87 protein-coding genes and 3 pseudogenes (2 of these 90 cut by a window edge) are annotated in these 115343 nt (G+C 73.5%); 41 read left to right on the top strand and 49 right to left on the bottom strand.

Translation table 11 applies throughout. From position 1 onward, the window contains the following. From KUM38_RS25540 to KUM38_RS25505, 8 genes are all read right to left on the bottom strand, one after another. Positions 1 to 153 carry the 5' end (the start) of a hypothetical protein gene (locus tag KUM38_RS25540; protein WP_217132133.1) on the bottom strand. Its footprint begins 363 nt before the window's first position, so only the first 153 of its 516 coding nucleotides appear in the window; it begins with the start codon at positions 151 to 153; its stop codon lies off the left edge, out of view. 188 nt (positions 154 to 341) lie between these two features. Then, on the bottom strand, positions 342 to 1841 hold the full coding sequence (locus tag KUM38_RS25535; protein ID WP_217132131.1) for a HEAT repeat domain-containing protein: 1500 nt from the start codon (positions 1839 to 1841) through the stop codon (positions 342 to 344). A 248-nt stretch (positions 1842 to 2089) separates the two neighbouring features. After that, positions 2090 to 5374, bottom strand: coding sequence for a GH92 family glycosyl hydrolase (locus KUM38_RS25530; protein ID WP_217132129.1), 3285 nt, complete (start codon positions 5372 to 5374; stop codon positions 2090 to 2092). Between the two features lie 544 nt (positions 5375 to 5918). Beyond that, the gene (locus KUM38_RS25525; protein WP_217132127.1) at positions 5919 to 7187 is read right to left on the bottom strand and encodes an ABC transporter permease; all 1269 of its coding nucleotides are present in this window, start codon (positions 7185 to 7187) and stop codon (positions 5919 to 5921) included. Then, positions 7184 to 7891 (bottom strand): ABC transporter ATP-binding protein, encoded by a 708-nt coding sequence (locus tag KUM38_RS25520; protein ID WP_217132125.1) that lies wholly within the window; start codon positions 7889 to 7891, stop codon positions 7184 to 7186. Before KUM38_RS25520 ends, KUM38_RS25525 begins: the two co-directional genes overlap by 4 nt. Continuing rightward, positions 7888 to 9219 carry a peptidoglycan-binding protein gene (locus KUM38_RS25515; protein WP_217132123.1) on the bottom strand — a complete coding sequence of 444 codons (1332 nt, stop codon included), beginning with the start codon at positions 9217 to 9219 and terminating at the stop codon, positions 7888 to 7890. Before KUM38_RS25515 ends, KUM38_RS25520 begins: the two co-directional genes overlap by 4 nt. 27 nt (positions 9220 to 9246) lie before the next feature. Then, a complete protein-coding gene (locus KUM38_RS25510; RefSeq protein ID WP_217132121.1) occupies positions 9247 to 10215 on the bottom strand; it encodes a hypothetical protein in 969 nt (322 codons plus the stop codon). A gap of 91 nt (positions 10216 to 10306) precedes the next feature. Then, positions 10307 to 10762 (bottom strand): hypothetical protein, encoded by a 456-nt coding sequence (locus KUM38_RS25505; RefSeq protein WP_217132118.1) that lies wholly within the window; start codon positions 10760 to 10762, stop codon positions 10307 to 10309. 271 nt (positions 10763 to 11033) lie between these two features. Between KUM38_RS25505 and KUM38_RS25500 the strand changes: the two genes are divergently transcribed. Both KUM38_RS25500 and KUM38_RS25495 read left to right on the top strand, forming a co-directional pair. Beyond that, positions 11034 to 11828 (top strand): serine/threonine protein kinase, encoded by a 795-nt coding sequence (locus KUM38_RS25500; RefSeq protein WP_217132117.1) that lies wholly within the window; start codon positions 11034 to 11036, stop codon positions 11826 to 11828. Continuing rightward, positions 11825 to 13372 carry a serine/threonine-protein kinase gene (locus tag KUM38_RS25495; protein ID WP_217132115.1) on the top strand — a complete coding sequence of 516 codons (1548 nt, stop codon included), beginning with the start codon at positions 11825 to 11827 and terminating at the stop codon, positions 13370 to 13372. Before KUM38_RS25500 ends, KUM38_RS25495 begins: the two co-directional genes overlap by 4 nt. A gap of 45 nt (positions 13373 to 13417) precedes the next feature. Here the strand turns inward: KUM38_RS25495 and KUM38_RS25490 are convergent, their stop codons facing one another. Continuing rightward, positions 13418 to 14602 carry a hypothetical protein gene (locus KUM38_RS25490; protein ID WP_217132107.1) on the bottom strand — a complete coding sequence of 395 codons (1185 nt, stop codon included), beginning with the start codon at positions 14600 to 14602 and terminating at the stop codon, positions 13418 to 13420. 328 nt (positions 14603 to 14930) lie between these two features. Here KUM38_RS25490 and KUM38_RS25485 point away from each other — a divergent pair, with 328 nt between their 5' ends. Both KUM38_RS25485 and KUM38_RS25480 read left to right on the top strand, forming a co-directional pair. After that, positions 14931 to 15365, top strand: a complete 435-nt coding sequence (locus KUM38_RS25485) for a hypothetical protein (RefSeq protein ID WP_217132104.1) — start codon at positions 14931 to 14933, stop codon at positions 15363 to 15365. Then, a complete protein-coding gene (locus tag KUM38_RS25480; RefSeq protein ID WP_217132103.1) occupies positions 15362 to 17779 on the top strand; it encodes a tetratricopeptide repeat protein in 2418 nt (805 codons plus the stop codon). The genes KUM38_RS25485 and KUM38_RS25480 overlap by 4 nt, the downstream gene beginning before the upstream one ends. Before the next feature lie 238 nt (positions 17780 to 18017). On the opposite strand, the gene KUM38_RS25475 is transcribed toward KUM38_RS25480, so the two are convergent. Then, on the bottom strand, positions 18018 to 19370 hold the full coding sequence (locus KUM38_RS25475; RefSeq protein WP_217132101.1) for a DUF5933 domain-containing protein: 1353 nt from the start codon (positions 19368 to 19370) through the stop codon (positions 18018 to 18020). A 1030-nt stretch (positions 19371 to 20400) separates the two neighbouring features. On the opposite strand from KUM38_RS25475, the gene KUM38_RS25470 reads away from it, so the two are divergent. The 3 genes from KUM38_RS25470 to KUM38_RS25460 all read left to right on the top strand — a co-directional run bounded on the left by KUM38_RS25470 (position 20401) and on the right by KUM38_RS25460 (position 23022). After that, positions 20401 to 20739, top strand: coding sequence for a hypothetical protein (locus tag KUM38_RS25470; RefSeq protein ID WP_217132098.1), 339 nt, complete (start codon positions 20401 to 20403; stop codon positions 20737 to 20739). After that, positions 20736 to 22331 (top strand): transporter, encoded by a 1596-nt coding sequence (locus tag KUM38_RS25465; protein ID WP_217132096.1) that lies wholly within the window; start codon positions 20736 to 20738, stop codon positions 22329 to 22331. Before KUM38_RS25470 ends, KUM38_RS25465 begins: the two co-directional genes overlap by 4 nt. An 82-nt stretch (positions 22332 to 22413) precedes the next feature. After that, entirely contained in the window at positions 22414 to 23022 is a 609-nt protein-coding gene (locus KUM38_RS25460) for a dihydrofolate reductase family protein (RefSeq protein ID WP_217132094.1), read from the top strand. 17 nt (positions 23023 to 23039) lie between these two features. On the opposite strand, the gene KUM38_RS25455 is transcribed toward KUM38_RS25460, so the two are convergent. Next, complete coding sequence (locus KUM38_RS25455) at positions 23040 to 24290, bottom strand: hypothetical protein (protein ID WP_217132092.1); 1251 nt, start codon at positions 24288 to 24290, stop codon at positions 23040 to 23042. 653 nt (positions 24291 to 24943) lie between these two features. Between KUM38_RS25455 and KUM38_RS25450 the strand changes: the two genes are divergently transcribed. After that, positions 24944 to 25624: a phosphatase PAP2 family protein gene (locus KUM38_RS25450; RefSeq protein WP_217132090.1), complete on the top strand. Its 681-nt coding sequence runs from the start codon at positions 24944 to 24946 to the stop codon at positions 25622 to 25624. A gap of 2 nt (positions 25625 to 25626) precedes the next feature. On the opposite strand, the gene KUM38_RS25445 is transcribed toward KUM38_RS25450, so the two are convergent. The 21 genes from KUM38_RS25445 to KUM38_RS25345 form a co-directional block, all read right to left on the bottom strand. Further along, a complete protein-coding gene (locus tag KUM38_RS25445) occupies positions 25627 to 26952 on the bottom strand; it encodes a glutamate-1-semialdehyde 2,1-aminomutase (protein ID WP_217132087.1) in 1326 nt (441 codons plus the stop codon). 7 nt (positions 26953 to 26959) lie between these two features. After that, complete coding sequence (rfbC, locus tag KUM38_RS25440; protein WP_217132084.1) at positions 26960 to 27511, bottom strand: dTDP-4-dehydrorhamnose 3,5-epimerase; 552 nt, start codon at positions 27509 to 27511, stop codon at positions 26960 to 26962. Further along, positions 27508 to 28725 carry a polysaccharide pyruvyl transferase family protein gene (locus KUM38_RS25435; RefSeq protein ID WP_217132082.1) on the bottom strand — a complete coding sequence of 406 codons (1218 nt, stop codon included), beginning with the start codon at positions 28723 to 28725 and terminating at the stop codon, positions 27508 to 27510. Before KUM38_RS25435 ends, rfbC begins: the two co-directional genes overlap by 4 nt. Continuing rightward, positions 28722 to 29669 (bottom strand): glycosyltransferase family 2 protein, encoded by a 948-nt coding sequence (locus tag KUM38_RS25430; RefSeq protein ID WP_217132080.1) that lies wholly within the window; start codon positions 29667 to 29669, stop codon positions 28722 to 28724. The genes KUM38_RS25435 and KUM38_RS25430 overlap by 4 nt, the downstream gene beginning before the upstream one ends. After that, complete coding sequence (locus KUM38_RS25425; RefSeq protein ID WP_217132072.1) at positions 29666 to 30955, bottom strand: hypothetical protein; 1290 nt, start codon at positions 30953 to 30955, stop codon at positions 29666 to 29668. Before KUM38_RS25425 ends, KUM38_RS25430 begins: the two co-directional genes overlap by 4 nt. A 5-nt stretch (positions 30956 to 30960) precedes the next feature. Continuing rightward, positions 30961 to 32268 carry a DUF4910 domain-containing protein gene (locus KUM38_RS25420; protein WP_374227077.1) on the bottom strand — a complete coding sequence of 436 codons (1308 nt, stop codon included), beginning with the start codon at positions 32266 to 32268 and terminating at the stop codon, positions 30961 to 30963. Continuing rightward, the gene (locus KUM38_RS25415) at positions 32256 to 33281 is read right to left on the bottom strand and encodes an NAD(P)-dependent oxidoreductase (protein WP_217132069.1); all 1026 of its coding nucleotides are present in this window, start codon (positions 33279 to 33281) and stop codon (positions 32256 to 32258) included. The genes KUM38_RS25420 and KUM38_RS25415 overlap by 13 nt, the downstream gene beginning before the upstream one ends. 3 nt (positions 33282 to 33284) lie before the next feature. Next, a complete protein-coding gene (locus KUM38_RS25410) occupies positions 33285 to 33932 on the bottom strand; it encodes a PIG-L deacetylase family protein (RefSeq protein WP_217132067.1) in 648 nt (215 codons plus the stop codon). Beyond that, on the bottom strand, positions 33929 to 34723 hold the full coding sequence (locus KUM38_RS25405) for a glucose-1-phosphate cytidylyltransferase (RefSeq protein WP_217132065.1): 795 nt from the start codon (positions 34721 to 34723) through the stop codon (positions 33929 to 33931). The genes KUM38_RS25410 and KUM38_RS25405 overlap by 4 nt, the downstream gene beginning before the upstream one ends. After that, on the bottom strand, positions 34720 to 35970 hold the full coding sequence (locus KUM38_RS25400; protein WP_217132063.1) for a class I SAM-dependent methyltransferase: 1251 nt from the start codon (positions 35968 to 35970) through the stop codon (positions 34720 to 34722). Before KUM38_RS25400 ends, KUM38_RS25405 begins: the two co-directional genes overlap by 4 nt. Continuing rightward, a complete protein-coding gene (locus tag KUM38_RS25395; protein ID WP_217132061.1) occupies positions 35967 to 37247 on the bottom strand; it encodes a glycosyltransferase in 1281 nt (426 codons plus the stop codon). The genes KUM38_RS25400 and KUM38_RS25395 overlap by 4 nt, the downstream gene beginning before the upstream one ends. 8 nt (positions 37248 to 37255) lie before the next feature. After that, positions 37256 to 38554 (bottom strand): O-antigen ligase domain-containing protein, encoded by a 1299-nt coding sequence (locus KUM38_RS25390; RefSeq protein ID WP_217132059.1) that lies wholly within the window; start codon positions 38552 to 38554, stop codon positions 37256 to 37258. A gap of 1 nt (position 38555) precedes the next feature. Then, positions 38556 to 40094 carry a right-handed parallel beta-helix repeat-containing protein gene (locus KUM38_RS25385; RefSeq protein ID WP_217132057.1) on the bottom strand — a complete coding sequence of 513 codons (1539 nt, stop codon included), beginning with the start codon at positions 40092 to 40094 and terminating at the stop codon, positions 38556 to 38558. Between the two features lie 8 nt (positions 40095 to 40102). Then, on the bottom strand, positions 40103 to 42055 hold the full coding sequence (locus KUM38_RS25380; protein ID WP_217132055.1) for an alginate lyase family protein: 1953 nt from the start codon (positions 42053 to 42055) through the stop codon (positions 40103 to 40105). Then, the gene (locus tag KUM38_RS25375; RefSeq protein ID WP_217132053.1) at positions 42052 to 44223 is read right to left on the bottom strand and encodes a bi-domain-containing oxidoreductase; all 2172 of its coding nucleotides are present in this window, start codon (positions 44221 to 44223) and stop codon (positions 42052 to 42054) included. Before KUM38_RS25375 ends, KUM38_RS25380 begins: the two co-directional genes overlap by 4 nt. A gap of 17 nt (positions 44224 to 44240) precedes the next feature. After that, positions 44241 to 46175 (bottom strand): asparagine synthase (glutamine-hydrolyzing), encoded by a 1935-nt coding sequence (asnB, locus tag KUM38_RS25370; protein ID WP_217132052.1) that lies wholly within the window; start codon positions 46173 to 46175, stop codon positions 44241 to 44243. A 3-nt stretch (positions 46176 to 46178) separates the two neighbouring features. Beyond that, positions 46179 to 47741 (bottom strand): Wzz/FepE/Etk N-terminal domain-containing protein, encoded by a 1563-nt coding sequence (locus KUM38_RS25365; protein ID WP_217132049.1) that lies wholly within the window; start codon positions 47739 to 47741, stop codon positions 46179 to 46181. After that, positions 47738 to 49102, bottom strand: a complete 1365-nt coding sequence (locus KUM38_RS25360; protein WP_217132047.1) for a Wzz/FepE/Etk N-terminal domain-containing protein — start codon at positions 49100 to 49102, stop codon at positions 47738 to 47740. Before KUM38_RS25360 ends, KUM38_RS25365 begins: the two co-directional genes overlap by 4 nt. Next, positions 49099 to 50379, bottom strand: coding sequence for a glycosyltransferase family 4 protein (locus KUM38_RS25355; protein WP_217132045.1), 1281 nt, complete (start codon positions 50377 to 50379; stop codon positions 49099 to 49101). Before KUM38_RS25355 ends, KUM38_RS25360 begins: the two co-directional genes overlap by 4 nt. After that, positions 50369 to 51685 (bottom strand): nucleotide sugar dehydrogenase, encoded by a 1317-nt coding sequence (locus KUM38_RS25350; RefSeq protein ID WP_217132037.1) that lies wholly within the window; start codon positions 51683 to 51685, stop codon positions 50369 to 50371. The genes KUM38_RS25355 and KUM38_RS25350 overlap by 11 nt, the downstream gene beginning before the upstream one ends. A 71-nt stretch (positions 51686 to 51756) precedes the next feature. Then, positions 51757 to 53235: a sugar transferase gene (locus tag KUM38_RS25345; protein WP_217132034.1), complete on the bottom strand. Its 1479-nt coding sequence runs from the start codon at positions 53233 to 53235 to the stop codon at positions 51757 to 51759. A 718-nt stretch (positions 53236 to 53953) separates the two neighbouring features. Here KUM38_RS25345 and KUM38_RS25340 point away from each other — a divergent pair. Further along, positions 53954 to 54061: pseudogene (locus tag KUM38_RS25340) on the top strand (tautomerase family protein); the annotation flags it as partial. Between the two features lie 113 nt (positions 54062 to 54174). Here the strand turns inward: KUM38_RS25340 and KUM38_RS25335 are convergent. The 4 genes from KUM38_RS25335 to KUM38_RS25320 are packed head-to-tail and all read right to left on the bottom strand — an operon-like array spanning position 54175 to position 59201. Further along, positions 54175 to 54891 (bottom strand): dipeptide/oligopeptide/nickel ABC transporter ATP-binding protein, encoded by a 717-nt coding sequence (locus KUM38_RS25335; protein ID WP_217132032.1) that lies wholly within the window; start codon positions 54889 to 54891, stop codon positions 54175 to 54177. After that, complete coding sequence (locus tag KUM38_RS25330; protein WP_217132030.1) at positions 54888 to 55928, bottom strand: ABC transporter ATP-binding protein; 1041 nt, start codon at positions 55926 to 55928, stop codon at positions 54888 to 54890. The genes KUM38_RS25335 and KUM38_RS25330 overlap by 4 nt, the downstream gene beginning before the upstream one ends. Next, complete coding sequence (locus tag KUM38_RS25325; protein ID WP_217132023.1) at positions 55909 to 57708, bottom strand: ABC transporter permease subunit; 1800 nt, start codon at positions 57706 to 57708, stop codon at positions 55909 to 55911. Before KUM38_RS25325 ends, KUM38_RS25330 begins: the two co-directional genes overlap by 20 nt. Next, positions 57705 to 59201: an ABC transporter substrate-binding protein gene (locus tag KUM38_RS25320; RefSeq protein ID WP_217132021.1), complete on the bottom strand. Its 1497-nt coding sequence runs from the start codon at positions 59199 to 59201 to the stop codon at positions 57705 to 57707. Before KUM38_RS25320 ends, KUM38_RS25325 begins: the two co-directional genes overlap by 4 nt. Before the next feature lie 317 nt (positions 59202 to 59518). On the opposite strand from KUM38_RS25320, the gene KUM38_RS25315 reads away from it, so the two are divergent. The 8 genes from KUM38_RS25315 to KUM38_RS25280 all read left to right on the top strand — a co-directional run bounded on the left by KUM38_RS25315 (position 59519) and on the right by KUM38_RS25280 (position 68915). Next, positions 59519 to 61015 (top strand): Y4yA family PLP-dependent enzyme, encoded by a 1497-nt coding sequence (locus KUM38_RS25315; RefSeq protein ID WP_308409043.1) that lies wholly within the window; start codon positions 59519 to 59521, stop codon positions 61013 to 61015. Continuing rightward, complete coding sequence (locus KUM38_RS25310) at positions 61012 to 62349, top strand: pyridoxal-phosphate dependent enzyme (RefSeq protein WP_217132019.1); 1338 nt, start codon at positions 61012 to 61014, stop codon at positions 62347 to 62349. The genes KUM38_RS25315 and KUM38_RS25310 overlap by 4 nt, the downstream gene beginning before the upstream one ends. Next, the gene (locus KUM38_RS25305) at positions 62346 to 63569 is read left to right on the top strand and encodes an aminotransferase class V-fold PLP-dependent enzyme (RefSeq protein WP_374227076.1); all 1224 of its coding nucleotides are present in this window, start codon (positions 62346 to 62348) and stop codon (positions 63567 to 63569) included. Before KUM38_RS25310 ends, KUM38_RS25305 begins: the two co-directional genes overlap by 4 nt. A gap of 80 nt (positions 63570 to 63649) precedes the next feature. Then, a complete protein-coding gene (locus tag KUM38_RS25300) occupies positions 63650 to 64450 on the top strand; it encodes a trans-aconitate 2-methyltransferase (protein ID WP_217132018.1) in 801 nt (266 codons plus the stop codon). 278 nt (positions 64451 to 64728) lie between these two features. Next, a complete protein-coding gene (locus KUM38_RS25295; protein ID WP_217132016.1) occupies positions 64729 to 65031 on the top strand; it encodes a hypothetical protein in 303 nt (100 codons plus the stop codon). Between the two features lie 445 nt (positions 65032 to 65476). Beyond that, a complete protein-coding gene (locus KUM38_RS25290; RefSeq protein WP_217132014.1) occupies positions 65477 to 66577 on the top strand; it encodes a PP2C family protein-serine/threonine phosphatase in 1101 nt (366 codons plus the stop codon). Between the two features lie 256 nt (positions 66578 to 66833). Continuing rightward, positions 66834 to 68357 carry a fused MFS/spermidine synthase gene (locus tag KUM38_RS25285; RefSeq protein ID WP_254397754.1) on the top strand — a complete coding sequence of 508 codons (1524 nt, stop codon included), beginning with the start codon at positions 66834 to 66836 and terminating at the stop codon, positions 68355 to 68357. Between the two features lie 123 nt (positions 68358 to 68480). After that, positions 68481 to 68915 (top strand): VOC family protein, encoded by a 435-nt coding sequence (locus tag KUM38_RS25280; RefSeq protein WP_217131996.1) that lies wholly within the window; start codon positions 68481 to 68483, stop codon positions 68913 to 68915. Between the two features lie 6 nt (positions 68916 to 68921). On the opposite strand, the pseudogene KUM38_RS25275 reads toward KUM38_RS25280, so the two are convergent. Next, positions 68922 to 69689 (bottom strand): annotated as a pseudogene (locus KUM38_RS25275) (LysR substrate-binding domain-containing protein); the annotation flags it as partial. 358 nt (positions 69690 to 70047) lie between these two features. Here KUM38_RS25275 and KUM38_RS25270 point away from each other — a divergent pair. The 3 genes from KUM38_RS25270 to KUM38_RS25260 all read left to right on the top strand — a co-directional run bounded on the left by KUM38_RS25270 (position 70048) and on the right by KUM38_RS25260 (position 73041). Then, positions 70048 to 70746: an NAD(P)-dependent oxidoreductase gene (locus KUM38_RS25270; RefSeq protein ID WP_217131994.1), complete on the top strand. Its 699-nt coding sequence runs from the start codon at positions 70048 to 70050 to the stop codon at positions 70744 to 70746. A 320-nt stretch (positions 70747 to 71066) separates the two neighbouring features. Then, positions 71067 to 72149 carry an RNA polymerase sigma factor SigJ gene (gene sigJ, locus KUM38_RS25265; RefSeq protein WP_217131992.1) on the top strand — a complete coding sequence of 361 codons (1083 nt, stop codon included), beginning with the start codon at positions 71067 to 71069 and terminating at the stop codon, positions 72147 to 72149. Positions 72150 to 72507: 358 nt separating this feature from the next. Continuing rightward, a complete protein-coding gene (locus KUM38_RS25260) occupies positions 72508 to 73041 on the top strand; it encodes a 2'-5' RNA ligase family protein (RefSeq protein WP_217131990.1) in 534 nt (177 codons plus the stop codon). Positions 73042 to 73285: 244 nt separating this feature from the next. Here the strand turns inward: KUM38_RS25260 and KUM38_RS25255 are convergent, their stop codons facing one another. Both KUM38_RS25255 and KUM38_RS25250 read right to left on the bottom strand, forming a co-directional pair. Further along, entirely contained in the window at positions 73286 to 73873 is a 588-nt protein-coding gene (locus tag KUM38_RS25255; RefSeq protein WP_217131988.1) for a hypothetical protein, read from the bottom strand. Between the two features lie 358 nt (positions 73874 to 74231). Further along, positions 74232 to 75518: a helix-turn-helix domain-containing protein gene (locus KUM38_RS25250; RefSeq protein ID WP_217131986.1), complete on the bottom strand. Its 1287-nt coding sequence runs from the start codon at positions 75516 to 75518 to the stop codon at positions 74232 to 74234. 682 nt (positions 75519 to 76200) lie between these two features. Between KUM38_RS25250 and KUM38_RS25245 the strand changes: the two genes are divergently transcribed. Continuing rightward, entirely contained in the window at positions 76201 to 76890 is a 690-nt protein-coding gene (locus tag KUM38_RS25245; RefSeq protein WP_217131984.1) for a PAS domain-containing protein, read from the top strand. Positions 76891 to 76991: 101 nt separating this feature from the next. Here KUM38_RS25245 and KUM38_RS25240 read toward each other — a convergent pair whose 3' ends face one another. Beyond that, positions 76992 to 77510 (bottom strand): RNA polymerase sigma factor, encoded by a 519-nt coding sequence (locus KUM38_RS25240; RefSeq protein ID WP_217131982.1) that lies wholly within the window; start codon positions 77508 to 77510, stop codon positions 76992 to 76994. 63 nt (positions 77511 to 77573) lie between these two features. Further along, on the bottom strand, positions 77574 to 78884 hold the full coding sequence (locus KUM38_RS25235) for a condensation domain-containing protein (RefSeq protein WP_217132769.1): 1311 nt from the start codon (positions 78882 to 78884) through the stop codon (positions 77574 to 77576). Positions 78885 to 79349: 465 nt separating this feature from the next. Between KUM38_RS25235 and KUM38_RS25230 the strand changes: the two genes are divergently transcribed. The 4 genes from KUM38_RS25230 to KUM38_RS25215 all read left to right on the top strand — a co-directional run bounded on the left by KUM38_RS25230 (position 79350) and on the right by KUM38_RS25215 (position 93460). Continuing rightward, positions 79350 to 87977: a non-ribosomal peptide synthetase gene (locus KUM38_RS25230; protein WP_217131980.1), complete on the top strand. Its 8628-nt coding sequence runs from the start codon at positions 79350 to 79352 to the stop codon at positions 87975 to 87977. Continuing rightward, a complete protein-coding gene (locus tag KUM38_RS25225) occupies positions 87970 to 91872 on the top strand; it encodes an alpha/beta fold hydrolase (protein WP_308409042.1) in 3903 nt (1300 codons plus the stop codon). Before KUM38_RS25230 ends, KUM38_RS25225 begins: the two co-directional genes overlap by 8 nt. Positions 91873 to 91937: 65 nt before the next feature. Next, on the top strand, positions 91938 to 93167 hold the full coding sequence (ccrA, locus tag KUM38_RS25220; RefSeq protein WP_217131978.1) for a crotonyl-CoA carboxylase/reductase: 1230 nt from the start codon (positions 91938 to 91940) through the stop codon (positions 93165 to 93167). 98 nt (positions 93168 to 93265) lie between these two features. After that, entirely contained in the window at positions 93266 to 93460 is a 195-nt protein-coding gene (locus tag KUM38_RS25215) for an antitoxin (protein WP_217131976.1), read from the top strand. A gap of 60 nt (positions 93461 to 93520) precedes the next feature. On the opposite strand, the gene KUM38_RS25210 is transcribed toward KUM38_RS25215, so the two are convergent. From KUM38_RS25210 to KUM38_RS25200, 3 genes are read right to left on the bottom strand one after another with little or no spacing between them, the layout of a single operon-like run. Continuing rightward, positions 93521 to 94216 carry an enterobactin synthetase gene (locus tag KUM38_RS25210; protein ID WP_308409041.1) on the bottom strand — a complete coding sequence of 232 codons (696 nt, stop codon included), beginning with the start codon at positions 94214 to 94216 and terminating at the stop codon, positions 93521 to 93523. Positions 94217 to 94220: 4 nt separating this feature from the next. Beyond that, positions 94221 to 95705, bottom strand: a complete 1485-nt coding sequence (locus KUM38_RS25205) for a class I adenylate-forming enzyme family protein (protein ID WP_217131972.1) — start codon at positions 95703 to 95705, stop codon at positions 94221 to 94223. Further along, positions 95705 to 95953 (bottom strand): acyl carrier protein, encoded by a 249-nt coding sequence (locus KUM38_RS25200; RefSeq protein ID WP_217131970.1) that lies wholly within the window; start codon positions 95951 to 95953, stop codon positions 95705 to 95707. Before KUM38_RS25200 ends, KUM38_RS25205 begins: the two co-directional genes overlap by 1 nt. 323 nt (positions 95954 to 96276) lie before the next feature. Between KUM38_RS25200 and paaA the strand changes: the two genes are divergently transcribed. The 9 genes from paaA to KUM38_RS25155 are packed head-to-tail and all read left to right on the top strand — an operon-like array spanning position 96277 to position 103862. Further along, complete coding sequence (paaA, locus tag KUM38_RS25195; RefSeq protein WP_217131968.1) at positions 96277 to 97284, top strand: 1,2-phenylacetyl-CoA epoxidase subunit PaaA; 1008 nt, start codon at positions 96277 to 96279, stop codon at positions 97282 to 97284. Then, the gene (gene paaB, locus KUM38_RS25190; RefSeq protein WP_217131966.1) at positions 97281 to 97592 is read left to right on the top strand and encodes a 1,2-phenylacetyl-CoA epoxidase subunit PaaB; all 312 of its coding nucleotides are present in this window, start codon (positions 97281 to 97283) and stop codon (positions 97590 to 97592) included. Before paaA ends, paaB begins: the two co-directional genes overlap by 4 nt. A gap of 25 nt (positions 97593 to 97617) precedes the next feature. Beyond that, positions 97618 to 98391, top strand: coding sequence for a 1,2-phenylacetyl-CoA epoxidase subunit PaaC (gene paaC, locus KUM38_RS25185; RefSeq protein WP_254397748.1), 774 nt, complete (start codon positions 97618 to 97620; stop codon positions 98389 to 98391). 14 nt (positions 98392 to 98405) lie between these two features. Beyond that, positions 98406 to 98912, top strand: coding sequence for a 1,2-phenylacetyl-CoA epoxidase subunit PaaD (gene paaD / locus KUM38_RS25180; RefSeq protein ID WP_217132766.1), 507 nt, complete (start codon positions 98406 to 98408; stop codon positions 98910 to 98912). A gap of 8 nt (positions 98913 to 98920) precedes the next feature. Beyond that, positions 98921 to 100078: a 2Fe-2S iron-sulfur cluster-binding protein gene (locus KUM38_RS25175; RefSeq protein WP_308409040.1), complete on the top strand. Its 1158-nt coding sequence runs from the start codon at positions 98921 to 98923 to the stop codon at positions 100076 to 100078. A 39-nt stretch (positions 100079 to 100117) separates the two neighbouring features. Next, a complete protein-coding gene (locus KUM38_RS25170; protein WP_217131963.1) occupies positions 100118 to 100894 on the top strand; it encodes an SDR family oxidoreductase in 777 nt (258 codons plus the stop codon). Between the two features lie 25 nt (positions 100895 to 100919). Continuing rightward, positions 100920 to 101768 carry a tryptophan 2,3-dioxygenase gene (locus KUM38_RS25165; RefSeq protein ID WP_217131961.1) on the top strand — a complete coding sequence of 283 codons (849 nt, stop codon included), beginning with the start codon at positions 100920 to 100922 and terminating at the stop codon, positions 101766 to 101768. Next, positions 101758 to 102606, top strand: a complete 849-nt coding sequence (locus KUM38_RS25160) for a S9 family peptidase (RefSeq protein WP_217131953.1) — start codon at positions 101758 to 101760, stop codon at positions 102604 to 102606. The genes KUM38_RS25165 and KUM38_RS25160 overlap by 11 nt, the downstream gene beginning before the upstream one ends. After that, positions 102603 to 103862, top strand: a complete 1260-nt coding sequence (locus KUM38_RS25155; RefSeq protein ID WP_217131951.1) for a kynureninase — start codon at positions 102603 to 102605, stop codon at positions 103860 to 103862. Before KUM38_RS25160 ends, KUM38_RS25155 begins: the two co-directional genes overlap by 4 nt. Positions 103863 to 104168: 306 nt before the next feature. Here KUM38_RS25155 and KUM38_RS25150 read toward each other — a convergent pair whose 3' ends face one another. Together KUM38_RS25150 and KUM38_RS25145 are read right to left on the bottom strand one after the other, a co-directional pair. After that, entirely contained in the window at positions 104169 to 105923 is a 1755-nt protein-coding gene (locus tag KUM38_RS25150; protein WP_217131949.1) for a hypothetical protein, read from the bottom strand. Between the two features lie 298 nt (positions 105924 to 106221). Further along, positions 106222 to 106395: a hypothetical protein gene (locus tag KUM38_RS25145; RefSeq protein WP_217131947.1), complete on the bottom strand. Its 174-nt coding sequence runs from the start codon at positions 106393 to 106395 to the stop codon at positions 106222 to 106224. Positions 106396 to 107520: 1125 nt separating this feature from the next. Here KUM38_RS25145 and KUM38_RS25140 point away from each other — a divergent pair. Together KUM38_RS25140 and KUM38_RS25135 are read left to right on the top strand one after the other, a co-directional pair. Then, complete coding sequence (locus tag KUM38_RS25140; protein ID WP_374227075.1) at positions 107521 to 107985, top strand: hypothetical protein; 465 nt, start codon at positions 107521 to 107523, stop codon at positions 107983 to 107985. Between the two features lie 257 nt (positions 107986 to 108242). Next, positions 108243 to 108326, top strand: a pseudogene (locus tag KUM38_RS25135) (IS5/IS1182 family transposase); the annotation flags it as partial. A gap of 163 nt (positions 108327 to 108489) precedes the next feature. Here the strand turns inward: KUM38_RS25135 and KUM38_RS25130 are convergent. Further along, positions 108490 to 108687 (bottom strand): hypothetical protein, encoded by a 198-nt coding sequence (locus KUM38_RS25130; protein WP_217131942.1) that lies wholly within the window; start codon positions 108685 to 108687, stop codon positions 108490 to 108492. A gap of 346 nt (positions 108688 to 109033) precedes the next feature. Between KUM38_RS25130 and KUM38_RS25125 the strand changes: the two genes are divergently transcribed. The 3 genes from KUM38_RS25125 (at position 109034) to KUM38_RS25115 (ending at position 112159) form a co-directional block, all read left to right on the top strand. Further along, positions 109034 to 110494, top strand: coding sequence for a gluconokinase, GntK/IdnK-type (locus KUM38_RS25125; protein WP_217131940.1), 1461 nt, complete (start codon positions 109034 to 109036; stop codon positions 110492 to 110494). 50 nt (positions 110495 to 110544) lie between these two features. Next, positions 110545 to 111786: a D-mannonate dehydratase ManD gene (manD, locus tag KUM38_RS25120; RefSeq protein ID WP_217131938.1), complete on the top strand. Its 1242-nt coding sequence runs from the start codon at positions 110545 to 110547 to the stop codon at positions 111784 to 111786. Between the two features lie 64 nt (positions 111787 to 111850). Further along, positions 111851 to 112159, top strand: a complete 309-nt coding sequence (locus KUM38_RS25115; protein WP_217131936.1) for a hypothetical protein — start codon at positions 111851 to 111853, stop codon at positions 112157 to 112159. A 392-nt stretch (positions 112160 to 112551) separates the two neighbouring features. Here the strand turns inward: KUM38_RS25115 and KUM38_RS25110 are convergent, their stop codons facing one another. Both KUM38_RS25110 and KUM38_RS25105 read right to left on the bottom strand, forming a co-directional pair. Then, on the bottom strand, positions 112552 to 113115 hold the full coding sequence (locus KUM38_RS25110) for a DinB family protein (protein ID WP_217131934.1): 564 nt from the start codon (positions 113113 to 113115) through the stop codon (positions 112552 to 112554). A gap of 327 nt (positions 113116 to 113442) precedes the next feature. Continuing rightward, entirely contained in the window at positions 113443 to 114003 is a 561-nt protein-coding gene (locus KUM38_RS25105) for a tetratricopeptide repeat protein (RefSeq protein ID WP_308409039.1), read from the bottom strand. A gap of 502 nt (positions 114004 to 114505) precedes the next feature. On the opposite strand from KUM38_RS25105, the gene KUM38_RS25100 reads away from it, so the two are divergent. Next, on the top strand, positions 114506 to 114868 hold the full coding sequence (locus KUM38_RS25100; RefSeq protein WP_217132834.1) for a hypothetical protein: 363 nt from the start codon (positions 114506 to 114508) through the stop codon (positions 114866 to 114868). A 169-nt stretch (positions 114869 to 115037) separates the two neighbouring features. Continuing rightward, positions 115038 to 115343: the 5' end (the start) of a Mucin-2 gene (locus KUM38_RS25095; protein ID WP_217131933.1), read on the top strand. The gene runs 1086 nt beyond the window's last position; only the first 306 of its 1392 coding nucleotides appear in the window; the start codon lies at positions 115038 to 115040; its stop codon lies off the right edge, out of view.

Below are 115343 nucleotides of genomic sequence, written 5' to 3'. Positions count from 1 at the left end.
GAGTGTGATCCACTGCGGCCGGACGCCCCTGCGGCGGGTCCATGCCCTGGGGGCGACCCGCACGACGGTCTCGAGGACGCGGATGCAGTCCGCGCGCACGTGAGCCGGAAGGGAACCGAGTTCGGCCGGGATCGCCTCGCCCCGCACTGCCATGAACGCCCCGGACATGGTGTGGTCCCGACCGGCCGTAGGCCGATGCGGCCCGGCTCCGGCGGCGCACCGTGAGGAACACCTCGGGCGTTCCGCGCGCGGTCGCGCGAAGCCGGGGAGCCGTAGGCCCGGTGGACATCATTCCACGCCACTGCCGGGCGCCGGTCCCGCGGACAGTTCGGCCGGGACGGTCAGGGACGCGGGCGGCGACCGGACGCGGCGCCCGCGGCGGGCCCGAGGGCGTCCAGCGCGTCGGTCGCGGCCTGCCGCAGCCGGGGTGACGCGTCCGAGGTCAGGACGGTCAGCCGGGCGCTCACCCGTGCGGTGTCGGGCAGGGGTCCGGTACTGGTCTCCGCCCACCGTGTGAGGCCGAGGGCGGCGTGGTAGCGGACGGCTTCGTACGGGTCGTCCAGGCCTCGTACGAAGCGTCGCAGGTCGCCGGTCGTCCCGTCGGGGTCCAGCAGGGACAGTGCGGCGGCCCGGACTTCCCCGTGGGACGCCCGGTCGGCGAGGCGGCGCACGGCGGGCAGGGCCTGTGCGAGCCCGGCGAGCGCGTTGCGCGTGCGCCATACGTCGTGTCCGTCCGCCAGGTGCGCGGCCAGGGCCCAGGCCACCGCGTGCCGCTCCCACGGCCGCAGCCCGTCGTCGATGAGCGTGCCCAGGCCGTCGAGCGCACCGCCGCGCAGGTCGGCGTCCGCGTCGTCGAGGAGCGGAAGCAGCCACCACACGGCGTCCCACGCTCCCGACTCACCGATGGCCACGGCGGCGGCCGCCCGGGTGAGGCCGGGCAGCGCCCGGTCGTCCAGCGCCGTCCGCAGTTCCTCGGCGGCGGCCTCGGTGCGGATGCCGCCGAGGGCGCGCGCGGCGCGCGGCCCGGCCACGGGATCGCCCAGCCACCGCACCGCAGGACCAAGTGCCCGGGGGTCGTTCCACCTGCCGAGTGCGACGAGCAGCCATGCCGCCGTCTCCGGGTCGCGCTCGCCGTCGAGGGCCACGGCCAGCGCGTCGGCCGCGGGGCCGGGGCCGGTGGCGAGCAGCCGTCGCACCACCGCGGTCCGCACCTGCGCGGAGGGATCGCGCAGCCCTGCGAGCAGCGAGTCGAGCAGCCGCTCGGTGCAGCGGGCCGGCAGCATCTCCAGGGCCCGGGCCCGGGCGGCTCCCGTTCCCTCACGGGCGGTGCGCACCACCTCCGCCCGGACGGCGGGGACGTCCCGCAACCGGTACACCAGGCTGTGGGCACGCCCCCACACGGCGGAGTCCGCGTCACCGAGCGACTCCACCAGCGCCACGGGGTCGCCGGGTGTGCCCAGGGCGGTCAGGGCGGTCAGGGCATTGATCCGGAGGTGCCGGTCCGGGTCGCGCAGCAGCCGCGCGTACGCCTCCGTCGCCGGCCGGTCGTCCAACCCGAGCCGCAGCGCGGCGAGCGAGGCCCCGCGCCGTACCTCCGGCTGCGGATCGCCCATCAGCCGCACCAGCACCCCGGGGCCGGCCTGCCGCTCTCCGAGCCGGCCCAGGCCGTGCGCGGCGGCCGCCCGCACCCGGGGGTCCGGATCGCCGGCGGCCCCGACGAGGGCGGCGGCGTGTTCGGGGCGGCCGGTTCTTCCCAGTCCTTTGGCCGCGGCGGTGCGGCGGTCCGGGTCCTGGCTCCCCAACTCCCGCAGGAAATGGGCGATCTGATGTTCGGCAGACATGACACCCCGGTAAGTCGGACTCCCGAACCGTCCGGAGGTTGTACGGCGGAACTCCCTTCCCGGCCCGCACACCCTGCCGGCCAGGCCCGCCTGTGCGTCCGTCGGCTGAACCGTGGAACGAGGGAGCGCCCCGGGGCGGCGCCGGTGCGTGGCGGCCCGTACGCGGGTGGCGGCGTGACCGTCACGGTCACGCCGCCACCGAGCGGCCTCCCGGTCGAGAGGCGGGGGGCCGGCGAACGGACGGAGTCCTACCCGAGGGTGATCGCGTAGACCTGCACCCGCGGATCGTTCCGCAGGCCGACGGAGCGCACCGTCTTCGACGCGTCGAGGTCCGCGGAGGAACCGAACAGACGTACCGGCGGGCCGTCCACGCCCTGCCCGCGCTTGATCCGGTGCGGCATCTCCAGTGCGACGGAGCCGCCCTGCGGTGCCGCCCCCGCCCAGTCGCCCACGGTGACCGGCACCTCGGCGGTGGTTCCGTCGGTGTAGCGGACGGTGAGCACGGTCGTCACCGGGCCGTGGTGGGCCGCCGCGACCAGGCGCAGCTTGCTGTACGACCCGGCCGGGAGCAGCATCGCCTGACCGCGGGCCTCGACGAAGTTCGGGGCCGTCCCGGACGGATCGGGGGCGTCGTAGGTCACGCCGTCCCAGACGACCGGACCGGCCGCGGGCAGCAGGTCACCGTCGTAGCTCCATCCCCCTCCGTCGAAGTCGCCCTCGCCGGAGGCGGCGACGGTCGCGGTACCGTCGTGGTTCACCTCCTTGCCGAGGTCCACGGCACACTGCCCCTCGGCGTCCGCCGCGCAGCGGGCGGCGGCGCGCACCTCGATGGTCGCGGTCCGTTCCACGCTCTTCACGCCGTTCGCGGCCGCCGTGATCCGCACGGTGTACGAACCCGGCGCGGTTCCGGCCGGCACGCTCACGTCCACCGCCGCGGTCCGCTGGACCGGAAGCCGGTGGGAGGCGAGCGAGAAGGGCTCGGGGGTCTTCACGGTCCAGCCACTGGGAGCCTTCGCGCCGACGCCCACCCGGAGCGTGCCGGGGGACTGGCCCAGCACGTCCAGCTCCAGACGGACGTTCTGTGCGCTGTCGGCCGTCGGCAGGACGTCGGAGCCGGTGCGCAGTGACGCGTCGAGGTGCCGGCGGGAATCGGCCGACGCGCGGTTCACGGACGGCGGCTCCGCGCCCTTGCCCGTGCCCCATGCCGACGGCTTGTCGGCCATCTCGAAGGCGAGTTTCCCGCCCTTGGCGACCGCGTCCCAGTCCAGCCAGGTGGCACGCAGCTTCTTCCCGCCGAACTCGGCCCGCTTCACATAGCGTCGGGCGTCGCTCGTACCCGGTGCCCTGACCGTCAGAGTGCCGCCCTGCTCGTTCCCGTAGGCGCCGATGCGAATGACCGCCGACGGGAACTGCGGGCTGGAGACGGCGAGGAAGTCGCCACCGTTCGTCGTCGGGTACAGGCCCAGGGAGGAGAAGACGTACCAGGCCGACATGGTGCCCAGGTCGTCGTTGCCGGTCATGCCGTCGGGCCCGTCCGTGAAGAGCGTCATCGCGGCGCGGACCACGGTGGCGGTCTTGGCGGGCGCGCCGGCCCACAAGTACATGTAGGGGGAGTGCAGATCGGGCTCGTTGTTCGGGTTGTAGGTCGGCTTCCCGTAGTAGTCGTACGGTGCCGAGATCCAGTCCTCGCGAGCGGTTCTGGCGGGGTCCGCGAGGAGCTTGTCGTAGGCGAAGAAGGCGTCGAGCCGCTTCTCGGTCTCCCGCTTGCCGCCCATCAGCGACACGAGCCCGGCCGGGTCCTGGGGCACCAGCCACTGGTACTGGTAGGCGCCGCCCTCATGGAACTGGTGGCCCGCTTCGACGGGGTCGTAGGGCGTCAGCCAGGTGCCGTCGGTCGTGCGCGGCCGGAACTGCTTGATGGAGGAGTCCCACAGGTTCCGGTACCACTGGCCGCGCGCCGCGAACATCCGGGCGTCCGCGGTGTGCCCCAGTCCCTTGGCCATGAGGGCCAGCGAGGCGTCCGCCGCCGCGTACTCCAGGGTCGCCGAAGCGGGATGACGGCAGTCGTTGTCGCCGCCCTTGTCCGGACAGTCCTTCCCCGGCTCCAGCCCGCTGGGTATGTAGCCGCGCTCCTGGTAGGCGGCGACCCCCGCACGGCCGTTGTAGGGGGAGTCGTCCGGCGGCGTACTCAGGGCGTTCTTCCTGAGGAGCGCGTACGCCTCCTCCTCGTGGCCCGCGAGCAGGCCCTTGGACCACGCCTCGACGAGGAACGGAGTCACCGGGTCGCCGGTCATGATGTTGGTCTCGCTGTTGGCGAGGGACCAGCGCGGCAGCCAGCCGCCGTCCCGTCCGATCGCGACGACGGACAGCGCGACATCGCGGGCGACCTTCGGCTCCAGCATCTGGAGCAGTTGGTTCTGCGGCCGGTGGGTGTCCCACAGCGACAGGTTCTGGTAGGGCGTGAACCCGGACACGGTACGGGTCTTCCCGTCGAAGCCCGCGTACCGCCCGTCGACGTCGCCGGCGAGGTTCGGGTGCAGTTGCGCGTGGTAGAGGGCCGTGTAGAACGCGCGCTGCCGCTCGGCCGACCCACCGTCGATCTTCACGGCGGCGAGCTGCCGCTCCCAGGTCGCCTGCAGCGCCGCGCGGGTGGCGTCGAAGTCGTACGAGTCGTCCGTCTCCGCCTTCAGGTTCTTCCGGGCACCCTCGACGCCCGTGTAGGAGAGCCCCACCTTGACGACGACGTCACGGTCGGTGCCGGCGTCGAAGGTCACCCAGGCACCGTTCCCGCCCTCGCCGGCCGCGTCCCGCTCACCGGGGGTGGGGGTGCTACCGCGCCAGGTGCCGTGCGAGGCGAACGGCCTGTCGAAGGTCGCCGTGAAGTAGACGGTGTGCCGGTCCTTGCCCGCGCAGAAGTTGCCCGCCTCGACACGGCCCTCGACCGTCCGGTCGCCGACGACGTGGACCTCCGAGTTGTACACCCTCTGGTTGGCCTTGCCCGTGTTGAACAGGACGTTGGCACGGTCGGTGGCGGGGAAGGTGTAGCGCTGCCATCCCGTGCGGGGTGTGGCGGTCAGCTCGGCGTCGATGTCGTACGTCTTCAACCCGACGCGGTAGTAGCCGGGTTCGGCGTCCTCGTCGTCGTGCGAGTAGGCCGAGCGGTAGGCGTCGGGGTCGACGTTGTCGACGGCTCCGGTCGTCGGCATGAGCGGCAGCTCGCCCATGACGGAGCAGCCGACGCCGGAGAGGTGGGTCTGGCTGAACCCGTGGATCTTGTCCTGCTGGTAGTCGTAGCCCCCCTGGCCGCCGGTGTCCGGACTGACCTGGACCATGCCGAAGGGGGCACTCGCGCCGGGGAAGGTGTTGCCGAAGTTCTGTGTGCCGATGAACGGGTTGACCAGGGAGGTGAGACGGTCAGCGGCCGCGGGGGCCTGGGCGACGGCCGGTGCCGGGCCCAGGGCGCCGCCGGCGACGAGCAGGGCGGCGAGGACTGCCGATGCGCGGTGACGCAACCGGCGGAGGGGTCTGTGCATGGAAGTGGTCTCCTGTTCCTCACCCGTCATGTGCTGCGCGACATGAGAGGTGATCTCCGAGCGGCGGACGGAGTGGGCACGATGGAGCGCCGGTCCGGGAGGGCCCGGCGCTCGTGCGTCTGCTTGGGTTCACGCACGAGAAGGCGGCAGTGTGCGGGTCATCGCGGTGAGTCTCCCTTTGCGGCGCGATCAGCGGCACTCGGCTGGACGGAAGCGGACTAGATCACGCATTTGACATCGTTGTCAAGACTTTTGGCGCCGGCCATCACCTTGATGCGAAGCACCACGTGGGCGTTGTCGGCCTGGCCGGCGTGCCCAGGGGCTGAGACGACCCCGCGGGTGGCGGGCCGTCGGGAGGGGACGTCGTGGCGCCGTCGTACAAGGGGGTACCGGTCCCCGGGCGAGCCGCCCACGAGCCCCGGAAGCCGAAGCCCTCGCCAACAGGGCCGAGAACTCCCCGGAGTGCCGCTCCACAGGCGGAGCCCGGTGCTTCCTGCCGGTGCTCCACCCGGTTCTCCTCCCCACGCGACCGTCGCGTGGCGGCTCAGTGGCGGAACGCGTCGACCGGCTCGATGCGCGCCGCGCGGAGCGCCGGATAGGCGCCCGCGACGAGACCGGTCGCCAGCCCGATCACGGGAGCCAGGACGGCGACGGTCAACGGCAGCACCGGCGTCCACCGCTGGACGACGGCGACCGCCACCACCGCGACGACGCCGGCCGCGGCGCCGACCAGGCCGCCGACACCGCCGATCAGCGCGCTCTCGGTGAGGAACTGCGCCACCACGTGCCGCCGGCGCGCGCCCAGTGCCCGGCGCAGCCCGATCTCCCCGGTGCGCTCCAGGACGGCGATGAGCGTGGTGTTGGCGATACCGACCGTCCCGATGGCCAGGCTGACCCCCGACAGGAGGAGGAACAGACCGTCCAGGTCGGTGCTCACGTCGTTCCTCAGGGTGCGCGGATCGGGCGGCGCCACGGCCTGCAGTACGTCCGGCCGGTCCGGCCGCAGGGCGAGCGGGAGCTGTGCGGCGACGTCGGCGGCGGCCCCCAGCTCCGTGTCGACGATCATCCGGGCGGGCTGGTCCCGTTTGCCGGGCGGCCCCCACATCCGGTGCGCGGTGCCGCGCGGCACGACCACGGAGGACAGCACCTCCGCCTTGCGCTCGACGTCGCCGACGATGCCGATGACGGTGAACGGCGTCCCGCCGATGAAGATCACCGGCCGCCGGTCGAGCCGGCTGACGCCCAGGCGCCGCGCGGCGCCGGAGCCGAGGACGGCCACCGGTTCGGCCCGGTCGTCCAGGACGGAGTCGAAGAGTCGCCCGCCGTGCAGGGTGGCGCGCAGCGCGGGAAGCGTTCCGGCGGAGGCGGCGATGACGGGCAGCCGCTGCGCGGACGCGCCGGGCAGCGGCACGCCGGTGATGTCCCCGACCCGCGCGGAGGCGAGGGCGTAGTACGTCCCGGCGCTGCGCACCCCCTCGATCCGGGCGGCCCTGGCGTCGGCGTCCGCCGGGAACGGCGAGCCGTCCGGGCTCCCGGCCGCGTCCTGGGCACCGGCTGACGGACGCACCGTCACCTCGGTCGCGGTGAGCGCGGTGAACCGCCCCGAGATCTGCCCGGAGGCACTCGCGGTCATGCCCAGGACGGCCACCACGGTGCCGACGCCGAGCACGACGCCGACCATCGTGAGCATCGTGCGGACGGGCCGCTGCAACACCCCCGCCAGTGCCTCGCCGAGCAGGTCCCGGACGGACAGGTGCGCCGTGGGGCCGGCCGCGGCGGCACGGCCGGGGGAGGGGGAGGGGGATCGTGTCATGTGGCCGGCATCCTCGTGGTGCGGTCCTCGGTGAGGACTCCGTCTCTCATCCGGACGACCCGGCCCGCGCCGGCGGCCACCGAGGCGTCGTGCGTGATCACCACGACGGTGACCCCCTCCCCGTGCAGTTCGGCGATGAGGTCGAGCACGGTGCGGGCGGTGGCGGAGTCCAGGTTGCCCGTGGGCTCGTCGCACAGCAGGAGCGACGGCCGCACGGCCAGGGCGCGGGCGATGGCCACGCGCTGGCGTTCTCCGCCGGAGAGGGTGGTGGGCTCGGCGTGCAGCCGGTGACCCATGCCGACCCGCTCCAGGGCCCGCGCCGCCAGCGCGGCGCGACGGCGGCGCGGAACGCCTCCGTACATCAGGCCCAGCATGACGTTCTCGGCCGCGGTGCGGTACGGCAGGAGGTGGAAGGCCTGGAAGACGAACCCGACGCGGCGGGCGCGCAGTTCGGTGCGCTCGGCGTCGGACAGCCCGGTCGTGTCGATCCCGTCGAGCCGGTACCGGCCCGAGGTGGGCCGGTCCAGCAGGCCGATGACGTTGAGCAGCGAGGACTTGCCGGAACCGGACGCGCCGACGACGGCGACGTACTCCCCGCCGCGCACCGTGAGGTCGCAGGAGCGGACCGCGGTGACCGGCGGCTCCACCGGATAGACGAGTTCCAGTTCCGCGAGGTCGACGACGGGCGGCGCGGGGGAGGTCATGAGCCCTCACCCCGCGACGCGCCCCGGCCGCCGGCGGACGTCAGCGACTCGTCCTCCGGCCGGGAGATCACCACCCGCTCGCCGTCCCGCAGCGATCCGCCGCGCTCCGGAGTCACGGCGACCATCCCGTCGGCCGACATCCCCGCCCGCACCGCGACGGTCCGCTCCTCGCCGGAGGGCAGCGACCGTACGACGTTGGTGGTGCCGTCCGGCGCGGCGAACAGGGCCGAGACCGGCACCACGAGCACCTCGCCGGAGCTGGCCGCGGTCTCGATCGTCAGCCGCACGTTCGTCCCCGCCAGCCGGGCGTCCAGCGCACCCTTCGGCCGCACGGTCAGTGGATGGCTCGACGCCCCCGTCTCCGGGTCCTGGACGAGCGCGCCCACGGAAGCGACCGTCCCCTCGGCGGACACCCCCGTGGTCTCCGAGAGGATGCGCACCGGCTGGCCCTCGTGCACCAGGTCGCGCTGCCCGGGGTTGAGGCCCCCGGTGATCTCCAGACGGCCCGACGACAGGGTCACCAGCGGCGCCTTGACCGGAGCCCCGACCGTCGCGCGGGTGGCGGCCACCCGCGCGGGGAACGCCGGCAGGAACACGAACTCGGCGGCGGGGAGCATCGGGCCGCTCCTGGCGCGCAGCGCGGCGAGGTCCCTCCGGGCCCGTTCCAGTCGCTCGACGGCGCGCTCGACGCCCTGCCCCTGCCGGTCACCGCTCTCCCGGGCGGCGGCCAGCGCGTCCTCGGCCTCGGCGACCCGGTCCTGGGCACCGGTCAGGGCCTGCTGGTCACCGGCGGTGGGCACGTCGTACCCGAGGGCCTCGTACAGGGAGCGCAGGGCGTTCTTGGTGCCCGTGCCGAACCGGCCGTCGAACGCGCCCGGGTCGTGCCCGAGTCGCTTCAACGCGGTCTGCAACTGGGCCACGTCGTCGCCCTCGGCGCCCGGCCTGAGGTCGCGGTAGGCCGGCTTGGCGCCCGGCAGGGCGAACAGCGGGCGGCCCGAGACCTCCAGGATCACCTTGCCCGGGCGGATCTCCTGCCCCGCCCCGGCCCGGACGGCGGTGACCACGGCCTGCGCCTCCTCGGTCGAGGGCGTGACGTCGACCGTGCGCGAGGCGGTGACGTCGCCGCGCAGCAGGACGGTGGACCGCAGCACACGCCGCTCGACGGCCGTGGTCAGGGTGCTGGGCCCGGGGCCCGCCGCGTCCGCGGCCACCTGCTGGGGCGAGCGGATCGCGGAACCCGCGACGAAGCCGCCGGCCAGCAGGGCCGCCGCGGCGACCGTGCCGCCCGTCAGGGTGCGGCGCCTGCCGCGCAGCGTGTTCTTCGGCACGCTCATCACTCCTTTCGACAACCGGCGTCACTCGCCGAGGAGTTCGGCGACCCGCCGCATGACGGCCTCCTTGCTCCGGGCGTACTCCGCCAGTTCCTGGCTCTTGTCGTCCACGACGCCTTCCTGGTAGGCGCGTTCGACCGCGGCCAGGGTCTCGGCGAGGCGGGTCTGCCGTCCGCACCGCACCTCCGCGACCGCCACCGCCTTCTCCTCCGCCGAGGCGGTCGCGGTCTCCCAGCGGGGGTCCGCCCAGGCGTCCCGGGGACTGCCGTAGTCGAATCCCGCCCGCCCCATGCAGGCGCTCCACTCGGCCCGCACCCGGACCACCCGCGGGTCCTCGTCGATCTCCCCCTGGAGGTTGACGGCGAGGCCGTTGGGATAGTTCTCGTCCCAGCGCGGATCGCTGTGCTCGCGCAGGGCGCGGCGCGCCTCCTCCACGCACCCGCCGGCGGGCACCTTCCGCCCGGCGACGGTGCCGGAGCCCCGGCCGGTGAGCACGGTGCGCAGCTGCGGCGACATACGGGATCCGGTCCCGTCCTCGTCCGCCGTCGCGGCGCCGTCCGCGGACCCGCCGGCGGCCGCGGCCGTGGACCCGTCGGCGTCCGCCGGCGCCGGATGGTAGCCGTGCCGGCGCGCGGCGGCCTCGTCGTAGTGGACGTAGGCGTCGGCGCCGTAGCGGAAGGTGTCCGGCACGTCCAGGTTCACCGGCGGCGGTTCCCAGTCCAGGCCGAAGCGCCGCGCGCAGTCGGCGCGCAGCCGCTGTTCGGCCGCGAGCATCAGCTGCGACTGGCGCTCCGTCAGGATGTACTCGTTGAGCGGCTGCCGGATGTCGGCGGGGTCGTGCAGTTCGGTCACGGTGACGGGCGGGAGCCCGTCGCGCGACGGCTCGTCCGCGCCTTGCGCGGAGCAGCCGAGCACGGTCAGCAGAGGGAGCAGACCGCACAGCGTCGCCCACGACGCGGCGGTCCTTCGTGTCGATCGCCCTGTGTCGCCCATCGGCCTGGTCCTCCTTCGGTGGGGGCGCCGGACGTGCGGCGGGCGCCCGGGCCGCGGCGCGCGCGGTGCCCGGGGGCCCACCGCACCCCGCTCAGTTGCTGAAGTGGGCCCGGGCGTTGTTGCAGATGTACCAGGGCAGAACACCCCAGTCGGTGCTGCCCGTGTGGTTGTTGCAGGTACGCACGCCGAAGCCGTACGTGACGCTGTAACCCGAGGGGCGGGCACCGCCGACGGACGGGTTGTAGTAGATCGTGCGGGTCCGGTCCAGCGCGTTCACGAACAGGGACCCGTTGTTGTTGCCGATGACCTCGCCCGAGCCGGTGCCGCTGCCGGCGTACCGGTGGCCGTTGAGGTCCCAGACGTTGCCACGGAAGTAGCTGATGGCCCCTCCGTCCTTGTTCCAGTTCCCGCTCCAGCCGTAGCACATCACCTCGTCACTGGGACATCCCGCGCCGTCCGTCGCGCCGGCACTGCCGGACGACGCGAACACCGTCGCCACCGCCGCCGACGCGACAGCGAGCATCTGCAAAGACCGCCACTTCGCCACTGTTTCTCCTTCGGTCTGGTCGTGCGGACAGGGCAGAAGGTAGGGGCCGGGGCACCGCCGGCGGTCCTGACGCCTGTCAGGAGGGTGCTTCGCCGGCCTACCGGGAGAGCCCTTTCCGGCCACGGGCCGCATGGCGCGATCCGGTCGCGCGCGGCCACCGCACCGATGACTCACGGCGTCAAGCGGAGTCCCGGGTGCGTCCCCGGCAACCGCGCGGGCGACCGGCGGGGTTCGCACTACAATCCACGCGACCGACTTGGGGGAGGACCGGATGGAAACCGTCATCGTCCAGTTACCGGAGGCCACAGCGGTGGTCCCGGGGGAAACGGGCAGACCCGGACTGCTGCACCTCGGTCCCGGGGACGTCATCGAATTCGGCCGCGGCGTACCCGGAAACGGAACCACGGCGGTCAATCTGCCGGATCCCGGGATCTCGCGCCGCGCCGGGCAGCTGGAGGCCGCGGGGGACTACTGGCGGCTGTCCAACTTCAGCCGCAGCATGTCGTACGTCGTGGAGAACCTGGAGGGCGCGGGCGAGTACATCACCGTGGCACCCGGACGCCTCGGCGCGCCGGTGCCGTTCGAGTTCTCCCGGGTGGTGCTGCCGGCCCTGACCGGGAGCGCCGCCTTCAAGGTGTTCGCGCCGCAGCACGCCTACCTCGGGGAGCGGCCGGGCGACGGCGCCGGCGAGCAGACCGTGCACCCCTTCGCCCTGGACCCCACGTCGAAGTACTTCCTCGTCCTCGTCGCCCTGTGCGAGCCACGGCTGCGGGACCCCTCCGACCCGGCACTGCCCGGCGCCGGGGACATCGTGGAGCGGCTGCGCCCGCTGGACTCCTGCCGGAGCCTGACGCGCTCGGCGGTCAACTACCACATCGACTACCTCGCGTTCGCCAAACTGCGCCTGCCGTACGGCGACGAGGCGGCCGGCGACGGCCCGCGCACCGGCGCCAAGCGCGCCCAACTGGCGTTCATGGCACTGAGGTTCGGTCTGGTGCGCGAGGAGCACCTGGCGCTGCTGCCGCCGCGCAGCCGCCGCACCGCGCCGCAGGAGGCCCGCGCATGACGGCACACGAGGCACCCGACGACCTCGAGCCGGAACCGCCCAGGCTGCCGGAGGGGTTCCGCATCGAGGGGGACTGGGAGGTCGGCGCGGTCATCGGCTCCGGGGGATGGGGCACCGTGTACGAGGCCCGCTCGCTCGCCGACGGCACGCCCGTGGCGGTGAAGGTGCTGCCGACCGGAGCCCTCGCGCCCGGCCCGCGCACCGCCTTCGGCGAACTCGTCGCCCGCGAGGTGCGGTTCAGCGCCGGGGCGGACCACCCTCACCTCGTCCGCACCCGCGCCGTGTGCACCCTCGCGGTACCGGACCTGCCGGCCCTGGACGGGGCGACCGCCCTGGTCATGGACCGTGCCGAAGCCAGCGTGAAGGACGTCCTGGACGCCGCGGAGCAGGGCCGGGCGGTCGCCGACGCCGCCCGGATCCTCGGCGGCGTCGCCGCCGGCCTCGCCCACATGCACGGCGCCGGATGGGTGCACGGCGACCTCAAACCGGCCAACGTCCTGCTGGGCGCGGGCGGGCAGGTGTGGCTGGCGGACTTCGGGCTCGCGGTGGAGCTCGACGGGAGCCACGCCCATCTGCCCCCGCTCGGCACCCTGGACCACCTGCCTCCCGAGTGGTGGTCCCAGCGCACCGGAACGCTCGGCTCGGTGGTCCGGCCGACCGCCGACGTCTGGGCGTTCGGCGTCCTCGCGCACCAGGTGCTCACCGGCGGCCTGCACCCCTTCCCGGGTGCCACCGCCCGGGCCCGCTCCCTCGCGGCCCAGTCCTACGCGCGCGGCACCGCGCCGCTGCGGCTCGACGCCGGACTCGACGAGGGCTGGCGCGGCCTGATCGCCGACTGCCTGGCCCCCGACCACGCCTCCCGGCAGCCGCACACCGCGCAGCGGCTCGCCGCCCGGGTCGAGCGGCTGGTCCGGGACGCGCGCCCGCACCGCCGGCGTACGGGACCGGCCCTGGCCGCCCTCCTGGGCCTGACCGCGGTGGCCGTCGCCGGTATGGCGTTGCTCGCGGGAGACGACCGTGCGGGGGACGACCGTGCCGGCGGCGCCCCGGCCCGGGTCACCGGCGCCCGGACCGGGGCGCCCGGCGCCCTGCGGCCGGACGCCGACGTGCCCGACGCCCTCCGGCCGGTCATCGACCGTGCCGCCCACCGCTGCACCGACGAGGAGGTCACACCGGCCCTGCTCGCCGCCATGCTGAAAGCGGAGAGCGACTTCGACGTGAACGCCGCCCGCCCCGCCACCGACGAGTACGGCATCGCCATGTGGACGCCGTCGGTGTTCCGCGCGTGGGCCGTCGACGGGGACGGTGACGGCGACAAGGACCACATGTCGGCGCCGGACGCGATCGCCACCATGAGCCTGTACGTGTGCTGGCTGGACCAGCGCTTCAAGCAGGCGGGGCTGCCGAAGGAGGACCTGCAGGCCCTGGTCGTCGCGGGCTACCGCACCAGCGACCGGACCGTCATCGAGGAACGCGGCGTCCCCGAACGGGTACGGCCGCACGTGGAGGAGGTACTGCGCCACCTCGCCGCGTACGGGCGGTGAGCGTCCCCCGCCCCGCCCACCGCCCGTACCCGTTCCCCGCCGGGGTTACCGCCCGCCGCACTCCGGGACGCCCGGCAGCTTGTTGTCCGGCGAACTGATGTAGATGTTGGAGATGTAGCCACCGTGCTGCGGCAGGTAGGCCCACCATTCGTTGGTGTACGGCGGCACGGTGACGACCTGGCCCCGGACCTGGCAGCCCACCAGCACCTCCACGCCCGCCGGCAGCTGCCGCAGCGGCGGCCTGCCGGTGGACGGGTCCTCGCGCACGTTGACGAACTCGCTCCACGTCCCGAACCACGTCCCGGACGGCCGCACCGCCCCCGGAACGTTCAGCGAGCGGGTCAGCCGGCCGATGTCGGTGTACGCCTTGCCGTACGAGGTGCCGAGCGGGTGCAGCGTGAGCACGGCCACGATGGCCCGGTCACCGGCACCGACCGTGCCGGTGCTGTGCAGCGCGGGCCGGTCCAGGTCCACCGCGGCCGCGCCGGTCCCGGTGCCCTGGTCCGCGGTCACGCCCGCCGCGAGGGACGGTGTGCCGCAGGTGCCGTCGGGGAAGTCGCCCGACCATCCCTGCTTCACCGCCCACGGCCGCTCGAACGCCCCGGTGATGCCGAAGTGCTGGTCGAAGCGGTCCGAGGCACAGCGCGTGCTCTGACGCAGGTTGCCCATGACGAAGTCACGCACGGGGGCGGGCGCCCGGTCCAGGACGTACCGGTAGATCGTCACGGTGTCCCGCGCCGAGAGCGCGGTGTAGCCCCAGAACTCCTCGTACCCGGCGGGCGGCGGCACGGTGTCGTCGAGCCCCAGCCTGGCCACCATGCGGTCGATGATCGCCGAGCGGCCGTAGTTCCTCCAGTAGTGGGTGGCCGCGGCGTCGTCGCTGCTGCGCAGCATCGGCTCCAGCCGCGCCCGGTCGGCTTCGGGGACGGTGTAGTCGGGTCCCCGGTTCCACAGGAAGTCCAGGGCCAGCAGCAGCTTGACGACCGACGCGGACCTGAACTGCGCGCCGGACGCGATCTGTTCGGTGTACGTCCCGGTCTGCCGGTCGAACACCGCGACACCGGCGGTGACACCCGCCGGCACCTGCGCGGCGGACGACACGGTGTCCCCGGCACCGGCACGCCGTTCCTCCCCGGCGGCCGCCGGGGCGACCGCACACCACGCCAGCAGCAGGACGGCCGCGGCCGCCGGTAACAGTCGCCCGACTCCGGGCAGGGTCGTACCTCTCATCGTCACTCCGTCGTCGCAGGTTCCACCGATGATGACACCGCCACGGTAGGCACCCACGGGATCCCGGTGACCCTGACACCTGTCAGGTCACGACGGCGCGGCCGCATGGGGGGCGCTCCCCTCGCGCCGGGCCGGAGGACGAGAGGCCGCCCGGTCCCACGCGGACCGACAGCGGGGTGCGTCGGCTCCGGATCACCGTCGGCGGACCGGCAGGTCACCGCACGGCGTCACGCGCGGCCGGCCCGCGCTCTCCGGCAGCCGCGCGTCCATCATCAACTTCCCCGCGCTCGGTCATACTTGAACCCCCGTTGCCGACGAGAGGACCCCCATGCTCCTGGAAGCGCTCAGCGCGTTGGCCGCCGCCGGGGGCGGCGCACTGGTCCAGGCGATGGCCACGGACGCGTGGCAGGAGTGCCGCGAGCGCACGGCCCGGCTGCTGGGCCGCGGCGATCCGCAGGAGGAGGCCCGGCAGGAAGCCCGCCTGGAACGCGCCCGTGAGGAACTGGCGGCGGCCGGCGACGACACGGAGCAGGTCGCGGCCCGCCAGGCCGGGGCCTGGCGGACGCGGTTCGAGGATCTGCTGGAGGACACCCCGGAGCAGGCGCAGCAGCTGCGGGACCTGGTGGCGTTCGTCCGGGAGCGGTCGCAGGCGGGCGGCGTGGCCGCCGGGCAGGTCACCGTGCACGCGACCGCGTCCGGTCAGGCGCGGCAGGCGGTGCAGGGCCAGGGCGAGCAGCACAACACTTTCCAGGCGCCCCGGTGACGGCAGGGACGGACCGGCCGCCGGCGGACCCACCGGGCGCGACACCGGCCGCCGGGGCCCCCGGCGCCTCCGTGACGGTCGGCATGGACGCGAGCGCGACCGGCCGGGCGCAGCAGGCCGTCATCGGGCAGGGCGTCCAGCACAACCACTTCTACGGCGCCCCCGCCGCCGAACGGCCGGGGATCGAGCTGAACACGCTGGTGCCGCCCCCGTCGGTCCTGGTCGGCCACGCCGGGCTGCTCACGGATCTGGCCGCCGTCTGCGAGGCGGCCCTGACCGAGCGGCGCTCTCCCGCCGTCGCGCTGCTGCACGGCACGGGGGGCGTCGGCAAGTCCGCGCTGGCCCGCGCCCTCGCGGACCGGCTGGCCGGTGCCTTCCCGGACGCCCGGTTCGAGGTGGACCTGTTCGGGTTCACCCCCGGCAGCATGCCGCGCGAGCCGGGCGAGGTCCTGGCGGAACTGCTGCGGCTGGCCGGCTTCGACGGCTCCGACATCCCCACCGGCACGACGGGCAAGGCCCAGCTGTGGCGGGCCTGGCTGGCGGACAGAAAGGTGCTGCTGCTCCTCGACAACGCCCGCGAGGCCGCGCAGGTCGAGCCCCTGTTGCCGGGCCCGGCGAGCGCCGGCCGCTGTCTGGTGCTGGTCACGAGCCGGCACCGGCTCGCGGGGCTGGACGCGGTGGTCCGCGAGGAGGTGTCCCTGCTGCCGCCGGACGAGGCCGTGGAACTGCTGCTGCGGATCGCGGGCCGGTCACCGGCGGACGGGACCGGTGGGTCCGGCGAGCGGGAGGTGCTGCACGAACTCGCCCGGCTGTGCGGCCGGCTGCCGCTGGCCCTGCGTCCCGTCGGCGCCCTGCTGGCCGACATGGACCCGGTCGGCCTGCTCGCGGTCATGCGGTCCGCGACCCGGCCCCTGGAGCAGCTCGACGACGCCGACCGGGAGGCGGCCGCCGCGTTCACGGTCTCGTACGAGGCCCTGAGCGCGGACCTGCAGGCCATGCTGCGCACCTGCGTCTGGCATCCGGGGCCGGACTTCGACGCCGCCTCGATAGCGGCGCTGGCCGGGATGCCCGCGGAACTCGCCACCGTGCGCCTGGTCCGGCTGCTGCAGCGCAGCATGCTGACCTCGCTGCCGCAGCGCCGGTACGTCTTCCACGACCTGTTCGTGGCGTACGCGCGGGGGCTCGTCGCCGCCCAGGACCCCCGTGAGACCGTCGAGCGGGGCCGGCGCAGCCTCTACCGGCACCTGGACGGCGTCACCGGCACAGCGCACGCCCTGCTGTACGGGGCGGCGGTCCCGGCCTCGGGCACCGGCCCGTTCGACAACCCGGACCACGCGCGGATGTGGAGCCACGCCGCCTTCGAGGAGCTGTGCGGTGCGGCCCGGGCCGCGCTGGGCGAGGGATGGGAGACGGGAGGGAGCCTGGCCCGGCGGACCGCACGGCTGCTGTACGTGGACGGCCGTGAGGAGCAGGCGGCCGCGCTGTACACGGACGTCCTGGCGGCCGCCGAGCGGGCCGGGGACAAGGCGGGGCAGGGCCGGGCCCGCACGGCCCTCGCCGACATCGCGCGGGACCGGCGCCGCCACGACGAGGCGGTCGCCGGGTTCGAGGAGGCGGCGCTGCTGCTTCGCCTGGCCGGGGACAAGGTGGGGGAGGCCGACGCGCTGCGGGGGCTGGGGGAGGTCGCCCGGGCGCGCGGCGACTACGCGGCCGCGACGGAACGCTTCGAGGAGGCCCTGCGGTGCGCGCGGGCGGCGGACGACCCGGCGGGGCAGGGCTACGCGCTGATCGGCCTGGCCCATGTCGCGCGCGTCCGCGGGGACCACGGCCGGGCGCGGGAGGGGTTCCGGGAGGCGGTGGAGCTCCAGCGGCAGGCCGACGACGGCATCGGCCTCGCCTACGCGCTGCGCGGCCTCGGCCACGTCGCCCGGGCAGCGGGTGAACTCGGCGAGGCGACCGGGTACTTCCGGGAAGCGGTCACCCTCCACCGGCGGGCCGGGAACCGCTTCGGGCAGGCCTTCGCACTCAACGCCCTCGGCGGCATCGCGTACGAGCAGGGACGGAACGGGGAGGCCGCCGCGTACTTCGGGGACGCTCTCGTCCTGCACCGGGCGGTCAACAACCCCGCCGGGGAGGCGGAGTCCTCGGCCGGTCTGGCCCGGGTCGCCCTGGCCGGGGGCGACCCGGAGCGGGCCGCGGCAGGCATGAGGGACGCTCTGGCCCTGCTCACCAGGATCGGCGACCGCCCCCGCCAGGCCGCGGCGCACGGTGAACTGGCGGCCCTGGAGGCCGGAGCCGGCCGTGTCGCCGAGGCCCGGGAACACTACACGGCCGCCCACCGCCTGCAGACCGCTCTCGGCCTGACCGGCGCGGCGGCCCGGACCGAACAGGCCCTGCGCGAACTGCCCGCCTGACGTCCCGCGCCGCGCCTGCCCGGCAAGGGCGGTGCCGCGGACACCACACGGCTCCCACGACCGGGACGGCGAGGCGCCCCCGCGCAGGACGGCGGGATCCGCACGCGCCCCGCACCGGCGCTCCTCGTCGAAGCGCCGGCGGACCGGCGCGGCCGTGCCGGGCATCGGCCCGGGCGGGCCACGGCGGCTTCGCGGCGGGGCGTGGCGGGGCGCGGCGGACGGGCCGGCGCGGTACGCCTCAGATCAGTTCGGGTTGCGGTTCCGGTCGCCGCGCCGGTGCGGTCCTCGGCTCCCACAGCGCGGTGGTCCGTACGTAGCCGTAGATCACCGAGGCCGTCGCCAGCACCAGCAGCGGTCCGGCCACCCAGGGATGCTGGGCCATCGTCAGCGGCAGGAACCGGTAGGACAGCAGGAGCGCGGCGAAGACTGTCGCGCCGTAGGCGGCCAGCAGGACCCCCGACCGGTCCCAGCCCCGGTCGAACGAGCGCAGTGCCGCCTCGATCGTGAGCGTGAACACCACGCCGGCGAGGAGGTCCGCGCCGTAGTGGTAGCCGAATCCCAGCGTCGCGGCGAGCGTGGCGACCAGCCAGAACGTTCCTGCGAACCGCAGAGCGCGGGGTCCCTTCCGGGAGTGGATGAAGATCGCGGTGGCCCACGCCGTGTGCAGGCTGGGCATGCAGTTCCGCGGGGTGATCCCGTCGAACGGCATGGGGTGCGGGGTGTCGACCGGCGGCGGCGTCCGCGGCCACAGGTCGGCCACGGCCCAGGGCTCGCTGGGCGGCATGTCCGGCGCCCACAGACTGACCGCCGCCCAGTGCTCGGTGCCCGTGCCGTAGGCGAAGAGCGGCCCGACCACCGGGAAGATCATGTAGAAGGCGGGCCCGACGAGGCCGATCACCAGGAACGTGCGCACCAGGTGGTGGCGCGGGAAGCGGCGCTCGGCCGCCACGTGGCGCAGTTGGTACAGCGCGGCGATGACCGCGGCCACCGCGAGATTGCCGTAGACGAAGTCGAGGAAGTTGAAGCCGACGGGGCCGGTGGCCGTCACGATCCGGCCCGCCAGCCACGACGGGTCGCCCAGCGCGTGATCGGCGGTGGCCACGTACTGGTCGAGCACCGTCAGGCGGGTCTTCGACGTGATGAACAGCCAGGTGTCACCGGTCTTGCGGCCGGCCATCAGCAGCAGGGCCAGTCCGACGCCTTTCAGGAGCAGGACCCGTTCCCGGCCGGTGCGGCGGGTGACGGCGACGACCGCACCGCCCAGAATCACCCACAGGGCGCCGTTGCCGAAGGGGTGGCCGCCGTTCGTCTCGGCGTCGACCGCCCACCGGACCACCAGGAAGGCGACGTCGATGCCGATCGCCGCACCCACCGCGACGAACCGTTCCCGCCAGGTGAGCACCACCATCATCAACGCCATGGCGGCGTACAGCAGGCCGCCCGACTTGGGGGCGTACACCACCTCCCGCACCTGGTTGGTGATCGGCCCCGGCAGGCCGTAGTGACGCGCGGCGAACTCCAGCGCGACGAGGAACCCGAGGGTCACGGCACCCGCCGCGATCCAGAGGGCCGTCCGCGGCCGACGCCACACGGAGAGCGCGGCTCTCCGGTTCGTTCGCGAAAAGTTCTGCGGTGGTATGTGTCTCACTTTTGGCTGCTTTGTTAGTTGTCGGTCATGTCAGGGCGGGTTCCGCTCGTCACCTTCCGGCCGGAGCCGCCTTCCCCCTCACAAGGGCGGCCCGTCGGAGCAAGACGGAAAGACCGCAGCCCGGGTTCCGGCGAATCCGCCGTCGCCCGTGCGTCATCCGCCGGCTCCGGTGCGGGGCACCCTCCCGGCACTCCCGCCCACGGCTCCGGCGGCAGTCCGGCCCGTGCTGTTCTCCGCTCCGTCGGCCGCTCGCACCGCGGCGGGACGACGTCGTCGCGGGCGGCACCCGTGGAAACCCGCGTCGCGGCAGCGGTGACGTCAAGGGGCCCGCTCGGCGGACCTACGGGGATCACCGGGCACCGGCCCGGGCACGGCCACGAGGCGGTCGTACAAGGAGCACCGGCCTCGTGGCACCCGCGGCCGGGGCAGGCCCGGCCGAGGTGCGCGCGGGTGCGGCGCGGTCACTCCGGCAGCGTCTCCGCCGCGTCCCCCAAAGCCCCGAGACACCTCACGCCCCCTCGATCCGCCCCTGTACGCCACCTGTGCCCCCGATGTGCCCCCAGGCCCTCGCGCCGAGCGAAGCACAGCGAATCCGAGCAGGTCAATAGCCATGCGGAAGCCGTGCGGGCGCGCAAGCACCGTCACTTCCCGGGCCGCGGTGGGAGGAGGAACCGACATACCGGACGGCTGGTGCGAAGTGCCGTGCCCGACACCGCCTGCGGCCACATACCGCCCACACCGGGAAGACGGCAGCGGCCCGGCATCATCGCACGGCCGGACCGTGCGGCCGCTCAGGCTCCCGGTCACGTGGTGATCGTTCACCGTCCGCACGGCTCCGGATTGGGCGGGAGAACAGTTCTGCGCCCGGGGCGGGCGGATTCGCGCAGGGGTCTGATTGACTCCGCGCCCACCCCCACACCCGTACCCGCACCCCTTACCGGGGTGCCGGACCGACGTGAGCGGAGCAGCCCCCATGTCCTTCGGACCGCGGCCCTGGCACGGGCCACCGCACCAAGACGAGCCCGCGGCCGGCGCACGGCCCGCGGCGGAGCACGAGCGACGCGACGACGGGGAGGCGGCGCGACTGGCCGTCGGGCTGCGGCTCGGCGTCCGGATCGCCGTCGCCTGGCTGCTCTACGTGCTGCCCGCCGCCCTCGTACCGGCCGCGTACGGCACGCGGATCGCCGGACCGGTGAGCCTCGGCGTGCTCCTGGCCGTGGCGCCCCTGGCCGTCGGTGTGCACGCGCTGGTGGTGTACGGGCGGCGGGTCGACCGGCTCGAGCCGCGGCCGGGCGCCCGGAGGTCGTCGTGACCACGCTGCTCGATCCCTCGTCCCGGTCCCTCGTCTTCGCCGTGTTCTCGGTGTTCGTCGTGATCTGCCTGATGCTGTGCATCGTCACCGGCGCCGACGAGGACGACCGGGCCCTCGTACGGTCCGACAGCCGCCGGCTGCGCTCCTGGCAGCAGGGCATCGCGATGGGCGGCGACACCACCACGGTCGCGACGGTCACCGTACTGGTGGGCATGGTCGCCACGACCGGCTTCGACGGGCTCGGCGTCATGCTGGGCAGCCTGATCGGGGTCATGCTGCTCCTCGTACTGATCGTCGAGCCGCTGCGCGGGCACGCCTCGCTGACGGCCGCGGACCTGTTGGACGCGCGCGGCAGCGGCGGGACGACGGTACGCGTCTCGTGGGGCGTGGTGACCCTGCTCGTCTGCTTCCCGCTGCTGGTCGTGCAGTTGGTGGTGGTCGGCAACGTCGCCGCGGCGCTGATCGGGCAGCCCGGTGCGCGGACCGGCTGCATCGTGGTGATCGGCTGCGTGATGACGGCGCTGGCCGTCAGCGGCGGGATCCGGGGCACGGGCGTGGTGATGATCGCGAAGTCGGCGATCGCCCTGCCCGTGCTGGTGGCCGCCGCCGTGCTCGTGCTCCACCGCTTCGGCTGGGACCCCGGGCGGCTGCTCGACGCCGCCGCGCACGGCTCGCGGACGGGCGGGGCGTACCTGCGTCCGGGCGGCTACACCGGTGAGGGGTGGGTGGGGGCCGTGAACCGGATCGGGCAGACCTTCGGCATGACGATGGCCACGCTGGCGATGCCCGCCGTGCTGATGCGGGCGATCTCGACGAAGAGCCCGCGCGGCGCCCGGACCGTCGGCCGCTGGATGCTCGGCGAACTCACCCTGCTGTACGGCACGCTCGCCGTCGTCGGCGTCGGCGCGGCGGCCCTCGCCGGCGAGGCGCTGCGCGAGGCCGGTCCGGCGGCGCAGGTGTTCACGCCGCTGCTGCTCGGGCGGGCGCTCGACAGCGGCGGCGTCCTGGTCGCGGCCCTGGCCTGCGTCCTCTTCCTCACCGCGCTCGCGGCCGTGGTGGACGTGACCCTCGCCGCCGGCATCGCCCTGGGACGGGACGTGCTGGGCGCGTCCGCCAAGCCCGCCGCCAAGCCCGCCGGCAGGCGCCCGGCGGGCACGGCGGACGGTGCCGCGTCGCGGTGGTCGGCGGCGCTGACGGGGGCCCTCGCCGCGGTCGTGGCGGTCGTCGTCGCCGACTGGAACCTGGTGGTCGTCTCGACGCTCTGGCTCGCCGTCTGCGGCGCCGCCCTCGCGCCCGTGCTGCTGTACGCCCTGTACTGGCCCGGGTTCACCGCCCGCGGCGCGCTGTGGTGCCTGTGGGGGGCCACCGTGCTGAGCGTCGTGGCGCTCGCGCTGTCCCCGTACGCGTCCGGCACACCCGGGTCGATCTTCCCGGAGCACGACTTCAGGATCTGGGACGTGACGATCCCGGGCCTGGTGACGGTGCCGGCCGGATTCCTGCTGGGCTGGCTGGGCAGCGTCACGGACCCGCGCCGGGCGGCGGCGGGCGACGCACCGGATCCGGAGCGCCGCAGGGAACCGGACACCGTCTGAACCGTCCGCGTGCCGCCCACCGATGAGTTCCGGTGGGTGGCACGGTCGTATCCGGTACACGCACCCGGATGTGGAGGACACCATGACACGGAAGATCAACGCCAGCCTGTTCATCTCGCTCGACGGCGTCGTCGAGGCGCCCGACCAGTGGCACTTCCCGTACTTCAACGACGAGATGGGAGCCGCCGTCGGTACGGGCCTGAACACCACGGAGGTCCTGCTCTTCGGCCGCAGGACGTACGACAGCTTCGCCGGCGCCTGGCCCGAGCGGGAGGCGGCGGGCGGCGAGGACGCGGGCTTCGCCAAGCAGCTCGGCGACATGCGGAAGATCGTGTTCTCGCGCAGCCGGCTCGACCTGCGGTGGCGCAACTCCGAGCAGGCGCGGGGTGACGTCGCCGAGGTCGCCGCCGCGCTGAAGGACGAGCCGGGCGGTGACATCTCGCTGAGCGGCTCGGTCTCCGTCGTCCGGCAGCTGCTGGCCGCCGGCCTCCTCGACGAACTGCGCCTGCTCGTCCACCCCATCGCCGTACGCAAGGGCATGCGCCTGTTCGACGAGGGCGAGCCGTCGATCCCGCTGAAGCTGCTGAGGTCCGAGACGTTCACCACGGGCGTGCTGAACCTCGTGTACGGGCCCGACACCGCGCCGCCGACGGGCGGTTACGAGGAGGCCGTCGCCACGCTCGGGGAGTGACGGCCGGCTCGGAGGGCCTACCAGTTCTTGTACCGGACGTCGCCGAGGCCGCAGAAGGCGCAGCCGGGGCTCAGGAAGTCCGGCGTGCGGCGGAACTCCTCGTCGGCCAGGTGCCACCGGAGCCAGGCGGTGATGATGTGCTGACCGTTGCGGGTGGCGAGGATGTGGTCGGTGCCGTCGAGGACGTTGAACCACACCGGCACGTCGGTGCCGGTGTAGTCGCGTTCCATGTTCGCGGTGGCGAAGTCCTCGTCACCGCCGATGTACAGGGCCGGGTTGCGGAGGCTGTCGGGGCCGTTGCCGTCGAACGAGCCGCCGGCCACGTGGACGGTGGTCTCCAGCCGCGGTTCGTCGGCCACGTCGAACGTGCCGAGGGACCCGCGGGAGTGGCCGCCGAAGGCCACCTCGGAGAGGTCGAGGTCCCCGTACAGCGGGCTGCCCGGACTGGCGTTCCGGTCCTCCAGCCAGTCGAGGGCGTCGACCATGTAGGCGCCGTTGCTGGACGAGACCTCGCTGTAGACGACGAACCCGTGCGAGGCCCACTGGCGCAGCATGTCCTCGTAGTCGGCGGGGTCGGATCCCGCGCCCGGGCCCCAGACGAAGACCGGGTGGTCCACACCGTCGCGGCCCGCGTCGGTCGGGTACACCAGCCAGCCGTCGTCGCCGGGACCGGCGGATTCGTCGACGGTCACCGCGTACGGACCGGGCTCGGTGACGTCGTCCACCGGGGGCAGTGACCCGGTCGGCGGGTCGGTCGGGCCGCCGCCGTCGGCGGCCTCGATCAGCACGTCGTCGACGGTCAGCGTCTCCAGGGGGCTGCCCGCGTCCAGCGAGAACCGCAGCCGCAGGTCACCGCCCTCGACGGAGTCCGGCAGGGGGAACGACACCGCGCCCGTGGCGGTGCGCGCCGATTCCAGCACGGTGAACGGGCCGCCGTCGACCGAGTAGGCCACGGTGAAGGTCTCACCGAGGTCCAGCCCCGAGGCCGCCCGGGTGTAGGACAGGGTCAGGTCGCCGTACCCGGTCAGGTCGACGGGCGCGGACACCATGGACGGGTCGGAGGACAGCGACCCGCTGAGCCGGGCACCGTACGTCCCGGTCCTGACGGAACCGGAGGCGGTGAAGGTGCCGAGCCCGTCGGAGAAGTCCTCGCCGTAGACCGGCGTGGCGGCGGAGGCGGGGGGTGCCGCGACGCTCGCGGTTCCCACGACCGTGATGCCGACGGCCACGGCGCCGAGCAGGCGCAGCCGCCCGCTGATACGAGACATGTCCGAGATCCCTTCCGGGCACGCCGGCCGCCTGCGTCGGCGCACCCTTGCCGATTGCGCGAGTCGTGTCTGCCTCCGGCCCTCGCGGATCGTTCCGGGACCGGCTCGCACCGAGTCAAGCGGGCGGCCGGGACGGGGGAATCGGCGAAATCACCGGCCGGGCCGCGTGCCGGCGTCGCCGGGCCGCTCACCGCGTGGATGACGCCCGCGCGCCCGCGCGCCCGCCGGTCGTGCCGGGGGCCGTGACGCGCGGAGCGTTGACACGCGGACTTCCCGACGGCGGTTTGCCGCGGCCACATTGCTGGTTAGGGTGGCGGGCAGAGACTGATCCCGATGCCCTCGGCCAGGGGGATGGACGGGCCGGCGGGTTCAGGACTGCACAGGCCGATGGCTCCCGCGCGGGCCAAGTCAGGCACGACGGGGGAGTGGCTCGGTGGTGGGGAGTTGGCGCCGGCGGAAGCCGGAGGACACGCCGACCGGCGTCGGTGGCGTGGGATCGCTCCTGGTGATCCCGGCCGTGCCGGTGGGCGGCAGCGGGCGGTTCCCGGGGGCGCGGCATCACGGCAGCCGCGGGTGACACGGCGTCGGCCCCGCGGGGAGGGGGAGGCGCGTCGCATCCGCCGGATGGTCCGCGACGGTGCGGGGGTCTCCGCGTGACCGGCCGGTCGGCGCCCGTGGTGCTGCCCCTGTCGCTGCGCGCGTGGCTCGGGCCGATCGCGGCCCTCGCCGCGCTGGTGGTCGTCGTGCTCGGGGCCCTGTACGCCGGCGACAGCGAGCCCGGCACGGTGGATGCGCGGATCCGGGCGGCGGTGGAAGGGGTGGGGCCGCAGACGCGGTACGTCGCCCTGGCCACGGACTTCTTGGGGGAGCCCGTGGGAGCGGCGACGCTGGTCGTGGGCACCGTGACGGGCTGCCTGCTGTTCCGGCGTCCTCGCGCGGCGGTGCTCGTCGTCGCCGGCACCGGCGCGAGCGTGGCGACGACGAAGCTGCTCAAGCCCCTCGTGGGACGCGCCATCCACGAGGGGAGCCTGTCCTACCCGAGCGGGCACACCGCCTTCCTCACCGCGTTCGCCCTCGTGGTGGCGCTGCTCGCGGCCGGCCGGCTCGGCCTCGGCAGGACGGCCGGCACGTCACTCGTGCTCGCCGCGGCGCTGGTCGCCGGAGCCGCGATGGGCTGGGCGCAGGTCGCCCTGAGCGCGCACTACCCGACCGACACCCTCGGCGGCTGGTGCACCGCGCTGGCGGTGGTACCGGCGACCGCGTGGCTGGTCGACCGGACGGCCGACCGGCTGGGCGGTCGCATGGCCGACGCCGGTCGGCCGGAGCCCCGCTGACGTCACGCCGAGCGGCGGAACACCGGCTTCACCGGGCGTCCGCCCAGCCAGGGGGTGGGGTCACCGGCGTCCAGTGCCTTCCGGTACACCGCACACGCCTGGGCCACCACGTCGACGGTGTGGTCGATGTCGGCGTCGTCGAGCGCGCCGCTCACCACGAACGACGGGGCCAGCACCCCGCCCGCGAGGAGCCGGCGCAGGAACAGGGTGCGGTACCGCTGCGACGGCTGCCCGTTCTCGTCGAGGGTGGCGAAGACCAGGTTGCTGGCCCGGCCCCGGACGACGACGTGGTCGCCGACGCCCATGCCGGCCGCGGCCTCGCGGACACCGGCGGCCAGCTTCTCGCCGAGGGCGTGCAGCCGCGCGGTGACGCCCTCCTCGACGTAGGTGGCCTGCACGGCCATCGCGGCGGCCAGGGAGTGCGTTTCCGCACCGTGCGTGGTGGACAGCAGGAACACCCGGTCGCCGGAGTGGCGCAGCCCGCCCCGCTCCATCAGCTCGCGGCGCCCGGCCAGCGCGGAGACGGCGAACCCGTTGCCCAGCGCCTTGCCGAACGTGGAGAGGTCGGGGACGACGCCGTACAGGCCCTGGGCGCCCGCCTCGGACCAGCGGAAGCCGGTGATCATCTCGTCGAAGACCAGGACGCAGCCGTGCCGGTCGGCCAGCTCGCGCAGGCCGGCGAGGTACCCGGGCGGCGGCTCGGTGTGGGTGGCGGGTTCGAGGATCAGGCAGGCGACCTCGCCCTGGTGACGGTTCAGCAGCTCCTCCGTGGCGGCCAGGTCCCCGTAGGGGAACGCCACGGTGAGGTCGGTGGTCGCCGCCGGAACGCCGGCGGACATCGGCGTGGTGCCGATGAACCAGTCGTCGACGGAGAAGAACGGGTGGTCGGCGCAGAGGGCCACCCGCGGGCGCCCGGTGGCGGCGCGGGCGAGGCGCACCGCGGCGGTGGTGGCGTCGGAGCCGTTCTTCGCGAACTTCACCATCTCGGCGGTCGGCACCGTGGCCAGGAAGCGTTCCGCGGCGTCGGCCTCCAGGACGGACGGCCGCACGAAGTTGCTGCCGCGGTCGAGTTCCCGCCGCACCGCCTCGGTCACGCGCGGGTGGGCGTGGCCGAGGCTGACCGACCGCAGGCCGGAGCCGTACTCGACGTAGCGGTTGCCGTCGACGTCCCACACATGGGCGCCGCGGCCGTGGCTGATGACCGGGGCCAGGTTCTCGGGGTACTGGTCGTCGCCCTTGGCGTAGGTGTGCGCGCCCCCGGGGACCAGGGCGTGCAGCCGCTCGTTGGCCGCCCGTGAGCGGGGCAGTTCGAACTCTTCGGTGTCCACGGCGACCTCAACTCTCTCTGTGCTTCAGGACCTCGGCGAGGCTCGGCGCCTCCCGGTCCCGCTGGGACATCGATGTGACCGGCAGCGGCCAGGGGATGGCGAGCTCCGGGTCGTCGAAGGCGATCGTCACGTCCTCGGCCGGATCGTGCGGGCGGTCGATCCGGTACGAGGTGTCGGCGGTGTCCGTCAGCGCCTGGAAGCCGTGCGCGCACCCCGCCGGGATGTACAGGGTCGCCTGCGTCTCGCCGGACAGCTCGAAGGAGGCCCGGCCCAGGTAGGTCGGCGAGCCCGGCCGCAGGTCCACGACGACGTCGAAGATCCTCCCGTACGAGCACCGCACGAGCTTGGCCTCGCCGGCGCCGGAGCGCAGGTGCAGTCCGCGCAGCACGCCCCGGACCGAGCGGGACACGCTGTCCTGGACGAAGACGTCCGGGTCGAGGCCCACCGAGCGGACCACGTCGGCGTCGAAGGTGCGGCAGAAGAAGCCGCGCTCGTCGGCGTACGGCGTCGGCTCGAACAGGTATGCGCTGGCGATCGCCGGGACTTCGGTCGCTTTCATGGAGCCTCCTGGCGGGCGTGGGTGTGACCGGTCGCCGGGAACAGGGCCACGGTCAAGGCGGTGAACTGGTCCTCGAGACGCCGGGCGATGTCCCGGTTCCGCTCGATGAGGGCCCGCCGCAGCTCGACCGATCGCTTCTCCAGCGCCCGGAACTGTTCGAGCAGCCGGTCGGCGTCGACCTCGCGGGCCGGGTGGCAGTAGGCGCCCAGCCCCATCTCGGCCATGAGCGCGTCGCTCTTCGCCGCATAGCTGAGCGCCAGCGTCGGCACGCCGGCCTTCAGCGCGCAGACCAGGTTGTGGTACCGGGTCGCCACCACGGCGTCGGCGACCTCCATCTCCTTCACCAGGTCGGCCAGCGAGGCCGCCCCGGCCGCGGTGACCAGCGGCGAGTCCACCGCCTCGAGGATCGCGGTGACCACCGGCGCGTCGCACGCGTCGCCGGTGAGCAGCCGGACCCGCCTGCCGTCCTCGACCAGCGCGCGGACGAACCGGATCGTCCCGTCGAGGTAGCGCCGGTGGATCTCCCCGGCCCGGGCGCGGTCGTCGTTGCCGCCGTGGAAGTCCATGACCCCGACGCAGATCTGGCCCGGCGTCCCCGGGGACGCGATCGCCGGTGGCGGCGGCATGGCGAACGCGAGGTCCGGGTGGACCTCGTCGCGCGCGGTGTCCACACCCATCGCCCGCATCGCGTCGCGGGACAGGACGTCCCGGTACGACCGGTAGGCGGCCAGCCGCGCCGACCAGCGCACCAGGGCCCGGGTCGGCCGGTCGCGGATCGTGTCCGCGCCGACGCCGACCAGCGCGACCCGGGTGCGCAGCAGCCGGCCGCTCGCGCAGAGCAGGAACAGCGAGTACGGGAAGCCCCACGGCCGCAGCGGCAGCGTGGCCTCCAGGACACCCATGCCCGGCACGATCACCACGTCGTGCCGGCGCACCCAGGCGGCGGTGCGGACGGCGTCGACGAGTTTGCCCAGGCCCTTCGCCGCGACCGCACCCGCACGCGACGCGGTCCGGTACTCCCCGCGGTACCAGTGCAGCCGCGTCGCGGGGATCCCGTACCGGGCCGCGACGACCTCGGGGCCGCCGCACATCGCGTCCACGACCGCCTCCGGGTGCTTGGCGCGCAGGTACCCGAGGACGGCTTCGAGCGACCCGTCGTTGCCGAGGTTGCCGGAGCCGAGCAGGCCGAACACCCCGACGCGCACCGGAGTCACGCCCGCCTCCGCTCTCGCCCGGCGACGAGGGCGTCGACGGAGACACCGGACAGGCCCGGGTCGACCGGGGCGCGGTCCTCGACCCGCTCGCCGGCGCCCGGCCGGGCCCGGCTGGCCGCCCACGCGGCCAGGTGGCGGTAGCAGGCGCGCCGGTCGGCCGGGGACAGCGGCGCCCGCCGGATCGCCGAGACGAACCCCCAGACGTACTCGGCGAGCAGCCGGGGCGTCGGGTGCAGCGGGCCCGCCCGGCGCGGGTCCAGGTTGACGCACCGGGAGCGCTTGGACGGGTTCGCCCGCTCGGCGCGGGTGGGGTGGTCGCGGCGGAAGTACAGCAGTTCCGGCACCTGGTGGAAGGGCCCGTGGAGGCCGATCTCGGCGACGAACGTGCGGTCCGCGTGGTGGTAGCTGTCGTGCGGTTTCACCCTGCGCAGCACATCGGCCCGCATCACCCCGTAGAAGTCGTCGCCGCCGGGCTCGAACAGCATGCTGCGGAAGCGCACCGGCGCGTGCGGCGAGCCGGTGGCGAGCGTGTACTCGTACGGCACCTTCACCCGGCCGTCGCCGTCGATGACCGCCTGGTCGGCGTGGGCGAGGATCACGTCGGGCCGCTCGTCCAGCGCCTCCACGCAGCGCCGCAGCAGGTCCCGGGCGTACAGGTCGTCGTGCGAGGCCCACTTGAACAGCTCGCCGCGGCACTCGGTGAACACGTAGTTGTGGTTCGGCGCGGCGCCGATGTTGCGGGGCAGCCGGATGTAGCGGATGCGTGAGTCCTGGGCCGCGTACGTGCGGCAGATGTCCTGGGTGCCGTCCGTCGAGGCGTTGTCGGAGACGACCAGCTCGAAGTCCTCGTAGGTCTGGCCGAGCAGGGCGTCGAGCGACTCGGCCAGGTACTCCTCGCCGTTGTACACGGGCAGGCCGATGCTCAGCCGGGGCTGGGGGGTCATGGCGTCCTCACTTCACGGATGGTGTTCTGGTGGTGCTCGCGCAGGGCGGACCGCAGGTGCAGCCACCACACGGCCGAGGAGCAGACGGTCGCGGCGGCGACGCCCCAGGCCGAGCCGGCCGTGCCGGCCGCGGCCGCCCCGCCGAGCCCGCCGCCGACGTAGCAGGCGGAGGCGAACAGCTGGGCGCGCAGGCTGCGCGGGGCCGCGCCGAGCGCGCGCAGCCCGGCCGCCGCGCCGGTGCCGAGGCCGGCGCCCGCGACACCGAGCGTGACCGGCACGACGAGCTCCGCGGCAGAGCTCCAGACGCCGCCGAGCACGAGCTCGCCGGCCCGGTCCGGCACCAGCAGCAGCGCCCCGCCCCAGAGCAGCGCGGCGACGGCCTGCCCGCCGCCCAGCACGAGGCAGAACGCGCCGACGCGGTGCGGGGCCTGCCGCAGCACCCGGGCCGCCTCCGCGACCGTGACCAGGGACAGCCCCATCAGCACGGCCATGAACGGGCCGAGCAGGAGCTCGGCGCCCCGGATCACACCCACCGCGCCGACCCCGACGATCACGCCGAGCCCGTACGCCCGCAGCTGGCTCGCGCCGCTGTTGCTGACGTTCTCGACCAGGTACCGGTAGCCGAGGTCGCGGTGCTCGCGCACCCACGCGCGCGCTCCGGTGAGCCGGGGCCGGATGCCGGACTGGAGACAGCCGTACACCGCGGCCACCGCGGCGGACCCGCCCCAGGCGAGCACGAAGGCGGCCACGCTGCCCACGCGGGCCGCCAGCACCAGGGCCGGGACGAGCGCGACGCCCCACACGAGGTCGTTGACGAACGCCTTCCGCCCGGCGCCGGCGGCGAAGAACGCGAACCGCCACGCGTCCTGCAGCAGCAGCCCCGGCAGGACGACACCGAGGCAGACGAACGCGGGCCCCACCCGGCCGCCGAGGGCGAGCCCCGCCAGCACGGACGCCGTGCCGAGGGCGGCGCCGACGCCGAGCGCGGCACCCGACGACCGGGCCACCGCCCCGCGCCAGGACGCGTCCGGCACACCGCTGAAGCGCACCACGAGCGGGTCGGTGGCCAGTCCGCGGGAGACGTTGAGCACCACGCCGTAGGTCACCCAGGCGAGGCTGAACACGCCGAACGCGGTGACCCCCAGCGAGCGGGCCACGTAGACGCCCACCGCGAAGTTGCTGATGCTGGAGGCCGCCTGGTCGGCCAGCCCCCAGGACAGCCGCCCGAGGACGGCCCGCCCGGCGGTGGCCGCCTTCGTCCTCGTCTTCTCCCCCTCGGTGGTCATCGGCGTCATGCCTTGATCAGCCCGGCACCGCGCAGGGCGTCGGCCGCGGCGGCGACGGTGTCGAACGGCAGCCCGGACCGTTCGGCGACGTCCAGCAGACCGTGCTCGCCGTCGGAGAGGCTGAGCACCCAGAGCATGGCCATCTGGGCCTGCTTGGTGTCGCTGCGGCCGCCGAGCGCGTCGTACAGCCCGCGCCGGCCCAACTGCGGCTCGCCGTAGGGGCTGAGGTTGAGGTAGCGCCGGTTGCGGTCCAGTACGGCGAACGCCTCGCGGCAGACCGCGAGGGTGTCCGCCATCGCCTCCGGGGAGACGAAGTCCAGGTCGTCCGCCGAGGTGTGGTACTCGGGGTAGCCGGCGTACGGCGTCCGGCTGAGCGAGCCCACGCCGAGATCGAACCCGGGCGAGCAGAACTGCCGCTCGTCGTAGCCGTACGGAGTGAACTCCCTGATCTCGTGCGGGCGTTCGGAGGCGGCCAGCACGTGCCCCATCACCCGGTCGATCTCCGCGTCGCCGCGCCTGCTCCGCTTGTACGTCAGCTGCCCCGGGTCGCCGGCGCAGGCCAGCACCAGACCGTGCTTGACCCGCTCCACCCGTTCCCTGTTGCGGGCCAGCCAGGTGATCGCCCCGATGGTGCCGGGCGCGAAGAGGAACCGGTAGGTGTAGTACGGCGTCCGCTCCGCCAGCGCCCGGGCCAGGAACGTCGCCACCGCGACGCCGGCCAGGTTGTCGTTGGCCAGCGACGGGTGGCAGACGTGGCAGGAGACGATCACCTCGTCGGGGACCTGCCCGGGGACCACGTGTTCGGCGTAGGTGAGGTGGCCGTCCGCGAGCGTGGAGTCGATACGCACCTCGTACTCGCCGTCCGGCATCGCGTCCAGGGTCTCCTGGGCCAGGCAGAACCCCCATTCCGGCCGGTAGTAGCTGGTGCGGTACGGCACCCAGGACGGGTGCTCCGGCAGGGTGTGCAGGTGTGCGCGCAGCTCGGCCAGCGGCATGGTCGCCGACACGGGCACGCTGTAGCCCAGCACGTGCAGGCTGGACGCGGCGAAGTCGACGACCCGCCGGCCGGAGGCGTCGGCGATGTACGCGTCCCGGATGTTCCACTCCTGCGGCACCGTCCAGTCGAGCACCTGCGTCCCGGTCGGCACCTCGTGCACCCGCAGCGGGACGTACTCGCCGACGATCTCCAGGGTGGCGCGCACCCCGTCTCCGGTGATGCTCCGGCACAGCGGGTACAGCCGCTCCACCAGCGCGTACATCTCCTCGCCGGAGCCGGAGCCGGAGCCGGAGCCGGTCGCGGTCACCGGCGCCACCGCAGGGTGTCGTCGACGGCGCCGGCGTCGGACGCCGCGCGCAGCACGGCGAGGCGGGTGAAGCGCCGCTCGAAGTCCTCCCGGGTCAGCCCGTGTTCCCGGTAGGCGTCGGCGAGTTCGAGCGCGCCCCGCTTCACCGTCCACTCGCAGTCGAAGCCGGGTATCGCGGCGCGGAACCGGGAGAAGTCCACCCGGTACGACCGCGGGTCGGCACCGGTCTCCCCGGTGATCACCACCTTCGAGCCGGACACCGCCTCGGCGACCTCCTCGGCGATGTCGGCGACCGTGACGTTGTTGGTCTCGCTGCCGATGTTGAACGCCCGGTCGTGCACCGCCTCGCGCGGCGCCACCAGCGCGGCCGCGAAGGCCCGTGCGATGTCGGCGGCGTGCACCAGCGGGCGCCAGGGGGTGCCGTCGGAGAGCACCAGCACCTCGCCGGACAGCAGCGCGTGGCCCACCAGGTTGTTCAGCACGATGTCGGCGCGCAGCCGGGGCGAGTGGCCGAAGGCGGTGGCGTTGCGCATGTACACCGGGCTGAAGTCGCCGTCGGACAGGGCGTGCAGGTCGTCCTCCACGCGCACCTTGGACTCGGCGTACGGCGTCACCGGGCGCAGCGGGGCGTCCTCGGTCACCAGGTCGTCGCCGCCGGCGGCCCCGTAGACCGAGCAGGTCGACGCGTACAGGAAACGCTGGACCCCGGCGTCGCGGGCCAGCCGGGCCAGGCGTACGGACGCGTGGTGGTTGATGTCGTAGGTGAGCTCCGGCGCCAGCGATCCCAGCGGGTCGTTGGAGAGCGCGGCCAGGTGGATCACGGCGTCGACCCCGGCCACGTGGTCGGCCGTGACGTCGCGCAGGTCCACCCGGTGCCCCGGCGGGTCGGCGGGCGCCGGACCCAGCACACAGTCGGCGAACAGGCCGGAGTCGAGCCCGACGACCTCGTGCCCGGCGGCGGCGAGGACCGGGGCCATCACGGTGCCCAGGTAGCCCTGATGTCCGGTCAGCAGTACACGCACGGTTCATTCCCCCAGGTCGAGAGTGAGTTTGGTGACGGCGAACGCCTCGGCGTAGCGCTCGTGGCATTCGATTCCGCGGATCCGGGCGAGACCGAGGAACGCCTCCCGGTCGTACCAGGGCCGGTGCCGCTGCGAGGGGTAGTGCTCCTGCAGCAGCCGTACCTTCCGTTCGGCGGTCTGGGGCGACAGCGGCTGGTACGCCACCGGACGGCCGAGATCGGCGTCCCACTTGACGATCTCGTAGCCGAGCACGAGGTGGTCGCGGAACGCGGTGGGCATCAGCCGCGCCAGACCGCGGTGGTCCTGGTGCGCGTCCTCGGCGCGCGGGGCCAGCACGAGATCCGGCTCGGTCCGCGTCCGCAGCTCCTCGACCGCGGCCTTGGCCTCTTCCCAGTGCGCGGGCAGCCGGCCGTCCGGCAGCTTGAGCACGGTCAGCCGCAGATCGGCGCCCGGGCAGAAGGCGGCGAGCGCGGCCCGCTCCTCCTGCTCCCGCTCGCCGCCACCGCCGGAGAGCACCAGCGCGTCGACGCGGACACCCGGCCGCGCGAGGCACAGGGTCAGCAGGGTGCCGCCGGCGCCGATGGCGATGTCGTCGCAGTGCGCGCCCACCGCGACGATCCGGTCCGGACGCCCGGTGCTGAGCCGGATCACGCGCTCACCCCCGCGCCGTCCCGCTCCCACACGGCCCACGGGCGGTCGCCCCGGGCGTAGGCGGCGTCGAGCGCGGCGCGCTCCTTCACGGTGTCGGTCGGCTTCCAGAAACCGCGGTGCCGGTGCGCCACCAGCCGGCCGCGCTTGGCCAGCTGGGCGCAGCCGTCGGCGACCAGGTCCCCGTTCTCCGGTATGTGGTCGAAGACTTCCTGGCGGAGCACGAAGTAGCCGCCGTTCTCCCACAGCGGCAGCTCGCTCACCGCGGTGATGCCCCCCACCAGGCCGTCCTCGCCCAGGTCCACGCAGTGGAACGAGGACTGCGGCGGCACCACCATCATCGACGCGCCGGCGTCGCGCCGGGCGAAGTTCTCGATCATCTCCGGCAGCGGGGCGTCGGTGAGCACGTCGGCGTAGTTGGCGAGGAACATCTCGTCGCCGTCCAGGTGGTCCCGCACCCGGCGCAGCCGCTCCCCGATCGGCGACTCGATGCCGGTCTGCGCGAACGTGATCGTCCAGTCGGAGATGTCGGTGGACAGCAGCTCGGTGCGTCCGCCGCGCAGCACGAAGTCGTTGGACGTCGTCTCCTCGTAGTTGAGGAAGAAGTCCTTGATGTGGTGGGCCCCGTAGCCGAGGCACAGGATGAACTCGGTGTGCCCGAAGTGCGCGTAGTAGCGCATGACGTGCCAGATCAGCGGCCGGGGGCCGACCATCGCCATCGGCTTGGGCACGTCGTCCGCGGCGCCGCTGCGCATCCGCATCCCGTAACCGCCGCAGAACAGTACGACCTTCATGCTGTGACCTCTCGGGACGCGGCCTCGACAATGCTCAGTTCCGGGATGGGAAAGACCAGCCGGCCGCCCCACTCGTGCACGAAGGACAGCTGCTCGACCAGCTCGGCCCGCAGGTTCCACGGGAGGACGAGCACGTAGTCCGGCTTGTCGGCGGCTATCCGCTCGGGCGGCAGGATCGGGATGCGGGTGCCCGGGGTGAACCTGCCGTGCTTGTAGGGGTTGCGGTCGACCGTGTACGGGAGCAGGTCGGGCCGGACGCCGCAGTGGTTGAGCAGGGTGTTGCCCTTGCCCGGGGCGCCGTAGCCGACGACCGTCTCGCCGCGCTCGGCCGCCTCGATCAGGAACCGCAGCAGGTCCCGGCGCACCTTGGCCACCCGGGCGGAGAACTCGGTGTACCCGGACAGCTCCTGCAGTCCGGCGGCCTTCTCCCTGGCCAGCACGTCGGCCACGCGTCCGCTCGGCTCACCGGCCACCTCGGCCGGCCGGGCCCACAGCCGGACGGAGCCGCCGTGCGTGGGCAGCAACTCGACGTCCACGAGCGCGAGTCCGCCGCTCGCCAGGGCCCGGATCGCGGACGCGACCGTGTAGTACTGGAAGTGCTCGTGGTAGATCGTGTCGTACTGGTTCTCCTCGATCAGGGTCAGCAGGTGCTGCACCTCGACGGAGACCCAGCCGTCGTCGGCGACCAGGGCGCGCAGCCCCTGGGTGAACCCGACCACGTCGGGGATGTGCGCGTACACGTTGTTGGCCACGACCAGGTCCGCCGGGCCGTGCTCGGCGCGGACGGCCGCGCCGGTCTCCGGGCTCAGGAACTCCGTGAGCGTGGGCACACCCGCGTCCCGGGCCGCGGCGCCGACGTTCACCGACGGCTCGATGCCGAGACAGCGGATGCCCCGGTCCACCACGTGCCTCAGCAGGTACCCGTCGTTGCTCGCCACCTCGACCACGAAGGCGTCGGTGCCGAGACCCAGCCGCGTCGCGGCGCCGTCGACGAACGTGCGCGCGTGCTCCACCCAGGAGGTCGAGTACGAGGAGAAGTACGCGTACTCCTTGAACGTCTCCTCGGGCGTGATCAGCGGCGGGATCTGTGCCAGCCAGCAGTCGGTGCAGACCCGCAGGTGCAGCGGGTAGGCCGGCTCCGGCTGGTCCAGTCGGTCCGCGGCGAGAAAGCTCTCACACGGCGGGGTCGCCCCCAGATCGACGACGCTCGCCAGCGCCGCCGAGCCGCAGAGTCGGCATCGTGTCATCTGCTGTCCCCATCCCCCCTGCTCGCGCGGACGCCCCGCCGCGAGCCGGTGTTTTTGTTGCCTGACGGCGGCGCGCTGTCCCCGCCGCCGGACCGGCCCGCGATCGCGGATCGGTACTCCTCCAGCAGGCGCCTCAGCCCGACGTCCGGGCTGAAGTCCTGTTCGTAACGGCGCCGGGCCGCCCGGCCCATCTCCCGGTTACGGACCGGATCGGCCGTGATCCGGCGTATGCCGGACACCAGCGAGGCGGTGTCGCCCGGCCGGTGCAGCAGCCCGGTCACCCCGTCCTCGACGAGTTCGGCGAAGGCGCCGTGACCGGCGGCGACGGCCGGGACCCCCGCCGCCATCGCCTCCGCGACCACCAGGCCGAACGTCTCCATGGCCATCGAGGGGGCCACCATGGCGACCGACCGCGCGACGGCCTGCCGGCACTGGGCCGGGTCGTACAGGCCGGCGTACCGCACGTCGTCCCGGCCGGCCGCCCAGGCGGTCACCTCCTGCTCCAGCGGCCCCGCGCCGGCGAGCACGAGCGGCACGCCCACACCGCCGTCCGCGGCGATCTCGTCCCACGCGGCCATGAGCAGCCGTACGCCCTTGGCCTCCGCGAGCCGGCCGAGGAAGAGCAGGTGCTCGCCGGCGCCCGCCCGCCCGGTGCCCGGGTCGGGCACGAAGTTGTGCTTCACCACCAGCCGCTCGGCCGGCATGCCGGACCGCACCAGGACGTCGCGCTGCGCCGCGGAGATGCAGAAGAACCGCTCCACGCCGGACCACCACCGCCGCCGGTTGACCGACAGGCCGACGGCGAGCGGCACCGTCGCCAGCCGGGAGTTCCGGTAGCAGCCGTGCCGGACGGCGGGCAGCGACACCGCCGTCCCGACGCACTCGGTGCACAGCCGGCCGTCCCGGTGCAGCGTGCCGGGCGGGCAGACCTGGGTGTAGTTGTGCAGCGTGGCGACGACGGGCACGCCGGCGTCGGCGCAGGCGGCCAGGACCGCGGGCGACAGGAGCGGGAAGACGTTGTGGACGTGCACCACGTCCGGCCGCTCGGCGCGGAGCCGGGCGGCGAGCTCCGTACGGACCGCCGGGTTCCACGGCACGAGCAGCGGCACCGCGGCCTTGCGCGGCAGGGACATGGCGGCGATGTCGTCGCTGCGCCGCTCGAACACCCCGACCCGGTGGCCGGCCGCGCGCAGCAGCCCCACCTCCTGGTCGACGACCCTGTTCTCCCCGCTCGGCTGCGCCGAGGAGTAGCGGTTGTGCACCACGAGGACGTGCATGCTCGGGATCACCTCCGGTCCCGGGCCCAGCGCGGGACACGTCGTCGGGGAACTGCGGGCGTCGTCAGGGGCGTGGCCGCGGCGGGCGCCGCCAGCAGCGAGGCCGCCAGGGCCAGGTGCAGCAGGTACGGCGAGGCGTCACCCAGCCCGGCCTCGGTGTACGACGAGATCGCCACGTAACTGATCAGGAAGATCGCGCAGGCCCTCGGCAGCGACGGTGGCCGCAGCAGCGCGACACCGCCCAGCACGGCGATGAACGCCGCCACGACGGTGATGCCGGTCAGACCCTGCTCGTGGTAGACGGCCAGCCAGCTGTTGTCGATGGGCAGCCCGTCGAACGACTTGTCGCCCAGGCCCGTGCCGAACAGCTTCTCCGTGGTCGTCCGGGGCGCCGCCAGCAGGGCGTCCCAGACCTTGGCCCGGCCGGTGAGGCTGGTGAAGTTCTCCTCGGTCTGCCCGCGCAGGAACCACGCCCGCAGCGCGGAGGCGAACCCCACCGCGGCCACCGCGGCGACGAGCACCGCCCAGGCGAAGAACCGGCGGGCGGCGGCGCTGGTCAGGACGAGCGAACCGATCGCCAGCGTCAGCCCGACGAGCAGGCCCACCGTGGCCGTCCGGGTGTGGGTCAGCGCGAGCACGGCGAGGGAGGGCACGATGACCACCGCCGCACCGGCCCGGTCGGTCCGGCGGCCCAGGACGAGCAGCACGGTGAGCCCGATGATCACCGCCGAGTACTGGCCGATCTGCGGCGGGGTGAGCGGCCACAACGCGCCGACCAGTCGCCCGCCGTAGAGCTCGGGCATGGCCGTGCCCGGCGAGACGGCCAGGCCGGCCACCGCCGACCCGAGCACCGCGAAGTACATCCGGATGTGGTACCGGACGAACGTCAGGCCGCCGTCCCACCACCGGGTGAGCAGCCACAGCGTGCCGACGAAGACGGCCAGCCGGGCGCAGCGGAACAGCGCGCCGGCCCCGGACTCCGGGTCCGCGCTGGAGATCACGCTCGGCACCAGCAGCAGGGTGAGCAGGAACACGAAGGCGCTGGCCCTGATACGCAGCGGGCGGTTGAGCACCAGCGCCAGTGCGAACGCGGCGACCAGCGCGCCCATGGTGACCAGCTGGATGAGGGAACGGGGCAGCGGGACGATGGTCTGTGCCCCGGTGGAGCCGAGCGTGTTGAGGCCCAGCAGCGCCCAGACGATCCCGACGGTCCTCGGCGTGCCGGCGGGGAGCGGCTCGGCGCCGGGCCGTGTGCCCGCCGTGTCCGGTGCGCCCGGCGGCCCACCGCGCATCGGGGTCCCGCCCATCTCAATCACCGGCCCGTGGGCGGAAGGTGCTGCCCTCGTCCTGCCGGTACGGCGCGGCCTGCCACTGCCCGGGGTCGATCACCCGGCTCGGGTCGTGGACGACGAAGCTCCACGGCCCGGCGTAGACGTTGTCGTGCCAGCGGTTGTGCTGCTCGAGGGTGATCGCCTCGGCCACCCGGTCGCCCTTGTACGGCGACCAGTCCGGGTAGGTGCCGTAGTTGGCCAGCACCGCCATGCGGTCGCACCGCACCGTGCACCCGACGACGGACTTGTCCAGCACGAAGCGGTTGTCGTGGATGTCCACCCGCTGGGTCTTCCACCGGCAGTCGGCGTGGAGCGGTGCGGTGGCGATCGCCGGCTGTGCGCAGCGGTCGGTGTCCTCCACCAGCAACGTGCAGTCACCGGACGAGGTGTTGGCCGGGCTGTTGCAGAACCGGTCGGCGTTCTCCCACAGGGTGATCCCGTTCCAGTTGTTCTCCAGCACGTTCCGGTGGACGTCGATCTTGTCGGTGCGGGCCCGGACCCGTGGTTCGCCGCCGGCCTCCGACAGGTAGACGGTCGCGTACGGGAAGGTGTCGCCGCGCTCGGCGGACCTGCGGCCCTCGACCCAGTTGTTCCGCCGGATCATGTTGTTCCGGATGACCGCGTTGTAGCTGATCTCGTAGATCAGCGCGGCGCCGTCGTTGGCCTCGAGCACGTTGTCCTCGATGCGGAAGTCGTTGTTGTTGGTGTCCGCCCACAACCCGGGTCCGCGGTTGTCGTGCACCCAGTTGCCGCGTACGTCCGCGCCGTCCACGGCCCAGAACTTGACGCCTCCCGTGCAGCCGCAGCCCGGCTTGCGCCTCTCCCAGCCGTCCCTGTTGTTGTCCGTGATCTCGTTGCCCTCGACCAGCAGGCCGCCGATGCCGGTGGACTTGTACGCGTTCAGGCCGTACTGACCGTTGCCGCGCAGGCAGTTGCCGCGGACCCGCTGGCGGTTGCCGGCCATCATCCCGGCGCCGGAGTTGTACTGGATCCTCGTGTGCTCGATCACCCACCCGTCGGCCGAGCCGGAGTTGACCACGCCCTCGTCGTGCGGAGCGACGAAGTGCTGCACGGTCAGGTGGCGGACGGTGACGTCGCGGGCACTGCCGCCGAACGCGTACTGGCTGGTCCTCCGGCCGTCGAGCACCGCGCCCGGCGCGCCGAGGTAGCGGTTCCCCTCCTTGGGGACGACCTGGGCGTAGCGTTCCGGCGCGAGCCGGTGCTTGCCGGGACGGAGCCAGAACGTGGTGTGCGCGGGGCTGCTCTCGGTCTTCGCGGCCAGGTCGCCGACGACCGCGGGGTCGACCGTCACCGCCCCCGCCGGCGCCTTCGCCGGTCCGGGCGCGGGCTTCGCGCACACCCGGGCCACGGCCGTGGACGGCGCACCGGACGCGGACGGCGCACCGGTCGGCTCCGGCCGGGCGTCGTCCGGCGTGCCCGTACAGCCGGCCACCGCCGGCAGGACCAGCGCCAGCGATGCGGCCGGTAACGCCCAGTGCCGCCACTTGATCCCCACGCGCCCCCCTAGCCGCGGAATCCGAGTACGGTGGTGAACTTCTCCGCACCGCCGGTGGAGCCGGTGCCCACCAGCGTGGTGGCGGGTTCCTTGCGCCCGAAGCCGGCGGAGTACCAGCCCAGCGGCGGGTCGCTCTCGCCCCGGTGCGCCCGCCAGGACAGCTGCCCGGGCAGGTCGAGCACCGCGGAGCGGTCCTCGCCGTCCCGGGTCCAGGTGAGCTCCGCCCGGTTCCCCGCCAGGTCCGCGGTGACCGCCGGGCCGAGGTGGAACGCCAGGCGTACGGCCCGGTGCGGGCCGCGCACCTCGTCGACCACCCTCAGCTCCCGGCTCGCGGCCGTCAGCTCCACCCGGCGGCGGTGCACGGAGGGCCGGTAACCGTCGTGCTCGGCGCACCAGCGGGCCGACCCCCCGTCGAAGGAGCCGGTCGTGTCCACGGCCAGGACGCGGCTGCGGGCGTGCCGGGTCCACAGGAACGGGCCGCCGGAGACGGACTGGTCACCGCCGTCCAGTTGCAGGGTGTTGTGGCCGAGGGTCGACCGGAAGTACCGCCGCCACTCGGGCTGTCCGTGGTAGCAGTACGTCCCCGGGTCGGCGAGCACGTCGACCCCGTCGTGCCGGACCTCCACGGACAGCGCGTCCGCGTGGGCGTGCGCGGCGATGGACAGGAATCCGTGCGGGCCGCCGTCGCAGCGGCACCAGATCTCCCCCGGACCGCGCAGGATGGTGAGCCCCGCGTCGGCGAAGTGGGCCGGCCGGCTCGCCGGGCGGGTCACGGACGGTTCGGCGGGCTTGACGAGCGCGGCCAGCAACGGGGTGCGCACATCGGTGCCGGTCACCTCCGGCCACCAGGCGAGCCGGCCGAACACGGCGTCCCCGGTGGTCAGCAGCGAGGCCCAGCGGTCGGTGCCGGCGCCGTCCACGACCAGACCGTGCCCGTCGTCCGCGTCCCCCTGGCGCGGCGGCCGTAACCGGCTGTCCACGACGGCCGCGAGCGCGTCGGTCATCCGCAGCAGCACCAGCCGGACGGTCGCGGGGACCGGCACGCCGGCGGCGTCCGCCTCGGCCACCGCGGCCAGGCCGAGCTCCAGCACCAGGCCGTGGTACTCGGTGGCCAGCTCGCGGTTGAGGCCGGAGCCGAAGGTGTTGGCCCGCAGCTGCCGCTCCAGCGACCGCAGCGCGTCGGTCCGCCAGCGCGCCGAGGCGGGGAACCACCCGAACGCGCAGGCCGCGGCGAACTGCCCGGCGGCCTCGGCGATGACGTGGTTGTTCGCCGAGGACCCCCGGCTGGGGAAGGCGGCCAGCCAGCGCTGGTGGTGCCAGATCTGGTTCACCGCCACCGGGTTGCCCTCGAACAGCCCGGCCGCGCCCGGCCAGCCGTCGAGCAGCCGGCGGATCCACACCCAGGACAGCAGCCGGATCCCCAGCTCGATGCCGCTGGTCCAGTGCACCCCGCGCAGCGGCGCGTTGACCGCCCACCACGACCGCAGGTGCCCGGCCACCCGCTCGGCGTACCGCTCGTCCCCGGTGACCGCGTAGGCGGCGGCGAGCACGGTGAGGTACTGGTGCCGGGACGGCTCCCAGATCTGCTTGATGTCCCCGACCGCGTCCTCGTCCCGGTACGGCACGTCGAACGCGTAGCCCTCCGGAGCCCGGCGCCCGGTCTTCGGGTCGTACCACCAGTCCGGGTCGGTCAGGTCGTCGCGGACCACCCCGAAGTACTCGGCGTGCCCGGCCATCAGCCGGTCCGCCTCGGCGACGAGACGTTTCACGGCGTCCGCCGGCACCGCGGCGATCGTCCCCGCGGGCAGGACCGCGGTGAACCGGGCGCCGGTCACGCTCGGGCAGTCCGGCAGCGCCGACCGCCACCGCCGTCTGCGCACCGTGTCGCCCACCCGGCCGCCGATCTCCCGCGGCCCCATCCGGGACAGTCGCCGCAGGTACCAGCCCGCGCTCATGCTCATCGCGCCCCCGCCAGCGTCACCGGCGCGCCCCCGGCCAGAGAGGCCTGTACGGCGAGGGTGGCCGCCGTGGTGGCGACCAGCGACTGAAGTGGCACCGGCATCGGTCCGCCGGTCCGCACGGCCTTGACGAACGCGGCCAGTTCGGCGTTCTGTCCCTTGTCCCGGGCCTTGGGCAGCCGCGAACTGACCCACCGCTTACGGCTGTAGACCGAGGCACGGACGAAGTCGTCGAGCCGCAGCACCTTGCCGTCCGCGAGGAGATCCAGCGTCTCCTTGGGGAACCCGGACGATCCGGTGGTGACGTAGCTGATCGTGGCGGTGGACCCGTCCGGGTAGCCCAGGACGACCTGCAGGTCCTCGTTGCCGGACGGGGCGACCGCGTACACCGAGACCGGGTCGGCCTCCAGCAGCCAGCTCGCCGTGTCGATGAAGTGCCCGCCCTCACCGGTGAACCGCGAGCCCTCGGTGCCCTGCCGGAGGTACCAGCTGCCGTGGTCGAGGCGGCCCGCGTTGACGAGGTAGCGCAGGCTCGCCGGACCGCTCCGGGCGCCGAACCGCTTTCTGGCCTCCTGCAGCAGCGGCGCGAACCGGCGGTTGAAGCCCACCTGCAGCCGGTCGTTGCCGGACTCCTCCACCGCCGCGAGCACCCCGGCCAGTTCGTCCTCGGTGAGCGCCAACGGCTTCTCCACGAACACCGCCTTGCCGGCCAGCAGCGCCCTGCGGGTCAGTTCGGCGTGCGAGCTGTGGCGGGTGACCACGAACACCGCGTCGACGGACTCGTCGCCGAGCACGGCGTCGAGATCGGTGGTCGCCCCGGCGAAGCCGAACTTGCGCTGGGCGTTGGCCGCGGACAGCGCCGTCGTGGTGACGACCGTGGACAACTCGACGCCCTCGCGCCGTGCCAGGTGCGGCAGCAGCATCGACGACGCGTAGTTGCCCGCGCCGACGAACGCCAGGCGCACCGGCGTCCCGGCGGCCCTCGCCGCACTCCGCTTCACGTGCACGGCGGGCACGGCCACCACCGGGGCCTCCGCTTCGACCGTCTGTCCGGGGTAGCGGAACAGCACGGCCACGGCCTTCAGTTCGCCGTCCTTCAGGCTCCGGTACGTCTCGACGGCGTCGTCGAAGTCGGCGACGTGGGAGACCAGGGGCTCCACGTCGACGCTGCCGCGGGCCATGAGATCGAGGAAGCACGCCAGGTTGCGGCGCTCGGTCCAGCGGACGTAGCCGATCGGGTAGTCCCGCCCCTCGAGCTCGTACTCCGGGTCGTAGCGCCCGGGACCGTACGAACGGGAGAACCGGACGTCGAGCTCCTTCTCGTAGTACGCGTTCCACGGCAGGTCCAGGCGGCACTTGCCGATGTCGACGACCCGGCCGCGGTCCCGGCTCAGCTTGGCGGCCAGCTCGACGGGCTGGTTGCTGCCGCCTCCGGCGGCCAGGTACACCTGGTCCACACCGTGCCCGCCGGTGAGTTCGGCGACGGCCGTCTCCACGGCCGCGGACGCGGGATCGCCGCAGGCCGCCGCGCCCAGGCGCGCGGCGAGCTCGCAGCGCACCGGGTCGGGGTCGGCCCCGACGACGCGGACTCCGGAGGCGGTGAGCAACTGCACCACCAGCTGCCCGATCAGCCCGAGGCCGACGACCAGCGCCACCTCGCCGAGTTGCGGCTCGCCCTGGCGGACGCCCTGCAGCGCGATCGACCCGACGGTGCCGAAGGCCGCGTGCCGCGGCGCGAGGCCGTCCGGCACCGGGACGTAGAGGTTCTTCGGCACCCAGTTCAGCTCGGCGTGCAGCGCGTGCTCGTTGCCGGCGCAGGCCACCAGGTCGCCGGCCTTCACGTCGTCGATCCCGGCGCCGACCTGCTCGACCACCCCGCACAGCGAGTAGCCCAGCGGCGTGTAGGAGTCCAGCTTGCCCATCACCTTGCGGTAGGTGGCGGGCACCCCGTTGGTGGCCACGCTCTGCACGACCTTGGCCACCTGGTCCGGCCGGGAGCGGGCCTTGCCCAGCATCGACATGCCGGCCTCGGACACCTTCATGAGCTCGGTCCCGGTGGAGATCAGCGAGTAGGCGGTCCGGACCAGCACACCGCCCGGCTTGCACCCCGGCACCGGCACGTCGAGCACCGCCAGCTCGCCGCTCTTGTAGTTCTGTACGACCTGCTTCACGCGAACTCCCCTGATTCCTAAGCCGTCAACCGAGTGCTCTGGCCGGACCCGGAGGTCGCGTCGCGATACCAGTACTCGAGGGTCAGCACATGCCACAGATGCTTGGAGAAGTCCCGGTGCCCGGCGGCGTCCTCGGCGACCATCCGCGCCAGCGCGTCGCGGCGCAGGAACCCGGAACCGACGAGCAGGCCGTCGTGCACCACCTCGCGCACCAGCGGTGCCAGATCCCGGCTCATCCAGGCGCGCAGCGGGGCGCTGAACAGCCCCTTGGGCCGGTACACGATCTCCCGGGGCAGGACCGAGGCGGCCGCCTCCTTGAGGACGGCCTTGCCCTGCCGTCCGACGATCTTGCGGTCGCCGGGCACGGCGAACGCCGCCTTCACCACCTCGACGTCCACGTACGGCACCCGCACCTCGGTCGACGCGGCCATGCTGGACCGGTCCGTGTACGCGAGGTTCAGGCCCGGCAGGAACATCCGGGCGTCGCCCAGGCACATGCGGTTGACGAAGTCGTCGAGGTCGTTGTCCTGATAGGTGTCCGCGTGCTCGGTCAGCACGTCGTCGACCGCCTCGGCCAGGTCCGGGTCGACCAGGGCGAGCAGCTCGTCCCGGTCGTACATGGTGTAGCTGCGCCGGAACGCGGTCTCCTCCGGCAGGTCGGCGAAGGAGAGGAACCGCTTCGCGAAGCGCACCGACCGGTACCCCCGGCGGGACGTGGCGACCGGCAGCCGGTCCACGACCCCGGACACCCCGCGCCGCAGGGGACGCGGGACGCGCTGGTAGCGCAGCGCGAGCAGGTTGGCCAGGTGCTTGCGGTACCCGGCGAACAGCTCGTCGGCGCCCATCCCCGAGAGCATCACCTTGACCCCGGCCTCCCGCGCGGCCGAGCAGATCAGGAACGTGTTGATCGCGGCGGGGTCGCCGATCGGCTCGTCCAGGTGGTACGTCATCCGCGGCAGCAGGTCGAGCACGTTCGGGGCGATCTCGATCTCGTGGAGGTCGACGCCGAACCGCCCGGCCACCTGCCGGGCGTACCGCAGGTCGTCCGGCATCGCCTCGAACCTGGCGTCCTCGGCGCGGAACCCGATCGTGTAGGCGGAGATCCCGGGCCGGTCGCGGGCCGCCAGCGCGGTCAGGTAGCTGGAGTCGAGACCGCCGGAGAGGAAGGTCGCCACGGGTACGTCGGAGAGCAGGTGCCGTCGGGTCGACTCCTCGACGACGGCGGCCAGGTCCGGCCGCTCACCCTCCCGGGCCCGCTCCCGGCCCTCGGCGGCGACGTCCCGCAGGTTCCAGAACCGGCCGCGCTCCACCCGGCCGTCGGGCCGGCACCGCAGCCAGCTCCCCGGCGGCAGCTTCTCCGCCTCGCGGAACGCGCACCGTGAGTCCGGCACCCAGTAGTACAGCAGCGAGGCCACCAGTGCCGCACGGTCCACCTCCAGCGACCCGCCGGTCGCGGCGGCGAGCGCCTTGAGCTCGGAGGCGAACACCAGACCCCCGCCGCGCCGGAGCAGGAACAGCGGCTTGATGCCGAGCTGGTCGCGGGCGAGCACCAGCTCCCCGGTCCGCTCGTCGAAGACCCCGAACGCGAACATGCCGCGCAGCCGGGGCAGGCAGTCCGTGCCCCAGCGCCGCCAGGCCTCGAGCAGCACCTCGGTGTCGGAGGTGCCGCGGAAGCGCACCCCGGCGGCCGCCAGCTCCGCGCGCAGCTCGGGCGCGTTGTACAGCTCGCCGTTGTACGTCAGGACGAGGCCGTCCGAGACCATCGGCTGGGCGCCGGTGCCGGACAGGTCGATGATGGCCAGCCGGCGGTGCCCGAGGTGCACTTCGCCGTCACCGGCGGGGTGGCTGTACCGGCCCGCCCCGTCCGGTCCGCGGTGGGCGAGGGTGTCGGTGAGCCGGTCGGTCACGGCCTTCCCGTCCGGCCACCGGTACGTGCCTGCGATGCCACACATGTCCTACCGCGCCTCCTGGTCGCTGTCCGGGACCCGTGCCGCCGGCATCGGCAGCCGCTCCGTCCGTAACCGGCCCTCACCCACTGCCTGGACGGCGTGGGAGGTACCCCCGCCGTTCTGCCGGGCCGGCCGCTCGCCGTGGCCGCGCGGCGCGGTGTGCGGCCCGTCCCACAGCGTGCCGTCGGTCCGGTCCCGCGGGTCGGGGTCGATCAGCACCACGCCGATCACCGCGATGTGCTGGTCCGCGAGCTGCCGCGCCACGGTGTGCAGCCATGCGGCGCTGCCGTGCCCGGCCCGCACGACGAGCACGGTCCGGGTGCCGAGGTACTGGAGGTCGGTCCACGCCGTGCCGGGCGCCACCGAGCCGACGCCGAGCCGGCGCTCCTGCGGCGGCACGGTCGCGGCACGCTCTCCGCCGACCACGGCCGGGTCCCCCGGCTGCGGGCGGCGGCCGGCGAGCTGCGGCCCGGGCAGGCCGTCGACGACGGTCACCGGACCGTCCGCCGCCAGTGCCCGGGCGACGTCCAGGGCGATCACGCTCGCGTCGCGCGCACAGCCCAGCTCCAGCAGCGACACCGGTTCCGCGGAGCCGCGTACCCGGCGGGCCAGGGACACGGTGAGCCGTGTCCGTGCCGCCCGGGTCCGCCGGCGCCGCCACATCCCGGCCGGCCGGCGGCGCGTGCGGGGCAGCTCCGCGATGACCGAGGCGCCGAGGTGCGCCGCGATCTCCCGCCGCAGCACGGGGCGGTCCGCCACCACCGCGCCGACCGCGGCCACCGCGAGCCCGAGGGCGAGCCCGAGGACGAGCCCGATCGCGGCGTCGGTGGCGGCGATCCTGGGCAGGGAGTGCCGCACCGCGCGCGGGGCGTCCACGATCTGCGTGCCGGCGACGAGCCGGGGCGTGCCCATGCGCGCCTCCGCGGCACGCTGGTCGAAGTCGGCGATCCGCGAGGTGAGTTCGGCCCGGCGGGCGAAGAGCGACTCGAGGTCCGCCGACGCCGTCGGGTCGGTCTCCGGCGGTCCGTCCCCGATCGCCTCGTTGACCTCGGCGAGCTCCTTCCGCATGCGGTCACGCTGGTCGAGCAGGCTCTTGGCCTCGGCGTTCGCGGCTTCCCGTATCCGCCGCACATGGTCCGCGACGAACGCGTCGGCCAGCGCCTCGGCGCGGGCCACCGCCTCCGCCTCGCTGTCCCCCGTCACATCGATCTGCAGCAGGTTGTTGGTCAGGCCGGTGCCCCGGTAGTCCCGCATGAAGTCCTCCGGGCTCTCCTGGGAGCCGAGGGACCGCAGGGCCGCACCGGCGATCCGCGTGGTCCCCAGCAGCGCGACGTCGGTGCGGATCAGCGTTCCGGTGTCGTTCGGCTGGTCCTCCTGATGCGCGACCAGCACCTTGGTCACCGCGCTCGGTGGCGGCGGCAGCAGGACCGCCACCGCCGCGCCGGCCAGCAGCCCCAGCAGCGCCAGGGAGCACCAGAGGCGGCGGCGCCTGCGCACCGCGGCCACCAGCGCCTGCAGATCCAGCAGCGGAGCGGCGGCCGACGGCTCCGAAGCCCTGTTCGTCGTCACACCGAACCTCCCGTCGCGTGACCGTGAACCGCGAGCGCCGAAGCGGCCTCGTCGTCGGGAGGAGGGGCGGCGGACCGTACCGGACGGGCCAGGACCGTGCCGGCGACGACGACGCCGACGACCTCGTGCCCCGCGTCCGCACACGCCTCCGCGACGCCGGCGAGCTCCCCCGCGGTCCAGCTGCCCGAGCTGAGCACGACCAGGGCACCGGACTCGTCGTCGTGGTCCGGCATCATCGGCCGGGAGACCGAGATCCCCACCGTCCGCAGCAGCGGATCACTCCCGGCCTCGGCGACGAGCCGTCCGGCGGCCCGGTGGGCGATCTCGTCGCCGTCCGGGACGACGACCAGCAGCCGCCGGGGGGCCGGCAGCCGGTCCCGGAGACGGGCGCACACCCGCCGGTAGCGGATCCGTCTGCTGGCCTCGTCGCCGGACGCCTGCGGGGCCGGCAGGTCCCACCGGACGTCGGCGCCCAGCAGCCGGCGGATCCGGGCCCACGGGCCGCTGCCTCCCGGCCGGCGGGCGGGCCGTTCACCGGGTACGTCGACGGCACCCAGGAGCGCCGAGCCCAGCGCCGCGGCGATCTCCGGTTCGGTGCGCAGCCGGCGGCTCATCCGTGCGGCGGCGAGATGGCCGATGACCGCGAGCAGGAAGAACAGCAGCGCCCCGGCGACGACGAGGTGCGTCCTCGTCGGCGGTGTCTCACCGGCCGGCCGGGCCGCCGGCCCCATGACGACCATGCCGGCCCTGTCGGTCGCCGGATCGGCCTCGTCCAGCTTCTTCATGGCCTCCTGCAGCGCGGTCCGCAGCTTCTCGAGCTCGGTGCGGGCCTGCACGCTCTCGACGGTCCGCCCCGGATCGGCCGCCTCGGCCAGGTCGGTGATGCGGCGGTTGGTCTCCTCCACCCTCTTCCGCAGCGCCTCCGGCCCGGCCGCCGATTCGGGGTCGTCGCCGGTGAGCCGCGCGGCGAAGGCGACGAACTGCCCGGCCACCTCGTCGGAGAGCCGCTGCGCCCGCTCCGGGGTGTCGGCCGTGCCCGAGATCTTGATGATGTTCCCGTCGGCGACCCCGGCGCTCACCCGGTCCCGCAGCTCTCCGCCGCCCGCCCCGCTCCGGCCGAGCGCGGCGGCCGTGCGGTCGATCACCACCGAACTGGTCGCGATCTCCGCCTGGGTCAGCAGCTCGCGCTCCTCCCACGCCCCCGGCAGCAGTACCGACGCCGACGTCGTGTACCGCGGCGGGAACAGCAGCGAGGCGCCGTAGCCGACGAGCGCGCCCACCACGGCGAGGACGGTGAGGAGCCGCCAACGCCGACGGATAATCCGCCCGATCGTGACCAGGCGTATCGTGTCATCGCTCAACGGCGCGGCCTTCTCCCTGCCCGGTACGGGGCACCCGCCGACACCGGAGCGCGGTCACGGCAGGCGGCGGCGTAGGCGGCGAGCAGCGAGGCCTGCGAGTTCCGCCAGGAGAGCGGCCCGTTGATCCGCTCCTGGCCGGTCTTGCCCATCCGCGCCCGCTTCTCCGGATCGTCCATCAGCAGCGCGATGAGCCGGGCGAACTCGGTCTCGTCGTCGGCGGGCGCGTAGACGGCGGCGTCACCGGCGGAGACCCGCGCCTCCTTCAGCTCGAACGAGACGACCGGCCGGCCCATCACCATGTACTCCAGGACCTTGTTCATGGTCGACACGTCGTTGAGCGGATTGCGCGGGTCGGGGGAGAGGCACACGTCCGCGGTGGACAGGTAGCGCACCAGGTCGGCGTCCGGAACGCGTCCGGTGAACTGCACCTGCTCCGAGAGCCCGAGCCGCCGGGACAGCTCCACCATCGCGTCGAAGGTGTCGCCGCCGCCGACGAACACCGCGTGCCAGTCGGTCCGCCCGACCTCGTCGCGCAGCTTCGCGAGGGCCCGCAAGGCGTAGTCGACGCCGTCCTGCGGCCCCATGACGCCGAGGTAGCACAGCAGATGGGGCTTGCCGCGCTTCAGCTCCGGTTCCGGCGGTACGGGGTGGAACCGCGCGGTGTCGGGCGCGCTGCGCACCACGAAGACGTCCTCCGGCCGCTTCCCGCCCCGGCGCACCGCGACGTCCCGGTAGCTCTCGTTGGTGGCGAGCACGATGTCCGCGGCCCGGTAGGTCCGCCGTTCCAGCGCGCACACGGCGCGGTGGAGCAGGTCCTCGCCGCGGCCGAACCGGGAGAGGTACAGCTCGGGCACCAGGTCGTGCTGGTCGAAGACGAACCGCGCGCCGCGCCGCTTCAGCCACAGGGCCGGCAGGAACAGCAGGTCGGGCGGGTTGCAGGCGTGGACCACGTCGACCGGGCCGACCTTCCGGGCCAGCCGGAACGTGTGCCACAGCGCCGCTCCGTACTCCCGCAGGTAGCCGGCCGGCCCTCCGGTCGCCGCGCGCAACGGGTAGCGGTGGATCCGCACCCCGTCGATCTCCGCCTCCGGCTCCGTGTCCCGCTTGCTCCCCTGCGGGCAGATGACGTGCACCTCCCAGCCCGCGTCGCGCAGCGTCGTGCACTCCTGCCACACCCGCCGGTCGAACGGCACCGACAGGTTCTCCACCAGGATCAGCGCGCGCCGGCCCGCCCCGTCACCACTGGCTGTGTCGTCGAAAGACGTGTCACCAAGCAAGGCCCACGTACCCCGGTTCGGCCCGGCGCGCCTCGGCGTCGGGGAGGCGGACGAGATCGATGATCACGGGGCCGTCGCCATGGGGCAGCGCCGACAGCACGGCCGGGTCCCTGGTCCCGACCAGGCACACCTCGGCGTGCTCGAGCACCTCGTCGACGGAGTCCGCGAGCAGCTGCGCGAGGTGCGGCAGCCGGGTCTCGATGTACTCGCGGTTCGCGCCGATCAGCCGGGAGAGGCTCACGTTGGCGTCGTGGATCCGCAGGTCGTACCCCTTCCCGAAGAGCCTCTCGGCCAGCTCGACGAGCGGGCTCTCGCGGAGGTCGTCGGTGCCGGGTTTGAAGGACAGCCCGAACATCCCCACCCGGCGTTTGCCGGTGCGCTCGACCAGCTCCACCGCGCGCTGCAGGTGGTCGGAGTTGGAGGGCAGCACGTGGGAGAGGATGGGCACCGAGACGTCGGCCCGCCGTGCCGCGTGGACCAGGCTGCGCAGGTCCTTGGGCAGGCAGGAGCCGCCGAAGGCGAAGCCGGGCCGCAGGTAGGCGGGGCTGATGTTCAGCTTGCGGTCGGCCAGGAACACGTCCATCACCTGGTGCGAGTCCACCCCGAGCGCCTGGCAGACCGCGCCCAGCTCGTTCGCGAAGCCGATCTTGAGGCCGTGGAACGCGTTGTCCGCGTACTTGATCGCCTCGGCGGTCGGGACCGGCACCCGGAACACCTCGCCGGGCAGGCCGTCGTACAGCGCCGCCACCGTGTCGCCGCTCGCCGGGTCGAGTTCGCCGATGACGGTCTTGGGCGGGTCGAAGAAGTCCCGCACGCTCGTGCCCTCGCGCAGGAACTCCGGGTTGACCGCGACCCCGATGTCCACCCCGGCCGTGCCGCCGACGTACTTCTCCAGGATCGGCACCAGCAGGTTCAGGCAGGTGCCCGGGAGCATGGTGCTGCGGAACACGACGGTGTGCCGGCCGCCCCGCTCGGCGAGCGCGGCGCCGATCTGCTCGGTGACCCGCTCCAGGTACGTGGTGCACAGGCTGCCGTTGGGCTCCGACGGCGTGCCCACACAGACCAGCGACACCTCGCTGTCCATGATCGCCTCGCGGACGTCGACGGTGGCGCGTAACGCCCCGGTCCGCACGACCTCGGCGGTGAGCTCGCCGATCCGCTCCTCGACCACCGGGGCCCTGCCGTCGTTGACCAGGTCGACCTTCACCTGGTTCACGTCCACCCCGATGACCTCGTGACCCATGCTGGCCAGGCACGCGGCCGACACGCAGCCCACGTAGCCGAGCCCGAAAACGCTGACTCTCATGTCCCGTTCCTCCCCCCCAGGCAGGCCCTGTCGGCCTGCGGTCCGCGCGGCCGGACGACGGTTCCCGCGCATCAGTAGGCCCCCTGCCCGTGGAGCACCGCACGCAGCGTCTTCCACAAGATCACCGTGTCCAGGGCGAGCGACCAGTCCTCCACGTACCGCAGGTCCAGCCGGACCGTTTCCTCCCACGACAGGTCGCTGCGTCCGCTGATCTGCCACAGGCCGGTGAGTCCGGGCTTGACCAGCAGCCGCCGCCGGATGTCAGGGCCGTACGCGGCCGACTCCTCCGGCAGCGGAGGCCGCGGACCGACGAGCGACATCGATCCGGTGAGCACGTTGAAGAGCTGCGGGAGCTCGTCGACCGAGTACCGGCGCAGCACCGCTCCCACCCGGGTGACCCGCGGATCCCGGCGGAGCTTGAACAGCAGGCCGGCGCCCTCGTTGCGGTCGGCCAGCTCGGCGCGTGCCCGGTCGGCCCCGACGACCATGGTGCGGAACTTGAACATGGTGAATTCACGGCCGTCCTTGCCGACCCTGCGCTGGCGGTAGAACGCCCCGCCCCGGCTGTCCACCACCACGAGCAGCCCCACGCACACCATCAGCGGCGCGAACAGCACCAGCAGGACCGCCGCGCCCAGGCGGTCGACGACCCCTTTGACCGCCCGGCGGCCCCCGGTGAAGGCCGGCATGCTGACCCGCAGCAGCGGGATCCCGAGCACCGCGTCGATGTGCAGCCGCGGGCCGGCCACCTCCATCAGCACGGGGGCCACGACCATGTCGGCGTCGCTGCCCTCGAGGTTCCAGGCCAGCCGCTGCAGCCGGTCCGGTGACCAGTGCGGGTCCGGTGTGACCGCGACGACACGGTAGCCGTCGCGGCGGACGTGATCGGCGACGTCCGACAGCCGGCCGACGACCGGCACTCCGTCCAGTTGGTCACCGTCGGGACCGAGACCGTCCGTCGTGCACACCGCGTCCACGCGCCAGCCGAGGTGCGGGAACTTGCGGGTCCGGGTGATCAGGTCGCGCACGGTGGCCGGGCTCCCGGCGGCGAGCACCGGTCTCAGGCACCGTCCTTCCTTGCGCTGTCGGTGCAGTCCGAGGCGCAGCACGTACCGCGCGGTCATGGTGACGAGCGCGATCGCGGGGATCGCGACGAAGATCCAGAGTTTGATGTTGCGCGAGGTGAGGGCGATTCCGCCGAGCGCCAGGACGACGGTCGCCGCGAACAGCGAGCGTCCGAGCCGGCGGAACTCCTCGGCGCCCTGGCCGAGTACGGCCGGAGCCCACGACCGGCTCACCGCGAGCGTCCCCAGCACCAGCAGCCAGGTGCCGAAGGCGAGGATTCCCCACTTCTCGTGCCAGTTGGCCGCGTCCCGGGCCCCGAAGAAGTTGCCGATCGCCGCCACCACGAAGGCCGTGGTCACGGTATCGCTGGTGATCACGGTACGGCGGTACCGCTGTTCCCACTCGATCGCGGGTCTGCTGATTGTCCCGTTCGCCGGCCGACCGTGCGCCGACGGAAACGGGCTGAGTAATCCCCCTTGCCGCACAGAACCCCCCAGGTCCCCAGTGGTTCGACGTGTTCCCCTGACACCGTTTCTCCACCCGGGAGGCCCCCGCCCCCCGCGCCGCGCTGTTCCTCCCCCCGGAAGGCCCCCGCTCCTGCGCATGACGTCTCGGCTGTTCCGGAACTACGTGAACAACCCACCCTGGCGACGGCGGACTCGTCTGTCCTGCCAGATCCCCGAGGTGCGCGGGAACCCGTCGGAACCCCGGATGCTCCCCGCACCCAAAGCCCCCTCGAAATCCGAGAACTGATCACCCCCACGCCCGGCGCCGGGACGTGACTGCTGGCTTTACGTGGCGCCGGACTTAAAGATCATTACTGGTCGCCCCATGTCCGAACGGCTGAAGCAAGGTCAATCTAGACCATGGGAGCCGTTATGAAGAGGGGTTGTGTGGAATTTGTGTTCATCCTTGGGACTGGATCCACCGATCGGTGACTGCCCACGGGTGCCCTGACGACGCCGCGTGTTCCGGCGGGCCCTCTGCGATGCCCGGTTCGGCGACACCTTTCCGCTGGTCGTGCGCTACGGCGGTGCATGCCGCGAGGCCGGCCCGGACGCTGATGGAGGGGGCGCGGGCAAGGGCGGCCGGTGCCCGAAGCACGGGGCGCGCATGATCGGAACGTGTTCACGCGCATATGACGTTCACCCACTCGCGGAACCTGGCCGGAAGGCCCGGAAACGGGGCCCGACGTGGGGTTCCCCCGCAGGCACCGTCACCGCCGAGGACAAGCGGAAGACCATCGAGCGCACCACCGGTCTGTACGCGGAGATCTACGGTGAGCGGGCCCGCCCCACCACCGCCGTGCTCGACGGCGACGCCTGATCTCCCTCCGATGTGGCGCCCGGAGCCGTGGCGCCGGGCCCCATCGGAGGGCCGTCCGGTACCGGGCCGGCGGCAGCGCGGCCGGGGGAGGCGGACGGTTACCCCCCTACAAGGCGGCCGTCGCGCATGTCGATCGTCCGGTCCGCGAAGTGGCGTACCAGCGCCCGGTCGTGGCAGATGAACAGGTACGCGAGCCCCAGCTCCTCCTGGAGACCGGCGAGCAGGTTGAGGATGCCGGCCCGGACGGACGGGTCGAGGGCGGAGACCGGCTCGTCGAGGACGAGGAGCCGGGGCTCGGACACCAGCGCCCGTGCGATGCCCGCGCGCTGGCACTGCCCGCCGGACAGCTCGTGCGGGAAGCGGTCGCCGTGGGCGGGGTCCAGGCCGACCCGGCCGAGGAGTTCGGCGACCTGGGCGGGGCTCTCCGCGTCGCTCCAGCGGCCCTGGACGCGCAGGGGTTCCGCCACCGCGTCCCGGATGCGGTGGCGAGGGCTGAGCGAGCCGTACGGATCCTGGAAGACCGGCTGCATCCGGGGGCGGAGCGGACGCAGTTCGCGTTCGGTGAGCGCGGTCAGCTCCCGGCCCTCGAAGTGGACCTCGCCGGCGTCCGGGCGGCGCAACTGCAGCACGGCGGTGACCGTGGAGGACTTGCCGCAACCCGACGGGCCGTTCAGGGCGAGGGTCTCGCCCGCCTCCAGGGTGAAGGAGACGTGGTCCACGGCGGTGACCGGGCCGTAGCGCACGACCAGGTCGCGGACGTCCAGCAGCGGGTCGTCCGCGGCGCGGCGCGGCGCGGGGATCACGGGGGTGTTCATACGGACCGCTCCAGGAACAACTCGGTCGCCGGGTGGGGCACGTCCTCCCGGCGATGGCAGGAGACCTCGTGGCCGTCGCCGGCCGCCCGGGGCCGCGGCTCCTCGCGCCGGCAGCGGTCGTCGGCCAGCGGACAGCGGGGCGCGAAGGCGCAGCCGGGCGGGAGACGGTCGAAGGCGGGCGGGGCGCCGGGGATGGTGGGGAGACGTCGGCGGCCGCCGTGCCCACCGGGTTCGCCCGGCGGCAGCGACGCCAGCAGCCCCGCCGTGTACGGCGCCGCGGGGCGGTCCAGCACGCGTCGGGCCGGCCCCTGTTCGACCTGGCGTCCGGCGTACATCACGAGCACGCGGTCGGCGTGGTCGCGGACCGTCCCCAGGTCGTGCGTGACCAGGACGAGGGCGGCGCCCACCGCCTCCCGCTGCTCGCCGAGGACCCGCAGCACCTGCTCCCGGAGGTCCGGGTCCAGCGCGGTCGTCGGCTCGTCGGCGATCAGCAGGTCCGGCTCGTTGATCGTGGCCATGGCGATGACGGCGCGCTGGCGCATCCCGCCGGAGTACTCGTGCGGATACGCCCGCGCCTTGCGTGCGGCGTCCGCGATGCCCACCCGGTCGAGCGCGGCGACCGCCCGCGCACGGGCCTCCGTGCGCGAGACGCGTGCCACCGACCGTACGGCGGCGGCGAGTTGGTCGCCCACGGGATGCACGGGGGAGAGCGCGGAGAGCGCGTCCTGCGGGACGAGGGCCGTGCGGCGGCCGCGCAGGGCGGTGCGGGCCGCGGCCGGGGCGCCCACGAGTTCGTCGTACGAGCCCGGGGTACGGCGCAGCCGCACGCTCCCCGTCACGCGGGCGGCCCGGGGGGCCGTGCCCAGCAGCGCGCGTGCCGTGAGGGACTTGCCCGCGCCCGACTCGCCGACCACGGCGAGAACCTCCCGGGCGCGGACGTCGAAGGTCAGCCCGCTGACGATCTGGACCCCGTGCAGGGAGACGCCGAGACCGCGTACCGAGAGGAGGGCGTCGGTGTCAGGTGGCGCTGCCGTCAAGGGAGGCCTCCTTCCGGGAGGGACGGGAGGGGGAGCCGGGGGATGCGGCCGTGCGGGAGGCGCGCGGCACGGTGCGTCCCTGTGCGTACGCCGCTCCCGCCACGGCGAGGCCGGCCAGCAGCGCGAGGGCGACCGCCGGGGTGAGCGCCGCCCACGGGGCCCGCTCCACGTACGCGCGGGACTCCTCGAGGAGCAGGCCCCACTCGGGGGCGGGCGGCTGCGCGCCGAGTCCCAGGAAGCCCAGGGAGGCGAGGGCGAGGGCGATGCCGGGGAGGCGGAGGACCGCGTGCCGGGCGACGGGGCCGGCCACCGACGGCAGGACGTGGCGGGTCAGGATCCACCACGGGGTGGCGCCGATGGCACGCTGGGCGGTCAGGAACGCCGACGCGCGCACCTCCTGCACCAGGGCCGCCGCGTGTGCGGACAACGGGGGCCAGGAGACCAGCGCGACCGCGAGGGCGGCGCCGCCCGTACCGGGGCCCACGGCCGCCGCGACCAGGACACCGACGATCACCGGTGGCAGTGCGTTGGCGATGTCGGAGGCCCCGGCGGCCACCTGCGGCAGGAATCCGAAGGCCAGCGCGAGCAGCAGGCTCGCGAGGCACACGGCGACGGCCGTGCCGACCGTCGTGGTCGCGCCGTGCCCGAGCCGGGCCAGGACGTCCCGGCCGAGTCCGTCGGTGCCGAGCGGATGCGTCCACGACGGGGGCAGCAGCCGGGCCGTCGTGTCCACGGTGTACGGGTCGCGCAGCAGCCCCCAGCCGATGGCGGTCAGCAGGACGGCGCCCAGTGCCGCGGGGACCGCCGGGTGCGCCCGCACCGGGCGCGGTGCGGGCGGCGTCAGGCCCGCGTCGCGCAGCGCCGGGCCGAGCAGGCGGCGCCGTACGCCTGCGGCCAGCGCACCCGCGGCCAGTCCCAGCACCAGCAGGGCGAGCACGGAACCCTGGAGCAGCGGCAGGTCCTGGGACTTCGCCGCTCCGAGCGCCGTACGGCCGATGCCGGGTACCGCGAACACCGTCTCCACGGCGACCGCCCCGCCGGTCAGGCCGACGGCCACCATGCCGAACTGCGGGACCAGCGGCGGCAGGACGCGCCGCAGCGCGGCCGCCGCGATCCGCGTCCGGCTCACCCCGGCCTCCCGCCACAGCTCCACCCAGCGCTCGTCCAGCACGGTCGGCAGCGCGTCCGCGACCAGGCGGCCGAGGAGTCCGCCCGCCGGGACACCGAGGGCGACGGCGGGCAGGACCAGGTACTCCGGGCCCTGCCAGCCGGAGGTCGGCAGCACGCCGAGCCACACCCCGCACACCAGCAGCGCCACCGTGGCGAGCAGGAACTCGGGCACCGCGGCGAGCATGGCGCCGAACGCGCCCGCCGACCCCCGGCCGCGCACCAGCACCGGTGCGACCAGCGTGCAGGCGAGCAGTACCGCGACCGCGAGGGCGGCGGCCATGAGGCCCGAGGACACCTGGAGACCGGAGAGCACGGACGGCAGCACGTCGGTGCCCGAGACCCACGAGGTGCCGAGGTCGCCGCGGACCAGCCCGGCGAGCCAGTCACCCAGCAGCGACGGGGGGCCCGCGTCCAGGCCGAGGTCACGGCGCACCGCGTCCAGGGCCTCCCGGGTGGGCTCCTGCTCGGCCGACCGCGCCCGCAGCACGGTCAGCGCGGGGTCGCGGCCGGAGAGCCAGGGCAGCAGGCCGACGGCGGCCAGTACGGCGGTGAGGCAGACGAGGCGGGTCAGCGTGGCCGCACCGGCCCGCCCGCGTGTGCGGGACCTCACTTGACCTGGGTGTCGATGGTGACGAGCTCCCGCTCGCGCGGGTCGTGGGCCGCGCCCGTGACCCCGGCGGCGTCGCCCTGGACGACGCGCTCGTGCAGCATGGGCACCGCGGCGTCCGTGGCGAGCACGGCGGCCTCGGCCTCGATGACCGCCTTGCGCCGCGCGTCACCGGTCGGCGCCGAGGACGCCTTCCGAAGCGCCTTGTCGACCGCCGGGTCGGCCAGCTGGGAGATGTTGAAGGATCCCTCGGAGGCGAAGTCGCTGTAGAGGTACGCGGCCGGGTCGCCGGAGTCGAGGACGGTCGCCCGGGACAGGACGAACGCGTCGAACCGGCCTGCCAGCGCGTCGGACTCGATGTTCGCGTACTCGCGGATCTCCAGCTTCACCTTGAAGCCGGCCTCCTGCAACTGCTGTTGCAGGGTGGCGGCGACCTCGGGGAGTTCGGCGCGGTCGGTGAAGGTGCCGATGGTGACGGTCTTCCCGGCCGGGTCGCCGGCCTTCGCCCGGCCCTCGACCGGCTCGCGCAGTTCGGCCGCCCACGGGAGCGCCGGGCCCAGCAGGCCCTCGGCGACGTCGGCGCGTCCCTCGTACACGCCGTCCACGAGGGACTTCGCGTCGATCGCCTCCCGTGCGGCCGCGCGCAGCGAGGCGTCCTTGAAAACACCCTTCTCCGTGTTCAGGTACAGGGTGTTGGTGCGCGGCATGGGGACCTCGGTGATCAGGTCCTGGTCGAGCACGGCGGCCTGCGAGACGGGGACCGCCTCGACGATGTCGGCCTCGCCGCTGCGCAGGGCGGCGGCCCTGGCGGTGCCGTCGGGCACGAAGCGGACGTCGATGCCGGGGGCCTTGGCCTTGCCGCCCCAGTAGTCGTCGTAGCGGTCGAGGGTCGCCGAGGACGTGCCGTTCACCTCGGTCAGCTCGAAGGGGCCGGTGCCCGCGCCGGCCGGGTTCACGGTCTTCCCCTCGTACGCCTTGGCCGCGAGGATCGCGAGCTGCGGAGAGCTGAGGCGCTGCGGGACGAGCGGGTCCTCCTCGGCGGTGGTGACGGTGACCTTGTCCCCGTCGGCCTCCACGGTCATGTCGACGCCGTCGAGGATGCGCGGCTTGGGGGACGCGGTGGCGGCGCGGGTGAGGGAGTCGACCACGGCCTCGGCGGTGAGGTCGGTGCCGTCGTGGAAGGTGACACCGTCCCGGACGGTGAAGGTCCAACTGCGTCCGGACTGCTTCCACCCGGTGGCGAGGGCGGGTTCGGCGTCGCCGTCCTCGTCCAGCTTCACCAGGGTCTCGGCGGTCGACCAGCGGGACAGCTTGAACGCGTCGTCGGAGAGCGGAGAGAGCCCCGAGCGCGGCGGCTGCATCATCGCGACGCGTATGCGACGGCTCTCGCCCTCGGAGGAGCCGTCGGCGTCCGACGCCGCGGAGAAGCAGCCGGTGAGCAGGAGGGAGGCGGTGGTGACCGCGGTGAGAGGGACGAAACGGGCGGGGAGGCGCACGGGGACACTCCGGGGCAGTGCTCGGTCAAGATCGGGTGTGCGACGACCGTAGCATGATGACAATCATTTTCATAAGTGTGGTTCCGCCGGACCTCGCTTCCGCCGATGAGGAAGGCCGCGCCACGGAAGAGGAGACCCGGGAGGGACGCATTGGCCGCCCCGGCAGCGCGCTCGACCGCACACCCACCACCCCTCCTGAGCACGGGACGCCGTCCAGGGGCACGGTCCGGTGAGGCTTAGGGACGGGTGTACCTGGAAACGACTACTCCCGAACGATCGTCGCGACGGCGGTCGGCCGACACGGGGAGGGGTCTCACGTGGATGCGCCCTTGTATCTGAGGCCGAGGGTGGATCCGCAGCTCGCCTCACTGCTGACGGACCGGCCCTTCCTGCACTCGCTCGTCGACGCGCTCGGGTCTCCGCTCAACGTGCTGCTCCCCGAGGCCGTCGCCCGGAACGCCGCCCGCTTCCGTGCCGTCTACCGCCGCCACCGTCTGAGCGGGCGCGTGTACTTCGCGCACAAGGCGAACCGGGCCGGTGCCCTGGTGCGGCGGCTGGCGGCCGAGGACCCGGCCGCCGTCGGGGTCGACGTCGCCTCCCTGGAGGAGCTGAGGCACGCACTGGGGTGTGGATTCACCGGGGACCGCATCATGGCCACCGGCCCCAAGGACGCCGAATTCCTCTGGCTGGCGGCGCGCGTGGGGGCGACGGTGAACCTGGACTCGGCCGGAGAGCTGGAACGGCTCTCCGGCCTGGTGCGCACGCACGGTCTCGGCCGGGTCGCCGTACTGGTGCGCCTGTCCGGATTCGAGTCCGCCGCCGGCCACGGGGGAGCGGGCACCCGGCTGCTCTCCCGGCGCAGCCGCTTCGGCACCCCGGTGCGGGACGCGGAGGCGCTGCTGTCGGCGCTCGAACGCAACGCGGACGCCGTGGAGTTCACCGGCGCCGCCTACCACCTGGACACCACCGGCGTGGAGGAGAAGGCACGGGCGCTGGAGCAGTGCGTGCTGTTCATGGACGAGTGCCGGGCACGGGGACTGGCGCCGCGCGCCCTCGACATCGGGGGCGGATTCGGCGTCGGTTACGTCGCCGAGGCGGGGGAGTGGGAGCGGTGGACCACCGCGCTGAGCGAGGCGGTGCTCGGTGTCCGCCCGCCGCTGACCTGGCGCGGTCACGGCTACGGGCTGCGCAACGAGGGCGGCACGGTCCGCGGGGCGGCCGCGCTGTACCCCGCGCACCGTCCCACCGCCGGCCCCGGCTACCTCGACGAGTTGCTCTCCCTGCCCGCACCGGCGTCGGGCCGGCCGTCGGCCACCCTCCTCCTGGAACACCTCCACGACCTGTACATCGAACCCGGCCGCTCCCTGGTCGACCAGTGCGGGCTGTCGCTGGCGCGGGTGCTGGACGTACGGCCCGCGGACACGGACTCCGGGCACCACGTGGTGCGCCTCGGCATGAACGCGGGAGACATGAGCTTCGAGGAGCACGGAGTCCTCGTGGACCCCGTCCTGCTGCCGCGTGACGAAGCGGCGACCGGTGAGGAGGAACCTTTCGGCGTCTACCTCACCGGCAACCTGTGCCTGGAAGGCGATCTCATCACCCGGCGCCTGGTCTTCCTGCCCCGGCTGCCGCGCGCGGGAGATCTGCTGGCCTTCGCCAACACCGCCGGATACGCCATGGACTTCCACGCCCACCACGCGCAACGGCAGCCCGCCGCCCGGACGGTCGCGGTGGAGCGGCGGGGCGACTCCTGGCGCTGGTGCCTGGACGAGGACTACTGGCCGATCACACCCTTGGGGGGAACACCCGGATGAGGTACGACAGCATCACGGAGGCCATCGGCAACACACCTCTGGTGCGCATCGACCCCGGCGTGCACGCGCTGCGCAACATCGACCTCTACGCCAAGCTGGAGATGCTCAACCCGTTCGGGTCCGTCAAGGACCGGCCCGCCTGGCACATGGCCCGGCCCCACCTGGAGGCCGCGGCCGACGGCGACGGGACGGTCGTCGAACTCTCCAGCGGCAACACGGCCAAGGCCCTCGCCCTGCTGGCCGGCATGCACGGACTGAGGTTCAAGAGCGTCACCAACCGCATGCGCGTGCCCGAGATCAAGGAGCTCCTGCTGCTCCTCGGCGCGGAGATCGAGGAACTGCCCGGACGCAGCGAGTGCCTCGACCCGACCGACACCGACGACCCGCTGACCCACTTCCACCGGGCGCTCTCCGACCCGGGGAGCACCTACCTGCACACCGACCAGTACTTCAACCCGCGCAACGTCGAGGCCCACGCGGCGGGTACCGGACCCGAGATAGTCAAGGACCTCGACGGGCGTGCGCCGGACTGGTTCGTCGCCTGTGTCGGCACGGCCGGTTCGTCGACCGGCGTCGCCAGGGTGCTGCGCGAGCACGACCCGCAGGTGCGGGTCCTCGGCCTGGTCGCCCACAAGTCGGACTTCATCCCCGGCATCCGCACCATCGACGAGGTCCACCAGGTCGGCCTGTTCGACCCGGCGACGTACGACACCATCGAGTCGGTGACCTCCGGCGAGGCCATCGACGGGATGATCACCCTCATCCGCCGCTGCGGACTGCTGTCGGGACCGACCGGAGGCGCCGCCTACCAAGGAGCGGTCCGGCACCTGCGGCACGCCGACGCCGAGCTGGACGGGACGGGGCAGCGCCGGACGGCGGTCTTCATCGTGTGCGACCGGGCCGAGAGCTACCTGAGCTATGTGCGTCAGCGGCGCCCGGAACTCTTCGGCCGGACGGACCGGGGGCGGTCCGTGTCGGCCGTCACCGACGCCGAGGCCCGCGCGGAGGCCCGCGTCATCGGAGTCGACGACGCCCGGCGCTGGACCGTCGAGGGTGATCCCCGGCCGCTCGTCGTCGACCTGCGCAGCCCGCACGCCTACGCCGCCCTGCACATCGAGGGCTCGGTCAACATGGTCGACGAGCTGTTCGAGGAATTGCTCCGCGGCGGGCTCCCCTTCAGCAAGCGGACGCCGGTCCTGCTGGCCTGTCCCGTCGGCGAGAAGTCGCTGCGCTACGCCGCCGCGCTGACCCGGATGGGCCATCCGGACGTCCGCAGCCTGGCCGGCGGGATCGTCGCCTGGCGGGACGCGGGCGCACCGCTGGTGCGTGAGTGAGCGCGGGGCACCCGCTCGCCGGGGTGGAGCCGGACGACCCGCTCCGGCAGCGGGAGTTGAGGGAGCAGTTCCCCATCGTCACCGCCCATCCGGAGCTGGCGTACCTCGACAGCGCGGCGACGTCCCAGAAGCCGCGCGCCGTACTGGAGGCCGTCCAGACCTATCTCACGACGTCGAACGCCAACGCGGGGCGCGGCACCTATCCCTGGGCCAACCGGACCACGGAGCTGGTGGAATCGACCCGGGAACGGGTCAAGGAGTTCCTCCACGACCCCGAACCGGGCCGCTCCGGGGTCCACTTCACCAGCGGCACCACCGAGGGCCTGCGCACCGTCGCCCGCGACTGGCTCGTCCCGTACCTCACCGACGGCGACGAGATCCTCGTGCCGCATGCCGACCACCGGGCCAACCTGGACCCCTGGCTCGAGGCCCGGCGGCTGCTGGCCGAACGCGGCATCGACGTCCGTGTGCGCGCCCTGCCGTACCAGACGGCCTCCGGCGACTACGACCACCGGGCCCTGGGCGAGGCCGTGGGCCCGCGGACCCGCTTCGTGGCCGCCACCCACGTCCACCACGTCTACGGCGGCGACATGAACGTGCACCGCATCCGCGCGGCGGTCGGCCCGGACGTGCCGATCTGTCTGGACGCGGCGCAGAGCGTCGGCCACCTGCCCGTCCGTCTCGACGATCCGTCGCTGGACGTGGACTTCGTGGTCTTCTCCGGGCACAAGGCGATGGCCCTGCCCGGCTCGGGGGCGGTCTGGGCACGCAACGCGCGAGGGCCTGTGTTCCGGCCGGACGGCTGGCAGGGCACGCCCAACACGGCGGGCATCGTGTCCCTGCGGGCCGCGCTCGACTGGCTCGACGCCGCCGGAGTCGAACGGATCGCGCGCTGGACGACCGCGCTCACCACCCGGCTGACCGACCGGCTCGGGCGCCTCGGCCCGTACGAGGTCCTCGGCTGCCCGGCGAGCCTGGCCGCCGACTCCGCACTCCCCGCGGCCCAGCGCCGCCACGGCATCGTCACCTTCCGGCACCGCGACATCCCCTCCGACGACCTGGGGTTCATCCTCTTCAGCCACGGCTTCATGGTGCGCGCCGACAGCCTCTGCCAGGCCGGCGCCGACGAGCGGGACGGGTCGGTACGGGTGAGCCTGCACGTGTACAACACGGTGGAGGAGATCGACCGTCTGCTGACCGTCCTCGCGTCGTTGACGTGAATGGCAACTGATAACCGTTTCCACCTGTAGATTCGTCCGTGCCCACGGACGGACGAGGAACGGATGAGGTGGCGCAAGCGATGGGCGTGAGCATGGAGACGGCCAGGATGTGGGTGGAACGCTGGGAACGGCAGCAGGAGCGGTACGCGGTGGACCGCGAGGAGCGGTTCTCCGTGATCGCGGACGTCGTCGAGCACACCACCGCCGGCCGTGCCCGCCCCCATCTGCTCGACCTGGGGTGCGGCCCCGGCTCCCTGGCCGCCAGGCTCGCCGCCCGCTTCCCGGACGCCGAGATCGTCGCCGCCGACATGGACCCCCTGCTGCTGGAACTGGGGCGGACGCACCACGCCGACGCCGCCCGCTACGTCGACACCGTCATCGGCGAGGAGGGCTGGACCCGGTCCCTCGGACTGGAACGTCCCCTGGACGCCGCCGTCTCGACGACCGCGCTGCACTACCTGCCCGAGCCGGCGCTGCTGCGCACCTACCGCTCCCTGGCGTCCCTGCTGCGCCCCGGCGGTGTCCTCGTCAACGGGGACCACTTCCCGCCGGACGCGCCGGCGTGCTCGGCCCTCACCGCCCATGTGGGCCGTCGCAGGTCGGAGCGGACGGGCAGCCGCACACGGGAGGACTGGCGGTCCTGGTGGGACGACGCGGCCCGGGACCCCGAACTGGCCGACCTGTTCGACGAACGCGGGCGGCGCCCGGCGGCCCGCGCCGGGAGCGGGGGCGACGAGAGGGTGACGGCGCACCGTCACGCCGAACTGCTGCGCCGGGCGGGCTTCGCCCATGTCGTACCGGTCTGGCAGTTCGGTGACAGCGCCGTACTGGTGGCGGTCATGGACGGCGCGCCCGGAGTCCGTGCTCCCGCCGGGACGTGAGCCCGCAGGGGAGGGAACCGCTTCGGAGGACCGGACTCATCAGGATCCCGTCCCGGTCGTCACCGGGCGCCACGCGCCCGGCTCGCCTGCAAGGAGCCTGCGGCGGTCCGGGGAGAGGTTCCGTACGATCCTCTCGACCGCCGGACAGGCGGTGCTCCGGGTGCTCGTCGCCCTTCCTCCGCGTGCGTGGTCGCGCGCGTCATCCTATGTTGATTCGGTAGCGCCGCAGAGGCCGTCGGACGGGCGGCCGCCCATCCGGTCCGCATCGGGAGTACGTCATGACGTCCGTCACCGGGCATCGCACCCACGAAGGCCACGACCACCGGCACGAGGAGGGCTGCGGGCACGTCGCGGTCCCGCACGGAGACCACGTCGACTACGTGCACGACGGACACATCCACCGCGCGCACGACGGGCACACCGACGAGTGCGCGACCGCCGGTCACGCGCGGCACGAGGGTCACGAGCACCAGCACGGAAGCGGCTGTGGCCATGTCGCCGTGCCGCACGGCGACCATGTCGACTACGTGCACGAAGGGCATCGGCACGCCGCCCACGAGGGGCACTGGGACGACCACTGAATCACACACGGCCGCCTGTGCCCGGTGGCGGCGGCCGCCGAACGACCGCGTACGGCGGGTGGGCGAGTCACCGCTCCGCGCGTGGCGGTGCTGACGGCCGTCTCGGCCCCGGGCGGTCACCTCGGCGCCGGTACCCTGCGTGAGCGCGCCCGGCGGATCACCGGCCGCCTGCCTCCGCGGGCCACCTGCACCGTGTCGCGCGCCCTCGCGGACGCCGGTCCGATCCGATCCACCCGGATCGCGGGTCCCCCGCTACGAGACCGGGCGCCACGGCGACCACCGTCACTTCGTGTGCCGCGCCTGTGGTGCCGTCCGCGACGCGCGAGGAAAAGCCCGTGCGTTGCCGTCCGGCCGTGCGGAAAACCGCACGAGCGGCTGATCCCCGGACACGAGTACCTGCGCTGTCACGGATCGATGCCCGCATCGTCCCGATAAGATCCGTTTTATGATCGGCTCAGGAAGGTTCCGGCGCCGCCATCGTCCGAACGGTGGCCGGCGGGAAGCCGTGCTGCTGTCACCGGTGGTCGTCACCGTCCTCATCACCGGCCTGGCGTTCTCCACTCCGAGGGAGATCGCCTTCAGCCGCCTGCTGCCCGCGGCACCCGCCCTCGCCGCCGCGCTGTGGCCTGTGCTCCCGACGGTCCTGCTGGGGACGTTCTGCCTGCTGATCATGATCGGCCTCAGCTTCGTCCACTCCGATCTGGGGACGCCGTACACGGCCGCCGCGATCATCGCCGTCACCTTGACGGCCGCATACGCGAGCCATCTGCGACTCCAGCGGGAGGAGACGCTTTTCCAGGTCCGGCTCGTCGCCGACGCGGCTCAGAAGGTGCTGCTGCGGCCGCTGCCGCACCGGGTCCAGGACGTCGAGATCGAGTCGCTGTATCTGGCGGCCCAGGAGCAGGCCCGGATCGGAGGCGACTTCTACGAGGCCGCCGACACGCCGTACGGGGTCCGGCTGCTCATCGGCGACGTGCGGGGCAAGGGCCTGTCGGCGGTGGGGGTCGCCTCCGCGGTGATCAACTGCTTCCGGGAGAACGCGTACGACCAGCCCGACCTCAGGGCCCTCGTCCGTCGGCTCCAGACCACCATGTCCCGCTACAGCGCCGCGGTCCCCGCCGATGATCAGACGGAGCACTTCGCCACCGTCCTGATCGCCGAGATCCCGCACGGCGGCGAGCACGTCAGAATCCTCAACTGCGGGCATCCGCCCCCGGTGTTCGTGCGCGGCGGGGAGATCCACGTTCTCGAGCCCACCCTCACCTCGACCCCCCTCAATCTCTCGGCGCTCCTGGGAGACCACTACCACGTGGACACCGTCGCCTTCGCCCCGGGCGACCAACTGCTGCTCTACACCGACGGCGTGACGGAGACCCGCGACCGGGCCGGCGAGTTCTTCCCGCTGACGGACTGGGCGGGGCGGCACAACCAGGCGCCGCCCCGCGAGCTGCTGGACCGGCTGCACGCGGACCTGCTCCACTACGCGGGCGGAAGGCTCGAGGACGACATCGCGGCCCTCGCCGTGCGCCGGCGAGCGGAAGCCTGACCAGGGACCAGGGCTGCCGCGGCGACACATCCGCGTCGCGAAGACCCCTCGAGGCTCGAGACGGGGATGAACGCACCGCCCGCGTCCTCCGCGGAGTCCGGCTGAACGCGGCTTGCCGCAGCGGAGAATGACACGACCGTGACCGGCGTATCACCGCCGACCATGCAGCACCTCGTCGAACACCCTGAAGGCTGCGGGGTTTTCGCCGTGGTGCTCGACCGGCGAGTCGCATGGAAGGATGTCGCCCGTGACCGGAATGTCTTCCTCGCCTGTCGCCGAGGACGCGCCTCGAAACCACGACCTGGGTCCGCGTGTCGCCGCCGTGCTCGTGTTCGGGTCCTCGGCCGCGGTCCTGGTGGTCGAGATCGTCGCCCTGCGGCTGCTGGCTCCCTACCTCGGCCTCACCCTCGAGACCAGCACCATGGTGATCGGCATCGCCCTCACGGCGATCGCTCTGGGCTCGTGGCTGGGTGGGCGCATGGCCGATCAGGTCGATCCGCGTCGGCTCCTCGGCCCTTCGCTGGGAGTGTCGGGAGCGGTCGTGGCGCTCACCCCTGCCGTGCTGCGCAGCGCGGCGGAGTGGGCTCCCGCGGTGCTGTTGTTGATCGCGTCGCTGACCATCCTCGTGCCGGGCGCCCTGCTGTCCGCGGTGACGCCCATGGTGACCAAGCTGCGCCTCACCAGCCTTGCCGAAACCGGAACGGTCGTCGGCCGGCTGTCCGGCGTCGGGACCGTCGGTGCCATCTTCGGTACCGTCCTGACCGGTTTCGTCCTCGTGTCGAGGCTGCCGGTCAGCGACATCCTGATCGGCCTGGGAACACTGCTGGTGGTCGGCTCGGCGCTGGTCGGATGGCGGATGCGCAGGTGGAGCGGCACCCCTGCCCTGACGCTGGCGGTCGTCGCCGGCGGCCTCGCCACCATGGTCGCGCCGGGCGGCTGCGACGCCGAAACCAGGTACCACTGTGCACGGGTCGTCGCCGACCCCGACCGGGACGGCGGCCGCACACTCGTCCTGGACGGCGTGCGGCATTCCTACGTCGACATCGACGACCCGACGTTCCTGAAGTTCGCGTACGTGCGTGCCATCGCGTCGGTGGTCGACGCCGCCTTTCCCGAAGGCGAGCCGCTCGCTGCCCACCACCTGGGCGGCGGCGGGCTCACCTTGCCCCGTTACCTCGCGGCCACGCGTCCCGGAACGCGCAGCCTCGTGTCAGAGATCGACAGCGGGGTCGTGCGCATCGACCGCGACCAGCTCGGTCCGAGGCCGGAGCACGGTATCGACGTACGCGCTGAGGACGGCCGCCTGGCCCTGCGGCGACTCGGCACCGGCAGCCGCGACCTCGTCGTCGGCGACGCCTTCGGCGGCGTCAGCGTCCCGTGGCACCTCACCACGGTGGAAGCGATGACCGATGTGCGGAGAGTGCTCGAGGAGGACGGCCTGTACGTCGCCAACCTCATCGATCACGGTGATCTGGCCTTCGCACGTGCCGAAGCGGCCACGCTGAACGAGACGTTCGGGCACGTCGCCCTTCTCGGCGAACCCGGTGACATCGGCCTCGACCCGACCGCCACCCCCGAGGGGGGCAATCTGGTGATGGTCGCCTCCGACCGGACAGTCGACCTGCGCGCGATGCAGGAAGCACTGGACGCCCGGGGGACCGGCTGGAAAATCGCCACCGGCGACGACCTCACGTCCTGGATCGGCAACGCCCCCCTGCTCACCGACGACTACGCGCCCGTCGACCAGCTCCTCCAGCCCTACGGCCGGAGCGGCCGGTGACACTAGGGATCTGAGGTGGCGACCCCCACCTCCACGGGGTTCGGGCGCGCGAGGACCGTCTCCCGTCAAGGTGCGGATTTTTATCGGGAGATGAGCACCAGGGACCTCTGTTATGGTGCGCCGATGTCATCGATCAAGCAGTTCCAAGTCACCTTCGACTGCGCAGAGCCTGAGCGCGTCGCTCGTTTTTGGTGTGAGGTTCTGGGGTATGTCGTACCTCCGCCGCCGGAGGGGTTTGCCACGTGGGACGATTTCCATCGCTCGCGGCCGGCTGAGGATCGAGGCTCATGGTTCGCGTGCAGTGATCCCTCAGGTGTGGGACCGCGACTGTTCTTTCAGCGCGTTCCCGAAGGCAAGGTCGTCAAGAACCGGGTGCACCTCGACGTGCGGGCCGGCACCGGGCTCGTGGGCGAAGAGCGCCTCGCCACACTCGAGGCCGAATGCGCACGACTGGTCGCGCTCGGCGCGGTACACGTGCGAACGCTGTACGCCGATGACGAAAACGAGTCCTGCATCGTGATGCAGGACATCGAGGGCAACGAGTTCTGCCTCGACTGAGCATCCTTAAGCGCCGGGCATGCCCTGCCGGTCTCCTTGCGCGCCGGGGACGGCCGGGATGCCGAGCAGGGCCAGGAAGGCGGTGGCGGCGGGTGTGCGGCTGATCCGGCTCCAGATGACGTACTCGACGCGGTCCGGTGCGTCGGCGACCTCGATGGTGGTCACGCCGGTGAGCCGGCGCACGTAGGCGGAAGGGAGCAGGGCGACGCCGAGGCCCTGGCCGACCAGCCGGGCGAGGAAATCGGCGTTGGTCACTTCGAAGGCGACGTCGCGGGTGAGACCGGCGGCCGAGAACACCTGGTCGGACTGGGCGCGTCCGGCGGTCTTGGCCGGCAGGTCCACGAAGACCTCGGAGGAGAGTCTGCGCAGGTCGACCGCCGACTCCTTGGCCAGCGGGTGGTTCGGCGCGACCACGGCGACGAGGCGGTCACGGGCGAGCTCGACCGCGTCGACACCCTGGGGCCGTGCCGTGGTCGGCAGGCCGAGGAAGGCCACCTCGATGGCTCCCTCCTCGACCTGCTCGACAAGTTCGTCACTCGCGCCGACGCTCAGGCTGACGCGCACGTCGGGGTACCGCCGGCGGAACTCGCGCAGGGCGCCCGGGATGTCGACCGCGGCGACGGTGGGGATCAGACCCACGGCGAGCCGTCCGCGTACCTCGCCGACCGCCGCGGCCACCTCGGCGGCCGCGCGCTCGGCGGCCTCCAGACACTGGCGTGCGGCGGGCAGGAACGCCGCACCCGCCGGTGTCAGTCGCACCCGTCGGCTGGTTCGGTGTCGCCCTGACCGGGGCCTCCCCGCTCCTGACGCTCGGCACGGGACGCAAAACCGCGGCCCCCGTCTCCCTCCCTGGATGACCAGCCCGCCTCCCGGGCTCAGGCGTCGCTCCGTGACGTCCGACGCGTGACGACCGGATGGACGTCCCCTGCTTCGGGGACCGTGGTGGCCGGCCCCGCCCACCACGGTCCCCGAACCCCGCCCGAGTGCGGGGAGTGAGAACGAAAGGCCCCGCCGACGGGATGTCACATTCGTCGTCATCTGGCTCCTCTCCTCTGACAAGACCAGCCTGGACGACGACACCGCGCGCATGCTCCATGCCCACCGACGGGTCGTCCGCAAGAGAGGGAAACACGTGAAAATCGTGATATTCGGGGCCAATGGGCCGACCGGGCGGCAGGTCACCGGGCAGGCGATCACCGAAGGCCACACGGTCACCGCCGTCACACGCCGCCCCGAGGGCTTCCCGCTGAGCCACCCGCGTCTGCGGGTGGTCGGTGCGGATGTGCTGGATCCCGGCGCCGTCGAACGCGCCGTGGCCGGGCAGGACGCGGTGATCTCGACGCTCGGGGTGCCGTACAGCCGAAACCCCGTCACGGTGTACTCCGAGGGCATCACTCACCTCACCCAGGCCATGACCGAACACGGCGTCCGACGCCTGGTCTGCGTGACCTCGACCGTGCTCTTCGGCGTGCCGGCACCCGGCGAGACCTTCTTCTTCCGGAAGGTGCTCGAACCCTTCATCGCGCGTACCGTCGGGCGCACGGTGTACGACGACATGCGCCGCATGGAGGAGATCGTGCGCGACAGCGACCGCGCGTGGACGGTCGTCCGCCCCGCCGGTCTCTTCGACACGGATGCCGTCAGCGACTACCGGGTCTCCACCTCGCGCCTGCCAGGACGGTTCACCTCGCGCGCGGACCTGGGAAACGCGCTGCTGCGCGAGGCGGCCGGCAACCGTCATGTGGGCGCCTTCGTCGACGTCCGCACCACGGAAGGTGTTCCGAGCATCCTCGACGTCATCCGGAAGGAGGCCTTCGGCGGCAGGAAATGAATGAGGGCCCGACCGCGCCGCTCAAGAAGGGTCACGCTCCTGCCCGCAGACCGTTTCACCCCGCTGGAGACGGAGAACCGGAAGGGCCCATGGGCATGACCTCGACGGCCATGGGGCGAAGGCGCGGCAGGCGATCCTTCCGGTCGGGAAGAGAGGGACCGCGGCAGCCTCCGCGGTCTCACCCGTCCGGGAAGCGGCCGGCTCGGGCGAGTACGACTCCGAAGAGCCGGCCGGTGACCCGTGTCACGCTCACCGGGTGGATGTCACACTCCGGTCGCCCCGTCCCTCTCACCAGTGAGTGCCGGACAGGAGGACGACCCATGGCAGACATATCCGACGACAGCCGGGCAACGGGTGGGGCGGGACCGGTGCGGGACGCGCCGCGCGGACCGGGCGGGGGAGAACGACAGGACGGCCCGGCGCACGACACGACGCGGCTCTTCGTCGATCACCGCGAACTCCTGTTCTCCGTCGTCTACAACATGCTCGGCAGCGTCGCCGACACCGAGGACGTGCTCCAGGAGACCTGGCTGTCCTGGTCCGGCAAGAACCGTCGGGCGCCGCTGGCGGAGATCGGCAACCCGCGCGCCTACCTCGTACGCATCGCCGTGAACCACGCACTCGCCCGGCGGACCGCCATCGCCTCCCGACGGGAGACGTACGTCGGTACCTGGCTGCCCGAACCCCTGGTCGCCGATGCCGCCACCGGCCTCGCCCCGGACACCGCCGACCACGCGGTACGTACGGACTCGGTCTCCCTGGCGATGCTGGTGGTCCTGGAGACCCTCACACCGCTGGAACGGGCGGTGTTCGTCCTCCACGAGGTGTTCGGCTATCCCCACACCGAGATCGCCGGCATGCTCGACCGCAGCCCTGCCTCCGTACGTCAGCTCGCCCACCGGGCCCGCGCCCACGTCCACGCCCGCCGCCCCCGCTACCGCGCCCACCCCCGCGTCCGGCGGGAGGCGACCGAGCGGTTCGTCACAGCCGCCCTCGGCGGCGACATCCACGCGCTCATGGAGATCCTCGCCCCGGACGTGACGGTCTGGATCGACGGCGGAGGCGTACGGCAGGCGGCCGGGCTGCGTCCGGTCCACGGCCGGGAGAAGGCCGCCCGCATGCTGGCCGGCTACGCCACCCGGCGCACCGAGAACCTGGACATCCGCTACCGTCGCGTCAACGGCGACGACGCGGCGGTACTGTTCACGGGTGACTCCCCGTACGCCGTGATGGTCATGGACCTCACCCCGGACGGCGACCAGGTCTCCGGCGTCTACGTTGTCACCAACCCCGCCAAGCTCACCCACGTGCGACCGGACGACGAGCGGAACCCGCCGGGCCGGGACACGACCCCGGGCCGCCCCGAGAACCGCCGACCGCCCGCCCCCGGAAAACACGCATGACCACGGCCGGGCACCCGAACGCGCGCAAGACGGGGCCACACCCGGCCGGATGCGGGGAGCCGGTCGCGGACCGGCCCGACGGCCGACGGGGCCCCACCCCTCCAGAGGCATCCACGTCACACCGGATCCCTTCACCGAGAACCCCCGGGTGCTGTCCGGTCCGCTACGACCCGGCACGAGGAAGGCGAGCGCCCTTTCGCAGGTCCGGGCCACTGCCGACGCCGTGGGCGAGCCGGACCCCCTGACCGAGCCTCCGGCCTGACGAGCGCGGGGTCGCGTCCCCCGGCCGCGCTCCCGGTTCGACGCTCCTGCCGGTGGGGGCGGCGGAACCGCGGGCCCTCGTGGGTAGGCTGCGCCCGTGCGCACAGTCGAGCTTCTGTTGGACGAGGCGGCGGACCTCGCGGTCCGGGAGGCCTGGTGGCGGCTCGCGGACGCGGGACTGCCCAGTCAGGCGCGTCATCACTCACCGACCAACAGCCCGCACCTGACCCTGGCCGCTTGCCCGGAGCTGACCGCTCCGATCCGCTGGGAGCTTGCCGAGGTGGCCGCCGCCCTGCCGCTGCCGGTGCGGGTCACCGGCGTGGTCCGCTTCGAGCGGCCGACCTCGGTGCTGGCCTGGGCGCTGCATCTCGACCCCGCTCTGGCAGCCCTGCACGACCGGGTGTGGGACGCAGTGGTCTCGGACAGTCCGCCCGAGACCCTCAACCCTCTTCACGCCCCCGCGCGCTGGAGCCCGCACATCACCCTCGGTCGCTCCCGGCGGGCCGGCGCCTTCGCCGGCCCCCGGGTCTTCGAGCTGCTGCCGGCGCCGCCGTCGTCGGTCCGGCTCACCACCCTGCGCAGTTACGACACGGAAACGGGCACCCTGGAGGTGCTGGAGCCCCGCTCCTGACAGGACTTCGTCCGTGGGATGTCCGGTGATGTCGGTCCCCCCCCCAGCTGGTCCCGGACGTGACGGGTGAAGTCGCGTTCCGCCAGGTCGGCGGCCGACGGCGTGCACCCGGCGGGAGCCGCAGGTGCCGCGTGAGGCGGTGTCTGTGTGAAACGCCTCCCGCGGGAGCCGGCCGGGGACGCCGGCCCTGTGCAGTTCCCCGTATCCCTGACGGAGCGCTGCCCCCTGCCGGCGTTCCCGGCTGTCAGTCGAAGAGGTCCAGGAGGTCCGGCCAGGATCCTGCGTCGTCGGCGGAGCGGGACCGCATCGGGACCGGATTCGGGTAGGTCTCCGCCGCGGCTCTCGCGCGGACGATGTCGGGCCCGCCGCACGCCGCGACCGCGAAGGCGCCGAAAACCTCGGCGAACGCGGCCGGGTCGCGGAACTCCACGCCGAACGCCCGGCCGTCCCGCAGCGGCACCCACACCACCCGGTCGAACCGTGGCCATTCCGGCACCGGCTGGTCGTCCGCGGTCGACCGCCCCTCCAGCCACAGCCGCGCCACGTGCAGCAGGTTCACCTCCTCCATCGGCAACCGCTTGCGCCGCACCCGCAGTTCACGCGTCGTCAGCTCGACGCGCTGGTTCTTCTTCGGGTACCAGACGACACCGATCCCGAACGGCACCCACAGCAGGATCCCGATCATCGGCCAGACCAGAGCGTCGCCCCAAGACCGGAGCAGCCCGCCGTCCAGCAGGTACAGGACCCCGAAGACCAGAACCCACTTCGCCGTCATCCGCCAGAATCCGCTGCCCTGCCGGTACAGGACCCGTCGCTTCCCCGTCATCGCCATGCCCGTACGCTATCCGCCGCTCCGCGGCTCACCGCGGGCGCCCTTCGCCACTCGTCGACAGACAACGCCCTGGTCCGCGGGCGTGCCGACGTCACCTGCCGCGGCGGGCCGTTGTCCGACGAGCTCGTGCGTCCCCTCGTACCGGTCCGGGGCGTTCTTCCTGAACGTGCGGTGCGGAGGCGTCACCACCCGTACCCATGACGTCGTCTCATGCGGAGCACTACGAGTGGTGGGAGCTGTTCCGGCGGGTGGTCCCGCCTGCTTCGTCACGGCCGCAGGGCGGCGGTCGGCGCCGGTCGCACGGCCGCACATCGCGAACACGGCCCGCGCACCGAGGCGCCAGGCGTGCGCGGGCCGTTCAGGAGCCGGAGGCGCGGTGGCGTCCGGAGTCGCCCCGCGCCGGTGTCTGCGTCCGGGCCTCGGGGGAGCGGACGTCGGCCAGGGTGGTGGCCAGGGCCTGCCAGATGTGGGCCGCCAGGTCGAGGTTCCCGGACTCCGTCGCCTGCCGCCCGAGCCGTTGCAGGGCGGCGACGCCCTCGTCGGCGCGGCCCGCCAGGATCATCAGCCGGCCGTCGAGGACCGACAGCCGTACCCGGTCACGGTAGGAGAGGCGCAGGTCCTCCTCGGCGAGCAGGGCCCGACTGAGGGCCCGGGCGTCGTCCAGCCGACCCTGATGAAAGGCGAGATGGGCCTGGAGCGCCCGCAACTCCTGGAGCTGCAGAGGGGTGCCGATCAGGTGGAGGACGGAGGCGGCCTCGTCCAGCCAGCGCTCGGCGGCGGCCACGCCGGGCGGTGACATCTGCAGCGCGGCGGCGGTGGCGGCGGCCCGTAGCCGGGTCCACAGGGTCAGGTCGTCCTTGCCCTTCAGCAGGCCCAGGGCGGTGTCCAGCCTGGCCCGGGCGGTCGCGTCGTCCCCCTGGCGGTTGCTGACCACGGCGGCCGTCCACAACGCTTCGGCCGCCTGGGCGGACGTGGCCACGGGCAGCAGATCCCGCTCCAATTCGGCGACGTGCCGGCCGGCCGTCTCCAGCCTGCCGAGTTCCGTCTCGATGCTGATCAGCACCATCAGGGCGGCCAGGGTGTCGGACACGCCCAGTTCCGCGGCGCGGGCGACGGACAGCGCCTCCACGGCCGCCGGTTCGGCCGTGCGCATGTCGCCCAGGGCGCGTGTGCAGCGGGCGTACCGGACGCGCGACCGGGCCCGGAGTTCCGGTGCCTCCAACAGATCGCTCAGCTCGATGAGTTCCAGCAGCCGCGTGCGCTCCAGCTCGTAGTCGCCGTCGTGGCCGGCAGCGCGGCTCAGCAGCCACAGGGCCTGCCAGCGGGCGGCGGGATCCTCGCCCGCGTCCTCCTCGACCGCGCGGCTGAGAGCCGCCGTGTCGTCCGTTCCGGGCGGCGCCGAGGTCACGGCGGCCAGGACCCCCGTCAAGGACCTCTCGTCCGACGGGCCGGTCAGGGCGGACGTGTCGACGCCGAGCCGGTGGGCGAGGTAGGACACGGCGCGCTCGGTGGGACGCCGGTCGCCGGACTCCAGACGTGACAGATACCCCGTCGACATGCCTTCGCCGACGAGGCCGGCCTGGCTCAGGCCCCGTGCCAGCCGAAGCCTCTTCAACCGACGGCCGAAATACGGCTGTTCGAGCATCTCCCCCCTCTTGTTCCGTGACGCGACCAACAGGTGTCGTGGTCCCCGCCTGCCCGGTCGGGCGCGTGGGTTGTCAACACTCTATGAAGCTCGGCAAGGGGCTACAAGCCGTTAACCGCAGGTCAACTGGGCAGTGCAGAGGCGGCGTCCGACGCTGCGGGGCGTGTTTGGATCGGGCTTCACGCTGCCCGAAAGAGGCCCGATCGCAAGGGGGTTGCCAGGTTGCCGAGGCCATCTGGCAAACCCTTGCCACATGGGTTGCCGACCCTTAACCTCGAGAGCGCCCCCTTGATGCGATCCCATCTTCGTCATGTGGAGGTTTTCGTGCTGTGCAGCTCCCGACCGGGCCCCTCGCGAAGGCCGGACGTACGGCCCGCCGGTCCGCCCGGTGGCCTTCCGTCAGGATCGGACACCGAGATCGAGTGGCCATGACAACGTTATCCACGGCAGTCGGGCGCCGGCCGCCCCGGCGCCGCCTCCTCTGCTCACCCTGACCGACCCGGGAGCCCGGCGTCCCGCCGCCGGCCGGCCCGGGGCGACGCGGACACCGGCACCGGCCACCGACGAGGTGGCACGCGCCGTCACCGGACGCTCGTCGACACCCAGGCACGACGCACCGGTCCGCTCCGCGTCCTCTCACCCTTCCCAGCCCCCCACGCGCAGGAAGAAGGACGGTACGTCCGTGGCGACCACGAGTTTCCCCGACGCCTCGCCCCGCAAGAACAAGAAAGCCGCCGCTGCGGCCGCCCCCGCTCGCCGCGCCCCGACCGGAAACGGCGCGCCGGGAGACGCCGCCCCGGCGGACGCCTGCAGAGCCCACGTGTCCCCCGGGGACCTGGTCGTCACGGCCGCGGATCCCGGATTCGCCCGCCAATTCGGACTGAGCGCCGACGAGATATGCGGGTACGGCCTGCTCGACCTTCTCCGCTCACCCGTTCCCGCACGGCTGCGGGAACAGTTCACCGCGCTTTCCTCGGGAAGCAGCCGGCGATTCCAGGAAAAGGTGACGGGCCGGGACGGCACCGGCCGGAATTTCCCGGCGGAAGTCACCGCGGTCGCCGTCAGGAAACCTTCCGGGGACATGGTCGGCGTCGTCGTCTTTCTGCGCCGGTCCGAAGGCGCGGTTTCCTGCGGGCCCGTGCTCAGCGCCCTCGACGCGCAGGTCCTGGAAGGTGTGGCGAGTGGCGAGTCCACGGTGCAGTTGGCCTCCCGTCTCTATCTGAGCCGTCAGGGGATCGAGTACCGCGTCGGGCAGATGCTGCGGCGCTTCGACGTGTCCAACCGTCCCGCCCTGGTGGCGCGGGCGCACGCGCTGGGGATGTTCGCCGCAGGCCAGTGGCCCCCGCGCGTCCTCCCGGAACGCGTGCGGTAGTGCGGGAGGGGGCTCGTCGAGCCCCACACGGCGGCTGTGGCGGTGACGCACCGCCACAGCCGCCTTCGTACGGGTCCGGCCCCGAGGTGCCGGTGGCGGCGTCACGCCGCCGAGGGCTGCCACGCCTCCTGGAACCGGCGGCGGGCCCGGAAGAGACGGGAGCGGACGGTGCCCACGGGCAGGGCGAGCACCTCGGCCATCTCCTCCTCGCTGAGCCCGTAGGCACGCAGGGTGAGGACCTGCCGGTGCGCCTGGGACAGACGCTCCAGCACGTCGCTGATGTGCACCGCGTCCAGAGGGTTCGCCTCCTGCCGCGACTCCACCTCGGAACAGCAGCGTTCCTCGCCGTAGCGCTTGGCGGTGCGGACGGCCTCGCGGACCGTCACCGAGCGCACCCAGCCGTAGAACGCCGCCGGTTCGCGCAGGGAACCCAGGCCGCGGTAGACGGCGAGCAGCGCCTCCTGCGTGGCGTCGGCACCGTCGTCATGGGTGATGGACCTGCAGATACGCGCGACGTAGGGCGTGATGCCGGTCAGCAGGTGGTTCATCGCGTGCTCGTCGCCCGCCTGGGCTCGGGGGAGCAGCGTCAGGGGGGAGGGGGGTTCGCTGACGGTGGTCATGTCGGGCAGCGCTTCCTTACGGCAGCCGGATGGGCGGGGACGGGAGTGGTGGAAGGGCCGTGGTCAGCCGGTGGCGGCGCGGGCGCCCCCGGGCTCCGCCGCGGTCGCGAAGCCGAGGAGCCCGGCGCGCACGTCGTCGCGGAACGCCCGCATGAAGGACGGGCTGTAACAGGCCGTGGAGTGCGGGAACTCGATGGAGAGCCGGCCTTCGAAGGAGACGACGCACGCCATGACGGGACTGCGTCCCGCCTGCGGGAAGTAGTGCTCGCGGGCCGGCACCAGACGCACGTCGGCCGCCCGCAGCCCACTCGGCAGCCGCGGGCCGGGGACGACGCCCATGTTGGTGGCGATCACCGTGGCCAGCTGCAGAGCGGGGTTGCGGGGGATCTCCGGCGTGATGCGCATCTCGTGGAAGTGGTCGCCGCGGGAGAGGAAGTCGCCTAGGCGGGCGTGCACGGCACGCGCCAGCTCCAGCGGCTCGGAGGCCTCGGACACCTCCAGGGTCTGCAGATGGGTGGTGACCGCGGGGACCGGGGCGGAGGCGGGCACGGGCGGGGACAGCCGGGAGCGCAGGTCGACGGGGGACAGGCAGCCGAGCGTGCGGGATCCGTCGCCGTCCAGGCGCCGCCGGGCCGTGGCCAGCAGCGTCGCGGCGACCAGGGCGTGCACGGAGACGCCCGAGCCGCGCGCCGTCCGGCGCAGCCGCGAGGTGAGGTCCGCGTCCAGGGTCAGCCTGCGGACCTCGATGTGCCCGCCCCCGTCGGCCCCTTCACCGGTGACGGCGTCGTACGGCACCAGCTCGACCGGGTGCCGCCGTGTCTGCTCGATCCGGTCGTCGAGGTACTTCGCCGTGTCGGCGGCGTCGGCCGGAGGCAGCAGCCGGCTGACGGGCTCGGGCCAGCGCGACAGGCCCGGATCAGCGGCCTCCGCGGAGGGCTCGCCGCCCTCGACCAGCGCCCGGTAGCGGTCCCACAGCGCGTTGTGCAGCGCGATGCTGCTGTGGCCGTCGATGACGGTGTGGTCCACCACCAGCAGGAACAGGTGGCTCTCGCCGTCCGGCGCGCTGACCAGGACGGCACGGCTGAGCGGGCCACCGACCGGGAGGGGCCTGTTCAGCTCCGCCGCGTAGGCCTCCTCCTCGTCGCCGGTCCGGGCGACCAGCCGCGGCCGCTCGGCCTCACCGAGGAGGCGCAGCACGTGACCCGCGCCGTCCTGTTCGATGCGGGACCGCAGCGGCGGGTTCACCTCCGTCATGGCGTCGAACGCGGCCGACAGCGCCGCGACGTCCACGGCTCCGCGCAAGGAGCACGACAGGAAGGCCCTGCTCCTCTGGCCCACGTAGAGCGTCTCGACCGGACACAGCGCACGGTGCATGCCGTCAGCCTTCTTTCCGTCGTTCATTTCGGGGGTCCTCGGCCCGGAATCGGTTCGCCGCCGCGGCTGTCCGCGGGGATGTCGAGGGCCTTTCGAGAGTGCACGGCGGAACGCGGCCGAATCCAGCGCAGAGCCCTCAGCGAAGCGAAGTCGCGTGTTTTCCCTAAAAGTTGAACCGGGGCCCGCACTCCCCGGCTCCGCATTCTTCAGGGAAACCCCTGAATCGGCGTCCCGGGAGCCCTGATCCCTTGACCCGGCCGGTTCCGGTGCACCACCGTGCTGTGCCGTGAAACCGGGGCGGGTGACGTGATCCCCTGCCTCGGTGTGCGGCCTCCTTTCCGCCCTGTGGGCCGGCCCGGCGCGTACACACACGCGAGGGCGGCGCAAAGCGGTGGCCGCACCCGTCCGATCCGGCCGGGCCTTCGCCGTCCGGGACATTACGGCTTGCCACGTGAGGGTTGTGCTATGTCACTCCAGGAGGACGAACGTCGACCGCTGTCCGGAGCCCAGGAGGGCCTCTGGTACGCCGGGCGGCTCGCACCGGACAGCGCCGCGTACAACACGGCGGAGGCGGTGGAGATCCACGGCCCTCTCGACACCGCCCTGTTCGAGACCGCGCTGCGGCGCACCGTCGGTGAGGCCGACACCTTCGCCCTGCGTTTCGTCGACACCGGCGACGGCCCACGCTGCCACCTCGCTCCGGACGCGGACGACTGGCCCTTGCATCGGGTCGACGTCAGCGGCGCCGAGGATCCCGAAGCCGCCGCGTGGGCCCATGTCCGCGCCGATCTCGCGGCCCCCGTGGACCTGGACAAGGGCCCGCTGTTCGCCCACACCCTGCTGACCCTGGCCCCCGACCGGTTCCTCTGGCTGCTGAGGGCCCATCACCTCCTGCTCGACGGTTACGGCTACAAGCTCCTCGGGCGGCGCCTGGCCGAGACGTACAACGCCCTGGCCGAGGGGCGCGAGCCGGACGCCTGCGGCTTCGCGCCGGTGAGCCGGCTCCATGCGGAGGAGGAGGCCTACCGCGCCTCCGAGCGGTACACCCGCGACCGCGACCACTGGGCGCGGCGCCTGGCCGGCCTGCCGGAGCCCGCCCGGCTCACTTCCCGTACGGCCGCCCCCACCGCGCCCTTCCTGCGCCGCACCGCCGAACTGACGCCCGCCGAGACCGACGCCCTCGACGCCGCCGCGGCCCGCCTCGGAGTCCGGCGCACCGACCTGCTGGCCGCCGCCACCGCCGCCTACCTGCACCGCATGACCGGCGCCGGGGACCTGGTGCTGGGCCTGGCCACGATGAGCCGGCTCGGCAGCGCCGCCCTGCGCACCCCCGGCACCGCCTCCGACGTCCTCCCGCTGCGCGTGGCCGCCACCCCCGACACGCCCGTCGCCGAGCTGGCGCGGGCCGTCGCCGACGAACTGGAGGCGCTGCGCCGCCACCAGCGCTACCGGGGCGAGTTCCTCCGCCGCGACCTGGGCCTGCTGGGCACCGGACGCCGGCTGTACGGGCCGGTCCTCAACATCGTCCCGTTCGACGAGTCCCCGGTCTTCGGCGGACACCCCACCACCTGGCACCACCTGTCCGGCGGAGCCGTCGACGACCTCCAGATCTCGGTGCGCCCCGGCGCCCTCCCCGGCGGACTGTGGCTGGCCCTCGACGCCAACCCCGCCCTGTACGAGGAGGACGAACTCGCCCTGCACCGCGACCGGTTCCTCACACTGCTGCGCCGGCTGGCCGAGGCGGAGCCGACGACGCCGCTGGGCGACCTGGACATCCTGCTGCCGGGCGAACACCCCCGCGACACGCCCGTACACACGTATCCGGTCGAGCGGACCCTCACGGAGCTGTTCGAGCAGCGGGCGGCTGCCGGGCCCGAGCGGACCGCCGTCACCTGCGGGGGCGAACGGCTCACGTACGCCGCACTCAACGCCGAGGCCAACCGCCTGGCCCGGCTGCTGACCGAACACGGCGCCGCCCCGGGCCGGGTGGTGGCGCTGGCCCTGGAGCGCGGCGTGCGGCTGCTGCCCGCCCTGCTGGCCGTCCTCAAGACCGGCGCCGCCTACCTGCCCCTGGACCCCGGCCACCCGGCCGAGCGGCTGCGGCTGGTCGTCGAGGACACGGACCCCGTCGTCCTCGTCACCGAACACGCCCACGCCCACCTCGCCCAGGACACCCTCCCCGCCGTCCTGCTGGACGACCCGGAGGTCGCGGCGGACCTCGCCCGCCGCTCCTGCGCCGACCTGAGCGACGCCGACCGGAACGGGCCGGTGAGCCCGTCCGACATCGCGTACATCATCCACACCTCCGGCTCCACCGGCCGCCCCAAGGGCGTGCCCGTCCCGCACGCGAACGTCGTACGGCTCTTCGCCGCCGCGGCCGAGCACGTCGACTTCCGCGCCGACGACGTGTGGACGCTGTTCCACTCCTACGCCTTCGACTTCTCCGTCTGGGAGATCTGGGGCGCCCTGCTGCACGGCGGCCGGATCGTCGTCGTGCCGTACGCCGTCAGCCGCTCGCCGAGGGAGTTCCTGGAGCTGCTGCACCGCGAGGGCGTGACGGTCCTCAACCAGACGCCGTCCGCGTTCGAGCAGCTGATCGACGCCGACCTGGAACGGGCCGGGGACACCGGGGCGTTGCGCTACGTCGTCCTCGGCGGCGAGGCCCTGCGCCCCGCGCGGCTGCGCCCCTGGGCCGACCGGCACGGCCTGGACCGCCCGGCGCTGGTGAACATGTACGGCATCACCGAGACCACCGTGCACGTCACCCACCACCGCCTCACCCGCGCCGACCTGGACGACCCGCGCCGCGGCAGCGTCATCGGCACCCCGCTCGCCGACCTCCGCGTCCACCTGCTGGACACCGCGGGGCGCCCGGTGCCGCCCGGCGCGACCGGCGAGATGTACGTCTCCGGCGCCGGCGTCGCCGCCGGATACCTGAACCGGCCCGAACTGACCGCCGAGCGCTTCCTCGACGACCCCTACGGCCCGCCCGGCACCCGCATGTACCGTTCGGGCGACCTGGCCCGGCGCCGCCCCGACGGCACGCTCGACTACGTCGGCCGCGCCGACGCCCAGGTGCAGCTGCGCGGCTTCCGCGTCGAACCCGGCGAGATCGAGGCCGTCCTCGCCGCCCATCCGGGCGTGGCCCGCGCCGCCGTCGTGCCCCGCCGCGCCGGCAGCGGTGCCCTGCACCTCGTCGCCTACACCGTCCCCGCGGGCGACGGGCCCGTGAGTCCCGCCGGACTGCGTGCCCACGCGGCCGCGCACCTGCCCGAGCACATGGTGCCGGCCGTCTGCGTCCCGGTGGACACGCTGCCGCTGACCGCGAACGGCAAGCTCGACGTCCAGGCCCTGCCCGAGCCCGACTTCACCGCCGTCGCGTCCGGCACCCGCCCCGCGACACCGCAACAGTCCCTGGTGTGCGCCCTGTTCGAGGACGTGCTGAAACTGCCGCGGGACACGGTGGGCACCGACGTGAACTTCTTCGACCTCGGCGGCGACTCCCTGCTCGCCACCCGCCTGCTGGCCCGCCTGCGGCACGAGACCGGCGCCGAGATTCCCCTCACCGCCCTGTTCGAGACGCCGACCCCGGCCGCCCTCGCCGAGCGGCTCGCCGTCCGCCCGGACGGCGCCCCGCCCCGGCCGGCTCTCGGCGACGCCGTACGCCCGCAGCGGGTGCCGCTGTCCTTCGCCCAGGAACGCATGTGGTTCCTGAACCGGCTCGACGGGGGAGCGGCCACCTACAACATCCCGCTCCTCGTCCCGGTCGGCGCCGGCCTCGACACCGAGGCGCTCCGGTCGGCCCTCGGCGACCTGGCCGACCGCCACGAGATCCTGCGGACCGTGATCGCCGAGCACGACGGCGTCCCCCACCAGCGCATCCTGCCGCCGGGGGAGCTGCGCCCGGTCCTGCGGCGCGTCGACTGCCCCGCCGCGGAGACCGCCGCCCACGTCACCGCCGCGCTGCGGCACCGCTTCGACCTCACCGCCGAAAGCCCCCTCGCCGCCTGGCTGCTGGGCACCGGCAGCGAGCGGGCGCTGCTGTTCGTCCTGCACCACAGCGCGGCCGACGGCTGGTCGCTCGGCCCCTTCGCCGCCGACCTGAGCACCGCCTACGCGGCCCGCCGGGCCGGCCGGGCGCCCACGTGGACCCCCCTGCCGGTGCAGTACGCCGACTACGCGCTGTGGCAGCGCGCCCTGCTGGCCCCCGGACCGGACGGCCCGGGCCGGCTGGAGCGGCTCACCGCCCACTGGCGCACCGCGCTGGACGGCCTGCCCGAGGAGTGCACCCTGCCCGGCGACCGGCCGCGTCCCACCGCACCGCGCGGCGGCGGCGCGCACGTCGAGGCCACCGTCGACGCCACCCTGCACCGCGACCTGCTGCGCCTCGCCGACCATGAGGGCACCAGCCTGTTCATGGTGCTGCACGCCGCCGTCAGCGCCCTGCTCACCCGCTGCGGTGCCGGCGAGGACATCGTCCTCGGCACTCCCGTCGCGGGCCGCACCGAACCCGCGCTGGATCCCCTGATCGGCCTGATCACCAACACCCTGGTGCTGCGCGCCGACACCTCCGGCGACCCCGCCTTCCGGGACCTCCTCGCCCGGCTGCGCACCGCCGACCTGGCCGCCCTGGACCACCAGGACCTGCCCCTCGACCGACTGGTGGACGACCTCAACCCGCCCCGCACACCCGGCCGGCACCCCCTGTTCCAGGTGATGCTGGCCCTGCAGAACAACGCACCAGCCGTCCTCGAACTGGACTCCACACGAGCCGAGTTGCGGCCCACCGCCACCGGCACCGCCAAGTTCGACCTCTTCGTGGACGTCCTGGAACGCCATACCCCCGAAGGCGCCCCCGACGGCCTGACACTGCACGTCGAGTACGCCACCGACCTGTACGACGCCGGCACCGCCGAGGCGTTCACCCACGCCCTGCACGAGACCCTGCGCACGGTGGGCGCCGACCCCGGGACCCGCCTCGCGGAACTGCCCGCCCTCCCCGGGCGCACCCCCGCCCCGGCCGCCACCGACCCCGCGGAACTGGAGGACGCGGCCCTCGCCGTGCCCGGTATCCGCGACGCCCGTGCCCTGCCCGGCGCCGACGGCACCCCACCGCGCCTGTACGTGGTGCCGGGGCGGGCGGACGCCGTCGAACGCGTCGAGGACGCCCTGGACCGCGCCGGCCACGGCACCGTCCGCGTCACGGCGGTCAACGCGCTGCCCCGCACGGAGGACGGCACCGTCGACACCGCGGCGCTGCGCGCCCTGCCCGCCGTCGACCGCACCGCGGCCGGGACCTGGCGGGAGCGCCTGACCGCCCTCCCCGGCGTCACCGCCGCCGAGGTGACGGTGGAGAACACCCCCGAGGAACTGGACCGCCGCCACACCGGCCGGCCCGACCGCACCACGGAACCCACCCCCACCCCCGCCCGCACCGACCGCGCGTCCGCCGTCCCGGCGCTCAGCGAGGGCCCCGACCTGACCGAGCCGTCCGTGCCGAGCTGGGCCGAGGCGCTGCGCCGCGCCGCCGAACGGGGCCGGGGCGACATCGTCCACGTCCACGCCGACGGCAGCGAACACCGGCGCACCTACGCCTCCCTGATCCCCGAGGCCTCCCGCGTCCTCGCCGGTCTGCGCCGGGCCGGCCTGCGCCCGGGCGACCGGGTCATCCTCCAGTGCGACGCCACCGAGGACTTCCTCGCCGTGCTGTGGGGCTGCGTCCTCGGCGGCTTCGTCGCCGTCCCGCTGACCGTCCCCGCCTCCTACGACACCCCCTCGGCGGCGCTGACCAAGCTGGAGGGCATCTGGCGGATGCTGGGCCGGCCCCGGATCGTGTGCTCCGCCGGCCGCGAGGCCGGGCTGCGCGCCCTCGCCGCCCGGCAAAACTGGCTCGGGCTGCGGCTCACGACGGCCGACGCGCTGCGCGAGGCGCCCGAGGACCACGACTGGCACCCCGCCGGGCCGGACGACCTCCTGCTGTTGCTCATGACGTCCGGCAGCACCGGCCTGCCCAAGGCGGTGCGGCTCACCCACCGCAACGTACTGACCCGCTCCGCCGCCACCGAGCAGCTGAACGGGCTCGGCGCGGACGACGTCTCCCTGAACTGGATCCCGCTCGACCACGTCACCGGCGTGGTGATGTTCCACCTGCGGGACGTGTACCTGGGCTGCCGCCAGATCCACGCCCCCACCCCCTGGGTGCTTGAGGACCCGCTGCGCTGGATGGACCTCGCCGACCGGCACCGGGTCACCGTCACCTGGGCGCCCAACTTCGCCTTCGGGCTCCTCGCCGAGCAGTCCCACCGCTTCACCGACCGCACCTGGGACCTGTCACCGATGCGGCTGGTGATGAACGCCGGCGAGGTCGTCGTCGCCCCGGCCGCCCGCCGCTTCCTGCACGCGCTGAAGCCGTTCGGCCTGCCGCAGCACGTGATGCACCCCGGCTGGGGCATGTCCGAGACCTGCTCCGTGGTCACCGACGCCGTCCTGCCCGGCGAACCCGACCCCACCGAGGGCACGTTCGTCAGCTGCGGCCGGCCCTACCCCGGCTTCGCCATGCGGATCGTCGACGAGCAGGACACGGTCCTCCCCGAAGGGGACGCCGGCCGGCTCCAGGTCCGCGGCACCTCCGTGACCGGCGGCTACCACGACAACCCGGCGGCCGACGCGGAGGCGTTCACCGAGGACGGCTGGTTCGACACCGGCGACCTGGCGTTCCTGCGGGACGGCGAGCTGTACATCACCGGCCGCGCCAAGGACGTCATCATCGTCAACGGCGTCAACCACTACAGCCACGAGATCGAGGCCTGTGTCGAGGAACTGCCGTACGTGGAGCGGAGTTTCACCGCCGCGGTCGCGGTGCGCACCGACCCGTCGTCACCCACCGACGAACTGGCCCTGTTCTTCCACCTCACCCCCGAAGCCGCCGCCGAACCGGCCGGCGCCCTCCGCGAGATCGCCGGCAAGGTCACCCGGGAGACCGGCGTCAGCCCTGCCTTCCTGATCCCGGTCGCGCGCGACGCCGTTCCCAAGACCGAGATCGGCAAGATCCAGCGCACCAGGCTGCGCAAGGGCTTCGAGGCGGGCGACTTCGACGACGAGGTCCGCAGGACCCAGGTGTTGCTGGGCACCGCCACGACCGTCCCCGACTGGTTCCTGCGACCGGTGTGGCAGCGGACGGAACACCCCGGTGCCCGTACGACGACGTCCGGCCGGCACACCCTCGTCCTGGCGGGCGGCGACCCCCGGGTCGGGAAGCTCGCGGAACGGCTCGCCGACGCGCTGCGGTCCGCCGGCGGCCTGTGCACGGTGGTCGGTGAGGGAACGTCGTACGCCCGGCTCGACGCCGCGCACTACAGAGTGCGGCCCGCCGAGCGATCCGACTACGCCACGCTGCTGGGGCGGTTGGAGCACGACCAGCGACCGGTCGACGCCGTCCTCCACATCGAAGGGCTGCGCGGCACGGGAGATCCGGAGACGGCGCCGGACGACACGACCGGTGCGGAGCGATTGCTCGCGTTCGCCCGCGCCCTCACCACCCGGCCCGGACGGCAGCGCCCCGTCGACCTCGTCCACGTGACGGCAGGTGCCCAGGCCGTGTGCCCCGGCGACCGCCCCTCCCCGGCCCACGCCATGGCGGGCGCGCTCCTCAAGTCACTGGCCGAGGAATCAGGCTGGCTGCGCACCGCGCACCTCGACCTCGCACCGGACGGGGGTGAGGACCCGCTGCCCGTCCTGCTGGCCGAGGCGACGGTCACCACGGACGGCGCGGAGGTGGCGTACCGCGACGGGCACCGGCACGTACGCCGGCTCGCCCCCCTGCCCGACACCCCGTCCCGCGCGGAGCCGTCCGCGCACGACGGCTTCACCCTGCTCACCGGAGGACTGGGCGGTGTCGGCGCCGAGATCGCGGCGCATCTGCTCCGCACTCCCGGCACCCGGCTGCTGATCGTGGGCCGCACACCGGCGTCCGAGGCCGCCGTTCCGGCGCGGCTGAGGGAGCTGGGCGAGGTCCGCTACGCCTGTGCCGACGTCACCGACGAACGCCAGGTACGGGCCGCGGTGGAGGCCGCCGCCGAGGCGTGGGGCGTGCCCCTGGGGTCGGTGCTGCACCTGGCCGGCACGTTCGTGGAACGGCCCGTGGGGGAGCTGGACACCGCCACCTGGCGCCGGGCGCTGGAGGCGAAGGCGCGCGGCGCGTGGACGCTGCACCGGCTCACCGCCGACCACCCGGTCGGTTCCTTCGTCACCTTCTCCTCGGTGAACGGCTTCTTCGGCGGCGCCATGAACGCCGCCTACGCCGCCGCCAACGCCTACCTGGACGCCCTCGCCCGCTACCGCCGCCGCCTCGGCCTGCCCGCGCAGTCCCTGGCCTGGAGCATGTGGCGCGAGCGCGGCATGAGCCGCGGCTACGGGCTCACCGCGCTCACCGAGGCCCGCGGCTACCGGCTGCTCGACGCCCCCGCCGCGCTGCGCTCGTTCGACCTGGCCCGCTCCCTGGACGAGCCGCACCTGCTGATCGGCGCCGACCGCACCGCCCCCTGGGTCCGCGGCCACGTCGTGGCCCCCGTGCGGCAGGTGCGGCGCCTGGCCGCGCGCGTCGGCCTGGAGGACGGCACCGACCTGGGCGCCCTGTGCCGCGCGGCGGCCGACGGCGCCCGTGCGGCCGGCCTGTCCGACGCGTGGACGCTGCGCTCGGCGGGCACTACGGCACGCCCGGACGAGGCGGAGGCGGAAGAGGACCCGCGGCGGCTGGAGAGCCGGCTCGCCGAGGTGTGGTGCGGCGTCCTGGGGCGCGACCGGGTGGGCCGGGAGGAGAACTTCTTCGACCTGGGCGGCAACTCCCTGCTCCTGGTCACCGCCCGGACCGCCGTCAACCGGGCCTTCGGCACCGACGTGTCGGTGGTCGACCTGTTCGCGCACCCCACCGTCCGGGACCTGGCCCGCCACCTGTCGGAGCGGGGCGCCGCCCTCGAGGCCGCCGCCGAACCGCCGCGCAGCGGCCCGGACCGCGCCAAGGAACAAGCACAGCGCCAACGCGCGGCCCGCGCCCGCCGTTCCGCACGGCACGGCAAGGACCGGGGCCGTGCGTGACACCACCGGACAGGGAGAGGACGAGGCGAAGCCCATGCACGACACCACCGAGCCGGGAGAGGACGAGGCACAGGCCGTGCACGACACCACCGCACCCCACGACGAGGACCTCCCCGCCGTCGCCGTCATCGGCATGGCGGGCCGCTTCCCCGACGCCGGCGACCTCGACGCCTTCTGGGAGAACCTCGCGGCCGGCCGGGAGGCGATCCGGCCCGTCGCCGACGAGGAGTTCCTCGCCGCGGGCGGTGACCCGCGCGACCTGGACGACCCGACGCTGGTCCGGATGGCGTCGGTCGTCGAGGGCATCGACCGCTTCGACTCCGGCTTCTTCGGCTACAGCCCCGCCGAGGCCGCCGTCGTCGACCCGCAGCAGCGGTTGCTGCTGGAGACGGCCTACCACGCCCTGGAGGACGCCGGCTGCCTCGGCACGGACCGTGCGGGCGAGGCGTTCGGCGTGTACGCGGGCGCCGGCGACAGCCGCTACTACCCGGCCCACGTGTACCCGCGCTTCGCCGGGCAGCCCGGCTCGGTGGCGCTCGTCCACGCGGCCACCGCCAACTCCCTCGGCACCCTCGCCACCCGAGTCTCCTACGAACTCGGCCTCACCGGACCCGCCGTGTCCCTGCAGACGGCCTGCTCCACCGCGCTGGTCGCCGTGCACACCGCCTGCCAGGACCTGCTGGACCACCGCTGCGACACCGCGCTCGCCGCCGCCGTCTCCCTCAACCCCTCCGCCGTACTGGGCTACCGCCACGTGCCCGACGGGCCGTTCTCGCCCGACGGCCACTGCCGCGCCTTCGCCGCGGACGCCGCCGGCACCTCCTCCGGCGACGGCGTGGGAGCCGTCGTGCTCAAACGGCTGGAGGACGCCCTCGCCGACGGCGACCGCGTCCGCGCCGTCATCCGCGGCAGCGCCGTCAACAACGACGGCCGCCGCAAGGTCGGCTTCAGCGCGCCCAGCGCCGCCGGACAGACCGAGGTCGTCCTCGCCGCGCAGGCCCAGGCGGAGGTCGACGCCGACACGATCGGCCTGGTGGAGGCGCACGGCACCGCCACCAGGCTCGGCGACCCGATCGAGGTCTCCGCCCTGACGGAGGCGTTCCGGCACAGCACGCGGCGGACCGGGTTCTGCGCGCTCGGCTCGGTCAAGACCAACATCGGCCACCTCGGAGCCGCCGCCGGCATCGCCGGACTCATCAAGGCGGTCCTGGCCCTGGAACACCGGCAGATCCCGCCGAGCCTGCACTTCGACCGCCCCAACCCGCTCATCGACTTCGACACGAGCCCCTTCCGCGTGCCCACCGCTCTGGAGGACTGGCCCGCGGGCGACCACCCCCGCCGCGCCGCCGTGAGCGCCTTCGGCATCGGCGGCACCAACGCCCACGTCATCCTGGAGGAGGCCCCGCCCGCCGCTCCCGCCGCGCCGCGCCCGCCCGAGGACGACCGCCGCCTGGTGCTGCCGCTGTCGGCCCGTACCGCCGGCGCCCTGCGCGGCCAAGCCGAGGTACTCGCCCGGCACCTCGAGCGCCGGCCCGAGCTGCGCCTGGACGATGTCGCGCACTCCCTGCGCACCGACCGGCCCGCGCTGCGCCACCGGCTCACCGTCACGGCGGCCTCCCGCGAGGAGGCCCTCGACGCGCTGCGCTCCGCCGCCCCCGCCACCCCGCCGCTCTCCGACGACCGGGCCCGCGTGGCGTTCCTGCTGCCCGGCGGCGGCACCCAGTACCCCGGCATGGGAGCGGAGCTGTACCGCGACCACTCCGTCTACCGCGACACCGTCGACGAGTGCGCCCGCATCCTGCGGCCCGTCCTCGGCGCCGACCTGCGCACCACCCTCTTCGAGGAGCGGCGGCCCGACGACACCTCCGCCTTCCTCGGGCTCGTGGTCACCGAATACGCCCTGGCCCGCACGCTCATGGAGTCGGGCGTGCGTCCCGACGCGCTGATCGGCCACTCGCTCGGCGAGTACACGGCAGCCTGCCTGGCCGGCGTCATCGACCTGGCGGACATGCTGCCCCTGGTCACCGAACGCATCCGGCTCATCGGCTCCGCCGGCGGCGCCACGGTCGGCGTCGCCGCCCCGGCGGAGGAGATCGGGCCGCTGCTCGACGACGACCTCTCCCTGGCCGCCGTCAACGGCCCCAGCGCCTGCACCGTCGCCGGACACCTCGACGCCGTCACCCGCTTCGAGGCCGAACTCACCCGCCGCGGAGTCCCGTTCCGCCGCCTGCGCATCCCCGTCGCGGCCCACTCCCACGTCCTGGACCCCGTCCTGCCGGCCTACGAGACCCACCTGCGCCAGGTCACCCTGCGCCCGCCGCGCATCCCGTACGTCACCAACGTCACCGGCACCTGGGTCACCGACGCCCAGGCCACCTCCGTACGGCACTGGATCGACCACACCCGCGACACCGTGCGGTTCGCCGACGGCATCACCGCCCTCTGGGACCGCACGCACCCCGTCCTCGTGGAGATCGGGCCGGGCGACACCCTGACCAAGCTGGCCACCGGCCGGCTCGCCGACGAGGCACCGGTGACCGTGACCACCATGCGGCACGCCAAGGCCGAGGCGTCCGACGGGTTCGTCCTCGCCGAGGCGCTGGGACGGCTGTGGAGCGCGGGCGTGGACAGCGCCCTGCCCCCGGTGCCGGGCGCGCCACGGCGGGCGCCGCTGCCCCCGTACGCCTTCGAACGCCGGCGCCACTGGATCGACGCCCCCGGCGCCCGAACCGACCCCGCCGCGTCCGACGACACCCCGGCCACGGTGGACACCGGTCCCGGGCTCGCCCCGCGGCCCCGGCTGACGACCGAGCACGTACCGCCGCGCACCGACCGCGAACGGGAGGTCACCCGGCTCTGGGAGGAGATCCTCGGCATCGGCGGCATCGGCCTGCACGACAACTTCTTCGACCTGGGCGGCGACTCGATGCGCGCCGTGCTGCTGGCGGGCCGGCTGCGCCGGGCCGGCGTCCTCGACGTCCCGGCGGCGGCCCTGCTGGCCGCGCCCACCGTGGCCGGGGTCCTCGCCACGGCCGGCGAGCCGGACGGGGAGACGCCGAAGACCGCCCCCACCGCGCTCGGCCCGCTGCTGCCGCTGCGCACCGAGGGCACCGCCACGCCCCTGTTCTGCGTCCACCCCGGCGCGGGTGTGTCCTGGCGCTACACGGGCCTGCTGCCGCACCTCGGCGGCGACCAGCCCGTCCACGGCATCCAGGCGGCCGGCCTCGACGGCACCACCCCGCCCGCGCCGGACGCCGCCGCCATGGTCGCCCACTACCTCGACCTGGTGCGCCGGGTGCAGCCGCACGGCCCGTACCGGCTGCTGGGCTGGTCCTACGGCGGATTCGTCGCGCACGCCATGGCCTGCGCCCTCCAGCGCGACGGCGAGCAGGTCGAACTCCTGGCCATGCTCGACGCACCCCAGCCGCACGGCACCGCCCACGACCCCGACGCGGCCGAACGCCAGGTGGCGGCCCTGCTGTCCCGGGTGGCCGGACTCCCCGCCGACCCCGCCGCGGCACCCCCGGACGTCGACACCGTCCTGGACCGGATCGGCGCCCGGGTCGCCGCCGACCCGTCGAGTTCCCCCGTCACCCGCGCCGAGGCCGCCGCCATCGCCGCCGTCATGCGCAACAACCTGCGCATCGCACCCCAGTTCACCCCCGGCGTCTTCCGAGGCGACGTGCTGTTCTTCAGCGCGGCCGAGGAGGCACCCACGGACTTCCCGGCCGACCTGGCGGTGCTGCCCGGCAAGGCCGACAGCTGGCGGCCCCACGTCGACGGCACCCTGCACGACCACCAGGTGCCCTGCGGGCACTACGAGATGACCGAACCCGAACCGATCGCCCGCATCGGCGAGGCGGTCGCCAAGGCCCTGCGCGGCCTCGCCGGCTGAACCGCCCTTCCCCTTGCCCTCGAACACCCTTGAGCACTCTTGAGCACGCGTTGAGGAGAACCAGCGTGAAAGCGACCCAGGAACTCTACGAACTCGGCGACGCGCCCGAGATCGGCACCGCACCCCGGCGGATGTACGCCTCGCTGATCCGCCGTGAGCGCTACGGACAGCCCGTCGACGCCTTCCGGACCGAGGTGGTCGACGTCCCGCCCGTGGGGCGCGGACAGGTCCTGGTGAAGGTGATGGCGGCCGGCATCAACTACAACAACGTCTGGGCGGCGCTCGGTTCGCCGCTCGACGTGATCGCCGCCCGGCAGAAGGCGGGCGCCACCGAGGACTTCCACATCGGCGGCTCCGACCTGTCCGGGATCGTGTGGGCGGTCGGCGAGGACGTACGCGGCGTGAAGCTCGGCGACGAGGTCGTCGTCCTCGCCAACCGCTGGGACGAGAAGGCCGACGACATCCGCCTCGGCGGCGACCCCACCTGGTCCACCAGCCAGCGGGTGTGGGGGTACGAGGAGAACTACGGCTCCTTCGCCCAGTTCGCGGTCGTCGACGACTACATGTGCCACCCCAAGCCCGCCCGGCTGTCCTGGGCGGAGGCCGCCTGCTACATGGCGACCGCGGCCACCGCCTACCGCCAGCTCTTCGGCTGGCCGCCGCACACGGTGCGCCCCGGCGACCCGGTGCTGATCTGGGGAGGCGCCGGCGGACTGGGCTGCATCGCCATCCAGCTCGTCCGGCACGTCGGCGGCATCCCCGTCGCGGTCGTCTCCAGCGAGGAACGCGGCGAGTTCTGCCTCAAACTGGGCGCCGAGGGCTGGATCGACCGGCGCCGGTTCGACCACTGGGGGCGGCTCCCGGACACCTCCGACGACGAGGCGATGGGCCGCTGGCTGTCGGGGGCCCGCGCCTTCGGGCGGGCCTTCTGGGAGGTGCTCGGCGAGCGCCGCAGCCCGCGCATCGTGCTGGAGCACTCCGGCGCCGACACCATCCCCACGTCCCTGTACCTGTGCGACAACGGCGGCATGGTCGTCCTGTGCGGCGGCACCACCGGCTACAACGGCGACGTCGACCTGCGTTTCCTGTGGATGCGGCAGAAGCGCCTGCAGGGCTCGCACGTCGCCACCGCCCGCGAGGCACGGGAGGTCACCCGGCTGATCGACCAGGGGATCATCGACCCGTGCCTGTCCCGGACCTTCGATTTCGACGAGATAGGCATCGCCCACCAGCTCATCCACGACAACCGGCACCCGGCGGGGAACATGGCCGCACGGGTGGGCGACCGGGGATGAGGGACGGGGCGGCGGTGCGCGGGGCCGGGTGATTCGCGCTCGGCCGGAGGGGTACCTGCGGCGGGGTACGACGCACGTGTACTTCCGGGAGGTGTCCCATGGGCAAGCTGGGCGACATGATGAACAAGGCCAAGCGGATGGCCAAGGGCCATCCCGACCAGGCCGACAAGGGCGTCGCGGGCGCCGAGCGAGCGGTCGACCAGCGGACGGGCGACAAGTACGACGCCCGGACCGACAAGGCCGCCGACGCGGTGCGGCGCTCCTACCGGGACGGCGGTACGCCGGAGCGCTGACCCGGTACGAACGACTTCCCCCTCCCCGGGACGATGCCCCGGGGAGGGGGAAGCACGGGGTCAGCCGCGGGCGCCGGCCCGGCCGACGACGTAGCCGAACACGCCCGCCCCGACGCGTACCACCCGCACCCGCACGGCGTGGGCGGGATCCGTGCGCAAGCAGACGCGCAGGCCGTCCCCGCAGGGGGACGCCCGCAGGTCCCGCGGACTCCCCGCCGGTCCGGCCCGGCAGCCGCTCTCCGGCACGTCCAGGGCCTTCCACGCGGCCTCCTCGGCGGAGAACAGCTCCGTCACCGACCAGGCCGCACCCGCACCGAGCGGCATCTCCTCGTCATCGAGCAGTGCCTCCTCGTCCGCGCGCAGCACCAGACGGGCCGCGTCGCGGGGGAGGGGCCGCGGCTCCAGGTCGCAGCCGAGCGGCAGGTCCCGGCCCGGGGCGCGGGCCACGGCGACGGCGGTCCCGGCACTGTGCGAGATCGACGCCGCCCGGCCCGGCGGATACACCGGCAGCCGTCCCGAACGCGGGATCTCACCGCACTCCGGCCCCACCGCGCGCAGGGCCCGGCGGGCGGCCCGCCGCCCGGCCAGGAACTCCAGCCGGCGCTTCGGCGGCATCGACGCCGCAGCGGCCGCCTCGGCGGGCCCGGCCGGCTGCGGACACGGCTCCGAGACGGCCGCGACGCCCGGACCGAGCCCGGCGACGGCCGGCAGCGGACGCAGCGCGGACACGTCACCGTCCGCCACCTGCCGCCGCACGCGCTCACACCCGCAGCAGCTTCTTGACGATCTTCCCGGCGGGATTGCGCGGCACCTGCTCGACGAACTCCACCCGCCGCGGGCGCTTGTACGGGGCGAGCAGTCCCGCGACATGCGCGAGCAGCGCCGCCGCGCCCGTTTCCGCATCCGGCTCCAGGGCCACGTACGCCAGCGGCACCTCGCCGTAGTCCTCGTCGGGCATCCCGACGACCGCCGCGTCCCGGACCGCCGGGTGGGTCATCAGGGCGCGCTCGATCTCCGAGGGGTAGACGTTCTGGCCCGCGCGGATGATCACGTCCTTCGTGCGGTCCACCAGGCTGATGCGGCCCTCGTCGTCCATGAAGCCGAGGTCGCCCGTCCTGATCCAGCCGTCGAGGGTGATCTCGCGGGTGGCCTCCGGGTCGTTCCAGTAGCCCCGCATGACGCCCGGCCCGCGCACCACGATCTCCCCGGTGCCGCCGGGCGGCAGCTCCCGGCCGCCCTCGTCCACCGCGCGGGCTGACATGCCCGGTATGACCCGCCCGCACGGGATACGGACGGTGACGTCCCCGGGGGCGGGGTGCTCGTCGGGGCCGAGCGTGACGAACGGGCCGCCCACCTCGGTCATGCCGTACACCTGCCGGAAGCCGCAGCCGAGCCGCTCGACCGCGTCCGCGTAGACGTCGAGCGGCATGGGGGCGGCCCCGTACAGGACCTCCCGCAGGGAGGACAGGTCGGCACGGTGGGACGCCCGGGCCTGCAGCATGAAGCGCAGCATCTGCGGCACCAGCCACATGTGGGTGGCCCGGTGCCGTTCCACCGCGGACAGCGCCCGCTGCGGGGTGAAGCCGGGCATCAGCACGACCGTCGCGCCGGCCGCCAGGTAGGTCAGGGACACGACCATGCTGCCGTGGTACAGCGGGCAGCAGTTGACCATGACGATGTCGTCGGTGGGGCGGGCCATCACCAGCCAGCCCAGGGCGATGGCCCGGAACGACGCGCTGTCGACGACGACGCCCTTGGCCTGCCCGGTGGTCGCCGAGGTGTGCAGCACGGCGATCGGGTCGGTGTCGGCGACGTCCGGCAGGTCCCGTCCGGCGGCCAGGGTGCCCAGCGCCGCGAAGGCGGGTTTGTCGAAGGCCAGCCGGATCCGCACCGACGCCGGCAGTTCGGCGTGCCGGTCCAGCAGCTCGGACTCACCGAGGACCGCCACCGCGCCGACGCGCTCGACGATCCCGGCGACCTCGGGCTCGGCCAGGCTGTGGTTCAGCGGCACGAACAGCGCACCGAGCCGGGCCAGCGCGAAGTAGCTCTCCAGGACCTCGATCCGGTCCTTGGAGAGCACGGCGACCCGGTCGCCCCGCTCGATGCCCAACTCGGCCAGCCCGCGTGCCAGTTCCAGCGTGCGGTCGTGGAACTCGGCCCAGGTGACGCTGCGTTCCTCGTCGACCAGCGCGGTCCGGCCGGGCCGGCACTGGCGGTTGCGCTCCAGCAGTTGCGTCAGCCACATCACGCACCGCCGCTCGCACCGGCGACCGCGTGCTCGGCCACGAAGCGCTCGTAGTCGCCGATCGTGCGCAGCTCCTCCATGTCCTGGGCGGTGATCTCCACGCCGAGCCGCTGCTCCACCAGGAGGACGAGGCGCACCAGGTCCCCGGAGTCGATGCCGCTGGCGGCCAGGTCGACGTCGTCGCCGACCTGGTCGGCGTACTCGGCCGTACCGGTGAGTTCGACCAGCAACTCCCTGATGGTGCTCATGGTTTCCCCTTTCGCCTCGGCGTGCCGGCCGCCGCGCGGTGTACGACTGTCACCCCCTGAAGAGGCGGGTGGGGCCCGGTCCCACTCCCCGGGCCGGTCCGTGAGCTTTGTCACGCGCCCGAACCTCGTGCGGCGGGGATAGCGGGGCCGCGCGCCCGGCCTCTTACCGCAACGAAGCCACCCGCCCCGCCCGCCCCGCGCGGGCGGTCCCGAGCCGAAGGAGTGATGCGCGTGCCCAGGCAGCCGGTACGGGCCCGGACCCCGGGACGGTGCCCGCAGCACGGCACCGCCCCGGCGTTCACCGGACGCCCGGGCGGTACCCGGTGAGCGCCTCGACCACCACCGCCGCGGACGAGGACGAGCTGCTCGCCCGCTTCGACGCGCTCATCGCCGGCGGTGAGACGGTCGAACCGCGCGACTGGATGCCCGACGGATACCGCCGCATGCTGGTCCGCCAGATCGCCCAGCACGCCCACTCCGAGATCATCGGCATGCAGCCGGAGGGCGCCTGGCTCACCCGCGCCCCGTCCCTGCACCGCAAGTCGGTCCTCCTCGCCAAGGTCCAGGACGAGGCCGGTCACGGCCTGTACCTGTACTCCGCCGCCGAGACGCTCGGCGTGGACCGCGCCGACCTGCTGGACGCCCTGCACCACGGTCGGCAGCGCGCCTCCGCCACCTTCAACCACCCCGCGCTGACCTGGGCGGACACCGGGGCCATCGCCTGGCTGACGGACGGTGCCGCCGTCATCAACCAGGCCCCCCTGTGCCGCACCTCCTACGGGCCGTACGCCCGGGCGATGCGCCGCGTCTGCCAGGAGGAGGCCTTCCACGTGCGGCAGGGCTACGACCTGATGCGCGCCCTGTGCGAGGGGACGCCACAGCAGAAGGAGATGGCGCAGGACGCGGTGAACCGCTGGTGGCTGCCGGCCGTGGCGCTGATGTTCGGGCCGCCCGACACCGAGGCGGGCGGCGCCGACGCGCGGACCGCCGCGCTGGGCGCCGCGGTCTCCCGCCGCGCGATCGCCTGGGGTATCAAGCGCCACACCAACGACGAACTGCGCCAGCGTTTCGTCGACCAGTGCGTGCCCCAGGCCGAACGCCTCGGCCTGACGCTGCCCGACCCGGCGATCCGCTGGAACGAGGAACGCGGCCACTACGACTTCACCCCGATCGACTGGGACACCTACCGCGAGGCACTGGGCGACGACACCCACTGGGCGCGGCAGCGGATCGCGCACCGCAGGGCCGCGCACGAGGACGGCGCCTGGGTCCGTCGGGCCGCCGCCGCGTACGCCGCCCGGACGGACACGACGACAGGAGAGGACGCATGAGCGGGGCTCCGGAGGACGCACCGGCGTCCTGGGAGGTCTTCCTGCGGGCCCGCCGGGGCCTGGCCCACCAGCACGCGGGGTCGGTGCGCGCGGCCGGCCCGGACGCGGCGCTGGCCGCCGCCCGCGACCTGTACACGCGCCGGGGCGAACCCCTGTCGCTGTGGGTGGTCCGCTCCGACGCCGTGCACACGGTCCCCCCGGACGAACGCGACCCGTACTTCGCGGGCGCCCGCCACAAGCCGTACCGCCACCCCGAGCACTACGCGCCGCTGACCGAGAAAGGCCCCGAAGGTGAGCACCACGAGTGACCTCCCGGCGGTGCGCCCCGGCCCCCTGCCGGGCGAAGGGCCGTCCACCGACCCCGACCTGGCCCGGCACCTCCTGCGCCTCGGCGACGACGCCCTCGTCCTCGGGCAGCGCCTGTGCCAGTGGATCACCCGCGCGCCGACCGTCGACGAGGACCTGGCCCTGTCCAACATCGCCCTCGACCTCATCGGCCACGCCCGCACCCTGTTCACCCGGGCCGGACGGCTCGACGGAACCGGCCGCACCGAGGACGACCTCGCCTACACCCGCTCGGAACGCGAGTTCACCAACGCCCTGCTGACCGAACTCCCCAACGGGGACTTCGCGACGACCGTGGCCCGTCAGCTCGCCTACACCCACTACGCCGTCCTGTACTACGAGACGCTCGCGCACCGCGCCACCCCCGAACTCGCCGCGTTCGGGGCGCGCGCCGCCAAGGAGGTCGCCTTCCACCGGCTGCACGCGGACCGCTGGACGGTGACCCTGGGACGCGGCACCGAGGAGAGCGCCCGCCGCATGCAGCACGGCCTGGAACGGGTGTGGCCGTACACCGGCGAACTCTTCGAGGAGGACGGCCCACTGCGCCGCCTGGCCGCGTCCGGAGCCGCGCCCTCACCGGCACCCCTGCGCGAGACATGGCTCGAGCGCGTCACCGGCGTCGTCACCGAGGCGGGCCTCACCGTGCCCGCACCCACCTGGTCGGCCACGGGAGGCCGTTCGGGCCTGCACACCGAGGAGTTCGGCCCGCTGATCGCCGAACTGCAGTCGGTGCGGCGGCAGTTCCCCGGAGGCACCTGGTGAGCGGGGGGAACCCGGTGAGCGGGCCGGCCACGGCCCGCCGCTCCGCCGAGGAGGTGCGCGAGCGGGTGGAGGCGCTTTTGGACCCGGAACTGCCGGTGATCGGCCTGGGTGACCTCGGCGTGGTGGGCTCCGTCGCGCCGGGCGCCGACGGCGTGCTGGAGGTGGAGATCACACCCACCTACCTGGGCTGCCCCGCACTGCCCGAGATCACCGCCGCGGTACGGGACGTCCTGGCCGACTGCGGCCACCCCGACGGCCGTGTCCGGCAGGTCCTGACGCCGCCCTGGACGACGGACCGTGTCACCCCCGAGGGGCGGCGCAAGCTCGCCGCGCACGGCATCGCCCCGCCCGTGTCCCCGGCCCCCGCCGGCCCGGTCACCGTCGAACCGGTCGCGGTGCCCTGCCCGCACTGCGGCTCACGGGCCACCCGGCCGCACAGCCCCTTCGGGCCCTCCCGCTGCCAGTCGGTGCTGTGGTGCACGGCGTGCCGCGAGCCCTTCCCCCACCTGACCGCACTGTGAGACACACCGTGGACACCGCGACCATCCCGCCCGCCTCCCCCGACGAGGCACCGGCCGGCCCGCCCCGCCGCACCGGCTGGCACCCGCTCGACGTCACCGAGGTCCGTCACCTGACCGCCGACACGGTGGCCGTCACCCTGAACGTGCCCGCCGCACTGCGCGACGTCTTCACCCACCACCCCGGCCAGCACGTCACCGTCCGGCACCGCCGGGCCGGCGCCGTACTGCGCCGCAGCTACTCGGTCTGCCCGCCGCCGCACGCACCCGAGACGCTCCGCCTGGTGATCGGACGGGCCGGCCCCGGCGGTTTCGGCGAGCACGCCACCACCCGGCTCGCCCCCGGCGACCACCTCGAACTCTCCCCGCCCACCGGGACTTTCGCCCTGCCGGAGCTGCCCGGCGCCCACCACGTCCTCCTCGCGGGCGGCACCGGCATCACTCCCCTGGCCCCGATGGCCGCCCATGCGCTGCGCCGGGACCCGGCCTGCCGCGTCAGCCTCGTCCACTCGGTCCGCACCTCCGCCGACGCCCTGCTGGCCGACGAAGCGGCCGAGCTGAAGGACGAGTTCGTCGACCGCCTCACCGTCCTGTACGTGCTGACCCGTGAGGACCCGGGGAGCGGGGGCGGCCTGCTCACGCGGCGGCTGGACGCGGCCGGGCTGCGCCGCCTGCTGGCGGCCGTGGACGCCCGTCCCGGCCGGGACACCACGTTCGCCCTGTGCGGACCCCCCGGCCTCATCGACACCGCACGGCGGGTCCTGGCCGACGAGGGAGCCGATCCGTCGCTCGTCCGCTGGGAACTGTTCACGGCCGGCGGCACGGCACCACGGCCACCGGAGACGACCGGACCGGTACCGGAGACGACCGGACCGGTACCGGAGGCGGGGGAGGCCCGGGTCACCGCCCTGCTCGACGGGCGCCGCCGTGCCGCCACCGTCCTGCCGCACGACCCGGCCCTCCTCGACGCGCTGCTGCGCGCCCACCCCGACGTGCCGTACGCCTGCCGTGAGGGCGTGTGCGGCAGCTGCCGCGCGAAGGTCCTGTCCGGTCAGGTGACGGCGGACCGCCAGCACGCCCTGGACGAGCGGGACCGCGCCGCCGGCTACACCCTCGTCTGCCGGGCCCGGCCGCGCACCCCCGAGATCACCCTCGACTTCGACGCCTGATCCGCACGCCACGCCACCCCTCAGCGAAGGAGACCCACGATGACCGCCACCGCCCGCCACGCGGGAAAGACCGCCCTGGTCACCGGAGGCAGCCGGGGCATCGGCAGAGCCATCAGCCGCCGCCTCGCCCGCGAGGGCGCCCTGGTGGCGGTCCACTACGGCCACGACCTCACCGCCGCCGAACGCACCGTCAAGGAGATCGAGGCCGACGGCGGCCGCGCCTTCCCCGTACACGCCGAACTCGGCGTCCCCGGCGACGCCGACACCCTCTGGTCCGCCTTCGACGCGGCCCTGGCCGAGCAGGACGTCCCGGCGGGCCTGGACGTCCTCGTCAACAACGCGGGCATCACCGTCCCCCGCCCCCTCGCCCAGGTCACCGAGGCCGACTACGACCGCGTCTTCGCGATCAACACCAAGGCACCGTTCTTCATCATCCAGCGCGGCCTGGACCGCCTGCGCGACGGCGGCAGGATCGTCAACATCTCCTCCGTCGCGACCCGCGTCGCCTTCCCGGCGATCGTCTCGTACACCATGACCAAGGCCGCCCTCGACTACCTCACCCTCTCCCTGGCCCAGGAACTGGGCCCCCGGGGCATCACCGTCAACGCCGTCGCACCCGGCTACACCGAGACGGAGATCAACCCCACCCTCGCCGTCCCGGAGATCCGCCGCCGCTACTCCGAGGCCTCCGCCTTCGGCCGGCTCGGCGACCCGGCGGACATCGCCGACGTCGTCTCCTTCGTCGCGAGCGACGACGCCCGCTGGGTGACCGGCCAGTGGATCGACGCCTCCGGCGGCGCCCACCTCGGTGTGTGACCCGTACGCACCCCCAGGAGATGCGATGAACGACCGCACGTCCGCCCTCGACGAGCCGGCGACGGACGACGCCCTGACCCGGCCCTTCGCGGGCGCCAGCCCCTACGACACGTATGTGCACGCGTCCGTGCTCAACTCGCTGCAGCACCCGCTCACCGAGGCCCCGGACGAGATGGGGTTCCTCGTCACCACCCAGGTGATGGAGCTGTGGTTCACCCTGATCGTGCACGAGTGGCGCACGGCCCGGGTGGCCTTCGCCAAGGACGACCTGCCCGCGGCCATGGACGCGCTGGAGCGCAGCCGCCGCGCGCTGACCGCCCTGGGCGGCGCCTGGGCGCCCATCGCCGCGCTGACCCCCGCCCGGTTCAACGGTTTCCGGGCCGCGTTCGGCCGGGCGTCGGGTTTCCAGTCGGCGATGTACCGCCACATGGAGTTCCTCCTCGGTGACAAGTCCGCCGGGCTGCTGCGCGCCCACCGCGGCGATCCGGCCGTCCACGAGGCGCTCGCCGAGACCTACCGCGAACCGTCCCTGTACGACGAGGTGCTGGCCCACCTCCACCGCCAGGGCCTGCCCGTCCCGCGCCACGTCCGCGAGCGGGACGTGACCAGCCCCTACACCGGCGACCCCGGGGTCGTGGAGGCCTGGCGGCACGTCTACGCCGGACCACAGCACCACCCCCACCTGGCATTGGGCGAACTGCTCACCGACATCGCCGAACTCGTCACCCGCTGGCGGTTCGACCACCTCCTGGTGGTCCGCCGTGCCATGGGCGTCAAGCCGGGCAGCGCCGGCTCCGCCGGACTCGCCTGGCTGGAGCAGCGGGCGGCCCGCCCGGTCTTCCCCGAACTGTGGGAGGTGCGCGGTGACGTCTAGGGTGATCTCCGCCTTCGCCGCCGAGGAGGAGCGGCGGGTCCTGAGCCTGAAGCCGGTGCTGGCACCGGCGCACGGCCGCTACGGCGACCATCCCCACCAGTCCTACGACGCCTGGCCGTCCGACGACCCCGGCGCCCCGCTGGTCGTCCTGCTGCACGGCGGCTACTGGCGCTACGACCGGATGCACCTCACCCCGTTCGCGGCCTACCTCTCCCAGCAGGGCTTCGACGTCCTGCTCCCCGGCTTCCGCCGGTCCGGCGGCGCGGGCGGCTACCCCGAGACCTTCGACGACGTCGCCCGCATCGTGGACACCCTGCCCCAGGGACGGCCCTACGTCCTCGCGGGCCACTGCTCCGGCGGCCACCTGGCACTGTGGTGCGCCGCCCGGGGGCTGCTGCCGCCCGGCTCGCGCTGGCACACGCGCACCCTGCCGACGAGCGTGCTCGCCCTCGCGCCGATCACCGACCTCACCGCCACCCGCCGCGACGGCCTCAGTAACGACGCCGCTCTGCAACTCCTCGGCGGTGAGCAGCACTTCGCGGAGCGGCTGCCCGAGACCGACCCCCTCACCCTGCTGCGGGACGCCGGCACCACCGGCGTTCCCACCGTGCTGCTGCACGGCGCCGCCGACGAGGAGGTCCCGCTCACCCAGTTCAGCGACTACGCGGCCGTGCACCGGGACCTCAGGACGGTCGTCCTGCCCGGCACCGGCCACTACACCCTCATCGAACCGGGAGCACCCGGTGCCCGCGCGGTCGCCGACACCCTCCGGGAGATGACGGCCGCCTTCACCCCGGCCGACCCCGGCCGCGCGGACGAGGAGGCCGCACGCCGATGACCACCGCACTCTCCGCACCGGCCGACCTGCGCGAGCGGGCCGCACGGCTCGACGCCGACGACCCCCTGGCCCCCCTCCGCGCGCGCTTCCTGCTCCCGCCGGACGTCGTCCACCTCGACGGCAACTCCCTGGGCCCGCTGCCCGCCGCCGTGCCGGCGGCCCTCGACGACGTCGTGCGGCGCCAGTGGGCCACCGGACTCATCGGCTCCTGGAACGCGGGCGGCTGGTGGGAGGCGCCCCTGCGGGTGGGGGACGCCATCGGCACGCTCATCGGGGCCGCGCCGGGGCAGACGGTCGCGGGCGACTCCACCAGCGTGCAGGTGTTCACCGCGCTCGACGCCGCGGCCGCGCTCCGTCCGGACCGCCCGCTGCTGGTCACCGACCCCGGGCACTTCCCCACCGACCGCTATCTGGCGGACGCGGTCGCCCGCCGCCGGGGCCTGGAGGTACGTCGGGTGCCGCCGGAGGACCTCCCGCGCTTCCTCGCCGCCGAGGGCCACCGGGTCGCCGTCGTCAGCTACGCGCCCGTCGACTTCCGCACCGGCGAGCTGTACGACATGCGGGCGCTGACCCGGGCCGCCCACGACGCCGGCGCCCTCGCGCTGTGGGACCTGTGCCACGCGGCCGGCGCCCTGCCCCTCGACGTCGACGCCCTCGGCGTCGACCTGGCCGTCGGCTGCGGCTACAAGTTCCTCTCCGGCGGCCCCGGCGCCCCCGCCTTCCTGTACGTGGCGCACCGCCACCACGCCGACCTGGAAACGCCGTTGCCGGGCTGGACCGGCCACGCCGACCCGTTCGGCCTGGCCCGGGAGTACACGCCCGCCCCCGGCATCGCCCGCGCCCGCATCGGTACCCCGCCGATCCTGTCCCTGCTCGCCCTCGAGGCGGCCCTCACCGCCTTCGACGGCGTCGACCTGACCCGGGTCCGCGCCAAGAGCCTCTCCCTGACGGGCTTCTTCCTGCGCTGCGCGGACGAACTCCTGACCCCCCTGGGCTTCGCCTCCGTCACCCCGGCCGACCCCGCCCGCCGCGGCAGCCAGGTCACCCTCCGCCACCCCCACGCCCGCGGGCTGGTCGCCGCCCTCGCCGAGAACGGCGTCATCGCCGACATGCGCGCGCCCGACCTGCTGCGCTTCGGCGTCAACGCCCTCTACACCAGCCACCGGGACCTGCTCACCGCCGCCCTCCGCCTGCGGGACCTCACCCGGGACGCCGCCTACGACCCCGCGCCACCGGCCACGGGACCGGTGACCTGAGGGCCCCGCGGCCGGCCTGCCCACCGGGCGCGGCGGTCCTGTGGGACGGACCCCTCGTCCTGGACGCGCGACCGAGCCCGGCGTCCCTGGTGACGGCCGCTCTCCCGCGCGACGACGCGCCGCCGCATGCGGCGGCGCGTCGTCGCGCGGCCACTTCACCCGAGCCTGCGCACCCTCGACTTCGGCGGCGGGGAGAGGGCGAGGAGCTCGTCGCGCAGTCGGGCACCCCGGGCCTCTTCGGTGGCGCCTGCCCCTTCCTCCCGACCGGAGTCAGGCGCCGCTCGTCGTACCTGTCCGGCCTCGCCGTCAGTACCCGCGGGGAGGCCGGTTGGGGTCGAACTGCTGGACCTTCCTGGCGAGATCGGAACCGTCGATGGCAACGCCGTACCGGCTGCGGACGTACCGCATCGCGGCGGCGATGCATGCCACGGGGTCGTAGATGTTCACCGAGGTACCGGGAGCGTGGCGCTGGGCGAATGTTTGCGGGATGCACTGCACGATGCCCCGGGAGCACTGGAAATGTGTGAGTGAGCCGTTCAGCCTCACGATCCGCCCGTCGCCCAGATGACCGTCCCCGAAGTCCTTGACTTTGCTGAAGCCGGGAGGTGTTTTGGCGTTGGAGTCCCACAGGTTGCAGGCGTTGGGGTTGCCGGACGATTCGCGTACGACGGCTGTCTTGAAGCCTTTCACCCAGTGGCTGCTCGCCTGGACCCCGGCCGCCGTACTCGCCTGGGCGATCCAGTCCTCCAGCGTGCCCTCGGGCGTGTACCGATGGAACGTCACCTGCTTCGGGTCGATCTGCCCCATGGCATCGATGCCGGTGCCATCCGTCGTCCCGCCCACCGGGAAACCGGTACGTACCCGGAACAGCCCGGCGCGCTGCCCGAGTTCCGTCAGCGACTGCATGCCGGGTGTCCCGACGGCGTCACTGCCGGAGAAGTGCAGCATCGTACGGCGAAACTCGTCGTAGAGGTCCTGAGTGGCGGTCTCGAAGATCCCGCGTTCATCGGCCACGTCCGTGTGCATGACCCTTTTCAGCCCGTCCTGCACCAGAGCCACATCGGCCTTCGGGCCGGCGTCCCCGCCCGGCTGCGCCTGCTCCTCCCGGGCACTGTGCGTCGAGGCCCAGACCACCTGGTTCAGGCTGACCCAGGGCTGCTCCGCCGCCGGGGACGAACCCGCCCTGACGTTGAACAGCTCTGACCGCCTGCCCAGTTCGACCAGCTCCTGCACGCCGGGAACGCCGTGGCCGTCCGCCCCGGAGCGGCCCAGCTTCTCCGTGCGGAATCGCTCGAAGAGCTCCTGCGTCTCCACCTCGAACACGGAGTGCGGGTCACCCGGGGCGACGCCCATGACCTTTTCCAACGCGTCCTGGAGGAGAGCGACATCGTCCGCCGTGGTGCCGTCGCCGTTTCCCGCGGCCTGCTCCTCGGCCGTAGGGTGAGCGGCCGCCCAGGTGAGCTGGATCGAGGACACCCACGGCAGCGCCTCCTCGACCTCTGCCACGGGCAGGGCGTCGGACTCGAGGGACGAGGCAACGGCCATATAGGTATATCCGGGTTTGTTCTTCAAACCCGGATCGGCCGTGACAATTCCTTCCGCGAATTTCGGCAGCCCGTATCCGTAGAGATAACTGTCCCGGCGGGCACGCTTTTTCAGGTAGACCCCGTTGCCTTCGGATGAACCGTTGGCGTTGGTGTTCCCCTCGATGGTGTACGCATAATCCGCGTCGTATTTGTGGACGAGTCCGACGTGTTGGCCCCCCGAGTGGCCGAAGAAGACCATCGCTCCGATCGCGGGATAGTACGAGAACCTGCCGCGGCTCTTGTACCAGTTGACGGCCGTCGAGCAAGAGGCGGTTACAGGTGCCAGGATCTTTACGCCGGCCTGCTGGAATGCCCAGGACTGAAAGGTCTGACACCATGCCTGGTTCTGTGACCACTCCAGTCCGGGAACGGCGGGGGAAAATTTCTGATGGTTGTTGTAGTGGCCGTTCGAGAAACCTTCACGGTATCCTACTTCGGTCTTCTCGATGGCGATGAGGGTGTCTGTCTGGCTCATCGTGGTCCATCTCCTCTCCCGCGGTCTTCAGGCCCAGAGAGCGAAGGAAAACGAAGGAAGGATACGGGAATTCGGCCACCGGTCACCGGGCTCGCGCGGCTGTTATGCCCATGCTATCGCTGGTGGTACGGTGCCGCATCTCACTCCTCATGAATCGTCAGGGGTTACGCTTACCGGAGCAGAACTCGTGATGTCGCACTGAGCGTTTTCCAGCCTCGGTTTGAACAGGCCAGACGCAGGGTGAAGACGGCCTGAACGAGGGTGGTGGGTGACGCGGTGGTGGAGCCCAGCGCGAGCGTCAGCCGACGGGCGTGCTGCCCCACGGTCCGAGCAGGACCCGTTCCGACTGCTCGCCGCCGAACAGCATGCGGGCCTCGACCGGCGCGGCCTCAGTGGTGAGGACGAGGTCCAGCGCGTCGGAGCCGAACCGTTCGCTCCGCGCCAGCCCGCCGCCCCCGCCGCCGGCAGCCACGGCGTGAGGGCTCCGGAGCGAGCCCCGTGCTTCTCGCGCTGCTCCACGAGCAGCCGCAGTACGCGTGGGCCTGAGCCGCCCGCGAGCGGCAGTCGGCGCGGGCCCCACACCGTCACCGCCTCGGCACTGCCCGGCAGGTGCCGCTCGGCGAACTGCTGTGCCACCACGCCCAGTCCGTCACGCAGCAGCGTGCGCAGCGCCTGAGCGGGGTCGGCGGCGTGGAGAACCAGCGGCAGTTCGCGGCGCGCCCGGGGGTCGAGGGTGGCCTTGGGCTCGGCGGCGTACAGCCGCAGCAGGGCGGCGCGCTGTTCGGGGTTGCTCAGGGTGGCCGGCAGGGGCAGCAGGACCGGTTCGGCGGCCAGCGCGTTGACCGTCCCCGGGGCCACTCCCGGGCCCATCACGACGGCGACGTACTCCCCACAGACGATCCCCCTCCACCATGATCAACCCGAAGATCGTCCCACCCGGTCAGTCAACGTGACAGTGCCCGACCGACTGCTCGTCCGACACCGGCCCGTCGGTCGGCTCCTCCACCGCCTCGGCCCCGACAGCGGTCTCGGTCCTCTGGGGTCTCTTCTCGATCAGCAGATCCGCCGTTGGCCGGACACTCCCGGCGGTCGGGGCCCGTGACACGGCAGGGCCCCTGGTCGTTGCGGCTGGTGATCTCACTCGCCGACGTCTCGACACGGAAGTCCTGTCGGTTCCGTATCGAGCCGTGCTCGACGTCCCGCACGAGGTCGTTGAGTACGTTTCCTGGGGTGTCGATGAGTTTGGGAAGCACTGGCTCTCTTGCCGGGGTAGCGCCGGGATGCTCCTGGTGAAAGGTGCTGGCCATGCGACAGACGGGCACTGCGGTCATCCGCCGGTCGTACCACTTCGTCGGCCGTCAGACGGAGCCGAGTCAGCTCTCAGAGCGATGCTCGGGGCCCCCGTGACTGGGATCTTCATTACTGAAAGGACCGAACAGCGGTTCACCGAAGCCGAGGACCGCCCATGCGGCAGCCCCTGCACGCCAAAGACCCCGCTCCCGTCCGCCCCGGACGATTACGCGTCGCATGGCGGGCGGCCCACGAGCCCGTTGCCGGAGTGTCACGACGGATGCGACTGGTGGCCTACGCCGTTCCGTTGACCGTCCTTCCTTCCGGTATCTGGCGGCTTCCGGCCGCGTTCGGCGACGGTCGCGGACTCGGCGAACGGGCGTACGTCGTCTCCCTGTCGGTTCTGTCCGAAATCTTGGCGTTCACCGCGATCGGTCTGATCGCCCGCTGGGGTGAGGTGTTCCCGCGGTGGATCCCGTTCCTCCGCGGCCGCCGGGTTCCGCGAAGGGCAGCCGTTCTCCTGGCCGCCATCGGGGTTGCGGGCCTCACTCTCCTGTTCACCCTTCTGTTCATCGCCTCCGAGATCAGGGGTACCACCATCCGAGGCGGCGACCTGCCGGCCGACTTCCCCAGCCAGGCCGGCGGCTGGGAAGCTGCCTGGTTCTACTTCTGCTACGCGCCGCTGACCCTGTGGGGGCCGCTGCTGGGCGTGCTGACCGTCGCGTACTGGAAACGCCGTTCCGCGGCCGAGAGGACACCTGTGGCGGCGTGAGATCGCCGTCGGCTTCCGATGCGCACGCCGGAGACCGGGGCCGTAGGCGAGCAGTGCCGAGAACTCGCTTCGGAGAGCAGCCTCTGCCGACGGGTTACTTGTTCCCCGGCCGCCCGGGCGACGTGTGGGGGATGGCATCCGATCCGACCGTCGCCAGCCAGCCAGCCAGCCAGACGGGCGGCTGGCTGTCCCGCTTCCGCGGCCACGTCAGTGAGCCGTTTCCTGCCTGGCGGTAGCGCCCGGGTGTGGGCGGTCGGCGCCTATTGCGGAAGCCGCGCTGCAGCACCCACGGCATCACCGACATCGTGAAGGCCGTTCTCGTCCTTCACCACGCATCAGCACGAGGCGGAGAACGGCTCAGTGCCACGCTCCACCACGGCGCGGCTACCGGGCTGGTCGCATGATCGTGTTACGCGCTCAAAGGCCGGAGGCTCCCTTGCGGAGCCACGAGGACGGTAACGGGGGCGGTCGAGGACCGTCCGGCGGGGCCCGGCGCCCCTCGGCTCACAGCAGCAGGGGCAGGGCGACGAGGGCCGCTCCGCTCGCGCCGAGGGCCGCCAGTAGTGAGCCGGGCCAGTCGCCGGACTGGGCGTAGGTGAGCAGCCCGGCCAGCAGTCCCGCCACCACCGAGGCCAGAAGGATAAGGGCCCACCGCAACGACAGCCGGTCCGGCGTGGGCGTGGGCGGGGACGGTTCGGACATACGGCTCTCCTGCCGCTGTGTCAGGACGGGACGGGGCGGCCCTCTCCTGCGGACCGCCGCGCGCCGGCGCCGGTCCCGATGCGGCCCATCCCGCGACCCACCCGGCCGTGCCCGGCGCCACCGGCACCTCTCGAATGATGACCACCGTACCCATCTGAGCGCTACCAGAGAAGGCTGCTGATATGGCATCACGGACCGAGCAGGGGCACGAAAGGGCGTTCACTGCCCTTCGCGCGCCCTGGCGTGCGCCCGTCCCGCCCTCCGTGCTCCCGCACCCGGCCTCGCACTCCCGGAAGTGGTGTCCGTACCGCTGACCACGGAGACTCTGTGACCTAGCCTTCGGGTCATGACTGGTCCCGCATTGGACCCACCCGTGGACACCGACGACGCCCTCCGGGGCTCCACCGCCCAGGTCGTGGCCCGCCTAGGCTGCCAGATCGTCGAGGGCGCCAAGCACCGCGACCGGCACCTGACCGTCGACGCCGTCGTGCAGGAGTTCGGCGTCACCCGCTCGATGGCCCGCGAGGCCCTGCAGACCCTGCACCAGAAGGGCCTGCTCACCCTCCAGCCCCGCATCGGGGCCACCGTCCAGCCGCTGGAGCGCTGGGACCTCCTGGACGCCGACGTGATCGCCTGGCGCCTGGAAGTCGCCCCCGACAGCCAGATGCGGTCCCTGACGGAACTGCGCGAGGTCATCGAACCCCGCGCGGCCCGGCTGGCGGCGCAGAGCAGATCCGCGGAGATCTGCCACGACCTCACCAGCCACGCCCGCACCCTGCTCGCCCTCAGCCGGGAACCCGACTTCGAACGGCCGCGGGAGGGTGCGGCGGTCCGCCAGCGGTTCCGGGACGTCGACGCCGCCTTCCACCGCACCCTGCTCGCCGGCTCCCGTAACGAGCTGTTCCTGCACCTCTCCCATCCCGTCGCCATGGCTCTCAACCACCGCATCGACCGGGACTGGGCCGGCGGCCGCCCGGGGGAGCGGACCGCCTCGGCACGGGCCCTGACCGGCTCCGATACCGTGCAGAGCTATCCCGTACGGCCGCTGCCGATCGCCATGTGGCTGCACATGGGGCTCGCCTACGCCGTCGACCAGGGACGGGCCACGGCCGCCGAGGCGTTCGCGGAAGCCATTCTCGCCGAGATCCGCGGCGGGCGGCTCCAGGACCCCGCCGTCCTCGACCGGTTGCGGGAGGGACTGGCGCAGTTCGACCCGCGCGGGCTGCCCGCCGCGTACCGCGAGGGCTTCCGGGACGCCCTCGCCGCGCTGGTCCGCACCCGGCGCGCCCCCGTCGTCGTGATGGGGGTCAGTGGCTGCGGCAAGACCACCGTCGGCGAGTACCTGGCGGAGTCGCTGCGGGCGCCGTTCGAGGAGGGCGACCGGCTCCACCCGCGACGCAACGTGGAGGCCATGAAGGCCGGCACGCGCCTCGACGACAGCATGCGCAGCCCGTGGCTGGCCGCCGTCGCCGAGCGGATGAAGGGCGCCGGCCCGGAGGAAGGGCTGGTGATCACCTGCTCGTCCCTACGCCGGATCTACCGCGAACTGCTGCGGGTGGCCCGCCCCGACGCCTTCTTCGTGCACCTGGAGCTCGACCGGGAAGAGGCCGTCGCCCGGGTCAGGGGCAGACAGGGGCACTTCATGCCGGCCTCGCTGGTGGACTCGCAGTTCGAGGACCTGGAGCCGCTCCAGGACGACGAGGCCGGCATGACCGTCGACGCGACGCTGCCGGTGGAGCGGATCGTGGCGGAGGCGCAGACGGCACTGGCCGGCCATGCGCGAAGACGGGCGGCCGGGGAGCTCTGAGCGCAAGGCATCCACGACCGCGACCGCGACTGTGAAGAGGGGAACCTGCCATGAGGATCGTGTCGGCCGAGGTGATCGTCACCAGCCCGGGACGCAACTTCGTCACCCTGCGCCTCACCACTGAGGACGGTGTCACCGGCCTCGGCGACGCCACGCTCAACGGCCGTGAACTGGCCGTCCAGTCCTACCTGGAGAACCACGTCGCCCCCCTCCTCCTCGGGAGCGACGCCACCCGCATCGAGGACACCTGGCAGTACCTGTACCGGGGCGCGTACTGGCGGCGCGGGCCCGTCACCATGGCGGCCGTCGCAGCCGTCGACACCGCCCTGTGGGACATCAAGGCCAAGTGCGCCGGCATGCCGCTCTACCAGCTCCTGGGAGGTGCGTCCCGCACCGGCGCCCTGGCCTACGGCCACGCCTCAGGCCGCGACATCCCCGAACTCCTCGACTCCGTACGGGCCCACCTGGAGCAGGGCTACCGCGCCATCCGCATCCAGAGCGGCATCCCCGGCCTGGGCCCGGTGTACGGGGTCGCCGCCGGCACGGACGGCGCGGACCGCTACGACTACGAGCCCGCCCGCCGCGCGGCCGCCGGCGGCATCCCCCTCCCGGTGACCGAAACCTGGGACACCAGGGCCTACCTGCGGCACGTCCCGGCCGTCTTCGAGGCCGTCCGGGCGGAGTTCGGCCCCGAACTGCCGCTGCTGCACGACGGCCACCACCGCATGACCCCCATCCAGGCCGCCCAACTCGGCAAGGCACTGGAGCCCTACGACTTGTTCTGGCTGGAGGACGCCACCCCCGCCGAAGACCAGGCGGCCCTGCGCCTGATCCGCCGGCACACCACCACCCCGCTGGCCATCGGCGAGGTCTTCAACTCGGTGTACGACTACACCACCCTGCTCAGCGAGCGCCTGATCGACTACGTGCGCTCCGCCGTCACCCACACCGGCGGCATCACCGCGATGCGCAAACTCCTCGACCTCGCCGACGTGTTCGGCATCAAGTCCGGCATGCACGGCCCCACCGACATCTCACCCGTCGGCATGGCCGCCGCCCTGCACCTGGACCTGGCGATCCACAACTTCGGCATCCAGGAGTACATGCAGCACTCCGACCGCACCCTGGAGGTCTTCCGCACGGCCTTCACCTTCAAGGACGGCCTCCTGCACCCCTCCGACACCCCCGGCCTCGGCGTCGACCTCGACACGGAGGCAGCGGCCCACCACCCCTACGAACCGGCCTACCTCCCCGTCAACCGCCTGACGGACGGCACGATGCACGACTGGTGAGCCGCGCTGCGCGGATTCGGCCAAGGCCGGACCGGCCGGCCCCGGGACCGTGTTCACCGATCCGATGACGACCACACCGCCGCCCGGCGGCCCGACAGTCGCCGGGCGGGCACCGCTCAGCGCGGTCCTCGACGAACCGGCCCGACGCCGCCCCGTCTTCCATTCCGAGACGGGCCTGCAGCACAGCTTCGCCCCACTCCTCCGGGAACTGGCACCCGAGGTGCGCTCCGGACCGGAAGTGCCGCGGAGGCACAACGGCCGGGTGGAACGCCTGGCCCTCCTGTGTCTCGGCTCCCCGGGTCGCACGGCCACCGAGTTCAAGTACCCCACCCGGCGCTGGACCGGCACTGCGGGCTGCGACTTCTCATTTTGACGTCATCCATGTTTCTCACGTGGATGTCACCGATGTCGGTCGGACAGGGCGTCATTTTGTCGACAGCCGGCGAGAAGGCCTCGTGACATTGGAGGAGAAGACCCGGCGCACCGAAGTGAGAAACCCATCTGTACCAAGCTCCGCACCGATCCCGTCCACGCGACCGGCCCGCCGCGCGCCCTGTTCGTCCTGACGAACCTCGAAGGAGCCCGCCGACGGATGATCCACACCCGAGACATCCGCCCAACACCAGCATGACCACCCCGAACGCCCCTCACGCCACCATCCTGACCAGCTACTTCAAGAGGGCGCAGCGTCACTGAAGCGCGCAGCCACGGAGCGTCACGGAGTCCACGTAGGTTTCCGAAGCTCGATCGCCGGTTACCGAGAAGTCATATTCGGCGCGGTACGGCTCCGTCCTGCCAGCGGTAGAGGTCGCGCAGCAGGGAAATCTCGGCGCCGTGATGGATCAGCTCCCTGTTGACGTGCAGGACGATGCCCTCCATGGGAAACCGCTCGGGACCCACCGCGGGCGGATTCTCCAGGTCGGCGTCCGAGAGCTCGCGGACCCCCGCGTTCCATCTCCCGTACATCTCATCGAGCTGTTTCAGCGCCTCGTCAGCGGTCCCCGCGTAGGCGAATGTCCGGGAGTCGACGTCCTGGCCGCCGAAGTGCCATCCGACCCGATAGCCCAGGCAGGAGACGATGATGTGTGCCAGCCGCCAGGCAATCGTGGTCACCGGCGCCGGCACCGGGTCAGGGGACGCGGAGTCCATCGTCCATTCCCCCGAACCCGCCGACATCGGTGCGGCCGACGTGCCACGTGGGCGGATGCTCCAGCAGCCGCGCACCGGCTCCCAGAAGTACTCCTCATCGGCAAGACCGTGCAGCCGCGGCCGCAGGTTCTTGTGCCAGTGCCGGTCCAACTGGTCCGCGAGCCGCTCGCTTCTTGTCATTTCCGCACACTACATACAACGGAGACCTGGCTGCGGCCCTCGCGGACGCCGTCGCCGGCCGTGGGCCGCGAGAACGTACCGCACCGGGAGATGACGCTGGGGGCTGATGTGCCCTTCGGGCCGCGCCGCGAGCGGCTGTTTGACATCAACAACAACCCGGCTGGCCGGGTTGGGTTCAATGACCCACATGTGACAGCCTCGACCGATGACATGACGGATGATCAAGACTGCGGAATCCCGCCCGAGATCAGCATGAGTATCCCGAGCGAGCGCCACGCCAGAGCCTCCGACCCGCATGTTCGAAGACGGCGAAGACTCAGGGTGTCTTCAGTTCTTGCGGATGCGGTGGGCCTTGGCCACGAGCCTGCGAGGCAGCTTCGGCCCTGCGCATGCGTAGTCGATCAGCAGGTTCCGGTAGGCGGTGTTCGCGAGTTCCGGCGCCAGGGCGATCAGGGCCCTCAGGCCGTCGGACGAGCCGGAAAGGCGCGTGCGGTAGGCGGCGGCCGCCGCACGCAAGGAGATCTCGTGAGGTTCGTGTTCCAGACCCTGCGCGGCGAGACTCGCGGCTGCGGCGAAGTCTCCCTGCTCGGCACGCACATCCGCCAGGTCCAGGTAGAGGGACCAGTTGGCGGGGTCCAGGTCCAAGGCGCGTTCGAAGGCCGCCGCAGCCTGCTCCAGGTCGCCCCTCACACGCCAGGTGGTCGCTCGTGCGACCGCGGTCCACATGACCTGGTCCACGGTATCGGCGCGGTCGCACAGGGCGAAGGACGGCTCGTAGCGGCCGCAGGCCCGGGGTAGCCGGGCCATGGAGGCCAGCGCCTCCGGGACGGGACTGCGCGCGGACACCACCTCGAGGGCATGGAACCAGGGCGCGAACCGCTCACGCATCTCGTCGGTGTTGGATCGTCCCAGTAGCCGCGCCGGGCCCAGCGCTCGGTTGCGGCGAGCCGCTGAGCCTCGGCGGAGTGCGGTGCCACCTCCTTCAGACGCCGTGAGAGGTCCACGGCACGCGCGGCACGGGCGGGGTACTCGAAGGAGTCGGCGCGCAGGCACAGTTCGGCGTAGCCGGCGAGCAGACCGGGATGCCCGCCGTCCAGCGCCGGTCCGGCCCGGAACGCCTCCTCCGCGCGGTCATCGTGGTCGTCGTCGTCCTCGGCGGCATGTCCCAGGGCCAGCCAGCAGTAGAGGTCGGCCAGGGGGGCCGAGTTCGTCGAGCCCCTGCTGCGCCGCGCGCCGCACAGCCGCGTTTCCCCCGGCCAGGAACAGTTGCTCACAGCGGTCCTGGTAGGCGCCGATGGTGGTCATACAGGATTCCCTCGTTTCTTCTTCGGGAGGGGCTGGACAGTGTGCGGCCCGATCCTCCCAGGCGGAAGGGATCACCGAGACCCTCGTGGCTGCCGGGGAAGGACGCGTCACCTACGACACCGGATACGGCGGCCGGAAAACGCTCATCGCCGCCGCTGCTCACCATGGCGCCCAGCGCCGGCCACCCGGTGGTGGCCTGCCAGGTCGGCGTCTTGAGGATCGCTTCGTTGAGCTTGTCGCGGGTCGGCTGTCCCGGGACGAGGCCGACCGCTGGGCGGCGAGGTGGGTGGTGGAGGACGGGATCGTCTGGGACGACCTGCCCTGGTGGGCGCTGAACCTCCTCTACGGAATCGATCTTCCCGCGGGCGAGAGCGGCGGCTACCTGCACGACGGCGAACAGGTACGGGCTTGGCTTGCTGAGCTGAAGGAACGCCGAGCGATGTCGTGAACAGGGCGAACGCTGCCTGATGCGGTACTGGGCACCCACCTCAAAGATCATTTACGGGACAGCTCCTGGTGCTGTCCGGCCGATCGTGACGGCCCGCCCGCCAGACGGCCTGACGGGCGGGGGACCATGGTCGTGGACCAGTCGACGGAGACACAGGGGCAGGGGAATCATGGTCGCGTTCCACGCATCCGCGCTGGACGGAGTCGCCCGCAATCCGGCGCTGCCGACACCGTTGCTGCTGCGCCTGCTCGCCTTCGACGGCGGCGGTGACGGCCCGCCCCGTCACGCCCTCCAGCGGGCTGGACTTTCCGAGCCGGCCGTCGCGGTGATCCTGGCTCACCCGAACCCGGGCGCTCGGATCGACTTCGCGATGAGCACCAGGGCCGAGCCCGCGCAGCGGGCCCGGCTCGCGGACGACCCTTCCCCCAAGGTGCGGGCCGCTCTCGCGTACGGACCCGAGTGGCGCGACCCGCGT

Origin of the sequence: Streptomyces sp. AC558_RSS880 (assembly GCF_019049255.1) — a bacterium.
GTDB lineage: Bacteria > Actinomycetota > Actinomycetes > Streptomycetales > Streptomycetaceae > Streptomyces.
This window is presented reverse-complemented; position numbering and strand designations above follow the sequence as displayed.

Excerpts from the sequence above, each read along its gene's own strand:
- KUM38_RS25380 (WP_217132055.1), bottom strand. The coding sequence starts at position 42,055 with ATGAGCATGAGCGCGGGCTGGTACCTGCGGCGACTGTCCCGGATGGGG.
- KUM38_RS25290 (WP_217132014.1), top strand. The coding sequence starts at position 65,477 with ATGATCGGCTCAGGAAGGTTCCGGCGCCGCCATCGTCCGAACGGTGGC.
- KUM38_RS25520 (WP_217132125.1), bottom strand. The coding sequence starts at position 7,891 with ATGACCTCCCCCGCGCCGCCCGTCGTCGACCTCGCGGAACTGGAACTC.
- KUM38_RS25240 (WP_217131982.1), bottom strand. The coding sequence starts at position 77,510 with ATGACCACCGTCAGCGAACCCCCCTCCCCCCTGACGCTGCTCCCCCGA.
- KUM38_RS25130 (WP_217131942.1), bottom strand. The coding sequence starts at position 108,687 with ATGTCCGAACCGTCCCCGCCCACGCCCACGCCGGACCGGCTGTCGTTG.
- KUM38_RS25400 (WP_217132063.1), bottom strand. The coding sequence starts at position 35,970 with ATGACACGATGCCGACTCTGCGGCTCGGCGGCGCTGGCGAGCGTCGTC.
- KUM38_RS25285 (WP_254397754.1), top strand. The coding sequence starts at position 66,834 with ATGTCTTCCTCGCCTGTCGCCGAGGACGCGCCTCGAAACCACGACCTG.
- manD (WP_217131938.1), top strand. The coding sequence starts at position 110,545 with ATGAGGATCGTGTCGGCCGAGGTGATCGTCACCAGCCCGGGACGCAAC.
- asnB (WP_217132052.1), bottom strand. The coding sequence starts at position 46,175 with ATGTGTGGCATCGCAGGCACGTACCGGTGGCCGGACGGGAAGGCCGTG.
- KUM38_RS25250 (WP_217131986.1), bottom strand. The coding sequence starts at position 75,518 with ATGCTCGAACAGCCGTATTTCGGCCGTCGGTTGAAGAGGCTTCGGCTG.
- KUM38_RS25525 (WP_217132127.1), bottom strand. The coding sequence starts at position 7,187 with ATGACACGATCCCCCTCCCCCTCCCCCGGCCGTGCCGCCGCGGCCGGC.
- KUM38_RS25335 (WP_217132032.1), bottom strand. The coding sequence starts at position 54,891 with ATGAACACCCCCGTGATCCCCGCGCCGCGCCGCGCCGCGGACGACCCG.
- KUM38_RS25310 (WP_217132019.1), top strand. The coding sequence starts at position 61,012 with ATGAGGTACGACAGCATCACGGAGGCCATCGGCAACACACCTCTGGTG.
- KUM38_RS25125 (WP_217131940.1), top strand. The coding sequence starts at position 109,034 with ATGACTGGTCCCGCATTGGACCCACCCGTGGACACCGACGACGCCCTC.
- KUM38_RS25495 (WP_217132115.1), top strand. The coding sequence starts at position 11,825 with ATGACGGCACACGAGGCACCCGACGACCTCGAGCCGGAACCGCCCAGG.
- KUM38_RS25395 (WP_217132061.1), bottom strand. The coding sequence starts at position 37,247 with ATGCACGTCCTCGTGGTGCACAACCGCTACTCCTCGGCGCAGCCGAGC.
- KUM38_RS25485 (WP_217132104.1), top strand. The coding sequence starts at position 14,931 with ATGCTCCTGGAAGCGCTCAGCGCGTTGGCCGCCGCCGGGGGCGGCGCA.
- sigJ (WP_217131992.1), top strand. The coding sequence starts at position 71,067 with ATGGCAGACATATCCGACGACAGCCGGGCAACGGGTGGGGCGGGACCG.
- KUM38_RS25535 (WP_217132131.1), bottom strand. The coding sequence starts at position 1,841 with ATGTCTGCCGAACATCAGATCGCCCATTTCCTGCGGGAGTTGGGGAGC.
- KUM38_RS25155 (WP_217131951.1), top strand. The coding sequence starts at position 102,603 with ATGACCACCGCACTCTCCGCACCGGCCGACCTGCGCGAGCGGGCCGCA.
- KUM38_RS25255 (WP_217131988.1), bottom strand. The coding sequence starts at position 73,873 with ATGGCGATGACGGGGAAGCGACGGGTCCTGTACCGGCAGGGCAGCGGA.
- KUM38_RS25215 (WP_217131976.1), top strand. The coding sequence starts at position 93,266 with ATGGGCAAGCTGGGCGACATGATGAACAAGGCCAAGCGGATGGCCAAG.
- KUM38_RS25205 (WP_217131972.1), bottom strand. The coding sequence starts at position 95,705 with ATGTGGCTGACGCAACTGCTGGAGCGCAACCGCCAGTGCCGGCCCGGC.
- rfbC (WP_217132084.1), bottom strand. The coding sequence starts at position 27,511 with ATGAAAGCGACCGAAGTCCCGGCGATCGCCAGCGCATACCTGTTCGAG.
- KUM38_RS25165 (WP_217131961.1), top strand. The coding sequence starts at position 100,920 with ATGAACGACCGCACGTCCGCCCTCGACGAGCCGGCGACGGACGACGCC.
- KUM38_RS25105 (WP_308409039.1), bottom strand. The coding sequence starts at position 114,003 with ATGCGTGAGCGGTTCGCGCCCTGGTTCCATGCCCTCGAGGTGGTGTCC.
- KUM38_RS25300 (WP_217132018.1), top strand. The coding sequence starts at position 63,650 with ATGGGCGTGAGCATGGAGACGGCCAGGATGTGGGTGGAACGCTGGGAA.
- KUM38_RS25425 (WP_217132072.1), bottom strand. The coding sequence starts at position 30,955 with ATGACCACCGAGGGGGAGAAGACGAGGACGAAGGCGGCCACCGCCGGG.
- KUM38_RS25295 (WP_217132016.1), top strand. The coding sequence starts at position 64,729 with ATGACGTCCGTCACCGGGCATCGCACCCACGAAGGCCACGACCACCGG.
- paaB (WP_217131966.1), top strand. The coding sequence starts at position 97,281 with ATGAGCGGGGCTCCGGAGGACGCACCGGCGTCCTGGGAGGTCTTCCTG.
- KUM38_RS25510 (WP_217132121.1), bottom strand. The coding sequence starts at position 10,215 with ATGGGCGACACAGGGCGATCGACACGAAGGACCGCCGCGTCGTGGGCG.
- KUM38_RS25350 (WP_217132037.1), bottom strand. The coding sequence starts at position 51,685 with ATGAGAGTCAGCGTTTTCGGGCTCGGCTACGTGGGCTGCGTGTCGGCC.
- KUM38_RS25430 (WP_217132080.1), bottom strand. The coding sequence starts at position 29,669 with ATGACCCCCCAGCCCCGGCTGAGCATCGGCCTGCCCGTGTACAACGGC.
- KUM38_RS25405 (WP_217132065.1), bottom strand. The coding sequence starts at position 34,723 with ATGAAGGTCGTACTGTTCTGCGGCGGTTACGGGATGCGGATGCGCAGC.
- KUM38_RS25390 (WP_217132059.1), bottom strand. The coding sequence starts at position 38,554 with ATGGGCGGGACCCCGATGCGCGGTGGGCCGCCGGGCGCACCGGACACG.
- KUM38_RS25235 (WP_217132769.1), bottom strand. The coding sequence starts at position 78,884 with ATGCACCGTGCGCTGTGTCCGGTCGAGACGCTCTACGTGGGCCAGAGG.
- KUM38_RS25230 (WP_217131980.1), top strand. The coding sequence starts at position 79,350 with ATGTCACTCCAGGAGGACGAACGTCGACCGCTGTCCGGAGCCCAGGAG.
- KUM38_RS25490 (WP_217132107.1), bottom strand. The coding sequence starts at position 14,602 with ATGAGAGGTACGACCCTGCCCGGAGTCGGGCGACTGTTACCGGCGGCC.
- KUM38_RS25200 (WP_217131970.1), bottom strand. The coding sequence starts at position 95,953 with ATGAGCACCATCAGGGAGTTGCTGGTCGAACTCACCGGTACGGCCGAG.
- KUM38_RS25170 (WP_217131963.1), top strand. The coding sequence starts at position 100,118 with ATGACCGCCACCGCCCGCCACGCGGGAAAGACCGCCCTGGTCACCGGA.
- KUM38_RS25500 (WP_217132117.1), top strand. The coding sequence starts at position 11,034 with ATGGAAACCGTCATCGTCCAGTTACCGGAGGCCACAGCGGTGGTCCCG.
- KUM38_RS25150 (WP_217131949.1), bottom strand. The coding sequence starts at position 105,923 with ATGAGCCAGACAGACACCCTCATCGCCATCGAGAAGACCGAAGTAGGA.
- KUM38_RS25530 (WP_217132129.1), bottom strand. The coding sequence starts at position 5,374 with ATGCACAGACCCCTCCGCCGGTTGCGTCACCGCGCATCGGCAGTCCTC.
- KUM38_RS25280 (WP_217131996.1), top strand. The coding sequence starts at position 68,481 with ATGTCATCGATCAAGCAGTTCCAAGTCACCTTCGACTGCGCAGAGCCT.
- KUM38_RS25110 (WP_217131934.1), bottom strand. The coding sequence starts at position 113,115 with ATGACAAGAAGCGAGCGGCTCGCGGACCAGTTGGACCGGCACTGGCAC.
- KUM38_RS25455 (WP_217132092.1), bottom strand. The coding sequence starts at position 24,290 with ATGTCTCGTATCAGCGGGCGGCTGCGCCTGCTCGGCGCCGTGGCCGTC.
- KUM38_RS25115 (WP_217131936.1), top strand. The coding sequence starts at position 111,851 with ATGACGACCACACCGCCGCCCGGCGGCCCGACAGTCGCCGGGCGGGCA.
- KUM38_RS25460 (WP_217132094.1), top strand. The coding sequence starts at position 22,414 with ATGACACGGAAGATCAACGCCAGCCTGTTCATCTCGCTCGACGGCGTC.
- KUM38_RS25470 (WP_217132098.1), top strand. The coding sequence starts at position 20,401 with ATGTCCTTCGGACCGCGGCCCTGGCACGGGCCACCGCACCAAGACGAG.